Below are 115,343 nucleotides of genomic sequence, written 5' to 3' on the forward strand. Positions count from 1 at the left end.
TTCTGATGAGAACAATTTCAAATGGGTGTTCAATCCACCGAAAAAAGCGATTAAACAACCTGATGTGATAGCTCTAAATGACTTCGATAGCCTCATCACTCGCTTGGATAATGAAGGGGTCGACCCGCTTATAGCTGCTCGCAACCAAGCAATATTGTGGACTACTCTCGGCTCTGCTTTTCGTGCAATTGAATGCTCGAAGTGGCTAGTAAAAGAAGCGTTATACGCCAATGGTGAACTGATGCGGTTGACTAGAATTAGAGCCAGCGCCACGAAAGGAAGTAGTCCAATAATCGCGCCAGTAATTATCGACCAAGAGCGATACTATATAGATCAATGGCTAAGTCTTAGAGTAAAGCATCGAATAGGGTTGAACTACGGCAAAGGCCAAGATCGTTACCGAGGATTAGATCCAGAAAGTCCCGTATTTATGAGTAACCATCATGGTGATTGGAAGCCGTTCGCATTGCTGAAGAAAACAGTGAAGGGAAAAAAATACGAAGTCTGCACAAGTATGCAGAACACCATCAAAGCTCTCTATCGTGACTATGGTCATGCAGGTTGTTCGTCTCATACGGGTCGCCATACAATTAGCAGGCTTACTCAAAAGATATTGAGTAAAAAATGCAATGATCAAGAAATGAAGCAGGTAATACAGAATTTGCTACATCATCGCGACATCTGTAGCCAAGAAGACTATACCGAAATTAACTGGAATAGTTTAAGGGAAAAAGCGAGTGTAATGTTTAAGTAGCTACACGTAAAATATTTTTACGCGCACTGTTGATTGCGTAAAGTATTTTTACTAATATGAGTTTATACGTAAAGTATTTTTACGTATAAGGGTTTATTTAAAGAGGTATGTTTTGAGTTTTTCACCTCAGTATAAATTGTCTGAATTGGCAATTATGGCAGGGTTCAACGATGTTGATGAGCTAGCTAAATACGCAAACACTTCGCGCCAGAACCTGAATAATTGGAACAACGCTGAAAACAAACAGGCTTTCCTTAAGACTGTTATTCAAGGTGCACAAGTCAATAAATCTAATGAGATTAGGCGTCAAGCACAACAACGCGAGTCTCAACGTAACTAACTTAATATTGGAAACATCGAGGAAATTATGGGTTTTGATATTAACAATCTTAAACATTGGCAGTTGGTTGAGGATGGTGATCTAAAGGGTTACTACGTTCAGCCTATGCTTGGTATTCAAATGAACAGTACTGTGATGAACCTAGTAGCTAAAGAAGCTGAAGCGGAGCGTATCCAGTTAGAAAAACTTGGCCATAAGGTCGCGGTGATTCAGCCTAAAGGTGATGGCAACACCTATGCCCAAGCTATGGCGAAGCTACTGAAAGAAACAGGCCGAGGTAACGATTTAGACTTGCTCAAGCACATGTAGGATGTTTGTTAGTGTGCATTGATGACAGTTACAAAGGGGGATTTGAGCGAGTCGAGATCACTGCGGCAAGCGAACAGCTCTTCGACGTATTAGACAAACACTGGGCATAGGAAGTGAATATGCATCACCTAACTCAAGAGTTACTTAAACATTTAGGAAAAAACATCAACGTAGAGCCGCATGAACCAAGTGACAATGCTGGTTCAGATCGAATTTGGATAATTCAGTATGATGATGGTGGAATGTCCGAGGGTGAATACTTGTCTTTGGAGCCGATAGCTCCTAACTCTAGCGAATGGTACGTTGCTCATAACGCGGCAGATATTTGCGGGGGCCATCCTACGTACTGGAGTACAGTCGGTTCATGTGAGTCTCTTTTGCCTCAACTTGTAAGTCTGTTTCTAGACCGAAAAGCAAAACTAACTAGAAACATCAATGAGGAAAAATCATGGGTTGCAAACATCTAGAAAAGCTAGAACCTCTTTCGGAAGGAGACAAGCCGAGTTACCTGCTTACCCTTTCTTTTACAAAGCCAAGTTCTTTATTTAAGTATCCACTTTATCTGTATCATATGTCTTTCGCTCAAAAATTGAAGGTGTATTTTGATGAAGTCGAAGAAGTAACTTGGAAGCAAGATAGTTCTGGTTGGTCAGTATCGATACCGAAACGATCTACGATTAGCGGCCTAGAGAATATTGACGTTTTCATAGAAATGAAGAACGACTTCTATCAATTTGTGAAATAGGAAACATATGAGATATCAAATATTTGCAGGAAGTCGTCATTATCCTGATGGTGGAGCACACGATTACCATAGCGCTAGCTCGAACCTAGAAACCGCAAAGACCACAGCAGAACAACTCATCGGCATTACGTTTGAAACTGAAAATACAGTCTTCGATGAAGAAAGCGGAACATTAACTGTCGATTGGTCACATGTTTTTGACACTGAAAATCGTGTTGTAATTGCTGCTTTTGGAGCGGATTCTTTAGCGCCAAATTACAAGAACACTTGGCAGAAAAGTAAGTAATTTAGTGATGGGAAACATTGAATGACCAAAATTAGACTATCTGGTGACAAAACAGTGTTACCACTGATTAATGAAAATGCCGAAAACTGGAAGAATGAACAAAGCAAGGTTGGAAATACTGTCGTCATCGACCATAGCAATGAAAAAGGAGTAAATGAAACCTATACCGCTTATGGAAAAGATGACTGTATTGTATCGGTTGCGGGCATTCGCACAAGGAACCTAGGAGCTGAGGTTACTTACCACTTTTATGCGCTTGACTTGTCTTATGAAGTCATCTAACTACATATAGGAAAATCGGCACTTATGTTTGGAAAGAAAAATAGAAAGCTGATCATTAGCGATTCTGACATTGAAGCGGCATTGGCGCACTTAAACTCGCTACCTCAGACTATCACAAAGTCGATGCCGAACCCTTGGGCTAAACAACAATTCATTGATTGGCTTAAAAAGTCCATTCCTCAAAAAACCGAGTACGGGATTTCTTTCGGCGTGGCTACTGGCGTTTACGGGCATGTTGTTCCTGTATCGCATGGTTACAGCTCAATGCCAGATGATGAACGGTACTTACTCATACTGTCAATACGGTCAGTAAACACCGATTTAGAGAGTATGAATGAGCTTAACTAGGATAGGAAAAATCAAATGAACGAATTGAAACAATTGGCATTTATTGGTTTTGCTAGCAATGGCGACATCGCTCAAGTCAAGCAGCTTTCTATCAGCGTTAAAAGTAATGCTGACCTTAACAGCGCTAAGAACATAGTAACTACGTTTCTAGGCGACGATTCGGAGTTAGTCAAAGTGGTAGTTTGCAAGAATAAAGAGCTTGTGTTTTCTTCTGGTGATGCTGAAAGCGTCATTCCGAAACTGTCTCAAACTCTAGCGTCAAAAGTCTATATTGCTGGCATGGATGAAGCTGAATACTCGACAGAAATTCCAGTAATTAGATAGTGGGAAACTAAAGGAATCGAAATAATGAGTTCAACACAACATCTGTTTTGCTCACAAACGAATGAAGCTGTGGCTATACTGCGGTCTGGTGGAGACGGGTTATCTCCAGATGGTGACTACTCCAATGAGGCGCTATTCTCGTTTCTGGCTTATCACAGTGCTCTTAATTTAAAAGAATGTACATTTGAAACTCGGATGGTTACTGGCGGTGGAAAGTTTGAAAATGCTCATTTGGTATCGAGTCTTTATGAACTAAATGATCAACGCGACGAACTTGAAGGGTTAGAAGATGACCCATGGCTTATCTTGCTTTGGGATAAAAAGAATTGCGTTGAGCTCTTAGCACGCAATAAAGAGCTAGCTGACAATCTTTCTTTATACAATTTTGGGGCTCACACCCTAGTCACGGCCTAATGGGAAACATCAAATATGCTCGTATGGATTGGATTTACATTGATATTCGCAGGGATTGTTTCAGGGGCTATTGCTCTAAACAACCTAAATTCAGCGTTCGAACCAAGCTTTAAGAAGCGCTCAAGTCCTTTAGTGTTTCAGTTCTATAAAAAGCTTTGTTTTAGCTTGTTAATAGTGGGCTCAGTTCTACTTGCTTTTAATTATTTAGATTCTCAATCTTGGTCGCAAGAAACAAGGTCAAAAGTCACATTGTATGCTCTGACCATAACGGCGATTGCGAGTGTGTACACGATAATTCAAACATTCATCAATAGTAGAAGACAGCGTGATATCGAAAGGCGAATCAAGAACCAGAACGAACACTTCTAAGATAGGAAATATGGACTGTGTTTGCGGCCATTGAACAAAGGATAAATAGTCATGAGTGATAGTACTGATAATCGAACAGAAGTTGATATGAAAACCATACTCGAAGAGCGAGCTAAGAGTGGTTCGCCAATTAAAGTGATCGAGGTCGGTGCAACGACTCAAGATACAGTTGATGCGCTTCAAAAACTGCTTCCAGAAGACCAAAAGCAAAAGGTTAATTTGGTTAACTTGAGCGAAAAATCGGATTAGGAAACTGAACATGGATGAAATACAAAAACTATATAGTCATATCAATGCAGTCAAGGAAGGCATACTGAGTCAGCAAATCGAGAATGGACATGAGCTGGCATCTCGATTTTTCAATATATGTGCAGCCTTTCGTGGCTTTGACGATCCAAATTTCAATATTGATGAAAACACGAAGCTTTTGGAAGATTTGCTCTGCTTTGAGAAAGAGATCGGTAGCCTTGATTTTCTTTATACGTTTTATGGTTACATTGGTCGAATGTACCTACAGACTGGGAATCCTGAAAAAGCAGTAAGTTATGGGCAAGCGGGTTTAGAGTTATGCATAAAAGAGCGTGACGATGAAGGGGTCAAAGCCGCTCGTAATCTTTTGTGTGATATTGCTATAGCCAATAATGCGGCATTGATCGGAGTGGAATACTTTAAAAAAGCCAATCCTGAATTGAAAGAAGAAGCTGCTTTTTTTGCTACGCTCCCTAACCACAATTCAACCAATGTGCGGAAGTGGCTCGAACGTAAAACACGCCCAACTACATATAAGTATTTTGAGTCGCCCGACCTCAAGCAAAGAGAAGAATCTATACGCATGTTAATGCTTGCTCAAGGCTACTCAAGAGCTACAGCAAGCAAATATATAACAAGAAATGGGTCATAGGAAACAGGATGGTTACTTTAGAAGAGCTTCAGACTCATGGTGGTGCAATTATTTCTCTTGTTCGGCCTTTACCAGAGCATGAACTAATGATCGGCATTCAGGCACATAACCTTCTTGTTCGGCACAAACTGAGTGAAATTAAATTCGAACATTCTGAAATGCGTTCACAAGAGTACATCCTCAGCTTAACTAACGCTGAAAAAAAAGAAATCAAAGGATGGGTAGTTAAGCATTCCTCCTGTCAGCTAACTTAAAAAATTGGAACTGTATGGATAAGCAATTGTTGCGCTTCATTATTAGCATCATAGGCTCACTTTGTGGACTTGCAGTGATCGCTATCGATGCTAATTTACCATCGCAAATCGCTGGTGGATTAGCTGTGTTTTGCGGTGGCTGGGGTTGCTGTTATCACAGTGGTCGATGGCTGAAGTTTATTAAAACCTAACACTGGAAAATGAAATGAAAGCAATTTTGGGATATTTTGTCTGCGTTAATGGTGCGATTTGGACTGTTTTCGATGACGGCTCATCAAACCACTCACACGACCTACAGGTTACTAGTGACGGTAAGACCGTTGAGTTATTGGGAGAGTTTGAAGGTGCCCCAGGTCCCGATGTCGGTAGACTAATCGTTGATGAATACACTTTGTGGTCGAGCCTCTTAGAACTGTCTGCTCACATCGAAGCTGAATTAGCAGGCGCAACGTTAGAGGAACTGAGGGCCGATCTGGTTCATCAACTAAAGATTCCAGATGAGCTAGATTGGAGTTACCTTCTCGAAACAGCTGCAAGAGCATTGGTCCAAGCCGATCGGACTTCTAGAAATATGAAGTTTGGTGAGGAAGCAAAAATCGGCTACCACAACACAACGAATGACTTCGGTAGTCATTACTCACCACTTTTAGCTCCAACAGTGTAGAAGGAAACATAACATGAAGAAAGGAATCGAATTGGCAGCTGAGCTAATCTTGCACAAAAACATCGTACCTACTTACTGTAGCTCAAAGAACCCAGTTAGAGACGCACCACTTCCATCAGATAGATTGTGGGCTAATGGTTTTACTAAAGGGATCAAAAATCCAAAATTTAATGTCCTGATCAATAAGATAATCGAAGAAGGCAATAAGGCTGTTTGGATGACAGATGCTAAACAAGCACTTCAATTTGGAGACAATCAACCACCCCCAGATAATGATCCAAGGTTACTTGCTTATACACGAGCTCGAACCAAACTTTGCTCTACTCCTCATAATGAGTATTGGTATGCCCTTGCTATTGGCGCACTATCAAGAATGATTGCCGTCAATGGTAGTAAAGCATTTGAGTCAGATGAATGGAGTGAATCCACATTTCTACTCTTTCAAATTGAATCGCACTTTTTAAGGGGCAAAGGGAAGGAGTTTGCAGCGTCGCTTGTCGAATTGAATAACGAGCACTTTGATGGTCGGTTACCCGAACTAATCGGCCAAAATATGAGCCATGCTTTGGCAGAGTTTGCGGTCAATACCTTTGATACAAAGTTCTTTAATTAGTAGGAAAAATCGAGCTTCCGCAAAAGGCATTTAGCAGACTGATTTGAGTGCCTTTGACAGAAGTGATAATCAAGAGATTAAGTGATGGATTTTAGTAACCAAGAGCAGCAAAAAGAATATATCGACTTTCGATTTAGCCAAGGTGTAGATGTAATGCCCACTTGCGTTATTACTGCCAAAAATGGAGAAGTACGGGCATTTGCCGTTCCCTTTTCGAACGAAGATGAAAAGCGCAGTTGCATCCTTGCCCTTAGAAGACTCGTGCAGAAATTGGAAGCTGTCACTTACACATTTATGGCAACTGTCCAAATGGGCGCAGCAAATGGCGTCAGACCAACCGAACAACTTGATAGCCAAGAAGGGGTCATGTTCAGCGTAAGAACTAGAAACTCTGTTGATGTGACACTATGGATGGTAGAAAAATCCGAGGATGGTTCTAAAAGCCCAGTAAACCCGACTAAAACTGGTGATGCTGGTGGAGATTTAAGTGATCTCTTTGATTCTGCACCATACAACCGCCTCACGTACACGCAGAAACGAAAGATAGATAAGCTAGTTAATAAGCTGCTTAAACCTCAAACGTTACATTAACGGGATATGGGAAATTTTAGATGTTGAGGAATTACGACCCAAGAGCAGAGTGGAATGAACAAACGTGGACACTAAGCACCGATGACCTGTTCAACCGTTTCGGATTCTCGGACGGCGATCTATTCGAAGACCTTGCACTAGGAGAGCAAATGGCTTTGCCGAGCAAGCAAGAAATCCTAAAGCTTGTTGTTGAACATCTGCTATTACCTAAAATTGATTGTGTTATTGAGCTTTACGATGTCAATACTTCTCACAATAGAGTACGTTTTGATGATCGACACAAAGGCACATTTGAGCCTGTAGAAATATCGGTAACAGGCGAACAGATATTCACAATATTGGATTCACACTGGAACTAGAAAACAGGGTTTTTCTGTAAAACCCTCAGATGGGAAACATCCACCTTGCAAACAAACTATATAAGTACACAGTGGTTGGTGTAGCTAATAACCAAAAAGGAATATTTGAAATGAGAAAGGTTGTTTATCTAGGGGTGTCATTTATAGCTGGTGTTGCTACTGTATTGGCAGTCCAATCTTTGACCGATAATCGAATACATGACGCTATTGCAGAAAACTCTCGCATCGAAGATGGAGTCTATAAAACTCTGCGGCAAGCATTAGAAAAGGCTGAATGTCATTACTCTGATATCAGATCTCCAACTGGCTCTAACCTTGGCTCTTTGGCTGTGATGACATGTTCGTTAAACGCCACACCTTTGGTTGATACAAAGGTTATTTCAGATGAAAAAGCCGCTCAGCTTATCGATAGATACTTTACTTATTCGAACTATAAAACACCTATTAGTTACGGTATCAATGAGGGAATACTAACTGCTTCGTACCTAAAAGTGGTCAATGACGCATTTACATACTCCGTTGAACGTCACGATGATGAATGGAAAATAACATGTATTAAACCCGTAAGTTCGGGTGAAGTTTGCCCTAAGTTCTAATAGGGTAATCATGTACCCATCGCTACCATAGGCGGATATCGAATTAGGATACGAAAACATGGCAGACGAAAGAAAACTGATTCGTAAAGAGATAGCGCCAGGATTAATATTACTCATTGGTGACGAACTATCGGTTAGTTATGACATCAATAATCCAGATGAACCTGTAAGGGTAGGTAACAACGGACGAATACCTCAACCAATATACCTAAACTCGGGTGAAGTAAGTCTACTCAATGAGTTTCAAGTATACGACCATGCTCTAAAAGCCCTTCACAAGAAGGGGCACTGGCCCTCACGGAAGGAATATTTCGAATCCATCGGTCTTGGATGGATGGAAGAAGAGTTTACCGATGATTCTGATGATGAATGCGATTTAGATTCTGAGGAAGATTTATGTGACGACGATTCAGACTTTGATGATGACAAAGACTCGATATAGGAAAATATGACAATGTTAATTTTATTAGGTATTGCCGTTGGTTTTTTAGGTTTTATCGCGTGGTGCGTATTCGATATCCGCGCTTATGCCGATCTACGGTTACGTTACGAAAAAGCAAACATACTACTTATGCTAGAAAGTACCGAAATTAGTGGTGAAAAGAAAGATTCAATCATGCGGTCTTCAGGTTTAGCACCTGAAGACCTTTAAAGAGGAAACATCGTCACTGGCCAAAACTAAACGAAGAGACAAGGAATATTTAAGTGAGATATCTAATTACAACTGCACATCGCCCCCCTCTATTCTACAAAAATGACGGTACAACTGTTTGCGTTGATCTGCACTATGTTGAAAAAAAAACGATTTCTTCTATAAATGAAAAAGGTGAGCTAAGCCATTTACAGATAGCCGGTACACCACCTTGTGTGGGTAATGTATGGCTGGTTGACTCAGTAGAAGAGTCACTGCGCCGATTGTCAGAACAAGGTGTCCACCCTTATATTAATAAGGCTGCGGCAAAAGCTAATGCTAAAAAGCTTGGGTTGCAATCGTTCAAGTACATTGCAGTATCCTAGAATCTAAATAGTTGGAATAAATGGCATGACCGCTGAACTATACTTTCATGGAACTAGAGCAAAAAAATTCAACTCATTTGATCTTGGCCAACTTGGAACTGGCGAAGGGGCCTACGCAGCACAAGGTATCTATTTTGCAACTTCTCTCAAAGGAGCTTGCAACCACGCAAAATACAAAACCCGCCAACCTGGTAAGCCGTTAGTCTATGTTTGCAAGGTTAAGTCATCTGCAAAAATACTCACTCTGAACAAACCTATTCAAGATCATAGTTTAGATATTAAAGAGCTCTGGGATAAATTACCTGTATGGTTATCAACAAAACAAAGTGAAGATTGGTATTATCAAATAGCTCACACACCAGAATCTCATATAGATCACCGACTCCCTCTCCTCGATGAACCAGAACGCTGCGCGTTGCTTAGCTCAATGGGAATTGATGTGCTTAGAGACTTCGAAAGCGGAGCCTTTGTTGATAGTTACTTACACGGACGCTCGCATTTAGTATTAAACCCGACAATTATAGATATCATTGAAGTTCTTGACGTTGAAGATATTCAAAGTGAAATATACGGTACCGCAAAGCAATACCGGCTTGAAAACGTATATGCACCCTTTGGGTCTACTACCGTTATGAGCAAGCTTCGCCAGTACCCCTTCGATGATAACCTTTTAACTGTTTAGAACGGCTTAAATCTACCTTACACCTCCTCTCCTATCACACATGAGTTATTTATGCGGCGTTGCTTGGTAATTGGTATTTTGTATCTATCATTGATCACTCTAAAACGGAGTGAATCGAATGAAAATCTATTTTACAGCAATTATATCTAGCTTACTTTTGGGCTGTTCATCTTATGAGCAGCCAAATCCACCAGCGAACATAGCATTACATCTGAATACTGGTGAGAGAAACAAATTAATACTAGTACTCCAACAGCCAATAATTGGCACTCACATGAACTACCAAATTTACAAACCTGAAGGCATTAAATCTACCAGCGTAAACCCTAATTATTTTCTACAATACACCTTCGCTAAATCATCTATAGTTGGTGACCCCAAACCTCAAACCATCTTCTCAATAAAAGGAGCTGGAACCTTTCAAGATTTTCTGGTCAATGTCCGAACCCCGAAGTGCTCAAGCAATCAGTACCTTAATTTAGAAGAAGGACACAACGAGATTTGCGGGATTGACATCAACATTAAGCATTTTTAGTGAATGGTGAGGACAAACAAATGACCGAACAAGTTATGTGCAAGTGCGACAAATGTAAGCGCGACATTTTTGTAGGGGAGACTCGAACTACTCTAATTCAACAAATAGAATTTATTAATTCGACATCTTGCGTCCAGCCACTAGATGTTTCATTGATCAAGGTTTTCTGTAGCGACTGTGCAGATAAAAAAAAACCAGCCACTTGAGTGGCTGGTTATTTACTTACATACTACAAGCAAAACACTTTAACGTTTTGATATTTTCGTCGTAAGAGTCGTCTATAGTCCGTTGCTCTAGTGGCTTCGGACGGTAGTGACCAAGACCTACTATAGTTCCTATGTTTGGACTTCCTCCTTGCCTATATTCATCAAGAACTGCCATACAATCGTGAACTAATTTGGTTCGTTTCCCCACTCTCTGCGCAAATGAAACAATACTCTTTGCACAATACACTTCACATACGCGATTTATCCAAGCAACGGTGTACTTCATTTGTGCTAGACAGCGCCCCTGGGCCCAACCAAAATGATGCTCTTCGATATTGTCGAAGTGTATCTTTGGAATGATGCCTGCTGGGAAAGATATTTGAACAACGGTAATATGACTTTCTCTATCATAATGCTCAATATCACGCCAAGCTGAACTTGAGGACATAGCTCGGTGGTAATAATAACCATGGAGAGATCGGGTAATACCACCTTTAGATGTTGAGTAAGTTATTAAACGTGATTGCCAAACTGATTGCAGCGGGTCCTCTCCAAACGAAAACATTGTCATCGTTTCTGACTTATAGTGTTCAAATGCAACAAACAAAGTAGTCTCTTGCTCCACAATAACCTCGTTTGAGTTAACCTCATCGGAGGTTTCCGAACTTTCAGTAGAAGCAACCCCCTGCTCTTCTGGTATCAACATTCCACCAAACATATCTAATTGATCCTCAGACGACTTATCTACTTTTGGTTTACTTTTACGCTTACGGCCACTCTGCTTATTCACAAGAGGCTCATAATCCCAAGTAATCCTACCTTCCTCATCTACCCTTTCAATTCCATTAAAGATGTTATGAACTTCTAGGGTGGCCTTACTATCACGGACAATTGCACTCATTGGGTAAAGGTTATAGAACCCCTTATCCTTCACACAAAAATCACGCTCAACTTTAAAGCGATCAAGTAAGTATTGAGGCATTTTTTCGACAGAAGCGGCTTTGTTGAAGTTCTTCGGGTGCCAAGTAAGCAAACTAAGCCATTCTTGCGCGGTTTGATATGGACAAGACATACATCCCGACCGAGAACGGCCTCGATAGTACGAAGAGTTGAGTAGATTGAGCTCTGCACCTATTTCACATACCTGCTGCCTATCAACTGCAACATCTTCAGCAATAAATGGATGTACCGTTGTAACTCCTTTAATACCGATGATTCCAATGCGGTCTCTTTCATCATATCTCAAGCCACTATATGCAAATACAGGGGTAGCTCCTTCTGATGATTGAATGAAATTTTCCTTAATATATCGGGACCACGGGGCTATCTTGAGCGTTACAGTACACCACCTGGTAACCGGACTAGGTAGATAACCATTGCCTTCAATTCGTTCGTATAGATCGTCTTCATGCACTCGCGCAATCGACATTCCCGTAAGCTCTTCTATCCAATCCAACAAAACTGGGACACTAGCGGGTTCGTCGCCTGTATCACAGAAGATGGCTTTCCAGTTAACTTCAGGAAACAATAAGGCTAAACAAGCGGCCAAAACGCTCGAATCAACGCCTCCGCTCATACCTAAAAAGTGAATTGAATTAGGGTTGCTTGTATCTATTTGTATGTTTTTCCAGTTAGGGATTACGCGTTTAATGACATCAATTGCCCATGCACGTAGATAGTAGATTTCGCGGGTAGTTTTATTATTTACAACTTGTAAAACCGGTCTTCTCGTTGCTCGCTCTATAGTGTCAGAGGAAAAAGAAGATAGTGAATGTGCGTCAAGCGCAAAATTATCAATTGCAGCTAACATAGTAAAATCCTTGTGGGGAGAGAGCTTAAAGCTCAAGTATACAAAGGTCACCGTAAGGTGAATGATGGGTAAGTGGTGCAAACCAATTGGTCGTGTGACATTAAGCACCTAAGTCACTTTGGAGTTTTAAGTATATAATCAGCAGTTATAGACCACAAGTTACCATTAGTTGTCGGTAACTTCCTATAATGCTACTCTTGTTTTGAAAAATGATGCATTGGCACTTATAGCATCGAACGTTTAACGTGTGCCCTTTTCTACCTTCGGTTACCCAAACCTTTAACAACTTAGAGCTTTAAGCTCCCTCCCCCAAAAGGAACTAACATGAACCTCAATCAAGCTATTAATCAAATATTGCAGTACTCAGACCAACCTAATGAAGCTATCAATATGGGGCTGATTAAGCGTTGTTTAAAAAGAGCTGCTTTACTGCACCACCCAGATAGAAACGATAACCATGACGAAATGGTTACCATAAACAAGATGAAAGACATTATTCTTTCCGATCCTAGTGCTACAAAAAGGGTTCTAGAAAAAATACTGCTCGCACATCTCATAACCCAAAACCTCCACGATCATCCGTTATACAAAGCTGGAGTACCCAGTTGGTCTTCCATGGTCGACCTAGTCGATTCTAAATTCGTTGTTACTGACGACGAGATGGGCTCACTAAATTCAAGAACTGTAAAACCTAACAAATTCACCTTTTATACCGATACATACCTCCAAGTGAACCTTACGCCACTTAACGATGAGTCTGGAAGTATTCAAATCTATGACACTTCCAATTTTGGTAAAACTACCAAAGCTACTTGTGTAAATATTGAATATCAGCTAGCTGAACATAGCAATCTAAGTACCTGGGGAGTATTGACTCATTTGCTCGAGAGCGTAGAAACCAATTCGTTATCAGAAATGCTCCTAAAAATAACCAAGCTATCTACGATTGATATCGATAAAGACATCTTACGTAAATGTACGGTTTCTACTTACATGGAGTCTAGTCGCCGGTTGTTTAGTCCTGCTAGCATGTTGGTGCTTCCTCCAGTAAAACAGAGCGAAATACTTAAAGCGCTGCATGCGAAACGAGGACCCAGTATCAGCCTGCTTTATCGTATAATTGCTACTGGTCAGTTCCATAACTTCATGCTGAGCGATGGAAGCATCTATGGCCACGAAGTACAAAAGCAAATGATATGTAACCCACTATTTATATTCGAAATCCCTGAGTTAACAGAACGCCTTAAGATAACTGAGTGTGATGGGAAATATCAGCTTGAATTTTGGCGCCATAAAGCAAAGTACGAACTCAAGCTAAATTTAGACAATCGTTACATCACATCAAGTCCTATAAAACTAAACCTACCCTTCCTCTAACTCCACGCTGGTGGACTAACACATTGGCGAGAGCCTATTACCCAAAAGGAACTTTTTATGAATAAATCACAACCATGTGAAAACTGCCAAAGACCTTTATCCTTCAGGGATATTGAACAAATAACCGCTGAAGCCCAGCAATTCAACGTAAGTTATTGTGACGTTGCTCGATTATGTATTGATTGCAAAAGTACTCGGGATCGACATCACCACCAGCAATCATGCTTTGAAAATGAGTTAGATTACCCAATTTAAACGCAAGCTCCCAAAAGGAAACAAGATTATGAACGATAATGATGACCTTTCTCGAAAAGCTGAAACCGCTAAAGCGCCATTAACTGCAGAAAGCGTTCCACGCTTAGATAGCCACATAGATATGATTTATTTAATCAATGAGCATGGGCACTATTTCCAAATCACTAAAGAGGCATGGAACAAGTTTGACTCTGACTATCTGTTAAGAGCAGGTTGCGATATTTACTCGACAAAACAATCGATGTACGACGCATATATGAAATCGACAGGTTTCGCTCTCGATGAAATTGAAGGCTCCGAAATCGAGATTACTCTGAACGAACAAGACGAGTTAATTGAGCGCGATGATAGAGGCATTTATACTCTCATCGAAGAAGATGATGATTACAATGATTGGCTTGCTGCCTATAAATTGTAGTAACCAAGCTCCTGCCGTTCTTGATTGGTAGTAGCCTTGCAATAAAAAATCATTTATGGGGGCTTGCCCCCTTAATAGACAAACTAAGAAGCCAGCACTCAACATTGAGTGCTGGCTTCTTGTTGATACAACTATAAAGTGCTAATCCTAAGTAATTGATAATAAATTATTTTTGTGAATTGCAAGCATATAGTGATACTGGTTTAACTGGCCTTTTTATAGCAAAGACAATAGTTAATGGTCTTTAATAACAGTGACCTAGAACCTAAAATATCAACTTATGGTTGTATTATCGTTTTATGGTTGTATCAACACTTCTATCAAATGAGAGGGCGATATGGACCCACACGATAAAGAGTTAAGCTATAACGCATCAGTAAGGCATAGAAACGTCTTGGTTAGCATCAATTACGACCATCTAACAACCTACTTAACATCAACATTGATATTAAGTGACAAACCAAATCTTGGGCCTATCACCTTTACCTGCCAGATGGATCACCGCGAGGGTAAAGTGTCGACAGTCTATTTGAGCGACCTTGTTGGGAATGGGCGTAATACCCCTGAACTAAACAATAAAGGGTATGGACAATTTTTGGTTGCGAATACATTACATTACCTGAATGCGGGAGGGCGTTCTCCTCTTAAAATTCATGGTCGCTTATCTAACGCGGGGAATAATAACGGTCTTAAAGATCATAATCGTCGAGTCTATTTTTGGGAGAAAATTGGCTTATCAATAGAAGATCGAACATCTGAGTCTAGTAAAATGGTCGGTAACTTCTTGCCAAGCAACTTCGAAAACTCACTTCTACCAATGAGTGAGTATGTTGACGATGCCACTAATATCGAACATTTTTCTATCAGTGACTCAATCAGCCTAAACTCCTGTGACGAGTTGTTATACCCAGTAAAATTAGAAACGCTGCTGCAAGCGCAAAAAAAACAAAAGGATAAGATAGAACAAGCTGATGATTTCATCAAAAGCATGGCATTAACTATAATTGCAATATCCTACCCGCTATATGATCCATCAATCACTGCCATTTTGGGGGCGGTATTTTTTGTAATCTTCATTAGACCTTTGGTTCTACTTTACCTACCAGAATCGAGACGCATGAAGAAAATACGAACCTTAGTGGATGAGACGCAATCAGAATTTAGACTTGAACTACATGAACTTAAAGACAAAATAGTTAAACTTGAGACGACATCCTGGAGCTTCTTATTAAGAGCTCTTTATCACTACAAAATGAATGATCACATCGATTCATTTTCTAAAAACTTCGAAGGGAACAAGATCAATAGATCCACTCTTTCCGCTCCTTCCCGCATAAAGCAATACGTGAACAGCCTTAACGAAGTCAAGAATGCACATAAAACAGCATCTAGCCTTACTCTAGATAAGTTAACCTGAGAGTTATTATTAACAACATTGTCCATCAAACATTACCACCATATCCCCCTTAAGGAGACAACCATGACACTCATCGATAAGCTAATGAAATTAGGATATGAAGCCGATCATCTTGACGATGTAGTCGATAAGACTGCTTCGGCACAAGCCTCTCGAATTAACAACGATGGAATGAAGGAGCAATTGTATTTTCTGGCCCAGCAAGGATATACCGAACCTGAAATCATAGCGATGATAGAAAACCAACATTGATAGATCATAAAGGCCGCCATTTGTGCGGCCTTTACTATATGCGAAAACAGATGTAATCTTCCCTATGAAACAGATAACACCGATGCTTAAAGTTATCAAAGCTCATGCTTGCATCACTTATTAACCCTCGCGCTTCTGCGAATTTACCCTTCAGAGCTATTAGCTCTCATCCCACAAGGAAATTACATATGAAATACACCGCCCTCTTAGCAATTACACTCATCTGTTTGACTCTGTTATTTTTTAAGCTTTCTTTGATCTCTTCAAGTGCCGCTTTTGCTACTTCTCATATTGGGATTGGCTTGCTGGTCATTTTAGCGTTCATCAAAGCTATGAATATGCAGTTTAAATCGAAATAAGAACTTCTTAACTTTCTTACCTTAAAAAACCTCCCTGCGGGACACTTCCCGTATAGGCGTAGTGTTTCGCTTTTTATGAGAAATACACTATGCCTACAACCAAACCTATTATTGCGATTCAACGTGTTTTAGATTCAGTCTGGACAATTGCCTTTGCGCCAATATCTGACTGTGAAGCTGAAATTTTAGCTTTTACTAGAACTCATCATGCTCATGACGATGACCTTTCAGAACTGCCAATCTTCAACGTGGTAGAAGGAGAAGGCCGCATAGCTACGAAAATCCAATGCAGAGATCTACTAGAGTGTGTGGAGTACAAAGTTGCGAACCCACAATTCATCTTTAGTTATAGCGAAACGATTCCTACTGAAATTCACTCGCCTTACGAAACTTTAGACTTAGATACGGACCTCCAATTGCTTTGTAAAATTGAAGCGTCAGGTGCATTTTTAACTAAGCCCTTACCAAAAGAGCTTTTCAATAGCGCTACCAACGAGCGAACTGAATTTATCCAAAAGCACCTATGTCTGACATTAGGTAACAGCAGTCCAAGTGATGTACTAGAAAGGGTTAATAACGTGGCCTGTTCAATGCAGAAGTTTATTCAAACAAGCATATTGGACAAACAACCTAACTACGCTGTTATTTGGCACTACGAAGGGGGCTCCCCCATTCTATTTACTTGTAGAGCTGAGAGTGAAGACGAAGCTGAAGCGTTACTTTATGGATATCTAATCGACCATGAAAGCAACCACGTTGAATTTCACATTGATTCTATCGGGCAGCTGGAACTCTAACCAACAAAAAACATTATGTCTTTGCGGGATAACTAACAATTTCCCACTGGGCAATTGTTAGTTTCTCGCCATCTAAATTGAGGAATTATCCCATGTCAGACCCAATAAACACCCCTCTTCAACTCGTAGGGATTCAAGAGGAGTTCACTAATTGCCTAGCAGTGACCTGTGACAACACTCTACGTCTCTCCAAACCCGTTACAAACGCCGCTCGTAAGCTTGTTCAGCATTCAACTAAGGATTACAGCATCGTTGTTCCTGATACTATTGAGTGTGTTCAAGCGGGTGATGGTAGTGGTGACTGGGTACCGGCATTGGTTTTTGTACCTAATGAAGCCGTAACGGAAACCTACTGTGAAGTTCTAAAAGAGAATGGGAATAAAGGGCTCCATATCCAAGTAGAGCGGAGTTTGTTTCAACGCCTCATGGATATTGACGTATGTCGTAGCAATTTTAGCCCCGATCATTTCAATATTTCTGTGAATGAGCTGGTGGCTGAGATCATACAAGCTCACTTTGTTCATTACGACGCAAATGAAATTTTATCGTTTGACTACGTTGAAGTGATCCGAGTTTAACCAGACTTCCACTTAGAATTTGGTGAAAGGTTCTTAACAAATCAACTTAACCCAGCGGGTAAATCTACCTGCAAGGTATGATTTACCCTAGATAGAGTAAACCATGAAATATTTAGTCTTCCTTGATGAAAATCCATTTGGCGCAAGTATAAGGCCAATTAAAAACCTCAACGCTTTACAGGATGTAGCTAATGAAAAAAGAAGTAGCTTTCCAAATTGCAACGATTGGCCTATCGAAACAGAAAAGCAATGCTTAGAATTAATTGTTAACTGTTCATGGTCTGATCAAGTGCACTTGGTCACCAATCGAAATGAGTTGATGTCGATATCTAAAAACAAGCGATTTCAAACACTTGTTACTAACTTCCTTGAGATAAATTAGCTCTCAATATCTTAAAAACCCAACGGGTACACCTTACCCGTCAGGGCATAGGTGCACCCGAATTAGGAGACACCTATGAATACCTACCTAGCTAAGGTCAAAGTTAAATTTGGCCAGCAAGAAAAAACCATTCACCTTTTAGTACAAGCTTCGTTGTCGACAATTGCGCGTGATTATGCAATTTATGCTGAAGCCTCTATGGAAAAAACTCTCGATTGGTCTGGAGATTCAGTAGACGATATCGGGGGGGAGGTTTCTTATAACGCTACCGTTAATAAAATTAACTGCAATGAAGTAAGTGTTCTGAAAAAACATCTTCCATGCGTAACTGCTGATGAAACCCATTTAGTTGAGAGCGGGAACTACAAGCAACATGCTGCCACTGAACCCACAACAATCTGGGAAACCGCTTTAACTGAATCAACAAGATTGGTACTCAATAAGCCTATTGACGGTAATTACTACACAACTTACTTATACATTAATGAGTCAAACAGCGTGGAAGTACCGAGCGGTGTGTCGTTTTCATTTGACGAAAGTCTAAAGTTTGGTTTTTCGTCTAGAAGCGCCTTACTCGGTCACATCAACTACATAGCTAAAGGGATCGAATCAGGAATGATCAAAGCGTTAAATATTGCGGGTAACCACATAACTCGTGACACTGCTTTTGATATCCCTGCTGATGATCTATTTAGCCACGGTTTGAGTGCGCTACGCGAACTTAAAGTGAGCCAAGAAAAGTCTTAAAGAAAGGTGGTTATTTCCATAACCGTCATCATCAAGGTTGAAACATCCCCTTATGGGTTCGTTTCACTCTTGTTGTTTTTTTCTAAGAACGAAGCACTCCGATCGAATTGGATTTTAAATGATGAAAATAAGCAGCACTACACCACTACCCCGAGATGACTTTGCAATTGCATACTCAATAGTAAGACTTAACAACTCGCACATTGGTAAACAGAAGATACTAAGAAGAACACCTTTGATAATAACCAACCTTGATACGCAGTCCTGGATACTGCGATATGCCATGGGCAACAACGGTTCAATTAAAGGTCTAACCAAAAAGGTAATTGCACTAGACTACGATGCTATCAGTGAATTAGGGATTCAATATAACCAACGAGCCAACTTAGAGATTCGAAAGGCCTCTCTCTTCGAATCGTTGTTTTGGCTTATGTGGTCACCAGACCTAAACATACGATTGAATACGAGATTCGCTTTACTTGGTACCATCCTTGGTATTGTAAGCTTAATTATTACCTTCATTGTTCCTTAATCAAGAAACCCGCATAAAACTGCAAAATTGATTATTAAACCCCGCATTTCACTCAACCAAACGAATAAAAATGCATACCCCAAAAGGAAAACAACATGACATTCAATGACACATTTACTGCAAGCATTGAGCAAAATCATCAACTGACAGTTGGAAATCTATACCAGCCAGAAGCAAACACATCACACCCTGTAGTTTACAGCCCTCAACATAAAGCATTGGTTACCATTAACGGTAACCCCTTAGCGTTTAGTCGAGAGTCGGCAATATCTTTAGTAAGGCAAGAAAAGCCGTTTGTGAAAGGAGCTCTTGTAACCTTTATGATCGTCCGACATGTTCACTCAACTCGCTACATGATGGGACCCAAGCAAGCTGTCACACTGTATGACTACGATGAACCAAAAAATCGTGCAACTTCGGTCGTTTATGACAACAAAACAGGGATTATTTATGCCGCAGGTCTTAACCAAACCGACAGTCATGCGCTTATAGAGCGATCCCATGAACGACTCGGAATGAAAAACCTACAAGCAATTATGCACCTTACATTCGCGCAACATTGCTCTGAGACCATACAAGATATAGTTGGATGTAGAATAAGCGAATTAAACAATTGCTCATACGCATGTAACTAATCAAGAATAAAGGCCAACATGAATGTTGGCCTTTTTATTTGCCTGTAAATTCACAAATCGTTCAAATATTGATACACTTTAAGTTCAAAATGATAGCTTCGGTGCTTTGCTATCAAGACTATGTCTTGCACCACTCCCTTACTTCGAGCACTTCGCTCACTTTTATTAAATTAGCAACTGCTAACTACCCCAAAAGGAAACAACTCATGCCTACTCTTATTGATCGAACTCTATCTGAGAATCGTGGTAACCCTCGCGTATGGATGGAAGGCGAAAAGCTTGCGCGTGAAGGTATACAACCTGGAATGAAATACAACCTAATACCTGACAAAACAGGCATTACGGTTAAATTCACTTCTGATGGTGGTAAATACATCGTTAACAAACGCACTAAGCGAGGAACCAACCTAACCCAACCCCTCATTGAAATTCGCGATACTCTACTATGGGATATATTTCCAAAGGGGCAGAAGCTCCGTGTAGTGATCAACAAAGAAGAAATCAATATAACTGCACACTACATGGACAAACGCGTTCAGGAGCGTGTTGAAAGCCTTGTAGCTGCAATTAAACAAGGTAAACGGTTGCGACTTGGTTCGGCATTCCATGGTGGTGGCGGTTTAGATAAAGCAACTCATTGTGGGCTAGGTCTCGCGGGGGTCAAATCTAAGATTGCTGTTGCTATTGAGAAAGAAGCTAAATACCTCGATTCTTCTTTGCGCAATAATAAATCTCTATTCGACTCTCGCTCTGTAATCATTGAATCACCGATACAGGACCTAAACTTTGGTTATGGCTCCAAGCCATTCTCATGTCACGGTGTATTAATGGGAATCCCCTACGAAGGGAGCTCTCAAGCAGGCAGAAGTAAAAATGGCCACTGGGGCAACAGCCAAGGTGGTCATGCAGAAAGCCACGCCGAAGTCGGAAGTATGTTTTTCAATGCTCTAGAGTTTATTAGATCATGCAACCCAAGCTTTGTGGTACTCGAAAATGTAGAGGCTTATTCTCATAGTGCTTCTGCAGACATTATTCGCTCAGTACTTACCTCTTGGAAATACAAATTTACCGAAGTCACATTAACAGGTACCGATTTTGGTTCACTAGAAAAACGTCCTCGCTGGGCATTAGTGGCCATAACTGAAGGTCTCGAAGAGTATGGTTATAATCTTGCAGATCTAGATCTTACAAATATCCCCGCTCTAAGAGAAAAACCAGAAAATCTCTCCGCTATCATGGAAGATGTTCCTACTGATCCTGAAAATAAAATTTGGAAGCGAGCTAAATACCTAGAGGACAAAGAGAAATCTGATCAGGCTGCTGGTAAAGGGTTTAAGCGCCAGTTACTAACTGGATTGTCTGAATTTTGCGGAACCATCGGAAAATCATATGCAAAAATCCGAAGCACCGAGCCTATGATTATGCATCCAGATTACTTAAGTAATAAGCTCATACGCCTATTTACTGCTAAAGAGCACTGTTTGCTTAAAGGTTTTCCAGAGTCATTTGTAAGTAACAACTCCACAACTACTGCCCACGAAATTCTCGGTCAAAGTGTCATTTTTTATGCATTTGAAGCATTAGCTTTCAAGATCGGCAAATTCTTCAATAAAGACCATCAGATTGAGTTACCACTCGCTGCTTAACAGGAAAATATAAAAGTATGAATATTCAACACTCATTCTATGTACCTTGCACTTACATTGAAGCTGATATTTATCTAGAAGAAGGATTCAATGGCGATACGCACCTAACTCGCTCTCTAGAAGAAGCTAAGAGACTTGCTAAGCTCAATTGTGAAAAAAGCAACTTAGAACTGAGTTGGGGCCGCGTTATCATCGTAGAAGCAACAAGCGAAGCAGAAGCTTTGGTTATTACCCCTCGAAATATGGAAATTATTCCACTCTAAAGTAACGAAACTTTTCGTTTACCTCCTCCCATAAGGAAAAAACCATGAAATACAACAATGAAGTACAGCCAGCCCAATCAGAAAGTACACTCTCACTTAAAGATTATCATTTAGTGAGAGTTCATCACTCGGCTCCCGTAATTGACGCACCCTGTAGTGCAGGATGTGGCCATCGCGCCAACCTATATGAAAACGCAATGCAATTTATATTCGTTTGCGAACATTGCAGTTCTCTTTCTGTAGTCAAAGCCAAATACACAGAACCGGCAACAGCTTTAGAAGAGATTTTGAAAAAAATAGACAATAGTACCTGGCTAAAAGAGAAATTGTTGTTTCTTGCCTTAACATGTCGTTATTACTGGAAAAGTAAAGGTGTATATACAGATGTACCATTGGATTTTTCGCCGTTTAACTCGAAAGTTGTCTGCTTGGTAAAATCGATTTTCAGCGATCAAGAAACTACAAATAAACTTGCAGAGGCTTGTTTATCCTAAGTAACAGATCAGTAACCGGCCTTATGGCCGGTTTTTTTTGGCTGGTGGATTATCGATTAACACCGCGCCCGTCGCTCGGCAACGAGGGGCGAACACCGAAGCCGATCACCCATATTCAGGAGTTAAGTACTGGACACCGCGCCCCGTCGCTCGGCAACGAGGGGCGAACACCGAAGCCGATCACCCACCCGAAGCCGATCACCCACCACATTCGGGGCTGGGTACTGAACCACAAATAACTTTCTTCGGACGCGTATCAATAATCAATAGGCCGTTAGTTGCAACAAGCTCAGAAGCAATTAACGTACTTTCTTCGATATAAAAAAATCAAACCCAATGGTATCTACTGAAATGGCGGATAAACCTCCCATAAAAATAGGATAAGCTTCATGACTATGTTGAGTGTTCGAGTAATTGACGAGATTGAAAAAGGCCCAGCTTCTCATTGTTTCACTGATGATAATGGTGAGTTATTGATAGACACCTCCCCAGACCGTTCTGAAATTATATTGAAAGGTATCAATTGTAATCCATCGGAGTTCATCAAATGGTTCTTAACCGTAGAAGAGTCCAAAGGGTATTATGATTTAGTTTCGGATGGTTCAGATACTTTAATAGATATAGGTGGTTCACCGCATGATTTTTCTGCAGGTAAGGAATTACATATTAGTTTTGACGAATACTTTAATGCGCTAATTGAAACTAAGATTACCACTGCAAATGCTCAATTAGACAAATTGATTTTAGATAGTAAGGTAAAATTAGGAATTGGAGATTCTATAGAAAAGACCTCATTATCAACTATAGATAAAGCTATAGAGGACTGTGACTCTGAATTTGAAGAACTATTCGATTTTGAGTATCAATTCACCACTTTATAAGCTTTATAAATGATTGGTGACTTTGCCCCCAAGTTCGTTAGTTCGAGAAGTATTAAAGAAATAAAGATAGACCCTAGCGTTATATGATCGCTATAATCTCAATCCTAGGTAACACACGAATAACCTAGAAAGAGGCCGCTAGCTTTATGCAAGCGGCTTTTTTGCATTTAAACCATTCTAATCAATACATTATTTATATAATGATTAACGCCACCGTCCTCATCACCATTATTTACATTTGGATCTAACTCATAAAAATCATAGCCTGGGAGTACATGCTTCATCATGGGAGTTGCTAAATCGGTGCGTTCATTAGAATGTGTATCAGGACAATCCTTTACTTCAATAATGTGTTTATCATCACCAACAGACAACATAAAGCTTGAAGCAAAGCTAGACACATCGAATTCAGCACCAACCATGGAACGTTCGAAGCTGATTGAGTTATTTGATTTTAATAAATGGTAAATAGCTCTCTTTGCAAAGTTACGCTCATTGTTTGTATTAATTGGCATTAACCAACCTTCAGAAATGATTGGAGTGATATACGCAGTATGTCCCTGAAAAGCTCGCCCCTCTCGCGGCCTAGCTATTGAATAAACAACCAAATAAGGACCGTCACACTCTAGCTCTTCAGCGTGAACTTCATTTCTAACTGCGCTCGATATAACTTTTTGAATATAAATTGGCTTACCGCCATCTAGCACCAAATGCTTACTATCCCCTTTCTCATCATTGATCTCCAACGAGTCCACAACCTGAAAGACTAATGCATGGGGTCTGCCCCCTTCCTTCCAATTACCATTTCTTTCGATGCTATAGAGCTTTGAACAAGCCCATTTATGACCAACATCGCCATAAAATGACCAATCAGACAAAAGACGATCACGTTCAACACAGCCAAATTCAATACCACTAGAAGCCTGTATCAACTTTTCTAGGGCTGAACGTTTAGTTAAATTGTAAAATTTTTCGGGGTCTACACGATCAAAACCGGCAGTCCTAATTAAATAAGTGATCAGCTTGACCAACTTTGGTGCTGGTTTTACTACTGAACTACTAACTTTTACGCCGCTACCTAGAGAAGGCTCTTTATCAGGATCTGCACTCTTAGAAGTAAAATCGTTCAATAAGGAAACAGAGTCAAAATTCAACGGTTGCTTTTCTAGAATCCACTCTAATGATTTGGGGTCTCTAACTATCTCCCCTGATATTATGCGGAACAAAGGGCATGAATCATCGTGCCCCCCTTTGACCGGATGACATACAAGTCCTATATGATCGCTGGCCTGCAAGTACTTACGTGTAAACATTAAAGCTGGTGGTGTGGTGCAATGACACTCAAGATGTAAACCCTTCATGTTAACATCACGAAGTAAGTCCTGAGCACCTAGTGAATACCGATTGTCTGGTAATAAAAGTTCTATTTCATCACTCCGCAGTCGACGAACAAGCTGTCCTGTTTTCTTATCAATGAGCGTTAAATTAACCACACTGCCTCCTTGCTATTTAGCACGTACCATTACATTTATAAAAATCGCATAATAGTTCTTTTAATGACGTGAGCCATATCCCAATAGACTTACCTGCTGCATGCCAAGGTAACGGGGATACACTATTTCCGTACATCCTATGAATTGCCGAAATATTTCCGGTTTTCCTAACAAGCGAATGAAGCCCATTTGCTACCTTATCCATTACAGTCATTAACGAATCTGGAGCTCTACGTATACGTCCATGCTCAACATAGGTAAAGTGACGTTGATACTCACTTTCAGATGGGTGGATCAAGAATGGAGCTCCAACTTTAGGAGATGCGTAAGTAGCCATCAGAGACCCAATCCGCGTGTCATCTGGGGTATAAACTGTATTTCGAAAATTCAGACGCTTGTCATTGATCTTCTTTTTTACATGCTCCATCTTTCGCCATCTTTTATCATCTGGCGTGATAGGCTCTAAAATATCAGACAGTTTTCTATGACTTACATTTACTGGAGGATGAAGATCTGCAATGTAGGATTCAGGAAGTGATTTATCTCTCGCGATCACACAAGAGCGCTCTCTTGGTTCAAAATCACCATATAAATCACCTCTGACGGTCGTCTCTTCAAACAAGTAATCACCCGCTAGCTCCCTCTTAAATATTGAGAATGTTTCAGATTTCAAAAATGGCTTTGAATTTTCAATTAATATCACCGAAGGGTTCATTCTTTTTATTACGACGATTATCCAAGTAAACAAACCACCTACAATCGGATGCATTAAATCTCGCATATCCGCTGGGCACAGCTTGGAAGTGTTATTGCACGGCCAGCTTATCTCCAGAATATCTACTCGCGGAAGATCAGTAAGTGCCAATTCCCGAACATCAAGATTTGAAGCAATAACATCTGGAGAAGCATTATCCCAAATTGGGTTACCCTCCATAGAGCAAGAAAGAGCTAAAGGATCGCTGTCGTTAGCTAATTGAAGAACGGCCTTTAAACCAGCATCAGCCATTCCATTAAGTACATTAAGTGAAAGTAATCCTATACCGGCGAACAAACTTCCATACTTGACACCCTTCCCGAGGCAAACTGCTTGATACAAGGACTCAATACGCTGAGCTTGGCGCAATTCTCGTGGACAAGGGGTAATCTCTATAAGCTCACCTGTTACCGTTACCACCACCTTACTAATTCGATGAAACGATCTGGCAATATCCTTTGAACGTAATTCAATGAGAGCTCCCCTAGAAGTATCAATAACTGATTTGCTTCCCGAACTAGATTTTTCTATCAATACGCAGTTTTTTGAACACTCCAAAGACAATTTTGTGCCAGCAGTATATCCAAACTGATCAAGTGAAAACGAGTTGTTAATGTAAATACGAGCAATATTGTTTGATAGATGCTTGCAAGAATAGATAAAAGTAGAAGATTTCATAAGGACCTAAATATAGATAACACACAAAACTAGGACATCTAATATTAGATACAGTTCACATTAACAACAATGACATATGCAATTTCTTGATGAACTCCGCGTACAGTAATATAATACAACCATAAATAGGCCACTAAAATCGTTCCTCCATTAATGATTTTAGTGGCTTTTTTGCTTTTATTTTAATAAGTTACGATTGACAACAAAGAGAAGCTATAGTGAGAATTTTTCTAAACATATACAGTACTCTCATCGTAATTACCTCAATGGTATACATCAACTCCTCGGGCTTTTTAATCGACTTAATTAATGGATTATTCCTAGGATCATTCTGCTATATAAGTTCAATCATAATATTCAGAACCACCAGTAACATACCAAAAAAGGTGTTTGGGTTCGCATTTACTATAGATATAAAAGCAGAATGGGTATCTAAATCACTAGCTCTAACATGTTACACCGTCACTACTGCCATTGCACTTGATGTAAAACAAGCCGAAAACATTGGCACAATCACCATAGGATGTGTGATTCCCATTTTTCTCTACATCGCTGCAAAGACTCTGGAAACAAAAAAATAATGATCAATTCAAAAAAGCTAAAACTAAGTGCCGAGGCTATTTCAAAGACCTTGAATATCAATGCTAATGATGGGAGAAATCTAGTTGTAACCGCACTGAAGCTTAAAACGTGGGGGGAAACATTGGAAAAATCAACAAGCGGCCAAATATCGATACATAGCAATTTAGAGTGGTCCCAAACCATACTTTCTGCACTAAAAATTAATCCTTCGACAAATCTTATAGAACTCCTAAAAGCAACCTCACCACTAAACCCAAAACCAAAATCTATTGGGACATATAATTTAGATACCAATAATACAAATCATAAATCTAAAAGAACCCTTATTAATGAGTTAAGTCACCTTAGCGAATTAGGAGAAGTAGAGCTAAGCGATACGGTAAAAAGAATGTCAAAGCCTCAATTAATGAACATAACTACACTTTCTCAACCAATAGACCGAGAGCCTTATATGAGATTCATCTATGGCATCTTAAAGTGGGATATCAAAGCATGTTCAGAAAAAGATTGGTACGGCAATGGATACTTAGGCTCCATTGTTGAGGTAGGTGAGCAAAGACCAATATACATATACAATATTGTCCTCGCTCCTGGTAACCAGCCAACTAGGTTAGAATTGGATGTAATTTCCCACTTGAGCTCTCTTGCTAGTGACAATGCTCTCAATCCTATCCTGTTGTTTTCCAATACACTAACAAATGTGCACAATAAAAAGCTAAGCATTCTCGGCTTGCAAATGCACAAAGGCACTTGGTATTGGCTACTTTCTAATAGAGTCACACCCGTACAACAAACTTGCTCAGAGTTAGAAGTGAATTTTAAAGCCACCTTGAAAACAAAATCCATCACAATGACACATAAACCCCATAATCACCCAGATGTAGTAACTACCGGTAATACGTATACGGACATACTGCATGCTATAGTTAATGGAGATTTTGTAGAAATTGATAACAGCCAGGGATTAGAGCTAATGTCAAAGCAACACCATCACTTAAATGATGACTGGTTCATTTAAGTGTGTACCATCGTCAGCCTAAGTTACTAAAATTTAGCGCTTTTGGCTTAGTTACTTACATTGCTTTTTCTAGTTACAAATTAAAACCACAATTACGGAAATCATAATGGACGAACTTAATCATTTATACACATCGTTAAGGAAACGAAATAAACTTGTTAGATTATTCGAATATCTAGATTTTGAACAAGCTGATGAGCTCAAAAAGGAGATTGACGCAGCTTTCAACGCCAGAAAGGAAGCTCATGACACTCAAATGAAAGAAATGGAAGAAAAACAAAAACGAATCAATGAAGTTGTTAGCAGCGTGTCTCATTTAGTCTCCAAGGGAGATGTTGATTTCGATGAGATTCAAGAAGCCATCGAATCTGCAAAAGCAAGTGCGAACAAAAGGACCCCCCGCCCCCCCAAATACAAATATCTTGATAAAGGTGAAGAGAAAACATGGACAGGTCAAGGCCGAACTCCAGCAGCCATCCAAAATCAAATTGATCAGGGTAAAACTCTAGAAAGCTTCCTAATCGAAAAAGATAAGTGAGTTGATAAAAATTTGAACGCCCTCCAATCAATAATTGATAGGGCGTTTTTTTTATTGAACAACCATTACCTAGAACATAAACTCGATACTCAATTAGTAACTCTGGCGTTAAGTTACTTGAAATACGCCCCTTCTCAAATTGGTAAACTACCCCTAAAGGAATTTAATGATCAACTTAAAACAAACTCACTGCCCAAACTGCCACGGAAAAATTGGGTACTTTGACAAATTTATAGCAAGTGTATATGCCTGCCCTGATTGCGGGTGGTTAGCTTTCGATCACGAACAAACCTCCAAACCTGTATCAACCTTAATGGCCGCCGAAATGTGGTTATACATACTTTCTGCTACCCAGTGCGCCGTTAGAGCCGAACTTAAAGTTCTAATGGCTCAATCTCAACAGCCTGAAATGAAAATGCTTGGAAAGCTACCACCAGGCCAAGTAATAGACAATATCGATACGATCCTGAACTAACTCTAAACCCCACATTCAAATGTGGGGTTTTTTTATGCAAAGATGAAAATCTTACTTTTATGCGGCGTAAGATGAAATTATGTTGAAATCATGATTGCAGAATAAGATCAGAATACAGTTCTTGTGAAAATTCCATGTTTAGTCGAAATGAAACAACTGAACGACAACATTTGGTATAGGAGCAGTCCATCTTTAACCCAATCTAAGCGAATGACACACATAAAAACATTATGCCGACATGGAATTTACTTACTATTGGCTATTTGGTAAGCACCACCCTAAACGCCCACGGCTGGTGGGTGAAGTTAACAATAACCCCATAGTTGACAGGCCTGCCATAAGTATGAAACGAACTACGAGTTGGAGGGTTAACCCAATCCAAGAGCTAAATTGAAACACAGTTTACGCGTAGAAAGCATGCCGAACACTAATGAAAGAACACGCCCCCTGCGATTTCTGCACTTCAAGAGTAACCCCTCCCCAAAGTGCAGATGCAAACCTCAAAGACTGACATGTAATTTACTTAATCACTAACAATAGGAGTGAGATCGAAGGTAAAAATCTAGATCACACTTTCCAACATGTATTATACATAGCCATACGAATGAGAATATCACCTACCCAACATGTGTTTTACGTGAAATCAGACAATAGTCACTTACATTGGTTTTGCATGATACCCGTAGATGTTTGTTACATGCGCGTCATCATGAGCACTTAATCCATCACACAGCACCTAGACACTAACCATTAAACTTCAAATACTATTTTTTGGCGGCGTTACTTGAATCAAAAAATCAAATTACAAAATTCAGGTCAAAAACATGCCGAGCCCAAATGAAACCAACAAATATGGTAGTTCTAAAAACCACCTCAATCTAACCCTCCCCCATAATCCTGACATGTATTTTGCCCATAGATAGAGGAAGATTTTCGCGTAATCAGTGACTTAATAAATCAAAAACGATCAAAAATAGTCGAACAAACACACGTTACAAAGAATTAAGAGGATCTAAATTGCGACATGTGTTTTACGCAAGCAAGTTGAAGGAACCGAATTGACGGCTAACATGTGTTTTACGAGCTGGAGAACGACAGTAAATTTGAGAAATGTCTAAATTGCAGTAATTTAGTGTTAGTAAGCTGTGTATAAGATGTGTAAAAGCGGTGCGTTTGTGGAGATAATAGCAATAAACCTGACAAGTAATTTACTAACCACGACAAGTAATTTACTTAATATAACCTGTAATTGATGATCATGCTTTCGTAGGCTCCTTGATCCATCGTTCCGTGTTCTAACATGTATTTTTCACACACAAAAAACACCACTCCCAGTAAAAACAATGGGTTATAACTGTTATTTCAGTTGAGAAAATCAATGGATCATTAAGATCATTTAAAAACAGATCAAAACAGTAAAGAACTAAGAAATAATTAAAATAATTAAAGATCTTGAAAAATGAGGTTCTCAAACTGAAAATCAAAATATTTGCGTCGTGTCAAAACCATGCTAACATCAAATAAAAATATCACGGGTAAATCCATGGCCATTTACAAATCAACGATACTAGAACTTAACGATGCGTCAGCATTGTTACTTCAAACCTTGAGTGAAACATCTCAAAAAAGTGTCAAAGCGGCGATCATGGCAACTTTATATGCGCACAAAATCGATAACTTACCTTGTATTGAGCTAAACGAAATAGCTGTAAGATCAAATACAAGCATAGCGACTGCCCGTAAAATTTTCACAATGCTAAAAAAAACAGAAGGAGTTAAGGTCTCTCCTGCAAATACTAAGTACGAAACATCACAAATTAATGTTCAAATGTACCAAGTTCCAGATTTTCAAAGTTTAAAATTACCAACAGCCGAAGAAGAAAAAGAGCAAACTCCAAGGGGCTCTCATTCTACAGCTAAGGTCCAGTCACGACTTGACCAAGAAGATATCTTCATTCCGCCAACGTATCGAGGCGAAAAAGAGAAGATAAATGCAATGATCCCGCTGAAGCGTAATGATGCTTCTTTAATTGCTTGCGGTAATAGTTTAAGCAAAGAAAAAACCTTTATTGATAAGTCAGGATACGCTAATAAAGCTACTTCTGTTATGGGAATTGTTAACGATTTTGATATATCTATACTCGATATCATGTTCCAAAAATCTTCAAGGTACTATCAAGCCCTATCTGACGAACGTTATCAAAACTTAACCGCAACAACAAAAATTCCTATCTTTATGGACGATCTCCTTAGAGAAAAAGGCATGGCTGATTTAACTGAGAATAGACTGTTGATTTCAGAGTCAATTCGGAGAATATGGAGCACTCAGTACAGAACACGAAATGCTTACTTTTCTACTTCAGACTTTGAGCAAGAGGATAACTTCCAATATTTCTCATCTTTCACTGGCTTGACTGCTAATGCCGATACTGAAACAGAATCTATCAGTGGCGAACTTATAAGACCTTATGTGGCCATTAACTTCTGTTGGTCACCACAACCGTTTGAATACATTACTGAAAATCCACACCTGTTTGTGCAGAGTTCAACAATAAACTCTTTGCCAACCCTACTCTATGCACTATATCGTAAGTTAAGACTCGCTATGTTGCATGGAACTATAGCTGCACTGATCAGGGATACCAAAACATTATTCGATTTAGTTCAACATCTATGGGATGGTGAGTCTCTCTCTGCACATAAAAAACTATGTACTACGTTAATACAAGATATTAAACACCAGTACAAAAGTAGAAACGGATGCGTAAGGTTTAATGCTGTCGAAGGTAATGCTAGAGCAGTATGCGCATATCTAGACTTGGGTGGCTTTCAATTGATAATTGATATCCCCAACCCTGATAGGCCTCAAAATGCATGTAACCGACAATCTACGGTTTTTATCGATTATTCAGAGCGAGCTGTTATTGAGCATGTTGGTGCTAAGTATGATCCTATCAAAACAAATAACACTCCTACAACCGCTAACCCTCTAACTGGTAAAAAGAGACAACTAACAGCCTTGCTAAAGCTCAACAAACGCTTTAAAAATTTAGAACTACAATCTGTCTTAAGTGTTTATTATTTTGGATATTCTTATGTAGATGAAAACAAAAAATCAGAATTTCTTGTTACAGCTTACACCTCAAAAACAGAACTAAATCAAATGTTCCAAGAGACAGCTGATTTGCTTATGTGCAATGTTGAACAGATTGGTTACTTTCTAACAGAGAAGATTGGTAAGCTTAAAGCTATGCCAGATATTGAATTGTCAGATATTGAATATCTTGAACAGCAAGGTTATGAGAGAAATGAAATTCTATCCTATCTATGTGATAACATTCGTTCAACTCGTCGTCTTAAGCGAGAAAATTTTGCTGAATTGAAAGAAGTCCTTGAAGCACAAGCAAGAGAAATGTAAATTTCAAATCTACTAGTGACATTGGCGCTGTAAGTCACACCCGCGCCCCTTTTAACCTTTGCTATTTTAGCAATCTTTTTTTATATAAATCTAACTCTTACCCCAAAAGGTCAATTATGTTTGAAAACTTCATTTCTAGCCATCCAATGTACTTAGAACCTCTCATTTCATTAGGTTTTACCTGTGAAAGGTCAAAAACAAATGACTCTTTTTACACCCTATCTAAAGGGGAGCTTGTAATAAACTGTTCTGTAGGAAGTGAAAACCTTAACTTTGAACTTAGAGGTTCAATTAAAGGTGGAGAAAACGATTTTGCACAAGTTGCAGAAACGCTCGCCCATGTTGTGAACAACTATTAATACTCCTTAAGCCTTCAACTTTGTTGTGGGCTTTTCTTTAAGTGATTATTGCACCTAAAGAAAAGTCCACAGCATTATTATTTGTTGGCTTTAAATTGTACAAATTGGTAATATATTTTTGTTCGTGTTGTTTACTAGAGGTTTATATGGGTGACAAAAAAGTTAATGAATTCATTTATTTGAATTTTAAAGGTTTTTCTGAATATCTCCCGCTAATTGCTAATGTTAACTTGTTGATTAAAAAGAAAATGTTAGCTAGTGGTTATGCGTCTGAAGATGTTAGGAAGTTTCTAGATGACCATTTTTCATCTAGTCGTTATCGGTTGAATCTGGTTAATTCAGATATTGGAAGTGCTAGATATAACCTTGAGGGTGAAAAGACATCTGAGGTTATTATGTTGTGGCAAAAAATGCCATATGTCGCTAATTTATCTGAATTAGAAGTTAACCTACTTAACCCTAACGGTAGAGTAGCTATGTCTGTATACCAGAAAACAGAACAAGAAAGATCTAATACCCGAATCATCAAAGCGAAGGCTTTACTTTCTAGGGGTTATAGCCCCGACACCATAACTAATTTAGCTGGTAGTAAAGCTTTTGAGTACGCTTTAAATCAAGAGTCCCACGCACCTTCTGAACCGTGCACACAGGTCATGGAAGCTGCTTTTGATAATCGTCCTAATTTTCTAGGTCTTGACTCAGCAGCTCAAAAAAAGTTCATAGACCAACTTGTTTCTGTAACTGATGTAAGATTGCTGCAACAGGTTACTGGTAGGAATGAAAACCAGTTAGGTTCAATTTTGCTTGATAAACTAGCCCTTCAATAATTAAAAGCCGAGCATATGCTCGGCTTTTTAGTGTCTAAAGGTTACGCCGCTAAAATTTTAGATTTCAAACTTACAGAATGGAGCTACTTAGCTATAAGCTTTTCTTAACCAGTAATTGGAAGAGTAAATAATTAAGTGAGCAGTGATAATCTATTTCGTCCACCTGTAGAGCGCAACAATGCATTTGCTCTTGGAGCTACTTCGATAGCTCTATTCACAGTCCCATGGATGATACCTTCCGGTGTAGCTCAAGCTTTTGGTTTAGTAACTGGAATACTTGCTTATAGGGAATTTAAAGCAGCCAAGAGAGTGCTGGATTTTCAAAAATACATCAGAACTCCTCGCCCATTTGATATGCATCCAGAAGATATACCCAGATCCAACACAATGCTTTGGCTGGGGTTAGGGTTTAGATGGAAGCCTGTACATACTCAGCGTCTATTTGATTCTAGAAGAGACCCTTCATTTACAGAAAATTCGGATATTTATCAATGGTTTCGAGAAAACGAGATAAAAGTCGGTTATACACAGCGACTTTCTTTGTTTGAGAAGTCAATTTATCCATTTAGAAAAATCATATCGAAGTATAGCGAGAGCGAATCAATTCTAAATTTGTGGCCACCTAATTTTGATTTAGGGGGCTATTCTGCTTTACATGGCGTTGAGCCGAATGAAAGTCACAGGCATCAGGAAATAGGACAACGGAACGGGCACACCCTTGTGATCGGTACTACCCGTGTAGGTAAAACGCGTACTGCCGAAATATTGATTGCCCAAGACATTGCTAGAAAAAAAGGAAATGATTTCGAAGCTGCCGTTGCTGTTTTTGATCCAAAAGGAGATGGTGAATTATTTGCTAGAACGCAAATTGAAGCAGCTAGAAATGGACGACCGTTTTACTTCATTCATCTTGGGTTCCCTGAAATATCAGCCAGGTACAACGGAGTTGCTGAGTTTGTCAGAGTTTCTGAATGTGCTACGCGAACTGCGGGTCAACTGAATGCCAATGGTGATGGGGCGGCTTTCAAAGAGTTTGTATGGCGGTTTATCAACATGATTTCGCAAGCTCTGTTTAGTATGGGAGAGACTAATTCTTTTTCAAAAATCAACGAACACATCCAAAACATGGACGGACTATTTATTAGGCTGGCTGAGTTCATCCTAAATCGATATTCCAATTCACTAAATTACTTATCTGATTGGATGAATTCTGTAGATCTGATTTCGCAAGATGGATACAAAGGTAACGATAGAGCGTTGCAATCGTTGTCTGAACGTTGTTATGCACTATATAGGTTTATAAATTCACAACCTACTTTGCTTAATGATATCGACGAAAATTATAAATCTAACTTACAGAATTTAATGCACTGTGTAACCCACTACGACAGTACTTTCTTCTCAAAAATTACAGCAAGCCTCCTCCCTCTTTTGGAGAAATTATGTAGCGGTCGAGTTTCTGAGATTATTAGCCCTAACTATACTGATTTGGAAGATTCGAGACCGATCATTAGTTGGCCAAAAATATTACGAGAGAAAGCTGTAATTTATATCGGTTTAGATGCAATGCAAGATGCTGCCGTTAGCACGGCTGTAGGTAATACCTTGTTCGCCGATCTCCTCTCTCAATCTGGTCAAATTTATAAATTTGGTGAGAATTTCGGTGTTGTAGATGCAGATCATGATCAAAAAACATCAATCTACGTGCATGCTGATGAGTTTAATGAACTCGTTGGTGATGAGTTTTTACCCCTATGTAATAAGGCTGGCGGTAGTGGTGTGAAATTGACTTGCTATACACAGTCAAGATTTGACTTAGATGTAAAAGTAGGAACTGACAAGTCAGAGGTTATTTTGTCAAACTTCAATACCTTAATCATGATGCGAGTAAAAACAGCTAATACGGCTAAATTATTGACTGAACAGTTACCAATAGTACAAATAAAAGATGTAACAGAGGTTAGCGGAGCAACAACTGATCGGGCCGGTGATTTTACAGCTAAGAACGAAGACAGAACGAACACGAAAGATTCACCTCAAATTACTGAGTCTGACATCATTAATTTACCTATAGGCCAAGCCTTTATTCTTCATAGTGGTAGTAAGTTAGAAAAAGTTAGATTTCCCCGATTGATTGAAGACAGTACAAGTAAATTTCAAGCTATGAGGCAATCGGAATTAGTCGGGATTATGAAGAAACGATACAAATCATCGCAGTCAAATTCAGAATGGTGGAAAGACAACGACGATTTTGATTGGACTGCTGGTTTTGACAAGAATTACGAATTTGAATGGAATAAAGCGGCTTAATTATGGGTGATAAGGATCGTGACGATAAGAGGCACCAAGAAGAAAAAAGCAAGATATTCATTGTTATACAAAAATCAATTGCTGTTGTTGTTGGTGCCCTGTTCTTATCAGTTATTTTAGAAGTGATTTTCATAACGGTTGTATACCCTGAGATTGGAGCAAGACATTCGATTGAGGTTTACTTAACTGAACAGTCCTATATCGCACAAGATTACTCTAGTGAAGTTTTAGGGGTTAGCCCGTATGCTCTATTGAAGATTGTAAGCAATGTAATTAATGATTATGTTCTTGGCTTATTGACGGTAACTGGAGTGGAACAGAATTTTGGAATGGTAGGGGATAATTACTGGGAGCTTATAGATGATTACATCATAGCTATTGGAGTTGTTATCTGCATTACTGTGTTTAGAGCTGGAATACTGCTTTTGTCATTGCCTGTTTATTTACTAGCTATCTTTGCTGGCACAAGTTACGGAGTTACAAGGCGAGATATACGAAAATATGATACGGGGCGTGAGTCAAGTCGTAGACATTATCTTGCTCGTTCTTTCATTTTACCTAGTGTTTATTTTCCATGGCTTGTTTACTTATCGTGCCCTTATGCGATACATCCGGCTTATATTGTTGTTCCTACAGCTATGGGCACATTCCTTTCGGTTCGATATACAGTTGAATACTTTGAAAAAGTTTTTTAATGGAAAGCAGGATTACACAGAGTTGGGGTCTATTAGAGTTATGAATATAAAGTTAAAAGCCATTTCTATCTTACTTGGTGGTCTGGTATTGAACTCTGAAGCTTCACCAATTACGTATAGTGAGTTGACCCAGTTGGATGTTTTGGGTTTGAAATTTCAAGAGCTAAGTAAATCTGGTTACGATTTATCGCCAAGTTATTTGTATACAGCAGCCCTTGCAACTTCAACCTATGCAGAAAATGGCATGTTTCAAAATTGCCAGAAAGAAGGCTTTTATATATGTAGGTCTGTCAGTGATTCTTCTTCGGTGGAAGAGGAAAACTATTTTTTTCGCATGGGCGAATATTTAACTCAAGAACTTATCGATTCGACTAAGCGAATTTACGTTCAATATAGGCCCATAACGAGATTAAATGGTGAAATTTATCTTTTGAGCGCAACGAATCAGGGTGTATCTAGTGTTTTAGATGACGTACCTCAGCAGGTGTTTGTTTCATATGATGAATTATATAAGATCCCAACATCTTTAAAGGATTATGGTTTTGATATGAGGATTGATTTATCTGACTTAGATTCATTAGGGAGTGATATCAATAGCGGGTTTGTAAAAGTTGTATACAGACTTAATTGGGCTAGTAAAGATATCGAAGCGCTATCCATTGAGACCGTAAATTTCAACAATATTCGTACTGAAAGAACCAAATCAGTCATTGACGATACACCTTATAGTGCTGTGAAGTCAGAGCACTTATCCTTAGTACGTTCTATCCCTTTAAGATTGGACAACAATAACAGGCGTACAGATAAGACTATTTTTATTAGGGTAGAAAATTTGTTGAACAACGGAGAGCTAATGGAAGCCTTAATGGCAATCAACGATATCCCGTTAACAATACAAGTTAGAAATATTCATCAGTTTCAAAACCTTGTATACACCGTTGTCGACGAATCTAGTCGAGCACTATTAGCTAGGCAAACAGATCCGATAGTTTTGGTAGACAATGAACTATTTCGGGAAATTCGAAAAGTTTCTCTTCATCTAACTATTCGCCCTGAGTCGTATGATGAGCTTGTTCACGCTGGAAAAGTGATTGAATCTTACAATCAACTACAGTCGCTACCATTGATCAATATTATAGATATTCAAGCTGGTGACACTATTTTTAGCCCTCAAACAAGCAGACAAGAGTTTATTTTGGTGCAGCAATGGGATGGCAGGAGACGTAGGATGAACCTAGCTTTGCTGAATATGCTAGACGCAGAAAAACAGATTGAAATAGATAACGACTTTTCATTTAGTGGTAAGTATATGTTTACAAAAGGTGTTTCAGATGATTAATTTTCACAAGGCATGGAAAATTCGTATATCTTCTATCGCAACTTGGTTTGTTTTAGCTCTCGCTGTAGTAGTTTTGTTTAGTCTTTATAGCAACTCTAAAAATCACGCTGAATTTAGGATGGCTCTAGATAGTAATGGTAATAAAATAGTGGGTATCAATAAAATTTCCAATGATCGAGATTTGTTGGGTTACCATTTTTTAAAAACTGTCTGGAATAATTCTGGCGCTAAACATGAGGTAAAAGTTCGTTTAGTTGTTCATCCAGACAGTAAGTTCACTTCAACAGGTGTAATTGGGCCGTACTATTTTGAAAATATGGGGTTATGGTGGGTAGAAGACGGTGTACTAAATCTAGTGCCAACAATTGGTTCAGGAACCAGACTCCCCTTTTATGGGAAGTTGAATATTAATAAGGATAATATATCAACAAGCCAAGGTTTCAAGTATATAAATGAAGATTACATACCTAGAATCCTACCAGAAGAGTACCATTATACAATTTGGAAGGACCCTAGGTTTTATGTGGGAATTATGCTAATTGTCAGTTTTGGTGTATTACGTAGACATTTGGCGGCATACCAAAGAAAGAATCAGGCTGCACGTTAGATAGGTACAGGTATAACTCAAGGTAGTTAGACACCTTAAGGTCTATAATGTCAGCAAGGCTTGCATTATTAAATCTATCCAAAAGAAATGAGTATTCCTCCATGCTAATCGACATTGAACGAAGGTGTTTGATGGCACCTTTCGTTTTCCCTTCATAGTAAGTGTTTATATCTAATAGACGCATTGATTTAGATGCTTCAAGATCTTCAATCTTAATCTGTTGATTTACGACTGACCTATGGGCATTTGCAAGAGTTTTAAAACAAGAATTTTTGCGCCTTGCATTGCTTAATAACTTATAGTTCAAATGGCTTAATTCAAATTTGATATCACTTAGTACCATAGACCGCATACGCAGGTATAACATAAGGTCGTCATAGGCCCCTCTTTCACAGTTACTAAATACGTAAACAAAATTGGTTTTTGGGTCTTTAATGTCTATTGAGAAATATTTAGCTATTGTAATCCCAGAACGTAGTCGATGGATGGACTTGGTAGACCTAAAATAACGTTCTCGAATAGGCCTGCTTGTTGAAGCGAGGCTTGATGGATTCTCTTCTGGTGAAAAGTTGCTATATTCATTAAGTGCAATATCCAAGCAAAACTGCAAAGTGTCTTCTTTAGTTGTAGTAAGAGCTAATAATTTTTCTTTGATTTGCATGATTTCATCTAACCAATGGGTTTATGAGCATTGTGTAACCTATGTTGATGGAAAACAATAAACGCCGCACAAATACCCCTCCCCTACTCTCACCATAGATGGTTTTGAACTGTATTCTTAATTTGTGATATTTAAGGAGAAAGATATGAACCTGAAAAGTAAAAGCGTTTTAATGTGTGCATTAGTCCTTTCTGCATCCACGGCCAATGCCTCATTTAAACCTAGCACCATGTACGTTGGTTTAGATATGGGGTCGAGTCGTTTAATTGAGTGCTCAGATGTATGTGACGATACAGGTCTTGCGATGGGAGCTTTAGTTGGATATCAACTAAATAACTGGTTATCCATCGAGGGCGGTTACATGCTGGAAACTAACTATAAATACAACAACGAAGATTTAATGGCTCACAGTGGCTTGGTTGGTTTTAAACTCCAACATCATTTTAATAGTGATGTTGCTTTTTTTGTTACTCCTGGCATTAGCATCACTGAATTCCAATTCGAGGATGATGCATATAATGATAGTGCTTTTTCTGTATATGCTGAATCTGGATTCCAAAAGTCGATTTCGAATAAATGGGATTTAGAGGTCAAGTATAGACACCGATTTAATGCAGATGTGCCAAATTTGGGAGGGTCAGAAGCTTCCCAGATTATGGTAGGCTTGCGTTATAATTTTTCTAATGATGTGGATGATGAAAAAGCCAAACTCACAAAAGTTGTTCCTGTTAGTAAGACTGTAGATCATACGACTGAGACCTACCATAAGAATGAAGAAGATACAGTTGTTACCGTGTCCAAATTTGTTTTATCTGAGTCTTCCGCTTATAAGCTACTTTTTGAAAATGACTCTTATAAAGTATTAAATGCTGAGGGTATAAGCAAACTTGTTAAATCGCTCGATCTGGACTCGATTCAAAAAATAAAACTCATTGGATATACAGATAGTAATGGGTCTGAATCTTATAATATAAATTTAAGTTATAAACGAGCTGAACAAGTACGCTCGTTACTTGTTCAGCTAGGTATCCCATTCGATTTGTTTGAAATTGAAGGTCTGGGGGAGTTTGGTGCAATAGCAGATAACTCAACAAGTAAAGGTAGAGCTCTCAACCGAAGAGTAGAGTTTAACTTATATTCTTTAGATTGATGCTTTCCGAGTCTAACAGGAACCTGTAGTGTAAAATTCAATATCTACTTATTTTGGTCAATTCGGTTACTTTAACTAGTAACCGGGTTGTATCAGATTCCACCTTACCTTCTATAATTTAGTGGGTAACAGTACTTCCACCCTTTAAATTCCAGTTACACCTGTTACCCAGTGGGTAACGGTACTTCCACACTTCAAATACCAGTTACACCTGTTACCCAGTGGGTAACGGTACTTCCACACTTCAAATACCAGTTACACCTGTTACCCAGTGGGTAACGGTACTTCCACGCTTCAAATTCCAGTTACACCTGTTACCCAGTGGGTAACGGTACTTCCACGCTTCAAATTCCAGTTACACCTGTTACCCAGTGGGTAACGGTACTTCCACGCTTCAAATTCCAGTTACACCTGTTACCCAGTGGGTAACGGTACTTCCACGCTTCAAATTCCAGTTACACCTGTTACCCAGTGGGTAACGGTACTTCCACCCTTCAAATATCAGTTAAACCTGTTACCCAGTGGGTAACGATACTTCCACTCTTCAAATTACAGTTAACAGTCATTACCAAATTAAAACAAAAGACATACTCATCCTTTAATAGTCAATACATAAGCTCAACGCCGCTAAAGTTGTCTAGTGAAAAATATCACTTTTTACATTTGCATGGCTAAATGTTAGATGAGAATACATTTAGTGAGTGCGACGGAAATGATTAATAACAAACTAACAATGCTGATAGCTGTAGCTATAAGTATCGGGGGGTGTAAGTCAACACCTGACCCAATCGATCAATTTGAAGTAACTCCTGGGTCCTTAAGGTTACAGACTCAGGTATTTAGTGCTAAATATGGTGTGGATGTTGTTGCTTATCATCATTCAATAAAACCCTCCGATGACTATATAATTGACGCCCCAATCTTGCTGTCCGATCCTAACAGTGACCGTCAACGTGCATTGCAAGAGATGTTTAGTGGAAGTCCATATATCCCGCTAGTTGAGAAAAACGTTATAACAATCTATCCACTTACAACAAAATATATACCTTTAGCTGGTACGCCAAAAACTGAATACAAAGTTTCAAATATTCAGCCAAAGAAAAACACCCCACTGAAGCCACCCCCAGAAAAGATTACAGCTAAACAAAAAGTAAAAATTGCTGAACCTGCAATGAGTGATACTGATATCTGGCTCGGAACCTCTAAATCAGACTCTGTCATTAAAGATACAACCAAAGCAGCATCAGTATCAAAATCGGTCGGAAGTAAGTCGAAGACTAAGGCAACCCAAGTAAAATCAAATGCTTCAAAACAAACTGGTGAGCAACAGGTAGCAAAAGCAACACAAGACAAAAAAACTGATCAGAAGCCATTAGCAAAAGTTAATCAGATGACGCTTGTTAAGGGACAAAGTTACAGGGACGTGTTGGGTGAGTGGGTTTCTGAATACGATATAGACCGTGTTGTTTATGCGACCAGCCCGACGTTGCGAAATCGATTCATAACACCATCTGATTCAAAGGTGACAATTAGTAGTAAATCGATTAATGACTTGTTTACTAAGTTATCAACTTCGTTAGGAGTTGAAGATGAGCAATTCAAATTCAAAGTTCGTATTGTTCCACATAACGGTAAAAAAATAGCAATTGTTCATCAATACCCAACTAAGAATGTTGGCTTGTTTGAAATTAAGCGTGGCTCATTGAAGCAAAACGCATTCAGACTAGCTAAAAGATTCGACTATAAAACAGTAGAAGATGATGACAGCGGGTACACATCATGGATGCTAGATGAAGATCCTCAAATATCGGCATCTGCATTAACAGCAATACCAGAAAATGTAAGGCATGCCTATATCGTGCTACTTCAAAATTTCAAAGTGAAAGCTCAACTTCTTGATGGTGATAAGACGGTTTTCTTTGAGCCTAGAAACAACTTTACTTATAAGGGTGCAAAATAATGAATCGCAGATTAAAAACATTAACATTAACTGTAGTTGCATCGGCTGTACTGCAAGGTTGTGGTTGGAATGCCTACAAGGCTTATGATGATGATATTGCTGAAAGTAAAGCAGAGCTAGACTCTCACATGCAACTTTTGTTTTCCTCCGACGCAGCAGAGTACATAGATACACCACCTAAGTACTTAAAGTCCATTAAGATAGAGAGAAAGCCCTCTTGGCTAACAAAACGCTCAATATCTCTTTCAACACATGAACCTCAAACTATATCTACTGTTATGAAAACAGTGATGAAAGACCACCCAAGTTTATACCCACTACTTGAAGATGAAACTGGAAGTGTAAAAGTAAGGTTAGATGTTAAGGATGTCTCACTTGATTACTTATTAGAATCAATAAAGGCACAAGCTGATGTTCACTACGAAATAAGTGGTAGAACAATAAGATTCTCAAAATTTGATACGGAAACATTCCAGATAGCCTCGCTACCAGGAGCAAGAACGTTTGGTATGGGAACTGGGGAGAATTCAGGTACTGACTCTACCGAAGATGCTAGTAGTGACAGTGGTAAAGTTAAATCGGGCATAGAAGATTATTCTAAGATCTCAGCAGAGAAAACAGAATTTATAACGTCTATTGAAGAAGGTGTAAGAGAGATCGTCAGCGAGTCAGACGGTAAGGTAATAAAAAGTAAAGCAGGTACAAACCTAACTGTAATAGCTCCACCATCAAAAATGGCTCTTGTAGATAGATATGTAAACCAAAGTAATGAAGATTTAACAAGACAAATAGTTTTGTTAGTCAGAATTATAACCTTTACTTCAAACAACTCGGCTTCAGCTGGTATTGATTGGAATTTGGTTAAGGAATCATCTTTTGGAGCAATTAACCTTGGGTCCTCATTTAACAACACTTTAGGTTCAGACTCCTTTTTAAAATTAAGCCCAACTCGAGGTGGATTAGCTGGTACAGAGCTTTTGATCTCGGCAATAAAACAACAGGGAAAAGTTAGTGTAACAAATGAGTTGCCAGTAACTCTTTTAAACTACAGGCCAAGTAGATTTGAATACAAAGACAACACAAGCTTTGTTGCAAATGTAATTAATAACGAATCAAACGAAACAGGACAAACCACTACCGAGCTCGATAAAGATACAGCAACGGACGGTTATACCATGTTTGCAATGGGCAAAATTCTTGATGACCAAGTTCTACTTCAGTTGTCATCTGAACTACAAGCTCTTAAGGATTTTGATTTGACGGCAATTAATGATGTAGAAGTGAAATCTCCACAATATACGCAGTCTCTTTTTGCGCAAACCAATACCATTAAGTATGGGGAAACATTGATTGCAAATGCGTTTACACAAAAAAATTCAAACATGGAAGAAACAAGCCAATTTGACAACCAATATTTAGGTGGAAATCTAGGTGAAACTAAAACGATTCAAACTGTAGTGTTAGTAACACCTACTTTATTGTAGGAGGCTGAGTATGAAACGAATAATTGCGAAGAAGGAGAAGGGTAGGGTAAGCGTATTAAAGAGAACTTTACTAAAGATGCTCGATGACGAATACACGTTAGTACGCTTTTTCGAATCTCCTGAACAGATAGTTTTAGTTGCGTCTAAAGATGATGATCATAAGTACGCAAGATTAGAGGCATTGATTCAATATATTGATCTTAAGTCTCCAAATAGTACATATATCTACTTTGGAATGGACTCTAAGGGGAAATATAGAACCTTCAAAAATTCGAATGGTGTTTCTAATGGTGAAAACGTTACTGAAAATGAGGTAACAGCTAGACAAAATCTTGTCACACTTTTATCTGGTGATGTAGAAAATGTGATTTTCTCGTCTACTGAATTAGAAAGGTCTCATAAATCAAGCATTGAAGAAGTCAGTGGCTTACTTGGCATAAATAAGTTGATGTACTCCGTAGTTACGATTGATGAGATAGAGGTTGAAGCGCTATCTACGGAATCATTCAGGCTATATGAGCGCACTCACGTAGTGTCTGAACTTAGGTTAGAACAAGCTAGGTACGTAGCAAGGGTAGTTGCCTTTTCATTAGTACTTGCTGCGGGATTAGTAACAGTACTGAATTTTATACGACCTACACTAGAACAAGACAAGATAGAGATAAAGAACGACTATGTTGGTTACCAAAACCAGTTTATTGGTACTCCATTGGTTACTGGTTTGGCTGAAATGGAGAAGCTATATACATCATTAAAGGCTTTATCTGGAGTAAGCGTAGACAACCTAATTTTCTCTAAAGGACGAACTGAAGCAAATATCAATGAGTCAAGTAAGATTTCGCTGGGCAGCTTAAAGTCTATGGTAGATCAAGTTAGTTCAATTAAATGGAATTTGGCTCCTAAGCCTTACATTACCTTGACCGAACCGTTCGATAGAACAGAGGTAATTAATTTCGATAGAACCTTTAGCTGGGATGTTGAACGAGTTTATGTAGCATTAGTTACATCTGCTGGTGCCATACCAAACACAAAAGTTTCTTTGAAAGATATTGGCACCATTAATAACGCCAAGGTTTTACAAGTAGAAATGGTTGCAAAAAAATGGTCTATAGCTGAGCTCCAATACTTCAATGGTCTTGTAGCAAGATCGCCAATCTATCTCACCCATGCAGACATAAAATTTCACAACGAAAGCATGGATATCACTATGAAAATTAAAATTATTGGTGGAAAGAATGAAATCAATTCTAAGTAAATCAACAAAAACAAATCCTATTTATTACCTTTTCCTAGTGGTAGTCGTTGTGTATTTTTGCTGGCCGTATCTCCTAAAACTTTTAGAGCCTAACATCGTGATGAAGCCAAAGGTAATAGTACAAGCTCCTCCTACATTAGCTGCGGTACCAAAGATAATATTAGATGCCGAAGAACAGGCAATGAGGTATGACCCTCAAATGCTGAAGCTTGAGCAAATGGGCAAGATTATAAAAAAGAAATCTGAGATATTGGATAACGCAACTAAGCATGATCTTGTCGTTGAATTTGATGACCAAGTGGTAAAAGAATCATCTTCAGACGATGAACTTACTTATTCAGTAATCAATAGAGCGACTGGTAAGCCGAAAATATTACCGGAGTTCGATTTTGGTTTTGATAAGGACGTTTTAGACACCGCTTTGGAACAGGTTGACTCAGAAACGGATACAAGCCAGCTCTTAAATGAAACACTTATGCATCCAGTACTTCTCAATAAAGTGCGCGTTGCAATGACTTATCGAAGTGAAGGTGCAATTAAGGTCATTCTAAGCGTTGATGATGACCAATGGGATACGAATAATTCTCCGTTTTTTAAGTCTCTACGTGTAAAAAAAATATCGTTGAACCAAATTTGTGTTAGTGAGGGGGATCATAATGAATGTTTCAAGATCTGATTTTACTGAAAATGAACTGAGGCACTTTTGTGCGGTTCTTCAATACGATTTCACTAATGAAATCAGTTCAGCTGAATTAGCTACATCGACAGACTTAGTTGATTATATGGAACGAGACCCCACTATCGTTATAAACGACGGGGGAGTTATATACACCTCCTTACCAACAAATCAGAGTCTAAATTCATACAAGGAAGCTGTTCAGCGAGACTTAAATAAGTCGGCGCATGTAAAAATCACACTCCAGAGTGTAATTGATAGCGCAAGAAGCGATGGTTTAGAACTTGCTGGAGAGGAAGCTAAATTATCAGATTCTGAGAAAAACGAAGTCAGTGACATAACTGATCAGATTCTTGAGGCTGGAAATAGTAAGGGGGCGTCCGATATTCATTTACGATTAAATAGTAGAGGCGCAACCATTGAATTTAGAGAAAGTGCATTTTTGGTCCCACATGGTGAGCTTTCACTTCCCTTAGATATGGCTAAGCGACTGTTTACACATTTACTGAATAAGGCAAAAGACTCAACAAATGGTGAAATGGATCTAAATAAAATTGTAAATGGTGGATTTGAGAATACCATAGAACATGAGAAACATAGATTCCGCATTAGCTTTCAGCCGTTGAGCGAAGGCCAAAAGCACCATGGAGTACACGTTAGTGAAGCAGTTATTCGTATTCTTCCAAAAGTTGGTGAAAAATCAATAGATCTAAAGACTATGTCGCTTCCCCCAAGATTTGTGGATACTGTAAAACGATGTATTGCTCAAAAAGCAGGTGCCATAATTTTGGGCGGGCCTACAGGCTCCGGTAAAACAACACTAGCTCACGGAGCGTTAAGCCTAGTTCAACCTGGACGTAAAGTTAACACTATTGAAGATCCAATTGAAATTGTAAATAAAAGGTTTAGACAGACTGAAATTGTTCATACAGACAACGGAATTATTTTTGAAGACGCAATTCGTAATATATTGCGTCAAGATTCTGATGTTGTACTTGTTGGTGAAATAAGAACGCAAGAAGCAGCAAAATTATCTGCTCAAGTTGCACTTAATGGCCATCTATTGCTTGCAACATTACATATAGGAAGAGTCTCTGAAGCATTTAGTTATCTACATCATTACTTAGGGTTATTACCTATCCAAATAGGGAGTGAATCTTTTAGTACGTTATGGGTATGCCAACGCTTAGCCACTAAAGTTTGCCCTTCATGCGCTATTTCTTTTCTTGATGAACCTAACTCTGAGCGTAAAAAACAAGCCATTGATGTAATGGAGCACTTTAAATACCCTACGCATAATCTTAGGTTTAGAAATGTAAATGGATGCCCAGATTGTAATAAGAAGGGAGCACCTGGTTTAACGGATCGAATACCTGTAATTGAGTACATCGAACTTGATAATACGTGTCGAGATTTTGTTATGGGATCAGATATTGTTGGGATGATGAAATACCTTGAAGGCCAAGGTTGGGAGTCGATGCCTGAGCATGCTGCGCTACTGGTTGCAAATGGATACCTAAGTATAGATACCGCTACTTTGGAAGTGGGTTCTTTAAGCATCGCTTCATTGGGTGGGCATATTCATTACGAAAAAAACCATGAATACATTTCCGAGCCTGATGACTTCTATGCGTCACTTAATGTAAAACCAAGGGGAGCTGAGGCTAATGGAGATTAAAAAGCACATTGATCCAAAAGCAATCGAAAGCTTAGCTTCTATATTTGGTGTTGACTATAAAGTGAGTCGACTTTCATCAAAAAAGCAAAAAGCTATTATTATGGAATGGGAAATTTTGTCTCAAATCAAGCCCATTTTAGATATTTGTACGCTAAAAATTACAGACCAAAAGGACAAGCAAGTAAGGGCCTTTTGGACAGATCTTCAGAAACAGCTTTCAAGAGGGGTAGAACCCAAGGCTCTGGATGATTATCTAGATAAGAAATCCGCCAATATAATCCGTACTGGTCTTGAAACAAGTAATGTTACAAAAGCATTAGGGATTGCATTACAAAGTTACAGCGACGGAAAAAACATTGTGTTAGAACTTACGCTAAAGGCAGTAGCCCCAATTTTAGCTTGCATGTTTTTTATGGTTGTTAGTCATTTGACTATTGACGGATTTACAGACTCTATTAATCGTGTTGGCTCTGACAAAATGCCACCGGCAGTAGTTGTAGGTTACGTAATAAATCAGTACCTGGTGAATTGGGGTGTTTTGACTGTTCTTGGACTGGTTTTATTTAAACTTATGGTGATTGTTGGGCTCAACGTATGGGTTGACCCTTTGCGCTACGAACTTTCTCACAAAACATTTTTACTTAAATTGTATAGATACAACTATACGGCGTCATTGTTCAAGCAGTTACTAATGTTAAGAACTGCTGGAATGACAATACATGAATCAATTGCAAAAATAAGAGCTTCAACTGAGCCTTTTGGTAAAACATTACTGTTTGATATAGAAGTTAAGAACAAGCGAGGAACAAGTCCATACGCAGCCATCTGTGAAAGTAAGTTTTTAGATGAAGAGGATAGAAAGCTACTACTAGATACAAATGAGAGTAGTAGCAATTTCGAATTTAAAGGCTTGGATCTAATGATTAGTCAGAATACATATAAATATGACGCTTTATTTAAAAAAGTTTCAATGTTCTACAATGCATTATGGTTTTTGATACTAGGGGTTATGTTAGTAGCAACTGTTGGTGGGCAAACGCTTGCCCAAATGACAGCCGCAAGAGTCATGATGTAGCTTTAATCACAATCACATATAAAGGTAAGCATCGTAATGATGCTTACCTTTTTTATTCGTCAATCAACAATTTCTACGCCGCAAAAGTTTGCGATTTGATATGCATGAGTTTGGACAAGAGTGAAGTATAAATATATTTGTACTTAAAACAAACCATGGATATCACTATGAAAAAAAACATCAAACGAACCCCAAGGCTTTCGAGAAAGCAAGCTGGCTTTACTTTAATTGAACTGATGATTGTTATTGCGATAATTGCGGTATTAGGCGCTATTGTTCGTTCTGGTGAACCCTCTGCAAAATCCTCCTCTAAAGTAAGCGCTCAAATTGAACTGATTAAGCAAATTAAAACACAGGCTGATAAGTATCGAAATAACCGCATTAACTTTTCAACTATCAGCATGACTCAACTATGTACATTGACATCACTTTCTAAAGCTATATGTGGTCCAAGTAATGATGGAGTTGCGACTAACCTATATGGCGGTAACTATGTTGTAAGCCCAGTATCTTCAGATCCTGGTCAGTACACAATTCAGGTTACGAATATTGATGCAGGTGTTGAACCAGAGATGGCTGACGGACTAGCTGTATACACTGCAAACCAAGCAGCATGTTCAAATGGTCTTACTGGTTGTACTACTATTGCTACAGCTGCAAATGTAGTTACTGGTACGTTTGAGTAGGAGTTGATAATGCGCAAACAATTTGGTTTGGCGCTCTATCAGTTACTTATCTTTGTGGCGTTGAGCTCTTTAATGGGCTCAGCGCTCTTTGGTATGAAAGAGGCGCACTCAACGAGAGTTGATATGCCTTTTATAAACAGCGCAGTTATCGACTTACAAGTTGCTACTTTCGAATACTACTCATTAGTAAGTAGTACTCTAAATAACGACCCACTAAGAACAGTTTGTGACAACTTCACAGTCAATATTTCTGATTTGAATAGTGCTGGTTTGATTGAGCAATGGAAATTAGACAAGGCTCTAAAAGTAAATTTTTCAGTTGAATTCATCCGATCCCCAACATCCTCTCCAAGACAACGAATTATAGGTTCGAGAGTCATTGTTACTTTCGAAAACTCCAGTGATGCAACTGATTATTCAAGTATGTATCTAGTTAATGGACAAACCCTAAATGCCATAAACATAGATCAGCTGTTTACTCAGCGGGGAACAAAGAACTTTTTGGGTCGCCTGTCTAGAAATTCAAATTCAGGCTGCTATGAAGAAGGTGAGGCTTTATGATGAAATCAATGAATAAACAAAAAGGTTTAATGGGATTCTTCCCTGTAATTGGATTGGCAATACTAATTATGGGTTTAATGGGTACACAGTTGTTAATCACAGCCGATATCCGTAAGGTTAATCAGTATGAGGATACTATAAATAAAAAGATAGAAACTATAATTAAGTCTGCATGGATGTACCACTTGGATAACGTTGCTAATGTGACAGATCCAACGCTTATAGGCAGATGGCCAGCTAATATTGCAGCTCTATACAATGTAAATTATCTTCAATCTTGTAATGCCGGTGCGACCTGCATTCCTGTAGATGTTACCCCATGGGGCTCGAATATAACTTTGACAAGGTTTACTCCCCAAGATACCTCAACTCCTTCAAACCCAATTAATCTCCCAGCAAAAATTAGAATTTCCCTGAACACCTCTGGTTCAATGCCAACCGGATCAGGAGATATAGGTTTTGCAAACGAAATAGCATCATTATACCCAGCAGGCGCAGTTGTAGGAACTACAGTTACCTTCGAAGTTGCAAGGCCTGGAGTAGAAATAGCTCATGATGCACTAATGCCAAGGAATGGTTCTCGTGGCCCAACGGCTAACTGGGATTTCGAAGGTTTTGAAATATCACGAATGGGTGACATCACATTTGATGGTTATACCGATATAAGTGGTAACCCTGTCTCACTCAGAGATTCAGTTTTTGACATCATCGGTCTATATGGACATGGGCAATATGTAAGCCACCCTAGATGTCCTTCAGGCAGCGTACCACGCATTTACTTAGCAATGTCTCAACTGGTAGGTAAAAACGCTCAAGCGGTTAAGCTGGGAGCCTTTCAAACATATGCATTAAATGAATCATCAAACAGAAGGTGGCGAGTACAAATTCGATACTACACACAAAACTCTTCAGGAACAGGGTACTGGGAATATCCGAGGTCGACTGAAGCCAAAGCGCTTACTTTAACCAGATGTGAAACAACATAATTGCACATCAAGGTACTTTTTGCACAATGTGGTTGACGTGTCATATTGTAAAGTTTATGATAACTGAAACGTTATGGAGGATAGATATGAAATTTTTAAAACTTGGCTTAACCGCACTATTTACCTTGCCTACTTTTTGTTATGCAACATCATTCGGTTCACTACAGTCAAATTCCATTAGTAGTTACAGTTCATCTCAAGCAGGGTTATCTCTGCCAGCGTGCTCTTTTGATTACACAAACATTGGTATTGAGAACATTCAAAGAGTAGCGTTCTACGTCACAAATGACGTATTAGATTACGCTACCCGTGAAGAGGTTCGACAATGGATAGATACTCAAGTGACATATTCCAACCAAGGTCTTAAGAATAGTTGCGTTGAGTTTCAACAAGAAGTAGCGGTTGTGAGGTTTGTAGAAACCCCTGATGATCAACCTGATTATGGTGATAATTTTGTTTATTCAAAAGAAGACCTAACTGCAGACTTGTATCAAAGTATCATTGCTAGTTTAGATGTTGATGATAATCGAGTTGGAGTAACTACACCGATGGGTCGAACCGGTGAAATAATCAAAGCCGATTGGGTCAAGTTATCGTTTGACCGTGTAGTTAACGTTAGACCGTATTACAAAGCTACTCCAAATTTAGGGCCTATATGTGGTGTTGGTTATGGTAACTGGTCGAGACCCAATAAAGCCGAACAAACTTGGTTGGATGCTCCTGAAAATTATTGGGGTGAATCTCAGGTGCACTCTGATGCTTTTGCAACTGTTGTCTATCCAAACGATCCTATTTGCTCTTCTCCTGATTTAATAGCACACGAATTAGGTCATACAAACGGTCTTTCTCACGAGCGCCCTAGTAAACCAGCTAATGATTATGAAGATACTTTAGGTTTTGCTGCTTCTTGTAATGGCGAACATAGCATCATGTGGAGTGGTACCAAAAACCATCGGAGCGTACCGTTCTTTTCTTCGCCTGATGTAGAATCAGAAGGCATCCCTTGTGGTGAGTCTGCTACTTCATTCGGAGTCGACTCCACTGAAACTCTAAAATTTCAACTAGGAACTTCTTATAAGCATTCGTCTCCACGCAATACCCCTTATCAAGGTGCGGTAGACGCTGGCTCTAATGGTTCAGTTGGAGATACAAGCACTTGGAACACCATTACAAGTAATCGATTTGACAATATGACGATCTCAGGCACAACTGATTTAGGTTCAGTACCTGTATCAGTTAATGAACTTGATGGATCAGTATCTTTTGTAGTAAATCGAACTGACACCTCAGATACAGCAAGCGTGATAGTTCGTTCTTATGGAGATGGAAATATTGTTAGTGGTGTTGATATAGATTCGGAACAAACGGCAGAATTCTCATTGGGTGAATCTTCAAAGACAGTGACATTTAATTTGTTTGATTCAGGACTTTATCGTCAGAACGGAACCGTTACCTTTAAAATTGAGGCTGCATACCAAACCTCAGAAGGTTCAAGTGCCGAAGAATCCACTCAATTCATAGCAAGCCGACTAGGTGAATCAGGAACTGTATCATTAGGAGATGCTTCATATTCTTGTGATGCCTCATGCGAAGGGAGTGTTGAACTAAAACGAACAGGTGGTGACGATGGAGATATCAGTGTAGATGTTGTGTATAGACTTGATGGTACCGAGGTTAAACGTCAAACCGTAGCATTTGGTGACGGTCAGGTAAATCGAGTATCTACAATAACCCATGCTGATTTGGATTCTTTGACTGTTGACCTTGAAAGCTCCCATCCATCGCTAGTTCAATATAGTAGAGCAACATTTGTTGATAGTAATAATGGCGGAACTACGCCAACACCAACTCCAGACCCGAGTGAAGGCGGAAGTAGTGGCGGTTCTTTAGGTTTCTGGCCTCTTGCACTCTGCTGCTTATTATTCCGTAGAAACAAGTTGGTCTAAATACATATACCACCCGAAGGGGTGGTGTAAATTTATGAGGTGCCATTTGAGACAGTTAGACTTTAAAGAACGTCGGACACATCCAAGATGCCAAGTTTTAGGGAGAGTTTTGGTATCAGTTAAATCAAGGTTTAGAAATACCTTAATATTGACTGGAAACATACAAGATCTAAGTCAAAGTGGTCTTGCTCTTTATACTGAAATGTCTGATATAAAGTTGGTCATCGGTCAAGTCTATAATATTGAACTTATTTTTGCAGGTGAGCCTGTAAAAGCCTTACACAGGTGTGCTCGATTTAGCCAAAATGTAGATGGTGCTGATATTGTGGGTTTTGAATTGCTTAGCCCTGATTCTAAGTTTAAAGCCGCTCAAAGGTTCATAATGAATGTAAGCTCAAATTAAACAAAACACTTGGTCGCGGAATGACAACTACCGTCGCCAAGGTGACATATTGTTACAATGGCAACGTCAGGCTATAAGCTTGACGTTTTGTCGTTTAGAGGGTATATTGACTCACAAATGACGTTATTAAGGGAAGTACAATGAAGATTGAACAGATTGACAAACTTGCAAAAATCGCTGTTGAGCTGGAACAAGAGCGTGACAGTTATTACGAATTCATGCTCGAAGGTTCAGACGTGCAGGTTTTATACTCGTCTGAAGATATTTTTAGATCTTTTCGTACTTATCCAAGCGCACGAGCTGTGCGTGATGACGTTAAAAAATTGACTGGTGAAGGTTATGAGTTTAACAAGTTAAGTAATGGTCATTTAGCTTTAACTCATAAACAGGTTCAACTTCTTGCGGAACTAAAAGGTGAGCCCCAATATAAATACCGAGACTCAAAAGCTATTACTACTATGATTGGCAACCTTAAAGGAGGTGTCGGAAAATCTCAAAGCACTTGTAGTTTTGCAGATTACTTAGCTTTATCTCCTGCACATATTGCAAGTCGTAAAAGAGTATTAATTATCGATCTTGATCCGCAAGGTTCGATGACCTTTCATTACCTAAAGCATGGTGAACTTGGCGACTATTTCTCTGCTATTACACTGATGTCGATGGAAGGCGAAAGTATTGACCCTGATCTAGTTCGAAGCCAGTCAATCAAGGAAACATGGACAAATGGTATTGATATTATACCTTGCTCTACAGATGAGGGCTTTGTAGCTGATACTTTGTATGAAGTAGCCAAGAAGCAGGGGGTAGGGGTGCATGCTTTACTATATGAGAAGGTAATACAACATGTAGAGGATGATTACGACTTCATACTGCTGGATTGTGGCCCTCATTTAGATGCTGTCCTTAAGGCGGCTCTTGGAGCGACTCACTGCTTATTCGTTCCAACTACTCCGAAGGCCATAGACTTCGATTCAACAATTAAATTTGTTCAGCGCGTACCTGAAATTGTTCGTGAAATGATAGAAGAAGGTTATGACTTAGATAAGCTTAAGTTTATTAAAAGCTTTATAAACATGATGTCTGATGGGTCATCCTCAAAGAATGAGATCTACAACATGAGTTCAGAGAATGATTTAGCAACATTATTTGGTCCTGATGTTATCCAAAATTCGGTTCAAAGCTCGGATGTTTATGCTCGATGCATGGCTTATGGTAAAACAGCTGTATCAATAAACCCTACGGACTATGCAAAATATATTGGCGTAAGAACTAACTTTGTTGATCGCCGCGAAGAGCTCCTAAATTGGAGCAAAAGTGTTGCTAATGCTGTTATCCATGAGCATTCGAAATTTGGAGATTTATAATGACCAGTGCACAGGATAAACAGAAGCAAAAAATAAAAGAGGCTTCAATGTTCGGCGCAGTCCGTCGCCATTTAAAAGAGCATGGCATCGAGCTGGAAGATGGAACAATCCGAGACAACGTAAGTAGATTGCATGAAATTGTTGATGCGGCAAAAGCTTCAGGAAATAAAGGTGATTTTTCTGAATATATCGAAGAACACAAAGTAGAGATTACGGAAATTAACCGTAACATAGATCTTTACTTAACTGGTGCTGATAAACCCATAGAACTTAACGATATGGTTACTGATGCCCTGCTACCAGGCAACAAGCTAACAACTAAGCATATGGTGATAGTTCCCCCTGCTCTTATAGAAGACTATACGTATGTAATTGAGGAGAATACGCGTAACCAAAAATCTCTCAATGAAAGTACGCTTCAATACATACTCAAGACGCTATCTACAGAGGGGCAGCACAACCCAGCCGAAGCGTTCTGGGATGCAGAGCTCAATAAATGGGCAATCATGGATGGTTCAAGTCGTAGGTGGTCATGTAAATTGGCCAATAGACCATTTAGATTCTGGGTGTTGACAGAAAAACCTACAACGGAAGTAGCAAGTTACTTCTCTCGTGTAGGTAACGATACAAAACCACCCTCTGCTTGGGAGATAGGCAAGGACATGCACTCATGGGCTCAGCAAAACGAGTGTACAGATCTAAATGTAATCGCGGAACAATTTAAAATCAAAAAGCCCCGTGTATCGGTGTTATTAAATGCTTTCCGTATAGTGCCTCAAGATGTGTATGACCTATTTCCGTCGAGTACATCAATAAGTCGAGAGATCATTGAGTCATTGGTTCCCTCTTTTAGAAGGTTGATTCTTCTTGCGAAAGGTGACGAAGTTAAAGAGGTTGAGTATGTCTCGCAGCTTATTAGTGATTTTCTAGATGAGAAGACTCCAGCTACGGATAAAGAAGCCATAGAGTTAATTCAAGAACTGATAACCGATGTTGCTCCAAAACCAATTGGAGTAAAAAAATGGTCAAGTTCAGCAATTGGCCAGTTCAAATACAAGCCAAATAAGGAAGGAAATGGCTTTACCCTCGAAGTCGAAGGTTGTACCGCTGAGTTTTTAACAAAAATTAAAAATCTCATAGAAGACAAATAATTTCTTAAATTCACCCCATCAAAGCCAGCTTTCGAAAGCTGGCTTTTTTCATATTCTTTCCTGAAACCTCCAAGTCAATACCCCTTTCATACGCCGCACAAATTGTCGATTGAGAATTAGGATATCCAACGTAGGTATCTCTAAAATTGAGCCTTATCCAACAGATTTAGTGAGATGGACTTATGAATAAATTTGGGTCAAAGCTCTTGATTGCCATGACGTTACTTGCCTTACCTATAACGGTAAGCGCTGGAGAGATGGCTTATCGGGAACACCTGCTAAATGCAAGAGCTCATCTAGAACAAGCAATTAAAGCATTGGATCGAGCTGAAAATGCTAAAGCCCCAAATACAAGGCATACGTATAGCACCTCAAAAGGCAAGGAGTACACCAAATACGTAATAGACGGAATTGATTACTATTTTCAAACACCGTTACAACCTCAATTTTCTCCAGAACAATTCGGTACGGAACAATGAGTGCGGAGTTTATCGGAGATTGTAATGGCAAAGTTGAATGTTTGATACCTGCATTCGAGAGAGTCGCGGGTACTGGCTCAATTCAACTGCTACTGCAAGTTCTTTTGGGGATGATGCATGGGATGGTGCTTTTGATGGGCATTTATTTTTCGTATCAGATACTTCTATCTCTAAACTCGAAAGCTTACACACCAATGGCAATTTTAACTCATGGCGTACGAGGTGCTGCCTTAGCCACAACAATTTTTATCATTATAGGAACATAAATTATGATTAAGGCATGTAATCAAGCTGTTTTAACTCTTTCGGTAGTACTTTTTGCCACTCCAACTCTAGCCATAACCCCCCCAAGAGCTCCTGCTCTTGATGGTCTCGCTCAAGGTGAAACTAACTGGATTAAAGTTGTCCAGTTAGTCTCGGAAAATTCAATGATGGCTTTAGGCCTTATTTTTTCTGCTGCGCTTACTGTAATCATGATTGGCGGGATAGTTGTAGCCTTGTTTAAAGAGCTTGTTACGAAAGAAGGCGGAACAGGGAAAATGCTATTGTTTTCACTTGGTGCTGGAGCTGTAGGTATGACAGTCGGTGCTTATTTGATCAATGACTTAATGACCATGCTAGGGAAGTCTTAGGTGTAATTATGTATTCAAATAGACCACTAGATGAAATCGCTGTCAGCCCGTCAATATACAGAGGTGTTTCAGTTACTGAACTGCTGGGGCTGTTGCTCTTTACAATGATTGAAACAATCTGGTTGGTAGGTTTCATCTTTAAGGCATTCCCATATAGCGGGAGTGTAGTGTTTTCAATATTTGGTGGTCTTGCTTACGCGATCGTAAGAGTTTACAAACGCGCAAAGGCATTTGGAGATTTAAAAAAGGAACTGCCAGGTGCTTTAGCCTATTTATATTTAAACAGAAAGCTAGAGCTTTACATGAACTTACCAATAATCTGGGCCTCATGTATTTGTCTTTTTGTTTTTCTGGTTTTACTCCCTGCAATTCTATCGAACTTTGGTATGGCTGGGCTAAGTATAGGTCCAGCATTTCACTTCACTTTAGCAATTATCCGCCGCCTCGCAAAAAACAACGCAGCCTTTAGAACACCTATCAAAAAGTCAGTTCAAAAAGAGGTTATTACAAGAGATACGGTGTTTGATACCAAATAGGAAACTATGATTTATGAGCTATAGAGACCAACTTGCGCAAGCACATAAGATAAGCACTCTTCTCTGCTTCGCAATGATAGGAATGATGGGCGGCTTTTTGTTCCTTGGTAATGCGATCAACAATTTACCAGAAAAGTGGACGATGGATACTTCTCCTGACTTAAACATGGCTTACACCCGAAATTTAGGTGATAGAGATAAAACGCAAATTCACGGTTACGCGTGGATGATGCATATGTCACTTAACTCATGGTATGAGCTTGATAAAAAGTTTGACGCTTCAAGGTACCGAGACGATGTAGAAAGTCTAAATGAACAACAACCGATAAGCCTTTTGCGCGACTTCCGTTGTTATATGACACCTGAGTTTAGATATGAACTAGAGACTCGTACACGCAATAATATGAGTCTAGGTCAGTATTTTGGCCAAGAGCGTGTTGTAAAGCTAATCCCAGGCAAAGCGTTTGCCGATGTGAATGTTTACTCATTGGGGAATTCATGGGTGGTCGATCTTCCTGTGCGTCAGTCGGAATATTGGAAAGGAAAGAAACTCTATGAGCGCGATATAAGCGTGAAATACAGAGTTGTAGGTGGTGATTCACGGTCCGTAAACTGTAGTGGAACAAGTTGGAATTTCCAATTAGCAGGTTTTTACGAGGAACCTAAAGAAATGGTAATTAAAGGTGATAGCAATGGTTAGTTTTTTTAGAGTTACCCTTGCACTTGCTTTCTTGTCACTCTCTTGTTTAGCAAATGCCATTGAGGTCAAAGTCTTTGAAAAGGAACCCATCTCAATAGTTTTAGAAGTCGGTAAGCAAAGAATTATTGAACTTGAAGAGCATGCATCAGTAAAAGTACATAAATCCTTAAGTGGCAAAATCAAAATAGATCCAGCAAATGGGTCTCTTTACATCACCACTTTAGAAGAATTCGATAAAACACCGGCAAGAATTGTTTTAAAGAATAGTAATGTTCAAATTCGCGTTAATTTGTCTTCTGTAGCTCCATCATCTATGCCTGTTGAGCACATGAGAATAGAAGTATACAAGAGAGGGGGTGAAGCAAGTGCACCGAGTGATTCGACCATCACCTCACAACAACAAGTGCCTGACTTCATGAAATCCAGTCCTGTTACAAATGTTGGTCTATTACGTTTTGCAGCTCAATTGTACTGGCTACCAGAGCGTTTGAAGCCTCAGCTCCCTAGTGGAGTATCTCCAGTAAGGCTGCAAAAAAAGTTAGATCTATCCACTTTAATGACTCATTGCTCGTTAAATGTTTACGACTTCTCAGTCATAGAAGGTTTTAAAACACGAGATGGTAGATATTTAACCACCATAAAAGTTGTCAATACAAAGGATGATACTCGATACCTAAACCTCACTCACTGGAATATGGAAGCTGAGCTTATCTCTCCTAGACATTTATATCTGGGGCCTTCAGGTACAGCAGCCGATATTACAACTGTAGCTGTCATTACAACACTTCCGTTTGCTCAGGCAATCAACGAAAAACCACATGCTTTTGCTGAGTACGGTATGGATGAAGGGTGCATTTAATGAGTAAGAAAAAGAATAGTGCTTATGTATGGATCGGTACCATAACTCTTTGCCTTCTGATCGTAGCAGTATGGACCTTTTGGCATAACACAATATCTCCAAAACTTTTGAAATCTGAGCCGTTAGTTTCATCGTATGAGTCACTTGTGGATAAAAATCAAACTACGGAAACTGACTTTTTACCTCAGCAAGCTGTTATTGAAACTGTAACCGCAGATGCAAACAGCGCTTTGGAGATAGCTGAAAAAGCTATGGATGTGGCAAACAAAACGAAGAGCGAACAAGCAACATTAATTCAACAAGCTTACGAAAAAGGGCTTGAAGATGCGAAAAATGACACCATTCAACCTCCGGTCTCAGCGATAAGCAATAATGATGACCGTGCAATTAGTTGGCTCCGTGATAAAACAGAAAGAGCGAAGAATAACAATGAACAAGATTCGTCAAACCAACCCTCGGTTGAGTATAAAACTGAAGAAAAATTAGGTGTCGCACAATCAATAGCAAGGCTTGCGAACGGTGACCCAGCAGACTTAGTGGATCGTGTGACGAATTTACAAAAAAACAAAGAGTCCATTTATGGTGAAGATTATACGAACAAATCAGAAAGTCTTACCATCGGGGATCTTGAGGAAACTTGGTTTGGTAAGTCGAAAGATAAATTAGTTAGTACCGGTAATGACACTGGAAGACCCGAGGGGCTTTCTAAGTCTAACCTTTCAGTAGCATTAGATCCCCAATCAAGCCAAACAACTTCAACAACGGGAGATGAATGGATCACTTTTGAGCCTGTTGACGGATATAGTGAGGTCGATGAACAAGGTAATGTAACAACAAAATACCCAACAATCATTTCAAAGCGCCCTTCGTCATCACTTAAAGTTCCATCGCTAGTAAGTGAAAACTCAGAATCTCAATCAGATGCAGAGGTTGTTGTAATTCCTTTCGCAACGATCAACGCCGGAGCAAAAATTGTTGGTGCTAGAATGCTTGATGGTCTAATTGGTAGGGTTCCTATCTCCGGTAATGTGGATAACCCATATCGTTTCTCAGTCAAAGTTGGACCAAGAGTTTTAGCAACAAATGGACTTACAATTAACGGCCTAGCAGGTATGGAGTTTTACGGTGTAGCTAGAGGTAATTACGCGGATAGCTGTATAGAAGGCTTTGTAGACGGCATGACCTACATCTTTGAAGATGGCAGCATAAATACTATAAGCAAGGATACAGCTTCATCAGTTGGCTTTGATCAAGATTGGATCGGTAGACTTGCTGACGAAGAAGGGAACGAGTGTATCCAAGGCGAAATTCATGGAAATGTGAATAAAGTTGTTGGGTTAAAAAGCTCTTTGGCAGCTGCGCAGGGGGCGGCTGGCGCATTCGCTGAAGGTGAAACAGAGCAATATACAAACCTTGAATCAGGCTTGCAGTCAAAAGTCATCTCAGGAGATGCCTTCACTTATATGGCTAGTACCTTAGCAGAAGAAGGGCTAGGTGAAGCAAAAGATATTACAGATACGCTATTCCCAGCTCCAACTATTAGTGTATGGGCCCCTAACAACACCGAAGTATCAATTAAAATCACTCGCCAATTAAATATCGACTATAAACAAGACGCTAGACGTATTAACTATGAGTACACACAAAATGAATATGATCAAACTTATTATACTGAGCTTGACTAGCACCTTATTAGTAGCGTGTAGCTCAAGTGAGTCCCACATTCCAAAATCTGGAATTACGGTAGAAGATGTTTATTACGGTGATGGGGGCATAACAACTGCTAGCGGCCAGCGCAGTGCTGTTAATAGAAATGTTGTACCGTGGAGGCCGACGACTGACTATGAACGTGCAGAGGTAGATGTCTACACTTTGCACAATTCGCCTAGAGTTCCTTTCAGAACATTACCAAATCCGACAATTTACATATATGTACCACCAAAGCTATCTAAGACGGAAAGAATACCGATTCCAGGATACTTCTCTGAGTTTAAATTAATGCAAAGGGATGAGTACGCTCTACCAGGAGAGGTTAATTTATCGAACGGTGAAGACTATCGCATGCCAATGGAGAGTAAATGATGGGTTCAGGATTATCACAAGATCAAATAAAGGTAGACGAACAGTCTGCTATGGGCCACTTGAATAGTCTTGTCTACTCAATGCGTAAAACATTGGCGCATTACTTAAACCCAGACAAAGAACTTGCTGAAGAGCCAGTAACCAGAAAAGAACATGAAAAGCTCTATGAGTCCTATGAGCGTTCATTTGGCGCATATATGCCCTATGCTGGCTATGACAATGAAACTCAAATTTTCACATTCGATGATGGCGTTAACTCCGCCATGGTTTTTGACGTTAAGCCCGTGCCAACAGAAGGCCGTTCCGAGCTAAGTAAAGAAGAAACAGGGCTGGCAATTCTTAAATCGTTAGCTGCAGCTTTCCCTGAAGAACCAACTGAAGATGGTGAGTGGGTCATTCAACAGTATCGCTGGAAGGATGATGATCTAGAGGCGATGGCAGACGAAACATACGAATATGCTGATGCATATGCAAAAGAATCTCCGTTTTGCGAGTTGATGCTTAAAGGTATTCTAAAGAAACAGTTTAAAGGAATGTCCCAAGGAGAAGGGCTATTTCGTGATAGCGCGGTGACGGGGCAACCGTTTATTGGCGGAATTGAACGTACTAAAGTAGTTATATATCGAAAAGTTGGAAAAGTATCAGGTAAAAAGAAGAGATCAATAAATACAGCAAAAGAGTTACAACGAGTCGCTAGGGGCTTTGAGATATCAATGAGGGCCGCAGGTATAGATCTCGTTCGAAACACAGATTTTGATTTCTTTTACTGGCTGATCAAATTCTTCAATCAAAGACCAGAAGGGGTGAACGGGAAGAGCTTCTTAGAGGGGATTGTGCCGCGTGTTGATAATGACGGTCTTATCCCTCCTTCAGCCAAAAGCGCAATGTTCATGAATCGACCACGATACGACTCAGAAGAAAATGTTTACCATATTGGTGACACGATACATAAGCTAATTCGCGTTAATGGTTTATCAGGTGTACCAGCAACAGGTCAGCTGACGGGGGAAATTACGACTCAAACAAGTGTAAGTTGTTTAACAGATCAAATGCCTGCCGGTACTATGATGTGTATGACTTCAGTGTTTGTTAGTAAGGATGATTTAGTAGCAACAACTCGCCGAAAAGAACAAATGGCTCAGTCAGATTTATCATCTGAAAATGAGACAATGAGAGATAGTTGCCAGCATCACCGAAAAGTACTAAGTAGTAAAGGTTCTCGAGCAACCATGACAAGTCTAGTCTTTTACGTACGTGGAAGTTCCATGGATGAGTTATTTGACCGTACATCTGAAGTAAATACCGCTCTTATTAATAGCGGCCTTACTCCGATAGTAGAAAGGAAGTATGTTGACCCTCTTGCTGCCAATGCCTTCATTTACAATTTACCAATGTGCTTTGATCCAACAGTAAAAACTGCTAAACAATGCCTGATTCCAATGTATCTAAGTGACGTGGTAAACATGTCTTTCTTTTTTGGTAGAGAGGTTGGATCGGGTAACCCACTTTTATTAATGTTTAACCGTTCTGGCTCGATATTAACAAAAGACCCCTTGCTGAAGAAAGATAGGCAAGCAAATGCTCACATGCTTGTTACAGGTACGACTGGTGCCGGTAAATCGGCAACATTGGTTTATTTATCATTACTTTTAGTAGCGATAAAACGCCCTCGTTTATACATTATTGAGGCTGGTGGCTCTTTCCGTCATGTAATCGAATTTTTTAAAATGTCCGGTTTGACAACTAACAAAGTGACGATCATGCCTTCAGATGTCGCTACAGGTTATAAATGTCCAAGATTAGCTCCTATGGCTGACGCTTCATTACTTGTCGATGATGGGGTGGTCCGATTAACTGAACAAGAATCAAAAATTGCTAAGTTTAATAGGACGTGTGGAGAGGGAGATAAAATCAAGTATGTTTTAGATGACCCTGAAATACTTGATATCCCAGAAAGTGAGATGAAAGTACCTGCAAAAGATGCTTACCTTGATGAAGCCGACAAAATGATAAAAGAGCATAAATTGGCAATCAAGGCTGAAATGGCAGCAGATCCTGATGATGAATCTTTAGAAAGTGAGCAGAAAGACCGATTGGGAGAGTTAGAGTTAATTGCCTTCTCGATGGCCACTGGTGGGATGGAGAAGGAGATAGAGCGATACTATCAATCCGATAAACGTTATTTACGAAAAGCAATCATGAACGTAGGTAAGTTGAGCTACATAAACAACGAAACTTCTAATGTTACTATGTTATCGAATGAACTTTATCGTTTATCTGCCTTTCAGGATGATAACGCGCCTCCTATCTTTGAAGATCAACGCAGACGACTAAATGAAATGGCCAGCGCTATTAGTATCTACACTGAAGGGTTTGAAGGGGAGCTTATTAATGAAGAACCAGATACTGACTCGGTCTTTCCAGATGTTGATGTCACAGTAATAGATCTGGGTACCTGTGCGAAGCCAGGTAATGAAGCCTTACTTGGAATAGTATATGTGTCGCTTCTGCAACGTCTAAACGGATTGGCAGAAAAGTACCAGATGACAGGTCGCCACTTGATTAAAATTACCGACGAGTGCCACCTTGTTACCAAGAATGTACTTACAGCGCTATATATTGTAAAGGTCATAAAGCTATGGCGTAAGTTAAATAGCTTTGCATGGATGGCGACACAGAATCTGAATGACTTCCCTGGTGAGGCCGAGAAGATGTTATCTATGATGGAATGGATCATGATGCTACTTCCTAACTCTAAAGAAGTTGATTTACTTGATCGATTGCGTCCATTAAGTGACGAGCAAGTAGATATGGCTTTAGCTGCTCGTAAGCAAGATAGAGCTTACACGGAAGGATGCTTATATGGTGCTGACTTTAATGCTTTGTTCCGTTGTGTCCAGCCATCAGAAAGTCTTGCTATGGCGGGTACTGACGGTGAAGAAAAGAAAGAGATAGCTGAGCTGTCCAGGCAATACAAATGTGATCACTTTTCTGCATCGCTGATTAAGGCGGTAAAGCTCGACCAATTGAGAAATATTGAACCAATTAGATATAACGTAATTGCAAATTCGGGGGTATACGATGAACAAGAAGCAAGCTAATCTTCGTCATTCGATAACTCTTGCCAGCTTGCTGTTTGCTCCAATTTCATGGGCGAATGCAATTAAGATTGATGTATATATTCCTCAAAATATGGAAGTGTACGTACCTTCTGGACGCAAAGTATCTGAGTTTAACGTACACAAGATTGATGGATTACGACAAAAAGAAGCTGAAATATCAGCGTTACTGCCTTCAGATCCGGTTTTGGCGCAAGCAAGATTAGGTTTATTCGTTGAGAGCGGTGAATACAAAAAATACGCGCAAGATCTAATGAATGGTTGGAATTCAATTAATTCAGCAGTTAACTCGGGTATTAAGAAAATTCCTGCCATTATCATCAATGATAAGTTTGTAGCATATGGCGTAGATCCGAAAGAAGCACTTCAAGCTTATGACAACTACATTATTAAGCATGGTGCCCAATGAAAAGAATAATAATTGTCTACCTTGCTTTAATGTCATCTATTGGCTCAAGTCATGCGAACGAATCTAGTGCCGTACCTTACGCTGAGATCATGGCAGCGACTATGATGCCGCAATGTGTAGAGTGGAAAATGGTTGGCATGTGTTTTTGGATGACCTGCACCCCCTTTGGTTGTTCCTTTAGCTCTTCGGCTAAGGTTAACCATTGGAATCCAGATCTTGTCGTAGAAGTTAAATCGGATGTAAATAAGTCACCATTAGGCTATACCGCTGTAACAGGAAATATATTTTCAAAGGTAGGTATGGGGGTTATGGGTTTGATGGGGTTCCCCTCTGATGGCTTTCAAAGTTCGTCTGCTGGTAGCAACAAAACAAAGGCCAGCGGAGGTCAAGCATCGTCTAACATAAGGTTTTATGACGCAACAGTAGTTGGAAATCCAGCTATAACACAGTATTCACTGACGTATGGCACCGCCTTTGGTACCGTTGGTTGGTGCGACTCACCCGCAACACCACTTCAAATTTATTATGACTCGCTTCTTGACGCGTTCGAATGGCGGATAGGAATGTTTGAGGCTTTAAATGCTTCACTTCAACTGCCTCATCTAATCGGTCCACCTGGCGTTGATACATATGGCGATTTATATCCTAGAATTGGAGCAACAACACAACCATCTCCATACAAAGCCGCATCAACATTAGCTTATAGGGCAGCGCATATTGCTACTAATTCAGGAACACATGCTACCTTGGCTACACTACCCCCTTTTTCAACCACAAACTTATCGTACCCAGTACTTCCCATGAGCAACTACACAACACGCTGGTCTAATATTAAACCGTTCCCGTCAGTAGCTTGTCAGCCTATGGCGACTCAGCTTCAGCATAGTGTACAAGAGGCTTCAGCACACAGTGAACAACAGAACTATTTGAAGGGTTTATGGAACAATTATACATGTTGTTACAGAAGAGGCTCGACACTTATATCTGGGTGAACGCCGCATAAAAACTCGATTCAAAATACCTGTATAAGTTAACTTCTAAGTTTTAATTACCGTATTGATCTCAATACGGTAATTTTTTATGCGAAAGAAAATATTAGCTGTTTCGCTTGCGGTCTCTGTTTCCTTTGCAAATAGTGTTTTAGCGGATGAACAAGCAGAAATCGATGAACTGAATTTAAGTTCAGCGATGTCGCACGTTCCAGAAGTGGCTAACACCTTACTAAGTAAACGTGGATTTCAAGATTTGTTCAGCGTACGAAACTCTGGCAGCGCAAGTTGTGGAAACTTCGACCCAATGCATTCGATTGAAAATAGCTTTAATAAGGCAAAAGGACGCGTCCAACAAACGTTTAAATTATTACCAACTGCAATTAAGTCTTCTTTAAATCCAACCTCACTAGCTGCCGCGTTGGTGCAGCGAAATACTCCACAAATTTACGAGATGATGATGAATGGGATTTCTATTGGGTTTGATGATTTCAATTTATCGAGAAACCTATGTGAGAAATTTCAAAAAGGCCTTTTAGATTCAATTCCTGAAAGCCAATATAAAAAGGTATCTCAAGCAACTGAAATTGAAGCCATGAACAGTGTTCTTAAGCGTGGTGGTCGGATAGATATTGTTGACGTGTTTGGGAACGAATCCGCTTCATCTGAATTAAAAGGCGATGCTGGTATCGATACACCAATGGGTAGAAGAGGTGGTGCAGGTACGCCTAGGTTTAAAGTAAATTCAGCTGCTGAATATGGTTACCAAAAAATCACCACATCGACAGTCGATGAGGAACCAGTAATTCCTATCAATGCTGCTGTACCTAAAACTATGAGGGATTACTTCAAAACAGGTAAAGAGGTAGAAGACTATGTCAACTCTATAGTAGGTTCGATAACAATAGCCACATGTGACGATTGTAAAACACGAGAGGTGACCCCTGGGCTTGGCATCTCACCTCTTATACAAGAAACTGCTTTAGATTATTTCGTTGAACTAGATAAATTAGTTAAATCCGATCTGAACAAAATAACGCAAAGTCGAATCAATGAAGTCTCTGTGTTCCCCATTGCCATCGTGACTTTTACAGTCATTAAAAACCTTAAAGAATCAGACACCGCAACAAGAAATGTCGATATGGCTCTACTTGCCAATGATTTGGCCACTGCGGAGCACGTACAAAGAATTCAATACGCGCAACAAGCAATGATAGTTGGCAAGGCAATTCCTGAGTTCGTTAGTAACAATGCGCTAGATATGGATGTTAACTCTCAAGTGCAGCTACTAGATATGCAGTTAACCAATATTCTAAGGAGTCAGGAGTTTAAAAAAGCAATAGGCTCCAATGCGTCCTACAAAATTCTTCAGCGTCGTAAAATAGAACAGAAGTACTTTGACATTAATACACCAGTTCAGAACGGGGCATTCTAATGGCGATTAGACAAAGGAAAGCTCCGACAGATGAAAAACAGCAGCAGTTAGATGTTCAAAAGCAGTTTCGCCGTTTAGTACTAACAATATTCATGGCTGTATTATTGGTAATCGGATCAATTTCCTACTTTTTCGATATCGATTTCAATAATCCTTGGTTCAAATATATAACGATGGCCATATCGTTCTTGGTACCAATTGGTATGGTTTTAAGGATGTTTAAATTTAAGCTCGATCGAGCGAAGCGTCTTAGGTTATTACGTTTAGCCATCGGCCTTTGTATTGTGGCTCTGATGATGGCAATGGGAGCTAAATAGTATGTTAGTAGCAAACGAACTGTTAGATATCTTTATGCTCCCGATTGGTTTTTTCATACAAAATAGATTGTATGATTTACTATATTATACGGGAATGCTATGGGTACCTTTTATGATTGTCGCAATGATGATTGTCGTAGAAGTTAGAATGAACGGCTTGAAAGGGGAGGAAGCCGTTGAAATGATTCTTTCCCAGCTCGAAATTCGATTCTTAAGTATGGCCGTGGTTTTAATGATAGCTGTTGTACCCTATACAACAGGATCTAGCAGCACCCCCGCAGATATCGACTATTCGGTAACTAGTTGTAACGATAAGTACAGACGTATTGTGTTGGGCGATAAGGTAGGAGATTTTAGAGATAACTTCTCTTTTAACCATGAAATAGAAAGCTATCCTAACCTTGCCTACGGGGTAACCAATCTAATGTCTACGGGAATGGTAAATGCTGTAGTAGCAACATTACCTTGCTCTATTGGATATAAAGATTTTGAATATGCAAAGGCAAATACGTTTGTTAGAAATGGAAAGGTAGCTAACTTAGCGGATAACTTCGCCCGTCAATGTTATGCCCCAGCATTAAGGGCCGTATTGGCTGATAGTTCATATGAGTTTAATGATGGGAAAGACGCGTTCCTAGAAGAGTTAGGTGCTTTGTCTAAAGTGATCGTTGATCAGTATGCGAAAACTGACCCTCCACGGCTAATGACGACAAACATAGAAGACTGGGAAACCCCACCGTTCGATAATATGGCTGCTTCTAACTCAATTACAATGAGTTGTATTGATGCCCTTGAACCTATTGCTAGCTCCATTTTGGGAGACGATGGGGTTCAGGCAAGCGTGACGGTTCTAGCGCAAGCTCAAGATAGTGGTTTCTTTGATAATATGATTATGATTGGTAAACCTGATTCAAAGTATTCAGTTAAGAACGAAGACACCATGCAAGAAGCTGTCATTCAAGAGGTGTTCCATAAAATAATTGGACCAGCGGATGCGGGTTATACTTCTGGAGAAGAAGGGCTTCCTGGTAGTAATGTGACGCTGTGGAATATTACTGAGCTTAGTATATCGAAAGTAATTTCAGTTGTAGGTGCTGCAATAGCTTGGGCGATCGCATCGGGGACGGCGGCAATAGCTGTTGATATCATTCCATGGATGATATCAATTTTTCAAGGTGTAGTGGCTGGATTATCAATCATTGTAATATTTTGCAATTGCTATTCGGGTAAGGGTGTGATGATTGTATTAGGCACAGTGATTGCCTTAGAATTTTCGATGTTGGGTCTTGAGTTGGCTATTTGGATTGATAACGTGGTATTTGAGATACTTCACGCAAGGATAGTTTCCTCTAGTGAGACCTTCTCAGCAAGCCCTCACGCCCCGTTCTTAGCTGGCTTTGTGTCACTCTTAGTATATTTATCCCTTCCAATGTTTGTCTATAAGTGGTTAAGCAGCAACATCGGAGGAGGTCATGCACAAGGTGATTTGACTGGTAGCGCTGATCGTGTCGGTGCGATAGGGATGGCAGGAACAGCCAAGTTAATGGGTACGATGGGTAAAGGCATGAAAGGCCTAAGCGGCTCCCTTAAAGGGATGAAAAAAGGTGGTGATGCCTTACGTAAGAGTCTTAATTCATCTGCCGGTATTGGCGGAGGCGGCGGAGGCGGCGGAGGCGGCGGTAGTGCGTCGACTCGCTATAGGGCTGGTCGTAGCTAACCTATAAAAATCAGCCATTGGAATAATTTTCAATGGCTGATTTTCTTATTAAGCAACGATAGTTGCAGCGGCTAATCCACCAATAACACATAACCAGATCGGTGCTGCTGGTGCGACTAAAGCAACACCAAGAAATCCCGCACCAAAAAACACCAAATACAACATTACAATCCCCTCACTATATCTTTGCACTCGTCGTAATACCGACATGCTTTGCATTTTCTAGGTTCAGGCTTTCGAACCTCAATCACTTCACCATTGGCTATACGTCTAGCCATACTAATGACATCCTTCCTTTTTTTAAGGAGACGTTTGGCATTTGGTACCCGACGCGTAACTGTTTGATTGGCATTTGAAACTGTTACGTGTGACACGCGTTTACTACTATTTTCACTAAGGGCAATCGCCCCCATTTCAGCTTGGACGAAATCACTTTCAAAGATTCCATACTGGCGAGACTTTTTTTCGACGACGTGAAGTTTATTAGGGGATGTCTCATATACCATATCAGGTGTGGCACCAATCCGAAGGCTACGATTAAAGAAGGCATAGCCACGATTGTTTTGGTCGTCTATGTAATAGAGCTTCCCGCGAAAGCCAAAAGGAGTTTTAGAATAAAGAGCAAACCTAAACAACCAGACAAGACAAACAACACATATCGACACCGTGATAATGGCCATACTTGCATCTATTAAGAAAACCATAAAAGCACTCCTACAATCATGACAAGGACAATGACAATAACTTTCAGGTAAGAAGTTCTATTGTAAGACTTACACTCATCGTTAATCCTGTTGTGAAACTGATTCCCTTGCTCTCTAAGCTGATGGTGCGCTTTCGATATTTTAGCCCCTTGGCGATCTCGGGATGCAGCATATGGACATCTTTCTACTTGACCAACTAAGTTTGCTGATACAGGTTTTTTACTAGACATAGATTACTCCTTTAGGGTGTTCATAAAGGTATATTATGACACAAAGTGGTACGTGTAAAGGCATTTGACATACACACCAAATAACTTGTAGACTTGTTATGAAATTGATTACTTTGACACATATGTAATCAGACTTATTTAAGTCGTGTCACTTTTACCCTTGGTCAATATGACCCCTCATGCCTACCACTGGCAATACTCGTTGCATTACCGCAACACACCCAAAAGGAAATACCCATGGTTATAATTTCAACTAAAACTATCTTATTACTCGTTCTACTGATTATTGCATTATGGAAATTAACACCGCTGTTAGATAAGTATGTTTTTCAAACAATCAAATCTGTAGTGATGTTTGCAACATATCGCAGTTTAGGTTTATGCACTTCCAAAGGAGTTCCTACGGGCTCATTACAAGTAGCTGTAAAAGCTAAACACGCAAGAAAGAACGCACAACAATCCACTCAACAACCGAAATCAATCCAACCTCATAAAGTGAAAAACAAAAACCGTCGCGCACCAATGCTTACAACGGCTGGTAAGTTGCCGGTACCAAATTTGTTTCCTCGCACAGGAGAGAAGGCACAAGTTTTTGCTTCACGCATCGACTCTGATTATGTAGATCTCAATAAGCCATCTTACTTACGAGCTGGTGGACAGGTTAAGTTAGATTCATCTACGAATACGTTCGTGATGGAAAAAGCTTAAACATAAAGATCATACAAACAATACAAAACCTGTTACGAAAGTAATGGGTTTTTTTTGGAGACGAATATGCTCAATAGAAAACTACACGCAAACAACTTCCTTCTTGAGGGGCCTGTATCTGACATTCAATCGGATCATGTCCTAGTCAAGTGCCAAGATGTTTTTGTAAGAGTCGAAGGTGTTCAAAATATGGATATCATGGTTGGTACGCAAATATTTGTTAACGGGAGCTACTCCTACGAAAACAAAATGCCTGTCATTAAGTCTACATCTAATGGTTACTCTGACTTAGTACAGCCTTTGAATGGGTATATTGAAGGAGAGGTAATAAAGGTAGACCGAATGGGGTCGGCTGAAAAGCCTTGGGCGAAAGTTCTTTTACGTTCCACGCACAAAAATGCAGTGAACAAAGAGGAAGTACAATCGTCAATATGTCTAGTTAACTTGTCTAGCGGTTCGTTAGCTACTATCGAGTACGATATTGGCCTAGGAGATATTTTGGGGGTGAATGTTAATGTGTCAAACAATGATGTTGAACTAACACTCAAAGTTTGCAACATAAAGCTTCACTATCCCAAGCCTATCTTAGACTTGTTCGAAAAGTATCGACAAGATCCTCTTTCCTATAGAGGGGCGGAGTAATGTCAATAATACCAGTAATGTCTGGTTACTATCGTGATGACTCCTTTATGGGGGTCGTCACGGAAGTTCAGGATGAAGTAATAGTAAAGCTCGACACGGGTAAAACCGTTCTAATATCACAAGCATTGAAAAATGGCGCATCATTTTTTATAAAAGATAATGATAGCGTTACAGAGATGCTTTTTTGGTACTTAAAAAGATCCAGGAACTTTTCTAGGGTTATCGTGCTTGATAGCCATAGATATACGTTGAAATTCAATTCACTCAATTCGGTATCTGTTTTCGGAAACGGTTGTTCTTTTGATGTTGCTTTAAATTGCAGCTGGTGGAGAGCTCCTTTATCGGAAATTGTTAGCTTAGCCTATAACCTCGGAACAGCGATTCCAGCACAAAGAAAAATTCGATTTCAAGTGCTACAAAAAAAATATGAATTAACCGATTACATAGGCCTAATTAATGTGGGCCGCGTATTGGAGATTTATCAAGATCTATTCGATGGTTTTCATCAAAATTATCAAAAAGAATTATCAGTCATGCGAAGTCCTGATGTATGTGAAATTAGAAGAACTGAATCATGCCAAAGCATGCTTTTAATTATACAAAAGATATCTTCAAGAGTTGATTATCTTCATTCTTGCCTCTCAGCAGACATAAAAATATCCCAAAAAGTGGAGATTTAACATGAGCAAACAACACAATGTTGATTGCATGGGTTTGATTTGCCCTGAATCAATACTAATACTCAAACAAGCTGTACGTGCGGCTCAATCTGGTGACATCATTATTTATAAAAATGACCAACCTGAAGTGCTCCCCGTTAGAATCAACCAATACGGCACTCACATTCAAAGCTTAAAGAAAAATGATACAGGAGAAGATTTCTTTAAAGTGATTGATAAAAATACATATTCACTGGAGGTCGCATAATGAAAGTGTCACTTAAAGACTACGGATTTGGCGAAATGGAAGTAAGCGCTCCTGATTCGATTAGCTCTAATCGTTCACCAGAATTACTAGCTCAATTAAAGGCTTCAATCGCTAATGGTTTAATGAACTGTCAATCGGTTGTTGTTGGATCTTTTAAAATCCCAGAAGGTTTTGGGAATGTAGATATCCCGTTTGTGGCGGATATTCGAGGTGAATCAGTAATGTTAAAAGTGGAAAACTAATGCAGTATAATAAATTAGAGTATTGATGTGAAATGCATCAATACTCTTTTTTTTAAACAAGCTAATATAACAACTTCGTAAAATTTAAAGGCCAATATAGTGAAATCCAAGAAGCTAAATATTCTATTTGCACCCCTCCTATCTTGCTTTGCAATGAGTAACACAGCTCATGCAAACAGTGAGATCATTTCAGTTATTGATACCCTTAACATGTCCAATGTTAAGTACCACAAGACAAGTTATGATGATCTCTACTATGTACAAGGATGGTCTAAGCAAACAAACTCCCCAGCGTCTGTATTCGCCAATGAGGATGGAAGTGCTTTTTATATGGGAGACATTGTTTATAAGGTGTCAGAAGGGGTTTACCAATCACTTAGTGCATCATCAAAGCTTAGAGAGCTAAAGAAGGAGCGTCCTATTACATTTATAGCCGACAACCCTACAGCTGAGCTTAATGTATTCACAGATTATACCTGTACATACTGTGTTAAGTTTCATGAAAACATCGTCCCTATCTTGTTGAGCCTTGGGGTTACGGTAAATTATTACGCCTTTCCTAGAAATGGTTTAGTAACAATGGAAGCTCAGCAACTATCACAAGCTTGGTGTGCAGATAATCCTCAAGACGCGATGGACATATTAAAAAGTGGCTCTCAACTATCATCAGCTAAGCCATCTTTGAAAAATTGTAATAACGACATACTTCAACAGTATATGTCAGCACGAGTCTTTGGGCTTACTGGTACACCAGCTTTTATTACTCCAGATGGCGCAGCGCTAGAAGGTTACCCACTGACAGATAAGGGTGTACAGGTAAAAAATATACAAGAACTAAAGAATTGGTTGATGATGCTTGGCATCGAGGTATAGATATGGGTGTTAGACAACGTTTCAGTACAAAAGAGTTACAAATAAGAAAAGGTTCAATTCAAAAAAAATGCGAAAACCTATATTTGGCAATTGAATTATCAGACACAGATAGTGATTCAAATGTTCTTTCTGAGCAGCTGAATAAAAACAAGGTTGCCATTTCAAAGATCAACACCGGTAGATACGGAACTTGCCATTTTTGCAGTGATAGTTTGACCCTCGAACAAATAAATGGTGATGAATCATGCATGTCTTGTCTTGAGTGCTCTTATTTAGAAAAATATGGACCTGAACTTAGGTTAATCCTAAAGGAGTCGCAGGAAGCTTTGATGTCTGCCGAGGAACAGTACCAGGTAGCTCTTTCAGAGCCGCTTTTGGGTGACGAAGGAGATCGTAGTCAGCGTAACGGGAACATTGAGTTAGCCTCTTTTCTTCAGAAAAGATGTAGAGCCACCGTTGAACAGATTCATTTAGCAATAAGTAGATTTAATATCGGTGATTTTGGGTGTTGTGATTCGTGCGGATTTGAGATATCCGGTTCAAGATTAGATAGCAACCCATCTCACTTACATTGCATCGATTGCTCAGCTTTATTAGAGCAATTTAATCGCTAAATAGATATCGCTTGGTTTAAATGCAAACCTTGTATGCTAATATCAAATAGTTAACGAACCACCCAGGCGCTTTAAGTGGAATGCTGAAGCATGCGCCCCTCAATAACTTGCATCATTGATGCCATTTATACAGCCCCCATAAGGAAACACTAATACTATGGAATTTGAACACGTTCACAGTGGTCACAACCTCTCTTCCGATCAGTTTATCGATCTAATAACTCAGTCTGCGCTATCTACTGATATTGATGAACTCCACCAACTAAAAAACACTGGCATCGCCCACAATGAAACTGGAGCTGTAAGTTTGATTTCTGGTTTCATTTCAACTCAAACCACCACCCAAAAGGAAAACGCTATGACTTAAGCTAAGGAGGAAAGTGCTTCACGTATTTAAAGAAGTCGTGATTATTCTTCTGACTGCGGGTATTACTACACTTAGTCAAACCCAATTATTGTACAGAAGACTATTATTCTTTGGTGTTCTAGGCTTTATTTTAGTTGTCTACATTGAGACTAAAATTAAGCACGTCACTGTATTTAACATCTTACGAGATTATCTTGTACCAGTTGGTTTAAGCTTATTATTTCATGCTTGGATGCTTTATGTGCAAGAACAAGGCACCCCGCTGGAGATAGCGATGTACGCTGTATTCGGCTGGGTTCTTGTCGTTACTTACTATATGACTTGGCCTTTTACACGAGATAAATAGAAAACTTAAAAGGGGCTTCATGCCCCTTTATCACCCAAAAGGATACAAAATGGAAATTATCAGATATCAATTGACCTGTGAGCCTAGGGTCAAACACACATATATTCTTCAATCTGTAAACGCCTCGTTACCTTCCCATATGCCTGGTACAAGCGAGATTGACAATATTGACCGAGCTATTGAATTGGCATCAACATTCAACTCAAATGCTGAGATCAGAATTATGAGGATGGTAAAAGGCACCAGTGTAACCGCTGGGCTAGCTGCAAGGATTTTTCCGCAACCTTGTCAAAATAGTTTCTATCCCCACTATGAAGATATTCATAATTTAGAACTAGCTTACTCCGGACCATTTGAACTGCAACGCGCATTGGATATTATTCCTTATCTAGTCGAGTGTGGTTTAAGAGTTTTTGTTGTTAGATTCGGCTGGGGTTACAACGTTGGTGTCATCGATAAACACATTAATGTTCAATCAATGTTGATAGAGTTATGGGGTCAGTCCATAAACACTAAATCAACTCCGCAAACAGGTGCTGATATAATTAATGGCATCCTAAAAGGTGCTACACGAAAATCGGCCTTTTTAGGAACTTTGCTACGAAACGATATCGATGCTTTGAATGAAGATGCATTCGGTAACTTCTTCGCGCAAATGGAGGTTTGTGAACGAGTATTAGGGCAAACAGGTGTTGTTCATATTGAATCACGTTCCGTGTATACCCGTAACGCAGAAAAACTAGATTCGTTGCAAGAGTGTAGCGAGGTAGATGACTTTGGTTTCGCAAAAGTACAAACCCCAGAACTAATGGTTCAATAAAGGCCTTATACGCACAATGAAAAGGCTAAATATGTGTAGCCTACTCTTTATTAGAATGGCTACATATTTTTGCTATTGTGTGCATCACATAGGGCAATGACGGTATCGCTTAACGAGATATCTAAGTCTTTACTGGTGTTTGACAGCTTCTGCCAAGCAGAGAATGTTAACTCAACATTTTTGTTTGGTTGTTCGTTCTCAAGCCTGCTTACTCGCAACCTCTTAGTTCTAATTGAGTTTGATAGGCGACCCATCCAAATGGAAGACATATTACTCTTCACCCAAGCATCAATCATAAGAGGCTCGGTCATAGATCGAAGTTCAGAGATAGATTGTTTAATTTCTTGACTGGACAAAAACCTTGTGGGATTGATTTTTTCATCAACTCTTCTCAAGATGTAAGTTTTTTTCCAATCTGATTCGTTCTGGCTCATAGCATCACTCAGCTCTAATGTTATTGATATATATGTTTATTACGTATCGTACATTATTTAGCGAGCATAGTTAGGAACGCCGTCAAAAATTCATATACCTAAGCAAAAATTAAATACTAAAGAACCTTTTAGCAGGATCTTTGTCTTTATTTCTACTCTTGGGATTAATCTAAGACCTCCAATACTCTTACCCCAAAAGGAAACAAAATGAAAAATATTTTTAATGCACTTCCGAAATGCGCGACCATTTATGGCCATATCGCAAGTTATGAGAAGACTCGCGACGGCTTCAGTTGCATCTTCAAGCATTCTGGTGCCTTTCTGAAAGCTGATCTGTGTATTTCTGAAATAGCTTCGTTTCATGAGCATGATTACTCAAAGGAAGCTATGACAGTTGCTCAAACAAAGTATAAGAATGCTACCATTCGCCAGTTGAATTATCCTTTGGCAATTAAGGCTTTAGATACTCAAGTAAGACCTTATGACCCTGCGGGTTACCATTGTGGTTGGAAGTCTATAAGTCACAATGGTTATCACATCGGATATTTCAATTACAAAGAGAATGTGTTGGTAATCTTGCATGAAGAAGATTTGTATAAGCATACTCAGAAAGTTATTCAAGTCGATTCTGGTGGGTTTAATCTTAAAGGAGTGCATGAGGTCTATAAATTGAATCTTGTAACCCCTGCGAAGTATGGGTTCGTAAGTGACCATGTTAATAATATTGCTCAAGCGTCAGAAATTGCACAAAAAATACGTGAATTTTATCGTTCGATTCATACTTTGACTGAGGCCAGTGTTACAGATAGCGCCACAGCGTAAGTGAAAATTAGTATATAAATCAAAAAAAACCGGCTTTCGCCGGTTTTTTTATAACTATGCAGGAGCAAAATAAGGAGGGCTAAAACTATCAGTTGTCGTTGAGATGTTGCTGGTGGATAGCCGAATTTGGTTAAGTGCAAAGTGAAACTCTCGGACCAGCACAGAATCACTACAGTAGAACCCAAGATTTAAACAAAACGTATCTGATTCCTCATTAGCTACTGGTTGCAACTCGAAACATGATACAGGGAAAAGTTCACTTCTCTTAGAGCTCTCAAGGAAGTGGCCAACTGTTAGACATAGCTCACCTAAAGCCTCCATTGATTGTGCACTTGAGCGGTATATGGCAACTTGACTTTGGTTTTCTCGATACCCGCCACCAAAATTTTGAAGTCTGATATCAAAAATATCCCCGAAGGCGTGACAATTATATTCCATACCGTCATTAAAGGTTGACTGGCAAGGGGTGCGTTCAATGATCGTTGAATCAACGGAATCGAATGCGTCTATATGACCGATTTTAAAAGGACCAACGAGGTCTATGTTCATCGAAAAAGTCATTGTACAAGTACAGGCAACCTTCGCAGGGTCATCTGTAACTTGGATATACTGTAAAGAATCTGGATCATAATCAAAAAGTACAGCCCTGAAATTATCATCATTCAGTGAAAGATCATTCGCTCCAATCATAGGCGCTTGTGCTTGTAGGCTAGCTTGAACAACTTGAGACAACTCGGCTTGTTCTACCTCTTCAGGTAGCAATTTTTCGTTTGAATCAATGATTGCATAGCAAAAATCAGTGACAGTGTAGCGAGTTGCTTGGCAACGGTCGGCGGCATAGGGCTTGGCCATCATATGTGGAAAGAAATTTGCAACTTCTATTTCAGTACTGAGGTTGTTTTGAATACCGGTGCACTTACTTAGGATGGAGCTTGTTGTTTTGTCGTTAAGTTTGCTCTTCGCTATCTCGATATACATTTGAGGAATAGCAATATTAAAACAAACGCCATTTGGTAGTGCGCTATTAAAGCTCCAACTTCTTGCGATAACCTCTCGTCCAAGCGTATTTTGCAGGTTGTTCATTATGTTTCGTGTGACATCATGACTTGTTAATTTAGGTATGTGGTTAGAGGAGCTGGATACCATCACTTGAAGGCATACCCATGGGCAAGATACCGCATTTATCCCTTGGAATTTTTGACTGTTAATTGATGTGCGAGAGGGCTTATCTTCGATATTGCATAGTTCATTAACCATGCTTACTATCCTATCGCTTTTGCTAGCTATCTCTTCTGAGGCGCTCTCTTTAACTGTAAGTAATAACTGGTAACCATCCTTGGTCTTTTTAATTAAAGACCATTTTCTGCTTATTGAATCTTGGGAATGATGAACAAATGTACGTTTCCATACTTCTGATATTAGACCGCTACTAAATTTAAAATTAGGCAGCAGGTCAATGGCTACATCAACCGAGAGAAGCATCCAAGCTGATTGATCTTTCATAATGACATTACCTTAAGTGGGCTTTGGGGCAGAATAGAACAAGAATGCTATAAACCTGCCGCGTATAATCGGAAAGTTATGCGGCGTTAAAATAAATTGATTTGTCATAAGAGATTTTGTTGCTAATAAGGTTGAGAGATCGAGAAAAGATAGATATGCTTAAATAGTTAAAAGTAACTCTGACGCTTAAAAGTTACTCCGTTATAGGCGCGTCCTTTCCCATCTAGGCATCTTTGCCACTTACATACTTTTCCCTTAAGGAACTTCCATGAAATCAACTTCACGGCTTTCTCGGGCACAACGAGAAAAAAAACAATCAATTAAACACTTTCAACTGATACGTTCTGTATTAATTCAACACTTGCAGGCATCTAAATTAACGGAAGTTGACTTAGATTCTTACGTAACTTTGGCATATGAATTTTTTGTATTAACCGCAACAAAAGTCGGTAATTTTCACGACTTACCAACCTCATTAGTGGATGTTGCTGAGTCAAGAAAGTACGGACTACCACATGAGGCTGTTCAATCCATTCAAATTGCATCTATGATGCTAAATATACGCGATGGACTTAATAGTGAAGCTTCAGAAGCGCTACCAGTTCAGTGCCCTAGTTGCGGCAAGTTTTGCCTATTAACTGCTAGTCACCATGCGGGGCGGAAGCCAAAGCATGTCTATTACTGCAATGATTGCGACTACTCAGTACGTGCATTTTCAGGTGATAAGTGGCCAGCAGGGATACCAGCAAGTAGAGAAATAAGGTTTGAGCGTGGACAGTTAAAACTTGCTATCGATAAAGTAGCAATTGAATGTGGACAGTCACCTCGTTCTATCAGACTAAAGATGGCTATTGCAATGGGCTTTCCAGTAGGAACTGTTGCATCAGAAGGGAATATTTTAAATTATCAATACTTAGATTGCTATAAAGAAGCTTTGTATAAAGTTAAAGCCAATTGTAATAAACAGGCGGCTTAAATCTCGACCGTTGAAGGTGCTTGATATGGCACTACAACTACCACACAAGGAATAAACAATGACTGCAACTTTAGAAAAAATGACCATCTCAGAGTGGTTTGAGAGCCATACAAAAGAGCAATTTATCGAGGAGTTTGATAAGTGCTGTACAGGTCGATGGGAAATGATTTTCCAAGCCCTTGGCTGTAACGAGGCTCTTGAAAGCTACAGAGGTGGTTACAAGCATGTTGGATGCCCTAGGCATGATGGTAAAACAAGCACTAATTTTAGAATAATAAAACAATCATCAAAACACGGAAAATGCCCATTCCCTGAAAAACCAGTGGGTGTGTGTAATTCGTGCGGCACTTTTGTTGGTCTACAGTTACTTTGCTGGCATCTAGGCAAAGAAGGTGAATATTCAGAAGTGCGTAAAATGATAATGAACGCCATGAATTGGACCTGGGGATACGTATTAAATGAACCTCGCTTGGATGCAGCTTTAACAGAGGCTGAATACGCAGAAATGCGCAGGAAGGCTAAGAAGCAAGAGCAAGAAGCAACAGCCAAGAGGATTGAGCGAGAAAAAGCTTTATACGAAAAAGATATACGGGTTAATAAGTTTCTAAAGAGTGAGTTAACTAAACTCTTCAAAACTTGCATACCAATCCATCACCCAAACGCAAAACCCGCACGTCTTTACTATTCTTCTCGTGGTATACCTACTGCAGAAGATCTTGGTAAACAAACCCTTTCACATATCCGCTACACGGAGAAGTATCATTTAGTAATCAACAAAATTGATTACGGATATTGGTCTGCAATTGTATCGAAAATCACTAACATTGATAATGAGCTATTAAATGTACATGCTATTTTTATCGACGAAAAAGGTAACACAATTAATCCTACTGTAACTATTAATGGTACTACGCATGAAGCACCATCAAAAGTTAAGTCACCTGCTATGAATAGAATGAACAATGAAGGGCGAGCAATTAGACCCTTTAAGCCAAATTTGATTCAGGCAGTATGTGAAGGTCAAGAAGTTGGTATGATCGTTAACTTTTTCGAAGGATTACCGGTGGATATGGCTGGCGATGCTAATAGTATGGAGGCATGGCTTCCTCAAAACGGGGTAAAGTTAGTTTTCATATTGGCTGACTTCGATACGCCTAGCACTAATCACCCGAGCGAGGGGGGTAATGGATTATCTTCGGCTTTCAAGCTGCAAGATAAACTTTTAAGCATGGGGGTTGTTGCTATCGTAGTTTATCCTGACTTCGATATTCCGGAAAACTCAAAATCAGTTGATTGGAATGATGTGTATGCTTGTTTTGGAACCCAATATGCGCCAATTGCTATCCACAATTGGAGGCAGCTTGAAAAGACATTAGAAGTAAACTTCAAAGGTGTTGTCACTAGCGATTTACTCGAAGCCTTTTCGATACCTGAATCTGGTGTATTAACTCAAACAAATTAAATGGGAAAATAACCTGTTCTTTAAATCAAAAACCAGCTCAATGAGCTGGTTTTTTTATATAAAATATAAGTATAAAGTCAGTTGCTATTTAAGAATACTTTGTACTTAGCCATTACATAACCAATCGTTTTCTTCTAAACACAAGCCCCAAAAGGTGTAAATGTACTTCAACACAGCCAAGTGCTGAATGTGTGTATTTTCCCATTCTCAATAGGAACGGCACACATGATCCAGGCCAAAGCGCAAGCAAATATTCTTACCTCTCACCAAGTAACCAAGGTATTTAGCCGAATCAGGTTAATGTCCAGTCCTCACCAGAAAGCCGCGAGTATAGCTCTATCTCTCAGCGGCCTACGAGTTACTGAACTGTCAAAGGTTGCAGTTTCTGATCGTAACTAAGCGTGGCGAAATTCGAAGCGAGATTGCTTTGAGAGCTGCGATAACGAAAGGATGCAAGCCCAAGGCCTATTGGTTGTCGGAGCGCACTAGAAAGCTACTACAAGCTTATATAGACCACAGATTAGAGCGAAAACAGGGGTGTCGCTTAGAGAAGAGCGTCAAGGATTAAACGCTTCAAGCTCTTTTATCCTCAGTGTTAAAGGGTTTCCATACTCACTCAAAGCAAAACATAGAGCGGCGCATGACGGCACTGTAAAGACCTACGAAGCAGTAGATAGTGTTGAATTATTGGTGCACGAGATAACAACTTGAAAAAGCGGCAGTATCAGCGTTATGGTGGTGCGCAATGAGTACCAATAAGATGAGTAAAAATACATGACTCAAAAGGAATTCCTCAACAACACCAAAGCTAAGCTAGGTGTTACTTGGGACGAATTAGCCAAGCAATCAGGTATTAAACCAAGAGCATTAAAAACCTATCGAATGCCTGAAGATTCAAAGGATTACAGAACTATGCCCGACCTCGCAAAATCAGCAGTAGAAAGGTTAATTAATTAGTTGGAATGGTACGCATCGCGTACTATTGTTGTGTATCGATTAGCAAGATAACTAAACTAGAAGGGAAAGTCGATGGATCTACATCAATTAGCAAAAATGAGTGAAGCTGATATTGCTTCATGGGTTCGTGGTAATACAGGTAAATTTTCGCTGATATCTGACAGTGAGTTAGAAAGCACTATTGATGCCCGTGACCGTTGGGAAGAGCGAGCAACAGAATTAGCTAGTGATGTTGGTACGCTACTCAACATCGATGTTGGTGAGCACACTAGCGCTAATTGTCCTGTACAGAATGCCCTTGATGCTGTTTATCAAGCAACTCAAAAGAAAGCCAAAACCGAGGCACTGAAAGAACGCCTTAGTGGTGTTCTCAATGACGAGCTCATTAACTAGTAGGGGCAAGGTTATGGCATGGGTTATTGAAATAACACAGAGGCTTTCGGTTCGTAACAGTGAAGAGGGGCTAGACAGGTCATACGTTACCGCAATCAAACGATGCGGTACGAATTGCTCAATTACTACTTCTTTCGATAATGCAAAGGCTTACAAAAACCGTAAGCACTTTCAAAAACTACTAGATTTTTTTGAACAGTCTGGAATCGCCTATGAACTAATTTCAGTCGAAAATAAAGGGTGATCTTGTGGCTAAAGGAATATCTCTACCTAAACAAGTAGAGAGTCTTAAATCAGACGTTGGGCTTCTTACTCAGCAACTTGCTAATGCTTCAATTGCTCTCAAGTTCTTAAAAGATATTGGTGTTAGCGAACACGCTGAGAAGTATATTGACGACATTCTAGAGCTATCAGAAAAAACGTTAGCTCAAACAGATAAATCGAAATACATCTAAGTAGAGGGAAAAATGCCGAAATCAATACAACTCATCATCGCTTTTGTTTTGTCTTTTTCGTTAGTTTTATCAAGCGCAGCATTTTATATGTCGTTCGATATTTATACCAAAGCGCAAAATGCAGAACGTCAGAAAATGTGTGAAGAACAACAAATCATGGACTTCTTTGAGTGTTTAAAGGGATAGAGGGAATTGAAAGTATGGATGCAAACGACATTCTAGATAATTATGCGAAAGAATTTATTTCAAGAGACTTAGCTAGTGATTATGACGGTTCAATCGATAGCTTGATCCCTGCAATAGTTAACTATGGTGATGAAAAGCAAAGTATAGAAATTATGGTTGGCACATTGGCAATGCAGAACTTCGCAAGGCGTGTAATTAGGCAATTAAAAATGTCATACATGTATCGAATTTTTGCTCACTATGACTATGGTGATCAATCCGTTTACGTTGAGTCTTTTCTACCTATAGAGGATATGCGCGATGTTTGTCGTTACATCCTTTTGAAAGGAGAACAAATTCTCACTCTAGAACATGATGAAGAAGCCATTAGTCCTAATAACTTTACGGTGGCTGCAATTCTTATCGCTCATTATGGCTGCTCGACGGGCATCAGAGAAGAAAATACTATTGAATTGGAAATGCACTCAATACGTGATGGTTCAGGTGTCTACGAGGACGCAGATGTTAGATTTGCGCAATGGAAACCAAGCGACTTGGAAAGCATGATGAATACCTTACGATTGTTTGTAGGAAGTACGAACGGGCTAGGTAATGTCAATAATCACTACGCTAAGTACCACAACCATTCTTAGAGGGAAAATTCACATGTCAAAGCTAACCGCAGCAGAAAAGAAATGGCTCAAGAAAGTTCAAGCTGTTCTCGATGAATGTCCTAGTGACCGTGTTGCTTTTTTCACAGTCGGGGATAGACAAATTCATGCCTACGACGCTAGTAAGCTAGATGAAATTCTTAACTATCAAAACACAAAACATAATGCTGATTTTTGCAAGGCCGTTGACGCTTGTGATGCAAGTTTTGACGAGGATTTGACGTTTAATCAACCTGTAGAGTCAACAGCAGGGTAACAAGGGGAAAATCATGCACCCTTTAGATCGACCACTGGAAAATCCACTGTGTAGATCTAGTAAGTCTGGAAATTGTTGTAAGTAAGGCGGCGTTTGCTTTGCTTATCAGCAATTTGAGTAAACGAAAGTGCGCTAGTCTCTTCTGGAAAACGCTAAGCGATTTAGGGCTTTTCCAGAGTAGATTACAGTAGTAATAATACAATTAACATTTTTCTGAAAAACCTACGGAACGTTGGCCTAGCCTACTGTTCCAGTGTTATTCCAGATAAGGATATAAAGAGTAATCATGGATACGAGCACTATACAGTTAGGAGTGTTGCCAGATTGGTACACCGCCTTTGCAGTGTCGCCTTTTGGGATTGTTATTGCGTTTGCAATAGTGGTTGGGTTTGGACTTTTAACATCACATAAAGGTTAGTGAATGAGTAACTTTAAACTTCGTGATTTAGCAATGATGTGTCTAGGTGCTCTCTTGATGTTTTGCTTCTTTGAATTTGCGAAAGTCAGCCCCTTGAACGAGCTTAGGCAAGAATATTTTCAACTTCTCGATAAATCGTAATTAAGAGGGAAAGTATGGCTCTAGGCGACACAAGAAGGCGCATGCGTATTATGAGCCTCACCACTGCTGCAAGCATGATTAATGATTACTTTAGTGGTGGTGCTGATAATGAAGAAATCGGTTTGACCGAGGAAGAAGCTGAAATCATGGAACAAGAAAACAAGAAAGTGGCAGCTAAATTATATGCAATGGCTGAGAAGTTAGATAAACAGGGGGAATAGATATGCCTGATATTTTGATTAACTTGGATGAACCATTGTTTGTTCCAAGCGTGGAGGTTTCTCTTCTAAGTATGGTGAAACTTGGCAATTTTACGTGGCCAACAGGTGCAACTTGCGTTACTCAAGAGTGCGATGGTGCATTGCTTTGGTGGAGCGCTTCTGTTGATGATGTTATGGCAGCACGACAAGCGGCAAAACCGGATACTGGTTTGATACCACTTATTGGCTTAGGCGCTCAAGTATCAATTGATTACTACTTGTCGAATGGTCAAGAAGTGGTAGCGAATGACTGGCAAAAAGCTGTAGTAACGATAGATCAATTCACTAATTTGAAATCGTAAGGGAAATTGGCATGGTTACAGGTAAAGGTAAAGCACCGCTTTCAAATGCGATCAAATTAGCTGAAAAAGATGTTATTAAGCAATGCGAGTTCTTAGGTTTTGGTCGTGTCATGCAAATGGCTTCTCAAGCTTGGTATGAAAAAGATTCTCACGGTGCTCTTTTAGTGGGAACGGCAGCAGGGCTTGTAGAAAAGTGCGGTTGCAGACCAGAAGGTAATCGCGACTGGTGCTGTGGTGCGGGTTGGCTGACCAAAAAAGTCAAATCACTAAAAGACCAATCTTAGGGGGAAATTATGAGCAAGCAATGGACACACCAAGAGATTGTCGAAAAGGCCGTGAAATGGCTTAAAAAACCACATGGGCAAGGCGGTACTGGCTGTCACGTTGCAGTCTCAGAGTTCCCCACTGGCTATACTGGCGAAATTCCTGATGCTATTGGATTTAGAGCGCATACCGAACACTTAGGCGGCTCAGTAGTTTGTGAGGTTAAAGTTAGTCGAAGTGACTTTCTAGCAGATGCGAAAAAGCCTCACCGAAACGGGAAAGTTTTAGGTGTTGGTCAACATAGATTCTATGTTGCTCCACAAGGGCTTATTAAGCCTGATGAATTGCCTCAAGGATGGGGGTTAGTCGAAGTGACTAATCGCGGAGGCACAAAGTGCATAGTTGGCTATCCGTCAACGCTGCATTGCGGGAACCGCAGAGATTTATTTGAGGCATCATTATTTGAAGTCGATGTTGAACGTGAAATGAATGTTTTAATTCGCCTCTGTTCACGAATTGGGGATGCAGAAGAACTCAACAACATCAAGCGTGAAAACAATCGCCTAAAGAAAGAAAACGAAACTCTATCAAACCAGGCTCAGAAAATCGAAGTCGCTGACTATCTCAAAGAACTGGAAAAGATAGAGGCATCACCAAGGCCAATTCATCTACAGCGCAATACGGCTAAAAACAGAATCAACCGGCTTCAACGTGAAGCTAATGATGCATAGGGGGAAAACGTGACTCAAATAAAATTTTCAAGAATACAACACGAAGATCACTTGTTTATTGATCTACATGAAGAAGGTTTGTTGATTGGTATAACTGGTGGTTGGAGTGTTGGGATAAATCCTAAAGATGCAATTGGTCTAATCAAAAATGGTAAAAGTTCCAAAGGAGAATTAGTCAATGATGGCGGTTGTGTTGTATTCATTCATGGTGATGCGCGATTAATACTATCCGCGAATGAAGCGGAACAAATGACTCAATTAGTAACCAAAGCGCCATGGTATCAATAAGGTAGGAGGAAATATGAATGTCTACGATCATCCTCAAAACGTTGAAAAAAGACTAGATAACGTCTATCACGGCTGCTGTGAATGGTGGACGTTCAGAGATACCTTTCTCACCTCTTGTAGAAGAATGGGCGTTTCGCTGTTGTGTGTTAATAGACTGCAAGCAAGACGCCATTGGCGTTCTGGATGGACGGGTTTTGAATCTGCCGATTGGTTCAGAATCCTGTTAATCAAAGAAATTTACTAACTGAAGGTAAAAGAGGTATGCCAGATTTGGATTTTACGAAATATTGGTCATCCGAGCGAACCCGCAAAAAGCAAACAGCTCTAACTAAGCTATCTAATGGATTGCTAAAAGAAGTGGTGGAAGACCCATTCTCAAGAGAGTTGTTTGAACTTGCGGAAATTGAAGCGATGAAGGTTGCTGCAAAGGCTTTGAGTGATGCAAAGTTAAAATTTGTAGAAATTAAAGAAAAAAAAGCTCGTATTGAAAAGCGGAAAGCGCAAGAGCTAGCGAACATCAATCAGGTATCTAAAAAACATGCTATTAGGGTGCTAGATTCGCTTAATCCCAACCCTGATACTTTTACCCGAGAGCAGTTTTGCTTGTTTGTGACGGTCGCACACTTTACTGGTTCGGCTTTATATCCTGAACGTTGGGAGCTAGACATAAACGATAGGATCGATGATCACTATTTGGAAAGTGATAACGTTTTAAGGCAGCGCCATGTATGGAGTATGAGAGACAAGGCCCTCAAAGCTTTTGAAGACTGCTTTAAAAGAGCGTGGAAGTTTTCGTTTGAAGATGACTCTTGGGTTGTGAAAGTACCAATTAAAGAGGCTGTGTCGCAGCTTATGGCTCTAATGAACCATGATGAGTATGTCAAAGTTGAAAAGCGTTATGCTGACTTGCTAGAGCCTTTGGAGGCTTACAATCGAGAAGTTGAAGCAATAAAGCGCCGTAAAAATATTAAGTCGGTTTAACGATGGGAAAATATAGATGGTTATGAAAAAGCTAATTATAACAACCTGTTTGACGTTGGTTGCATCGAGAGCGCCACTTCGCAGTTAGCTCAGCTATTCAGAAGAAGCGATTTGACACGTTTTTAGTCAAATCTAAACGTAGGTATTAAATCAGAGAAAAATGTCATTGAAGCCATGTAGTAGTCTGAAAAAATCTTCGTTCGTTATTGCTCATTATCATCAGATGAGTGATTGCGACATAGAAAAGTTGCAAGTAGCAAAAGAGTATATTTCATTACCCCCCATAAAAGTATCAGAACGGGAAAGAGCTGAAGCTTTGAGCGTTGTAAAAACGTATTACAGAGGAGTATCCATTCGCTCCGTTCATCTGTCTTATTGAGTTAGGGGTTTAGTCGTTTTTACAAAGCGTATTCAGGGGTACGCTTGATAAAGGCGAACTTTGCTCAACAGAGAATAAAGGCTAGTTAGTAACCCTTGAACGATTCGACAAGGATGAAGTCAAATTAATGAAAAAAACAGCTACGAAGTCGGAATCAATTAAAATCTAAGGGAGGTCAGTAACATGCGCACAAAAGGTTTGTTAGAGTTATTACTTTTGCTAATCGTTGCCTGCACAATAACGTCTATTTACATGGGGCATGTGGCACACGAGTCAAAGATACTTGACTTGATGATTTCAATTATATTATGGCTTTCCATAGCCACCTCCTGGCTAATGTTTATTGCGAAACTTATGTTAGCTGTAAGCGGTAAAACGCTGGAAGACGTGATGTCTAGTGGTAATTAGCTTCGTAATCAGCAATGGTGGCAATTATTTACTTCCAAGTATAAAAAAGAGAGCTAACACCAGTTAGCTCTCTAATTGTTTTAATGAAGTGAAAAACGTTCTGTTTCTTAGTTCCAGTTATCTGAGTATGCCCTAGCACCACTTGGGCTCATTGCACTATGTTTGGCCTGGAACTCCGCACGCACCGATGCTGCAATCAATTGAGCGCGGTCATGATGTAGCTTAGCTGCCTCAGCTGGTGTGCAAGTTTCAAGGTCTCTTGTTATATATTTCTTATCAAAAAAATTAAAATTAACACAAGTCCAACCATAGGCACTTTTTAAATTTTCTTCAACTTCAGCCAGTTTACCATTTGAATTGTTCATCCTATCTACCTCATATGATGACAAAGTCGATCATCGAACTTTCTCAGAAAAATCGGAAGTTGCTTTTTAGCTAGCTCTAACGATAGTCCATACTCAATTAGACGCTCCACGCTATCACTATCATTGAGGTGATGATAAAAAAAACTGTCATCTTCGGGTATTTTGCCTTGTTCTTTCAAGTATTCACTCATTTCACGATAAGGGTCCATAGCATATGGACCACCATGAGATTCAGAACGAAAGAGCTCAAGTAAGGCAGGGTGCTCACCTTCCATGCAGTATTCTTTAATTTTGCGAAGTTGTTGCATTTGTTCTTTAACTTGCTTCATTACCTTATCAAGTTGAGCAATATCTTCCTTCACAAGATCAGTCATAGATTTAGGTGGGGGTGGTGCTATATGGGTTGCATGTTCGCAGTGGCCAATTTCAGCTTGAGGGCATAATTGGTTAGTCATCGGACTACCGCAGTAGGGGCAAAATTTATTGTCTTTCGCTTGAAGTAGCGGAATAGAGCAGGTTGCAAGAGTTGTGGTTTCTAGAAACGAGAAGTGCGTTCCCAGAATGGTAGAATTAATCATAGTATATTCCTATTGGGTATTTTGTGAATGGCCACAAATTGAGGTTCCACCATTGGTGGAATAGTAAGTGAGTGATGCCAGCAAAAAGCTGTGACAACTGGAAAGCATCAAGGTCGTCAGGTTGTGAATCTAAAATATACAGCATTAAATTTGTTTAATGAAGCATCCACAATAAATTATCAGCGATCAGTAGATATATACGACTCGTTGTAAGCTGTTACTTTCGAACATGCAGAAGGTTGCAAGGGTTTTCAAAGCCTGTAATGCCAGCAGAAACGCGATTCATTAAAGTTAACATTCAATCATGATGCTGTATATTTAAACAGTGTGGAGGGCGAAGGTTCTGAGTGGTTGTGATTTGAGCTAATTAGGGATTATTTCGTCACTTCAATTCATCGTGGAAATATCATTTTTCATGAACGCTCAAGAGCTTGGTTCATCATTACACTGTGACGGAGAAGGGGGGGTATATTTGTGCGGCGTAAGAAGTGTTCAATTGAGTATTGGTATAAAGTGCTAAAAAACGCAAAGGAAAGGCAACGGTATGCAAGGTACGCACTGCTCGATCTGTAATCAAAAAAGTCAGATATTGGATAGTCAGACAATACAAGGGAAGGTAGCTTGCAGCCGGTGTTTAACTCTGTTTGAGCACTTAAAGCAGGGTGAATTAAATGCATCAGAATTTATTGTTTTGTACCAACCTAAATTTGATACCAAAACCTCACAATTGTCTGCTGTTGAATCTTTAGTGCGCTGGGATCATCCCAAACTCGGTTTTTTAACCCCAGACAGATTCCTAGAAGGGTTGGTAAAGTTGGGGTATTCATACTCTTTGTTTAACATTGTTCATAAAATTGCGATGAGAGACCTCGTTGATTGGCATGAGAATGAACTGTTACTGGAAATCTCAATAAATGTGAATGTTGAAGATCTGTTTGATAACCGGTTTGCAAAAAGAGCTTTAACTTGCAATTCGATCGCTGAAAAAGTCGGTTCTTTAGTGACTTTCGAAATTACAGAGCTTCAAGAGGGCTCTAATGAGATGCTTGCCGAAGTAATTGAAAGCTTGAGAGGGTGTAAGTCGCTAAACATCTCTATGGATGATTACGGGAGCGGGTACTCTTCGCTGGGTCGACTTGTAGGGGCGTCCTTCGACGAGTTGAAATTAGATCGAGCCTTCTGTTCAAAAGTACACTCCTCGGAGCGCCACAGTCTCGCAATTAGACATGTTGTGAATTTTGCTAAAAAACTAGGAATACGAGTAGTCGCTGAAGGAATTGAAACGCAAGAGCAAGCAATTTTACTAACTAAGTATGGTTGTGATTATTTACAAGGTTATTACTTTGGAAGGCCCATGGATAAGAAGGCGCTGTTTGACTTTATTGGGAGAAATCAAACTCATACATTAAGACAGCAAGAAGACACAATAATAGAACTAAGATATTTATAACTGAATTTGATACTGTATTGGCCCATTGGCAACTCCAGACTTAGACACCTGGAGTTTTTTTTGATTAGCGCCAACAAAACATATAATATTAGTAAGTAAACATATTGCATCGGCGTTGAGAGCAATAGCATGACCAATGTACGCCCTTATCCCTCTAAGTGAATAGTCACTACTACCCCAAAAGGAAACCACAACTATGACTTCTAGTAAACGTTATAAAATGAACGTTAAGGTTCGTCGATATCATCATGTTAATTACATAGTAAATCTTATTCGAGAGCTCTTTTCAGGTAAAGAAATTGAAGTGAGAGTGTCAGATGATGGTAAGTACTACGGCTATGTAACAACAAAAGATATAGAGGAAGCTTGCAAATCCGCTCCAGCAAGAATCGCAAATAAAAAGTCTATGTTAATTGCAAGATTTGGTGGTAACGCTCATGGGTTTCCATTAGCACAGCATGAAATCATTGAAATTAACTAAATAGCCCCCCCCCAAAAGGAAAAAACATGATAAATAACTACAAATCTCTTATAAAACATCTTTCAAACATAGCACTCGAAATTCCGACAGATATTTCAGAACACGAATGTGAGCAACTCATAAAATCAACTGACGAAATCCATGCTATAGAGCTTAAAAAACTATTTGGCTGGGAAGAGGCGAGTGGTTCAGGGTATGGCTTGCATGTGTACGCTGAGAGTGAGGCGCACCGTGATGCTATATATTTTGAAATGGAGAAGTTAGGTTATAAGAACATTCGAACTTACGTGCCATTAGTAGATAACGGAGCTGGTGGAACGATGCCAGATCCAAACCCGAAACATACTTGGTCGGTTGATGCGCATAGCAACTACATTTTTGCATATAGTGAATCCTCCAAAAAACTATTAAACATCATAGATAAATATATGAAACCATGCGACGAAGAGTTCATCAAAACCAAAAGATGCGATGCGAATACTGGTCTATTGGAGTATACATTTAAAACCAAGGAACGAGCAGACCTGGCCCTTGCGTTTATGATGTTTCAAGCTTTGAAGATTGCTGATTTAGCATCAAGTAAGGGATACGAACCAACCTTTTCGTTTGAAGAGTTTAAGGTGAGTCGCAAATGGAGAGATGTTTATTCAGCTTCTTTCAAAGTAGCTTATGTTGACTAATGATATTCAAAGACGACACAGAAATGTGTCGTTTTTTAATCCGTAACAGGTGTCTGATAACTGCTTAGGTTTATGTCAATTAGGACTCACAATGCAGCGATAGATAATCCAAAATCTTAGCAAATGTAAGATCGCAATTTGAGATAGTTGAAATCTTAAGCTGACTAAACTAGAGTGATAGGGTATTAGTTGCATTGACACGTAAAGCAACAGCACTTTGTGCCGTGTCCCTCTCTCCTCAGCTGAAAAGCTCCTTCGTTAAAATACAACTCAGTTTAAGGTTTTTATTATGTGCTCATACTGTAAAGATAATTTTGGTATATGTAACCAATCGTGTGCCAAATTTGGAATTAAACCAAACCCTAATAATGATAGATACAAAAAGAAGTGTATTGACATAAAACCAAAAGTTTTAATCCCACAAGTTAAGTAGCCTAAACAAATAACACATCACTGAAATATGGCGTCTGTTATATCTGGTATAAAACTATGAAACTCGTACTTGTTAAAATAAAAAATCCACTCGAAGAGAGTGGATTTTTTTGTTGGTAGAATAGAAAGGTCTATATCAAATTATTATACGTACAATTGGGCTTGTACGGGTTGGCAATTTATTCAGGGAAAGGAGTATGACTACACCGTATTAAATAAAAACCAGATTTATTTCTCAATTTATCAACATGCTTAAAGTGACGTTGCCCTTCGGAAATTAATTTTTCCAAAGTATAACCGACTTGATACGTGCCTATTGATGAAATGTACCCATCCAGAAAAGGTATTCCTTTGATGCCTTTATCTTTGTTACTGCGCACGGCAACAAAGACAATCCCATCTGTTCGCACAAGTGAGGCTAATCTAGACCAAACTACCTCTCGACTTCGTGGCGGTAATGTATTTTGTACATAAAAAGCCACAACACAATTGAAACTTGCATTTAGGAGCTCAATTTGATGATAGGTATAGTCATAGTCGACACATGAAGTCTGCTCTCTGATTGCATTTGAGTCTGTATCGTATTTACCTTTACCAAAATTTAATACTGAACCGCTGAGATGCCCGTCTAACAAAAGTATCTGTAGAGGTGCGCAAGGTTTTTTTCTAGCTATTGAGGTTCGAGCTGAAATACGAAAGTCCCTATCAAGCTCATCGAAAGAAGGAGCGCTAGTATTCGAGTGAATTTGCATTTCGTGCTTTAAAGCTATCATTACTCGCCCTGCCCTGTAAGTTTAATACAGTGTAACTGGGTAGCTACTCGTTCAACGGTTACTTTGCAAGGTACTTTGCCATGCACCCAGAACAAATGGCCGGTTAAATGATCGCCATATGATTTACTTAGTGAAACCAAATAATTTAGCTCAATAAAACCATAAACTCGATGAGTAATGCCTAGGGTAAAGTTGGAGGCGAATGTCAATATCATTGAGTTAATATCTTCTACTTTTGAGGCTATAAATTGCTCAAGGTTAAGCTCATCTATAGTGTCTAAAGAAGTTATGGCATCGCTGTTCGTGAGTGCTTGTTCATATGATTTGTACAGACTTGAGTTGTAGCCAACTAATTGGTACATGATTATATCCTTTATGGGTGAGTGAGGTTGATAAAAGTTACAGGTGTACAGGCGTACAAGAAAGGGAGAGGAGGTGCGGCAATAGCTGTTACTTTCAGCACCAGTGTAACTTAATAATCAAAAATAAGTATAAACCAGTACTGAAAGAAACAACAATCGTTAATGCTGTGGAAAAGAGTAATCAAACTCTCCAAATGTTAAATTATCAACAAGTAAATCTGAATCCATAAGAACAAACTCATCTTCAGTAACTCGTATGATTATCTTTGGATACTTAACCGATTGTGATGTTAGGGGGAAATCACGGCTTGATACGAATGTTGTGGGATCAACTGGTAAGATTTCCGTTACCATAACTAATGGAAGCTCAGCGTTTCTATTAGAGTAAAACTTGTAATCCTCTTTTTGCCATCGCCCAAGAGAGCTTATACCGCCCTCACCTTTTACAAAATACCAAGAACCGTTTTTTAAGGTTGACATGGCGGATAGAAATTGTGCTGATACATCAGGCACATGGCTCATCGCCTGACTTTCAATGATAGGTTTCAACATCATATACATAGCCTATTTAAGGCCCCCAAATACGTTTAAGAATTGTTAGACATAGATATCTTGTAGTTATGAGAAATTTAGAGATCTCAATGTAAACAATAGGATAAGCTAAGACATCTTACATAACTTTCTTGCAAAAGAATTTAAGAAAGTTTTAATTTTGTGTCAAGATTTCACCGTTACATGGTAACATTCCATGCCTTGCTAACAAAAAAAGGTTTAACATTATGCTTTTTTCATCCGCGACTAGTATAGATGACAATACCTTTATTCCTCTGTTTGGCTGTCAGAATACAATTAAAGCGCCCCTTCCATGCATCGGTAAGGTATTGATCACTCTATCACGGCGAACTGGCTTATCAGATGTCCTAGTAGAGTACGAAGAGTGTTGTAATTTCTTATACACAACCATTGTCGCAAGCTCCCATTCGGGCGTAGCGAAAACTAATAGCTTTAAAAGTTATCGCTCTGAATTAAATAAGTTTCTGAACTGGTCATGGTTCATCAAGAAGAAACTTATAACTTCCATGAAGAAGGTAGACATTATAGAGTTTCTCGCATTCTGTGGTAATCCTCCTGCTTCTTTAATTGCCTCAGCGTCTCATAAATGGTTCACAGCGGAGGGTCAAGTAAACCCTAAATGGCGACCGTTTGTTACTCAGTCTGAGGTGTACGTTCGCAAGCCAGCAGCTATTGAAACTCAACTAGCAGTTCTATCTTCTCTGTACGACCATCTGATTGAGGAAGAGTATGATTGTACTAATCCAGCTAAGCAGGCTAAGAAAAAAATCAAACTTCAAAGTGGAAATCAGGACCATTCTAATGGTTTATTCAGTGTCGACGATATAGGAAGAGCTTTTACTGTTGAGCAGTGGGATGCTATTTGGGAAGTAACGGAGATGCTGGCTAAACAAGACCCTGATCGTCATGAAAGGACGCGTATGGTCATGCTAATGCTATATTGGATGTATCTAAGGATTAGCGAAGTTTCTTATCGCCCTGGCTTCGCACCGTTTATGGGGCATTTTTTCAGACACCCTAAAAATCCTGACTTATGGATATTTCACATCCCTAACAGTAAAGGTGGAAAAAAGAGAAGCATAGGCGTTCCAGTACCAGTTCTTGAAGGATTGAAGCGGTATCGAATTCATCGAGGCTTACCAGCCCTTCCTACGCGTGATGAGATGACTCCATTATTTCCTAGGCATGTCGCAGCAAACAATGGCCGATCAAAAGGTCTTGTCGATGAACCAATTGGAATAGACGCTGTTTATAATATAGTTAAGCACGTATATGCAACCACAGCCGATAAACTTTTTGATGAAGGGAAGTTTTCTGATGCTGAATTTGTTAGGAGTGCTGTTGTACATTCTCTCAGGCATACAGGTATTACACACGATTTAGATGTTCGAGGGCGTAGGATTGAATTTGTATCCAGGGATGCTGGCCATGGGTCAACACAAGTTACTAACATCTACATTAGTAGAGACACACTTGAAAGGTTTATGGATAGCGTTGGAAAAAGCAGCATTTAACTTTGCGCACAAAAAGGTAACTGGCGCACAAAGTGGTTGACTCTCGTTTGCGTATCCTTTATATTTTACTTTAAACGTTACCCCAAAAGGAAAAGAATATGTCCGATAACATCTTGTTATTATCCGAAGTAGATCCTGCATCACGAACCATTTTTGTTAAAGGTCTTGTGGGAAATATACAATACAAATCAAATATCGAATCAATTAAAGCTAAAGGCTTCTTATCGGGGCAACAAACCGCAGAGCTTCTATTTTTGGAAACGTTAATAACAAAGCAGATAATAAAGCCTAATACTATCGTTGAAACCGAAAATGCCGAAGATTTAACCGAATTTGTTGAGTCCGAAACCAACGCCTTAACTGAAGAGTTACAGCTTGAAGCTAAATTTATTACCAATGAATCATTCAGAGACTCAAAAGTTGAACTACTTCGTTTGGGTACAAATACACTAGATATATCTCGGCCTGAAAGGCAACATGTTGCGTTAACAACTTGTGGTTTATTCCAGATATCTCTTAATGCCCTAAATAACGCTAAAGACTTAATTCATTCTTTAGCTTCGTTCGATGACCTTACACGATATTTAGGTGAGCATACAGCTGAGTGGACTTCTCGAGCCGATGAGATAAAGAAAACTCGTTACTTTCAATGTGGGCACCTAGCCTTTCTCGTTGACTTCAATACGGGTCCTAAGAGGCTACCAATTATAGTTTATTCGTTCTCTGCGACTAACCTGTATACATCAGCAGAAGTAAAGTACTTAGATGAAAGAGTTTTCTTAACGTATGACGAATGGTGTTCTTTCTTTAATATCGTCGAGTTGAATGATGCTAACTTAGTTAGCGATTATTCAATGAATGTTATACGAGGTACCTTTAAGAAATTGGGCGCTAAATGGTACCCAGGCAATGGTGATACATTACTTCTGAAATTCGAAGACCTAGAGTTTGATTTGCAGTTTGATTCAGAAGGTCAGCTCATTAACAGTGAGCAACTCTTAGGAATTGGCCAGCATACTGAACCTAAATGGCGCAGAGCGTATGAATCATCCATTGGAAAGATTCGTATCACAAAGCGATCACTTAAAAAATTAAGTGAATCACTTAAACTTGAAGCTAATAGTAAAGAATTAGTAGCATTACTAGAACGGGCTTTTGAGAAAGCTCCAATCAAAGAATCTGGTAGGACTGAGTTTATACTTGGAAGTCTTGGCTTAAAAGTAATTCAAACTGAATCAGAGTACTTAGTTGTTGAGGTCGTTCCTGCTTCATCAAATTACTACACGATCACAACTCGCCTCGGAAAATTCAGATTGCCAAAGCGCGGAATTGTAGCTGATAACTTTAAGCGTTCTTTTGGGTTGCCCTCTAGCGTTGAATTGACTCAAGAAAAGGTTAATCAACTTACATCAGGAGAAGTAACTTTAAAGATAGATCCAGACACTGGCTTTGTAGATACATCAGCGTATAAGTCTAAGAGGCCAATTTATTTTACTGAATCTAAAGTTGTTGTCCACTTAGCTCGTAAGTATACGAACAATGTTATTGGTGACGTCTTAGAGGTCAATTTTACTGAATCGATACGAAGCGACTTCAATGTACGAGTTGGTGATGTTTCTATAGAAGTTCCGAGCCACTTAATGAAAAAAGCTGTTCAGATGGCAAAGGCTAAAAGCGGTGACTATTTAGTTGAGGCGATTTTAGAACTAGAGTCGGCACTAACACCTTCCATTGTAGATGATGGCTTTATGGAGCTTGCAATTCCAAACACTGACCATGTGCTTTTAGTTAACAGAAAGCGTATTGCAACCGATATACTGCTTTCAAAGCAGAAGCTATTTTTAATTAAAAATGATGACTTTTCATTTGTGATTAAACGAAATAGTGGGATTGAACCAGCTTTATGGAACACCTTTAGAAAGCAAGGTTTAGCTAAATCATACCAAGCTTCAAGAAGCTTGTTGGCTAAGTCAAAAATCAGCACTGTATCAAAGGTTAATGATTTCACATGGGAGCTGTTTTTTGAAGCTATCGGCGTGACTTTGACTGTTGTAACGATAAAGGCGAAGGGTATGGCAGACTATCCCATCCCAAGCTTAGCTTCTTTCAAATTTAATTAACAGGCAGGTAAAACTTATGGAAAAGAAATTATCATATATTTCACTTTGTATAGTTGCAGCGTTACAGTTTGTTGTAATCACGCCTGTAGCGTACTTAGGTATGAATAGCCTATTCTCAGCAGATGTAATCATAATTGATCTATTCTTCTTTGTTGGGTCACCGTTAGTAAAAGCAATTATTTTCAGCTTGTTGTCAGTCTTGGTTTATAATGCACTGACCTTTAGAAAACGATTATCAAATTTTGTTAACGATTACGAAGCTGAATTCATTTAGATAGACTAATGGCGCACCATATGATGCGCCATTTTTTACATCAATCTAACTGGTCTTGCATGGTATAGAATCAAATGCTAGACTGAAATTCAAATTAGAGTATCGGCACATAAACTCTAACTCATCTTGAGGTGCCCATTTTAAATCAGCGATTAGTCGCACTATAGCAAATGCTAAAACCCCAAAAGGATACATATTATGCAAAATCCAGCCCTTACCCAATGGCCATCAACAAATAATACCCATCAACAAGCGAATAGCACCCCACAAGAATCAAAAGCTCTCTCAACCAAAATTGCAAAATTGAGCGCTGTAAAAAAAGACAAAATCAATACTGCGATCAGCAATAACCAGGAACACCGAAAGCAGAAGCTTAAATCAACGGTAAAACAGTCAACTCACTTACCTAAAAAAGTTAGTCTTTATCGAGTGGCAAATGTCCACATGCACTATAAGGACTCATACTCAGTTGGTCAATATTTAGCAATCGATGAGAGCCATCAGCAATCAATATCTCGAAAGGTTGTTTATGGTACTTTGATGCATATTGAAGAACTTGAACATGGCCAACTTGCTTTAGCTCTGACCAAAAGTTACAGGCATGCATTAGTATTATCTTCAGATTTAATACTTGTAGGAACAGTATCAAACAATAAAGTTGTCATGAAACTCGGTGCCACAAAAGAGTTTAAGGACATTAAAAATTCAATAATTGAATATATTAACTAAAAAAATGCCGCTCATCATGATGAGCGGCATTTTTTATGATTTGAAAACGGAAATTAAACGTATGTAATCATTTACGTTAGATATACCAAACTTATTAGCATGGTCTTTCAATTGTTTATAGGAGTTGGCGGATATGGAGATTTCATTAGTTTCATTATCTTCTAACTTACTGATTGAATCTGTGATTGATAGTAAATGACCCTCCAATACGCCCATCTCAATACGATCTAAAAGCAACTTTGGAACTTGGATAGTCTTTGGGGTTGGCTTGAATGATCTGCGAAGAGAGCGCCTAGTATCGCTAGATAAAAAGAAAAACCAAATCAGAGAAACATTATATTCAAGATCACTATCTTTCCTATCAAATCGGTCAGTGATATCAGATATCGTCCAATTTTTAATTGCAGTCACAACATTTTTTGAAATTAATTTTTTGGTACCGTGATTATTAATAGACTGGATTATTAAATCACATAAAAGTGATATTTCATCACGCCCCATACTGTAAGGGTTTAATCCCGTAGATCTTCCCATTCTAAATGGAGTAATAGATTTTGAGTTTACTTCGTGATTGTAAAAATGACTTAGTTGGCGATTGTAAACACCTTCAATTTTGCCCTGCGATAATTGATGTTCATTGAAATTAATTATTTCATTAAGGGTATTTAAATATAAACTTTTGGTTGTCGCTAATTGATCCTTTCTACAATTAGCTAACTTAGGAAACGTAACAAACTTTAGCTCTTCGTTATCCAAAACGTCACGCAAGAACTTACTAACCTGCAAGAGTTCTTGAGCAGGTGCATTTACAAATTTTGTTTTAGCCATAATGACTCCGCAAACATTATTCGAACAATTAAGTGTTTATTGTGTTAAATATACCATTTTGAACAAATAATGCTAGTACGTTGTTATATGGTGTCTGATAAATATAATTATCAGACACCATATAACCATTTTGAACTGACTTTTGCGCCTTGATGTAACAAAATGGTTTTCTCATGTATCATGAAGATGAACAAATAAGAACTACCATTGAGTGTCGGTGCTTAAAGTGTAGTGACGCTGTAACAAAATGATTTTAACTGTCAAATAGGAGGATAATCTTATAGATTTAATGGAACATTTTTTTGCTGATAACCTCTCTTTGATTTACAATGATAAGAAATAATGACTCTGGTGCTTCTGTCATTACTCACAACGAGCGCACCCTTCCTTCAATCGTACGTATGTACCCTTAGTAACTAAAACTAGCGAGTTTATCTTCGCACACCCCAAAAGGAACAATTATGGATCTAGGAATTCATGGTCCCGTCTCACTAGATTTGTTTGGTGGAGACTCATCACTATCCAATCACTGCAGCATCATAGATGTAACTATCGTTGATAAATGGAATACCTGGCGTCAAGATATCAGAAAAGATACCTTTCTAAATTTTAAACTAACAGAAGAGACACTTTCTGCAGCTGAACTCCTCATCAGAGCTGTTGACTCCATAAAAGCAAAGTTACTTGATGGCCACTCGATCGTTATTGCGTTTAGTGGTGGAAAAGATAGCAACTTACTTTTACATGCTTTTAACATTGCCTGTATGGAGCTAAAACGCGAAGGTTTACTTCATGTTATTCAACCTTGCGGTTTACTTCACTCTGATACCTTAATAGAAAACCCTGAAGCTCATAATCTTGCAATGGATTACATTCAAGAAGTTGTCCAATTTGCTTCGAATGAACAGATACCACTAACACCCATCATCGCATCGCCAACCTTACAAAGTAGTTGGTTTGGTAAGGTTTTAGCGGGGCGTGGAATTCCAATTTTTGTTAATGCTAAGTCTCGAGATTGTGCTGTGGATTGGAAAATTCAAGCTGGGAAAATAGCCGTTAACAAATGGATTAAAAGCTTAGCTGTTAGTAATCCTGCAAAATTTCGCAAATCAAACTTACTAACATTGATTGGTTCTCGTATCGGAGAGTCAGTCAAAAGAGATATTTCTCTTTCTGTGTTAGGAAGTGATGATCAGAAAATCATAAGGAATAAAGATGGTGAGGGTTTTCTATATCCTATCATGAACTTTGATGTCGATAGATTGTGGGCCGTGTTAACGAAATCTGGCCAGCAAGCAATTATTCCTGCGGCTGTTAAAAACTTTGATGATTTATTTGAGTTTTACAGTGAAGGTTCTGGTGGCGATTGCCAACTTGTTGCTGCTCCAGTTGCTGAAGATTTTAATGATTCAGATGGCAAAGAGTTAATTAACACGTCTAGTGGAGCTTGTTCATCACGTTCGGGATGTATTCTTTGCACAGCAGTAAGTGAAGATAAAAGTGTTATACAGATGATTGATAATAACCAAGAAAAATTTGGATATTTGACTCATTTAAATCGCGTTCAGCAAGCTCTTGCTAACTCACAATATAATTGGAACCTAAGAGGTGGTGTTGGTCGTACACTGTATGAAAATGGCTATCTAGAACTAAAGCATGATACTTACAGCAATAGTTTTCTTGTAAGGATTCTGCATGGGTTAATTTCCGCAGATTACCTAGAAGAAATTAGGGCTAAAAATCACAAAAGAAAGTTTGATGCCGGTTTGTTACCGGAGAGTTCTCGTAACTATCGCATGTGCAAACCTCAATTTAAATTTATTACTCAAGAAGTTGTGGTCTATTTGGATTTCATTTGGTCTCTTCATGGATACGCCAGTGAAATTTTCTGCGCCACTCAAACCTGGAATGCAGTGTATCAACATGGAGAGTTAGAGCTGTTTGATGACGTTGAGGAACTAAAGCGTTCACCAACAAAGAGGATCTCAAACCGCTATCTTCAGGTGACACCGAAGGGAGAGTTTTGGGACCAGGGAAGATTTGTTGTCAATGATAATTTTCGTCCTAAAGACATTGGTTTATCAACGGATTCTCCAACTCAAGATATCAGAGAAGATGATGACGATTTCTCCGACTATGAAGATATCGATGCATACTATATGGCCATTGATTCCGGTCTCTTGGTCGAAGAAACAGTTTGCTCCAATATTACTACTCCAGTCTTTGATCCTCACTCAGGGCAAGAGCTTAATGTTCTTGGCACTGTTACTGATGGTAACCAGCTTAAACTTAATATAGAGCATTATGAACTATTTGCGACTGCGTTAATAAAGGACTACATAAGCAATCCAAATACCACCCCACTCGAGGCATGCAAGTGCCTTTTAAGAATAGGCCTTGTAGAGTTACCTAAAGGTCAACTTTTAAATAGGCACTACCAAGCACTACGAGGTCAAACATTATATTTCAACGGGCTTACTTCTGATAACTCGGTTGAGCAGATTTTAAAAAAGGCAACGAACGGTTACCTAAATGTTAAGTCAAGTTCTGAGTTAGAAATGCACTCTAGTAAAGGAACAATCAACGTAAAACCAAAACGAAGAAAAACCGTATCCGACATTGGATTCAACCCTAATGAACAAATCGATGAGAACCAACTCTCATTACTCTAACCCAAAAGGAATACACTATGAAAATTACTAGATCTTGGGCTTCTTTATCTAAAGTTGCCAAGTTAGCGTCAGCGCAAGATATTGAGCAAGACATCTCCCATATGAATCGTATGAATCATGATAGATTTATATGGGGCTTCACAAAATCAACTACATTTATTGTTCCGCTAGGCTTAGGCTATCCATTGACGTCATTTGAGGCACTATGCAATATGGATGACGGATGTGTGCTTTTTGAAGTTAATAATGCAAACTTATTAAAGGTAACGCATTGTTACGCTGTAACTCTCGTGGGCATACCACCAGCAATTACGGTAACGAGCAATTCAACTGAAAGTGAAGCGTTCCAGTCAATATCTGCTCTGCTTTGCAAATCACCGGCTTTTCATGCTTTTGGGGGCAAGGTGGATAGAACTAATATTCAGAACGTCATGATGAAGTTGAAGCGCAAGGGTAAAACACAGTTATTGAATTTTTGTGATGACACTTTACAGACAGTAGGTCTATAACCTATCAACAGAAACTCGGCCATGGCCGAGTTTTTTGTTTTAAGCAACAATCTACTATGCTCTCCACTTTTTGAATAAAAACTTGATCGTTTAGTTGCTTTGACTGGAGTAAACAAGTTGCTCAAAATACATGCAGTTATCGGACGCCTTTTATACTCCCTCGTATTGCCTGTGGCTAAATATAGCCCTATACTGGTTATATCAACATGCTGGAATAATAGACAGGTATCGGATGCTGACGAATTTGACCAAATCTAACTCTTTGAAAGAAGTTCATAGTACAGGTGAGCTACTAATTAATGACAGAATCATGGAGCTAGAAGCTGAAGAAGCGAACCCTCAAGGAATCGACACTATCACTGCTGCTGCAAAGCTATCTAAATGGTTTAAGGCGTTTAAGCTCAATGCTGCTCCAAACACATTTCGTAGCTATATGGCGGCACTGTCTAGGTATGAGTCAGCATGTAAACACCTTGGCATTACTTGGCTCCCTATATCAGCGAGTAATATGTGCAAGGTAGCTTCATATTTAGTTAATGAGAAAAAAATAGGAGTTTCGACTCTTAGGTTAACTAATACTATGATTAACACAATCCACGATGCTGCTGGTTATTACAAACCAACTTTAAATAAAGAAGTTCAGCTTTACCTTAAGGGGCTAAGGAGAAAGTCGAACCGGCAGCCAAAGCAATCACCCGCTTTGGAGTATTCAGCTGTAAAAGTTATTGTTGAGGAGTATTTGAAAGAAGGCAGTGAACGCTCTATAAGGGATGCTTGTTTAGTTAGCGTTATGTTTGATGGCCTCTTACGCCGCTCTGAGGCAGCCGATATCAGACTGGAGCATATATTAGAACGTTCTTTTCGTCTCGATAGCTCCATGCAGCCAGATAAGCAACAACTCCCTATACCAATGTCCTATCGAGTGAACGAGAGGTTGGATGGAACGCTCTATATTCCTTACTCTAAGACAGACCAGGATGGCGAAGGTCAGTATGTATATTTAAGCGCTCTTAGCATTCGACTTATTTCTTATATGATTGATAAGCTCGGTATTAATGAAAGCGATGGTAACTCTTACCTGTTTCGGGGTGTCGAAACGTCTGGAACTATAACTGAGAGCTTGTCTGACCAAGGGGTTTATCGAGCTTTAAAGAGAATGAGTAATGTTGTTGGCTCTAAGGTACCCTTTATGGGGCACTCATGCCGTGTTGGTGGTTGTATAGAGTTGGGTCGTAAGAATATTGCGACTCATGAAATAATGAAAGCCGGTAGATGGACTTCGCCTGCAATGCCAGCTTATTATACTCGTAATGAAAGCGTCTATAAGGGAGCTATGGCTAAGTACCATAAATCAAACGACGCTGTAATATTAACTAGCGATTCAAGAGTGTAAAAAAGGTCGCTTTACGCGACCTTTTATCATTCCATAAACCCGTCAAGTGATACTTCGTAATCTTCTAGAGAGTGTCCTGAGTCGATCAGTTCCTTTAAACGCTGCGGTTGTGGACCTTTTCCTTTATAAGTGCCGTTACTGCCATCCTCATTAGGGTAAATATAAACCTTACTTCGAGTGGTCATTGTTTTCAGAACGTCAATGACATCAACATTACGTTCCAATGCTTGCTGTCTAACGGTTGACGCCACTGAACTTAATGTTGTTTCGTACTCCTCTCGTTCCATCCTTTCTAATTCAATTTGCTCCCCTTTTGCAGCCAAAAGATCGATGAGCTCTTTTTGAATAAGATCGAATTGGTCTGGTTTAATCCCTTCAACCAAACCAATTCGAATTGATTGGTTGCTTAGACTCGCACCAACAAGTCTCGCATCTTGTTTTTTAACTACAGCACACGAGCGTTTCGATTTTGCTGTGGTCATACTTTTAGTTCCTAACACGTCGCTCAAGTCACCTTCTTGATTTTTATGGTCATTGTCAGTATTCATTAGAGTTCCTATTGCAGTTTGTTCATATGATTTGTAAGTTCGGACTTTAAAATTGTTGTAGATATTCTGATTAACTCATGCGATTTGTCCACTGAGTGTTGGTAACCATGAATGATGATGAAATTTCCTTTATAAAAGATCTTAATCTTATCTTGAAGCTTCTGCGCCTCTTCTATCGTCCTCTTCATACCATTAGGTAAAATTTCAATGAATGTACGAGAGCTCTTTCCTGTAGAAGTGCTTTTGGAAGAAAGAATAAATCCTGGCACTAAGTTGGGGTGAGCCCGAAATCCAAATAATGGTTTTGTTAGATAGAACGCGAACGTCGGGTAACTGCGTCTAAAGGCAGCAAGGACAAAATTCGCGGCATGCAGAAATTGTTGTTCATAAATATTCTGAATCGGACATATACTGCCAGATCCTAAAATGGGATGGACAGCTACCTTACCTATGCATGGATATTGGCTCTCAGGAGTCTCAAATGTAAACGCAGCTATAACCATTACAGGAAAGCTGACATTATGGGCCATATCGGCACCATAGATTGGGGGTTTAATTATATCCGTTAAATGGCTTACAACTGGGCCATGTTCTTCATTGGAAACTAATGAAATTGTTCTCTTGCGGGAGTCATAAGCATAGTTGTCACCAGTTATAAATAAAAGTGCAGTAGGTCTCGACCTACCCTGTCTTTTCATCATTTGTTGCATCAAAAAAGACTCTGCTTCTTGCTGCCCCCTAGTGCCCACGAAGCAAATATCCTTCATGGGGTTACTCATTGCGTCAAGCTGGCCACCTGTCATCAAATGTGGCTGGCCACCTCTAACAAACATTGCAGATGTTCTATCGCGAGCAAGCATCAATTGTTGTTTGACACTTGTTGGTGATGAGTCAATTTCAGCCCCAAAGAAATAGTTTTGATACGCAGAGTCAATACAGTTGAAGTAAATCCTTAGCAGGGTGTCTATCTTTGGGGCAGTTGAACTACTTGATGATGGTTTGTCTTCATCATCTGAATCTGACTTATCTATTACGTCAGAATCTTCTTTAGGGAATAATCGAAACAGGGCAAAAGAATCTTCTCGGCTCAACAAATTGTGTATGCTGTCATCTATAGTATCTCTTTCAGCTTCAGCCCTATCCTCCCCCTTTACGGTAGAAAAAAACTCACACACATCGGAATGGGTACCGTACTTGAAATGATTTACTATTGTATAACTTCCCGCATGATTCCTCGGATACATTAAAGCAACAGGAGAAACACAATCGCATGCGAGCCATCGCTTCGTTTGAGCTAATCCGTGAAGAATCTCTTGCCCTTGCGAATTACCTTTGTTGTGTATAGCTACAATTTCTTTCTGACACAATTCAGATTCAACTAACTTTTTACCTGAATCGTAATAGAACACAGCCATGATGACCCCTTTTAGTGTTAGAGTTCAAACCACTGATTCAAGCGTAAGTCTGAATACTGCTCATCAAACAATTCCTTTGTGGCATCAGGGGTAAGTAGCACCCCTGATAAAGGCCGCTTCATTGCTCGCTTTTTAACTCTATTCACGGATACTCTGTGAATATTACCCTGCGTATTAGGTATATGGTTAGACAGCTTGAAGAATGAATTCTGTACTTTAGTGATTGAACTATTAGAAGTTCCTAGGTTTTTTGCCCTGCAATAGTCCATAAAAATTATTGGTGAAGCCAAAAATGCACATCGCTGGCCACTAGATAGAACGATGTGCACAGGAGCGTGTGCCTTGTTCATCTCAAATGCTTTTTTAGATGATTGCTCCTGTAACCACCACCAAAAATCTTTCCCTGAACCTACTTCACCGTTAATCTCATCATCTGTAAGTGATGTACTTACTTCAACATCTGCATTCTCTTTTGGAGTGGTTAGTATGTTAACTAATGATATATTTTTTGATTGATCCGCTAGTGGTTCGGCTACAGAGTTCTGATGCTTAGGAACGAGCTTAGCGACTCTTTCTGATAGCTCCGGTGCTCGGTGTTCAAGGCTTGAATTCACAGTTTCAGGTGGTTCGTTAACGGCTGTGCCATCAATTCCCATTTGGCTATAAGCTTCGTAATCACTAAAATCAGGACCAGGCTCAATATTAGGATTCACAAAACCCTGAAAATCCTCAACACAAGATTGGTTATATGAATTATCAGTATCTAAATAATGACTATTCCCTTGCGGTAGGTCTTTTAATTCATCTGCAACTACAGACCCAATGTCATCTTTTTCTACATTAGTTTGCTCAAGAGGAGATACCTTTGAAGTCACTTCATCGTTATGTGCGCGCTCAAGTTGCTCATTATTGGTTGCCTCTTGTGCTTGCTTCTGCTTTTGTTGAATACCGTCATAAATAACAGTGTCATTTTGTTGGGTAGTGAGTATCCCTTTAAAAGTCGGCAATTGGCCATCAGGATCAATTAGAGACCGCCTTACAGCGGTTAAACCCAATGGTTTTTTCCAGTTATTGGTAGGGTCAAAAACTTTCATGTTCATTCGCGTGTGACTAGGATTATCCTGGTCAAGACATTCAATCGCATTGTGCTCTTTTAAACGACTTAGAACTTGTAGGTCGGTTTGTTTTGCTGGTATTTGGCCAAGAGCTTTTATGTGCTCAACCGCGTTATTTATAGCTTTAGGGGAAATTAAAAATATGTGGTTATCAGTAACCCATGCATAAGAACCTGGAGCGTTTAACTTAACAGAATTTGATAGAATCAAATCTCTCCAATAGGATATAAATGGTTCGTGAAAATAACGATCACCTGAAGCTGTAGGGGCTTGAGATGCATCATTAATGATATCAGGAGTATTGGTGTCAATTATGATCGATTGCTGATGCTTACCAGATTGAGCACTAACAGCCCTATGCCCCGAGCCGCCACTTTGCATTGATTTTTTAGCAGACTGAATATCACCTAGATGTATAGCATCATAAACCTCTGCGCCAAACGACTTCCCATGACCTGAAATTGTTGAGAGCCACATTCGATACAGGTTTGTATTTAATTCTGACAACCATCGAAGACCTTTAGACGGAATAATTGCCCTAGCTAACAGTGGAGAAGCATGCTCATGATCATGTCGAGCTCGCTGGCTATCGTGATTCATCGAAAATCTGTATTTTGCTCCAATAGGCATAGGGCCAAGTACAGGGTTCCATTTAATTTGCTTACCTTCAATTTCCACAAATACATCTAGGTCTGTAATAAGCTTACCCAAGTCATGAATCAGAGCTCCAGACACAACGGCGTAAATGTACACTTGGGCTAACTCACCCACTTGAACCTCTTGACCATTTGTTGTGAATGTTACTCCTCGAGTTACTCTTGCAGAGTACATCGCAATTTCAAGCGAATGCTCTAGTAAGCCGCCTATTGCGGAATGATGATGCGCGGCACTTGCTGGTAAGTTTTGAACGTACCTAGCAACGTTATCAAACATCGGTAAATATAACGTTTCCCAATCATTTCTAGGAATTGCAGTACACAATCTTACCTCTTCTATGAATTGCTGATGCTTGTAGAGTAGAACTTCAGGGGGGCACACTACAAATGGGTCTCTAGGCTTTTTGTGGCTAATATCTGAATGATTACCAGCAATCAAATTAGTAAAACCTTTGATTAGTTTATACATATTTAACTCCAAGCAAATCTGTCATTTTGTACTGACTAACACTACCTAAACTTACCTTCACTCGATTGCTAGATTTGGCGAATTCATAAAAAGGCATGTCAAATGGAGACCATGAATGGTTGTTTTGGTTTGTTACACATAGAAATGGGAGTCGACATTCAAGCATGCATGTCATAAGTGCATTGCAAAGAAGCTTTGTTTCGTTATCAGTTATCTTTACCGGATTTGCCATGACGTAAGTGTTATAGCGAACCACTAACTCTTCTTCTAATGACGATATACTTTCTTGAAAAAGAGAGTCCTCGAAGTATTCACTTAGACCATCTATCAGAAGTAAAAACGTCTCTACTAACGTAATAATTTCAGTCTTACGAGTTCGAAAAGCTAATGATTTTATGAAGTCGCTTGCTTCCAGGCGCTGCTCTGCGGGATTTAATATCGTCATATACTCGGTAACCTTAAAAACGTACCAAACATAGTAAGTTATAAAAGTCGGCCTCCTATTAGTTAAAATCGTAAAGTTATGCGGCGTAATCTAGGTAGTTTGCCGTGTCATTGGGAATCTGATTTTTGTGCGGCGTAGTTGGTAAAAGTTTTGATGGGTATGTAAATTGAGGGTACTGACAAATCGATAGGATTACCGATCGAAGGGTCAGCTGCTAACCTGATATAACATTCACAAAATTTATAATATAAACGATATACTGTAACTTATTTATGACTAACTCGTCATATTATGAACATGTACTACGTTGATAAGGTAGCATATTTGATATAGGCTTCATCGTTAAGTGCTCAAAAATAACTCAGCTGCATGAGTCAATTCAGTGGCGTTGTTTTTTTGACACTTATGGTGATGAATGTCTTGGTATTTTTTCGTCAAATGGAGCTTATATGACGGCTTTAATCTCTGATTCACCAGATAGCATACGCGTACTTTCTGAATTACAAAATACTGCTGAACGCTATTCCAATGTATCAGAGGTGACATATAAGTGGCGTGAATGTATCAGCCATCGTATTAGTACAAGAGAAACGGGAGAGACAACGGAGCTTATTTTCTTTTGGTACCGCATGGTGCAATTGCTTTGTCGCAAGTTTGATGTAACTCAATCATCGGCAATAGCCTTAATTAAGGAAGATGTAAACCTAACTTTTCCCCGCCAACGTATGCAAGATGTTAAATGTTACTACATCCTGATCAATTGCGGGTATAAAGCACAATTTTGGCAAGCAAGAAAGAATTTTGCAAAAATCCGAGCAATCAAAGCTAAAGAGGGATTAAATTCCTTTGAGGCTGCGGCCATTGCTTGGATTCAATCCAAGGACGGAGAAGTAAAACTTCCCCTTCTAAAATTGTCTAACTTTGTATCTGAACTAACACCATACAACGAGCTATTAGTCAAATCAGGTTGCACCGCAACAGGATTGGCTATGAGGTTTCCCGAACTAGGTAAAAAAGATAATCAAAACGCCATCTTAGTGATGTGTTGGTTTCAGTTGTTTTTGAATACAACTGAAATCCATATGAAGAGCAGTCTTGAAGACTGCATTGAGTTCGTCAATAGACTCAGTGCTGAAGACTCCAACTTTGAAATGCTATCACTAAAATTTCGGGATATAAGCCAACAACCTTCCACGCAATCAATGCAATTGCAGAAGGTTATTTTAGCAGTCGTAAACAGCTGTCTTGAAGAGCAGTCAGGAATAATGCCTATTTTGGAAGAGTACCACCCTTGGTACGCTAATCAATTGGTGCAGGGTCTTTCTGAAGTGATCAACGAGATATGCAGACGTAGATGGTTAGTATCAAATTATGTCAAATAACACAAATAGCAGACTTCAAAGAAAGATTGCACTCGATTATTCCACATTCCTCCAACGAGTTGGATTGGAATTGTACACAGCATCGGCCCTACAAAACAATAAGTCCAAAGAAGCAATCGCCAATGTGCATGGTCTTACTGTTAAAGGGCTTGAGATGTACGAAGAAACGCTTGCCAACACCCTTAATGACACACTGCAACAGCAGTCATTAAGGCTTGGTGATTTCTTTACAATTAACACTGATCTATTCACTTCACGTGTTAAAGCTTTAGCAGCTGGCTCGATAAATAAATACGAAGTAAATACTATTGGGGCATACACCCAAATGGCGTTTAGTATTATTTGTCACGTAAAAAAGTGGCTTGCGGAAGGTAACATGCAGTTACTTCTATCTGTAGGCTTTGATTACCAACAACTCGAACTCCTCTCAAGTACATCTCTGCCTGAAGCTTTGGTTATTGCTGAGACTATTAACATTGAAAAAGAAGCCTTAATTCGGTTTAACTCTAAATTCGTCGACTTGGTTATCAAACCATCGCACGAATCAACCAAGAAAATGGGACTCGTTCAAGACATAGTTAGTCAAGGGATCACTCAAAAACATGCTGAATCCTACTTGGGAATGAAAAAAACCGCTTTAGGCGAAGTTCGTGATTACTTAAACTGCAAGGGGCGCACAACTGGTGCCAATAAACCTCGCTCTAATATCGACCGCGCAGCAAAAGCGCAACTACTTCGAATTTACGAGCGGGATTATGGCTTATACAGTCGCCCCGAACGCGTTAAATTAATGTACGACATTGCTAAAGAGTTCAATGTAACTTTCTCTTGTGTTGCTGATAGCATCGAAGAGAAGGAAGAGTTCTACAGTTGGCTACGCGAAAACAATGCTACTTTTGATTTTGCTCAATCCTTTTATAACGTGCCAAGCCGCCTGCAAGAGTTATTTACTTCTTCACGAGATCGTTGTTTAGATAGCATTATTGATTCTGGTGTGACTATTACCGTTCACCATGTGCTGTCCCAACAAACCGCAAATGAGCGTCTTCGATTGCATTTACTTACCGAACGAACAGGTCTTGCCTTATCTGAACTGCATAAACTATCAATTAGCAAATGCAGCTCCAAGAAAGAACAAGACAATGTGAATACGGTATTTAAGAATGCTGCAACAGCTCTCATTATGAAATCTTCAAGAGAAGCCAAATAAAGATAAGGAACACCACATGACCACGACAAAAGGCGTAAAGAATAATTTTCTAGCTAGTCTGTTATCTAACCAAGGAAGTCAAAACTTCCAAAGCACGATTCAGACAGAAGAATCTCAATCACGTACCAGAAATAAGACCGAAGTAGGACTAAGTGCATCTCTTACGCATGATTTTTTTACACAACAAGCCATGCGTATATTTGATGGCCAAGAGAAAACTGAAGATGTTCGCTTTATTCCTGGGTTCCACAACTTGGATCGAGGTATAGCTCAGGCATTAATACCGGCATATAAAAATGGCTGCCCTATTGCAAGGTACCAACTACTTGAGATCGAAAGACTTTTAGATTTAGCAATAAGCAACATTAAACTTGACCATGAAGAAGCATCTCGTCAGCTTACACTCTTTTCGAATGTTAACCCTAACTACAAGGTTCATCAACGAACCAATGCTATCATCGGTGAACGAACTATTTCTTTCCGATCGCCTCATATTCGCCACTTAACCCAATCTTTGGCTGACGTTGACCGTACTCTTTTAATTTACGACATTTTGATTACTGTCGACCCTAAGAATAAGGGTAACTACGCAAGCTCTAAACGAGCTGTCAGTGGCAATATTCGAACTCCTCTTATGGAGTTCAGTCGTTATAAAAATACTGGCGCTACAATAAAAGACTTCAGCGAGATGAATAGTCGCGCCGTTGAGTCAATCAAAGCTAACGATCGCATTAAGCTGCCTGAAGACTTCGATGCTTGGTGGAAGGAGTGTGATCTAGAGAGTCAGTTTTTAGGCCTCCCACCTTCTCTTGACTCTTTTGTAAAAGACCGTGAAGAAGCGACTGAACAGGCATTGGTTGAAGCTGAAGAACATGAAGCTGGTGTCTTAGCAGAACGTCGTGGTGATGCAGTTATACAACCATAAGTTTTAATTTGTAAATTCTAAAAAGCCGACTACTTGTTCGGCTTTTTTTATGTCTATTATATTATCCATACTCCCAAATAGAATTTTGCATAACTCAAAAACCAGTTCCAAGATCTTACTTTACGGTCGCAACCCTACCGAATAGCCAGCAAGAAATCTGCTTGGTAATAGTGTCGGTGGACAACTAAGATCGAAACTCTGACATTAAAGATTGCAACTTTTTTGATAGGGAGCATCAGGACGATGCGGGTTAAACAGGGGTTATAACTCAAATGTGCCGACTTTAGTCCCATATCTTGAGCATCATTGAGTAGTGCGTCTGAGCGTTTGTACAGCTTCATGTTGCTTCGGTAATAGGCAACAATAAACGTCTGTTCACCATCTATAATATTCAAAACATATCCAGACCCACTGTAAGGCTTCGCTATCGCGCTCAGTGTTTTATCTGGATTTTGAACCAGTTCTTTAACCGAAGAAACGCTCAGTCCTCTGTATCCATCACTCATCTTATACATCCTTTCTGTCGATCAGTTTGAGCTTAATTTGGATGAATTCAGACAATGGTTGAGACAATAGCAATTGCAAACCTTGTTCATCCAGTAGCGCTACGCTAAGCATCAAAATTGCAGTGGGATAGACAAATAGACTGACATTAAGCCTATGTGACTCGATTAAGCTGCTGTCAATGCTCCTACCGAATAGGTAGTTAAGCCAAAGTCTTAACTCTATGAGTTAGGCTTTGTTGCGTCTCACAGTTACCCATTTGATACTAACGTGGGATCGTTTCGCTCTATACCTCTTATCAACAGTTGCAAATAACTGCTGGAATTACATGCGAGCAGACCCTCCTCTAACTATAAGCGTTAGAGATTTGGTATTTGACTAGGTGACTATAAGTGCAAGTAAAAGGAATTTTACTTGCATAGAATTAATGAAACAGATTTCAATGTTCTCGATATTTGCGCTAAACAATAGACAAGAAATATGACCTTAATATTCTGCAACTACTAGAAAGACTACAGTTATTGAACTTGATTCAGTTAAGTAGACACATAGCTTAACTTAATTCGAGTTTGTATAATCTCAACAATCGAATTTTTTTCTTCAAATTTTCAACCTGGAGATGGTACTAAACAGATGTGAATTTGGCAAAAAATGGGTTAATTCATTCTGTAATAATGAGAGTTATTAGTTAGAAACTTCTTGTTTAACCCTATCAATTGTCATCAAACTAGGTTTAATCTATCTCCAATGTATCTACCTACTTCGTCACACTGTTAAGAATGAAAACTCTTCGTTGCTTAGAGAAGCGCGTACATGAATGAACCGTTAGGCAAAGTAATGGTTTAAAAAAGTAGCCTTTACCAAACCCATACATCTTTAGCTTCTAAATGGGATGTGTTAGTAATTCTAACCCTAAGTTGAAAGTTGAAAGTTGCAATCATCTCCAGTCATTACCAATACCACCATAAAATAGAACTCGTTATGATAAATTTTAACCATGTTGAAGCTCCCTTTTGGGGCGCTTCTAGATATGATTTATCGGTAAATACACATCACATATAGTGAATATCAAGTTTTTAAAGGACTTCAGCTTTATCATATTTCAATTCTATACTTAAGTCAGATCGCCTTGAGATCAACAGGTTCTGGTCTTACATCTCAAACAAGTTAGCTATTATTCTTAAATTTGAACTTTCAGTTAACAAAGCTGGCTTAAGCTAGTAGCGTCTAAATTTGGTTTGATTCTGTTAGATATTTGAGGAATTGGAAGTAAATTGGAATATCAACTTAGCAATATCCAATAAACCTAAGATTGACCTTACTGCATCCTAATCAAGCAAAATTAATCAGTTCTGCTGACTCTGGGATAACATTTATGGTTACTACAAATAATGCATTGAAATCTTGAGACTGGTATTTCTGGATTTCCACATCATGGCAATGTGAGATGATAGTCATTCATAATTTTACAGAACCGCTCAAAACCTCAATATACTTTTGTAATGGTATTGCTTCCTGAACTCCCAACTCATTCACCCAATTTTATGCGTTTCACGTTCTTGAAAATGAACTTATTCGTTTCAATTTTACCGAAGCTTTACAACCCAGACTCAAAGAAAAGCATGTGAGTGAAAATTCATCCCATGCTATTTCTCAGTTAGTTTGGTACTTGTAAGGCCAATGCTCTAACATACTCTCAAGCATCTATAACTATTGTTCTGCTGTTTAATGGTTATCAATTGACACTAAATTGATTTTAATAGTACTCACTTAATATGGTTTGGTACGAAAGTTTCATTACGTGTTCTTACATCAAAGAGCAATCATTGCCCCTAAGTATCAGTCGGCAGTCCATTAGTGTTGAATACATGTTGACAGCATTCAATGCTCTACCATTTGAAGTGATTTTCTTTTTAGTTTAACCAAATAGCACTCAGTCATTACATGTGAAAGTCATATTGGTCTCACTTTCACAAATCACTTCCTCTTAAAAGTTAAGAATTTATCAATTAAATCAACATCAAAAATCCCATAGTAAGAACCTAGAATTCAAGTATTTTACGCAAGTAGGACTATTTCTTTGAAAAAGTAACAACGATATGTATTCGGTATATCTACTAGTCATTGCAGTTCATTCACCTTCAATAACCGAAGTAAACCATCTTCATTGTTTGGATTTGTTGCTTTTTTTCTGATTTTAATTCAATGGGTAATCCTAACTTGATTGCAAGTGTCCTCATGCGTGTGTTCGGCCAGCCTTTCTCATTTATTCTTTAACTCTTAACATGATTCGAGCTTTTGATATCTTGGCTTTAAAGGTGCAATACATCATAACTCCATATATCAATTACTCATAAGGGCTTGCTATTTCTTTCGATATTGTAATAAGTCTATTCAGGTGTTCATGGCTAGGTGTTCTCAATTTCATATTATATAAATAGACATGATCTGTGGGGTGCTCCTAGGGTGGTGGTCATTAGTGGTCATATTGGTGTGGTCGCTGTATTTTGGTGGGGTTCTAAGGGGGAGTGCTCGTATGTTTCGAGGTTTGAGCCCTGCCAGGGCCTCGACTTAATTAAGAAATAATTAATTACCTTTTTTAATAAAAAGGGCTTGCCCTGCCCAACCCAGAAACCAACCTAGAAAAATTTCAACCCAGAAACCGACCACCGCGATCTCCAAAACCAGAGGGCTTATTTCAAAATTCGTTACGGTCCCCAAATCAGCCTGTTTGGCTTAACTTTCGAAAATGGTTGATCTGAATAAAAAAAAGGATCTAGAATGAAATTGCTGAAAAGCAAGTGCTTACGGTGGTTACAAATCACCAGCGTTAGATGGTCTTACATCACTTAACCAGTTCAGGTCCCAATTGCAGCATGACTGTAATCTGGGGAGCTAGCCAAATCGTAGTAACGAGCTTTAAATTAATTTGGCACTTAAATAGCAATACAAAAACTGCTAACCAAACTAGGCCGCCATTCCAGCGGCCTTTTTTCGTATACAACTACGCCGCATAAAATTCATATTCCAAGTTTCTTCCAATATCCCCCTCGCGAATACAATAGGTCTATGCCCAATATACATAGGAATATTGCATGAACCTTAAATACCCCATGCCTTTCATTGCTGGGTTAGCGGTAGCCCTCCAGCTTGTAACTCCCCCAGCTCTAGCAGAAGTAAAGAAGTACAGCTTATCTGAATTCGTAGAAGTAAACGTAGATTCGGGGTTTCAACAAAGAGACATTAAGCAAGCTGTATTACGGCTTAACTTCCCAAAAGATATTGAACTAGTAGGCCAAGCTGTAAATTACTCACTTTTGCAAACTGGTTACTCTTTAGCTCGAATTGACAACCTTCAACCTGAAGT

At 39.3% G+C, this 115,343-nt stretch carries 136 protein-coding genes (1 of these 136 running past the window's edge); 117 read left to right on the forward strand and 19 right to left on the reverse strand.

Annotated elements, in window-relative coordinates; all coding sequences use genetic code 11:
* The 24 genes from SJY39_RS09580 to SJY39_RS09695 all read left to right on the forward strand — a co-directional run.
* Positions 1-754: hypothetical protein (locus SJY39_RS09580; protein ID WP_390241859.1), on the forward strand; the 754-nt coding region annotated here is incomplete at its 5' end.
* 112 nt (positions 755-866) lie between these two features.
* Positions 867-1,094 carry a hypothetical protein gene (locus SJY39_RS09585; protein ID WP_229636388.1) on the forward strand — a complete coding sequence of 76 codons (228 nt, stop codon included), beginning with the start codon at positions 867-869 and terminating at the stop codon, positions 1,092-1,094.
* Between the two features lie 27 nt (positions 1,095-1,121).
* Positions 1,122-1,403, forward strand: coding sequence for a hypothetical protein (locus tag SJY39_RS09590; protein ID WP_390241860.1), 282 nt, complete (start codon positions 1,122-1,124; stop codon positions 1,401-1,403).
* A gap of 119 nt (positions 1,404-1,522) precedes the next feature.
* A complete protein-coding gene (locus tag SJY39_RS09595; protein ID WP_390241861.1) occupies positions 1,523-1,870 on the forward strand; it encodes a hypothetical protein in 348 nt (115 codons plus the stop codon).
* On the forward strand, positions 1,852-2,148 hold the full coding sequence (locus SJY39_RS09600) for a hypothetical protein (RefSeq protein ID WP_390241862.1): 297 nt from the start codon (positions 1,852-1,854) through the stop codon (positions 2,146-2,148). The genes SJY39_RS09595 and SJY39_RS09600 overlap by 19 nt, the downstream gene beginning before the upstream one ends.
* 7 nt (positions 2,149-2,155) lie before the next feature.
* The gene (locus SJY39_RS09605; RefSeq protein WP_390241863.1) at positions 2,156-2,434 is read left to right on the forward strand and encodes a hypothetical protein; all 279 of its coding nucleotides are present in this window, start codon (positions 2,156-2,158) and stop codon (positions 2,432-2,434) included.
* 21 nt (positions 2,435-2,455) lie between these two features.
* Positions 2,456-2,716 (forward strand): hypothetical protein, encoded by a 261-nt coding sequence (locus tag SJY39_RS09610; protein ID WP_390241864.1) that lies wholly within the window; start codon positions 2,456-2,458, stop codon positions 2,714-2,716.
* Between the two features lie 24 nt (positions 2,717-2,740).
* A complete protein-coding gene (locus tag SJY39_RS09615; RefSeq protein ID WP_390241865.1) occupies positions 2,741-3,064 on the forward strand; it encodes a hypothetical protein in 324 nt (107 codons plus the stop codon).
* 15 nt (positions 3,065-3,079) lie between these two features.
* Complete coding sequence (locus tag SJY39_RS09620; protein ID WP_390241866.1) at positions 3,080-3,388, forward strand: hypothetical protein; 309 nt, start codon at positions 3,080-3,082, stop codon at positions 3,386-3,388.
* Between the two features lie 24 nt (positions 3,389-3,412).
* Positions 3,413-3,802, forward strand: coding sequence for a hypothetical protein (locus SJY39_RS09625; RefSeq protein WP_390241867.1), 390 nt, complete (start codon positions 3,413-3,415; stop codon positions 3,800-3,802).
* Between the two features lie 420 nt (positions 3,803-4,222).
* Entirely contained in the window at positions 4,223-4,420 is a 198-nt protein-coding gene (locus SJY39_RS09630) for a hypothetical protein (RefSeq protein WP_390241868.1), read from the forward strand.
* A gap of 10 nt (positions 4,421-4,430) precedes the next feature.
* Positions 4,431-5,072 carry a hypothetical protein gene (locus tag SJY39_RS09635; RefSeq protein WP_390241869.1) on the forward strand — a complete coding sequence of 214 codons (642 nt, stop codon included), beginning with the start codon at positions 4,431-4,433 and terminating at the stop codon, positions 5,070-5,072.
* An 8-nt stretch (positions 5,073-5,080) separates the two neighbouring features.
* Positions 5,081-5,326 (forward strand): hypothetical protein, encoded by a 246-nt coding sequence (locus tag SJY39_RS09640; RefSeq protein WP_390241870.1) that lies wholly within the window; start codon positions 5,081-5,083, stop codon positions 5,324-5,326.
* A gap of 14 nt (positions 5,327-5,340) precedes the next feature.
* On the forward strand, positions 5,341-5,517 hold the full coding sequence (locus tag SJY39_RS09645) for a hypothetical protein (protein WP_390241871.1): 177 nt from the start codon (positions 5,341-5,343) through the stop codon (positions 5,515-5,517).
* 14 nt (positions 5,518-5,531) lie between these two features.
* A complete protein-coding gene (locus tag SJY39_RS09650) occupies positions 5,532-5,990 on the forward strand; it encodes a hypothetical protein (protein ID WP_390241872.1) in 459 nt (152 codons plus the stop codon).
* Between the two features lie 13 nt (positions 5,991-6,003).
* Positions 6,004-6,603, forward strand: coding sequence for a hypothetical protein (locus SJY39_RS09655; RefSeq protein ID WP_390241873.1), 600 nt, complete (start codon positions 6,004-6,006; stop codon positions 6,601-6,603).
* A gap of 84 nt (positions 6,604-6,687) precedes the next feature.
* Positions 6,688-7,194 (forward strand): hypothetical protein, encoded by a 507-nt coding sequence (locus SJY39_RS09660; protein WP_390241874.1) that lies wholly within the window; start codon positions 6,688-6,690, stop codon positions 7,192-7,194.
* Positions 7,195-7,214: 20 nt separating this feature from the next.
* A complete protein-coding gene (locus SJY39_RS09665; RefSeq protein WP_390241875.1) occupies positions 7,215-7,553 on the forward strand; it encodes a hypothetical protein in 339 nt (112 codons plus the stop codon).
* A 110-nt stretch (positions 7,554-7,663) separates the two neighbouring features.
* Complete coding sequence (locus tag SJY39_RS09670) at positions 7,664-8,149, forward strand: hypothetical protein (protein ID WP_229636392.1); 486 nt, start codon at positions 7,664-7,666, stop codon at positions 8,147-8,149.
* Positions 8,150-8,207: 58 nt separating this feature from the next.
* Positions 8,208-8,591 carry a hypothetical protein gene (locus SJY39_RS09675; protein ID WP_390241876.1) on the forward strand — a complete coding sequence of 128 codons (384 nt, stop codon included), beginning with the start codon at positions 8,208-8,210 and terminating at the stop codon, positions 8,589-8,591.
* Between the two features lie 12 nt (positions 8,592-8,603).
* Positions 8,604-8,801 (forward strand): hypothetical protein, encoded by a 198-nt coding sequence (locus SJY39_RS09680; RefSeq protein WP_229636394.1) that lies wholly within the window; start codon positions 8,604-8,606, stop codon positions 8,799-8,801.
* Positions 8,802-8,854: 53 nt separating this feature from the next.
* Positions 8,855-9,166, forward strand: coding sequence for a hypothetical protein (locus SJY39_RS09685; protein WP_229636397.1), 312 nt, complete (start codon positions 8,855-8,857; stop codon positions 9,164-9,166).
* A gap of 25 nt (positions 9,167-9,191) precedes the next feature.
* Entirely contained in the window at positions 9,192-9,848 is a 657-nt protein-coding gene (locus tag SJY39_RS09690) for a hypothetical protein (RefSeq protein WP_390241877.1), read from the forward strand.
* 118 nt (positions 9,849-9,966) lie between these two features.
* Positions 9,967-10,383 carry a hypothetical protein gene (locus tag SJY39_RS09695; RefSeq protein ID WP_390241878.1) on the forward strand — a complete coding sequence of 139 codons (417 nt, stop codon included), beginning with the start codon at positions 9,967-9,969 and terminating at the stop codon, positions 10,381-10,383.
* Positions 10,384-10,605: 222 nt separating this feature from the next.
* On the opposite strand, the gene SJY39_RS09700 is transcribed toward SJY39_RS09695, so the two are convergent.
* The gene (locus tag SJY39_RS09700) at positions 10,606-12,399 is read right to left on the reverse strand and encodes a hypothetical protein (RefSeq protein WP_390241879.1); all 1,794 of its coding nucleotides are present in this window, start codon (positions 12,397-12,399) and stop codon (positions 10,606-10,608) included.
* Positions 12,400-12,723: 324 nt separating this feature from the next.
* On the opposite strand from SJY39_RS09700, the gene SJY39_RS09705 reads away from it, so the two are divergent.
* The 16 genes from SJY39_RS09705 to SJY39_RS09780 all read left to right on the forward strand — a co-directional run bounded on the left by SJY39_RS09705 (position 12,724) and on the right by SJY39_RS09780 (position 23,432).
* Entirely contained in the window at positions 12,724-13,776 is a 1,053-nt protein-coding gene (locus tag SJY39_RS09705) for a J domain-containing protein (RefSeq protein WP_390241880.1), read from the forward strand.
* A gap of 283 nt (positions 13,777-14,059) precedes the next feature.
* Positions 14,060-14,449 carry a hypothetical protein gene (locus SJY39_RS09710; RefSeq protein ID WP_390241881.1) on the forward strand — a complete coding sequence of 130 codons (390 nt, stop codon included), beginning with the start codon at positions 14,060-14,062 and terminating at the stop codon, positions 14,447-14,449.
* A 337-nt stretch (positions 14,450-14,786) separates the two neighbouring features.
* The gene (locus SJY39_RS09715; protein WP_390241882.1) at positions 14,787-15,866 is read left to right on the forward strand and encodes a hypothetical protein; all 1,080 of its coding nucleotides are present in this window, start codon (positions 14,787-14,789) and stop codon (positions 15,864-15,866) included.
* Positions 15,867-15,929: 63 nt separating this feature from the next.
* Positions 15,930-16,118, forward strand: coding sequence for a hypothetical protein (locus tag SJY39_RS09720; RefSeq protein ID WP_390241883.1), 189 nt, complete (start codon positions 15,930-15,932; stop codon positions 16,116-16,118).
* Between the two features lie 188 nt (positions 16,119-16,306).
* Complete coding sequence (locus SJY39_RS09725; RefSeq protein ID WP_390241884.1) at positions 16,307-16,477, forward strand: hypothetical protein; 171 nt, start codon at positions 16,307-16,309, stop codon at positions 16,475-16,477.
* 89 nt (positions 16,478-16,566) lie between these two features.
* On the forward strand, positions 16,567-17,274 hold the full coding sequence (locus tag SJY39_RS09730) for a hypothetical protein (protein WP_390241885.1): 708 nt from the start codon (positions 16,567-16,569) through the stop codon (positions 17,272-17,274).
* Between the two features lie 92 nt (positions 17,275-17,366).
* Positions 17,367-17,852, forward strand: coding sequence for a hypothetical protein (locus SJY39_RS09735; protein ID WP_390241886.1), 486 nt, complete (start codon positions 17,367-17,369; stop codon positions 17,850-17,852).
* Positions 17,853-17,955: 103 nt separating this feature from the next.
* A complete protein-coding gene (locus SJY39_RS09740; RefSeq protein WP_390241887.1) occupies positions 17,956-18,234 on the forward strand; it encodes a hypothetical protein in 279 nt (92 codons plus the stop codon).
* A gap of 75 nt (positions 18,235-18,309) precedes the next feature.
* Positions 18,310-18,981 carry a hypothetical protein gene (locus tag SJY39_RS09745; protein ID WP_390241888.1) on the forward strand — a complete coding sequence of 224 codons (672 nt, stop codon included), beginning with the start codon at positions 18,310-18,312 and terminating at the stop codon, positions 18,979-18,981.
* Between the two features lie 118 nt (positions 18,982-19,099).
* Positions 19,100-19,513, forward strand: a complete 414-nt coding sequence (locus tag SJY39_RS09750) for a hypothetical protein (RefSeq protein ID WP_390241889.1) — start codon at positions 19,100-19,102, stop codon at positions 19,511-19,513.
* 95 nt (positions 19,514-19,608) lie between these two features.
* Positions 19,609-20,148 carry a hypothetical protein gene (locus tag SJY39_RS09755; protein ID WP_390241890.1) on the forward strand — a complete coding sequence of 180 codons (540 nt, stop codon included), beginning with the start codon at positions 19,609-19,611 and terminating at the stop codon, positions 20,146-20,148.
* A 206-nt stretch (positions 20,149-20,354) separates the two neighbouring features.
* On the forward strand, positions 20,355-21,794 hold the full coding sequence (locus tag SJY39_RS09760; protein ID WP_390241891.1) for a DNA cytosine methyltransferase: 1,440 nt from the start codon (positions 20,355-20,357) through the stop codon (positions 21,792-21,794).
* Between the two features lie 17 nt (positions 21,795-21,811).
* Entirely contained in the window at positions 21,812-22,057 is a 246-nt protein-coding gene (locus SJY39_RS09765) for a hypothetical protein (protein ID WP_390241892.1), read from the forward strand.
* 44 nt (positions 22,058-22,101) lie between these two features.
* Positions 22,102-22,551, forward strand: a complete 450-nt coding sequence (locus SJY39_RS09770; RefSeq protein WP_390241893.1) for a hypothetical protein — start codon at positions 22,102-22,104, stop codon at positions 22,549-22,551.
* Between the two features lie 37 nt (positions 22,552-22,588).
* Positions 22,589-22,873 carry a hypothetical protein gene (locus tag SJY39_RS09775; RefSeq protein ID WP_390241894.1) on the forward strand — a complete coding sequence of 95 codons (285 nt, stop codon included), beginning with the start codon at positions 22,589-22,591 and terminating at the stop codon, positions 22,871-22,873.
* Between the two features lie 67 nt (positions 22,874-22,940).
* A complete protein-coding gene (locus SJY39_RS09780) occupies positions 22,941-23,432 on the forward strand; it encodes a hypothetical protein (RefSeq protein WP_390241895.1) in 492 nt (163 codons plus the stop codon).
* 167 nt (positions 23,433-23,599) lie between these two features.
* Here SJY39_RS09780 and SJY39_RS09785 read toward each other — a convergent pair whose 3' ends face one another.
* Both SJY39_RS09785 and SJY39_RS09790 read right to left on the reverse strand, forming a co-directional pair.
* Positions 23,600-24,925 (reverse strand): hypothetical protein, encoded by a 1,326-nt coding sequence (locus SJY39_RS09785; RefSeq protein WP_390241896.1) that lies wholly within the window; start codon positions 24,923-24,925, stop codon positions 23,600-23,602.
* Between the two features lie 16 nt (positions 24,926-24,941).
* Positions 24,942-26,357: a DNA cytosine methyltransferase gene (locus SJY39_RS09790; RefSeq protein ID WP_390241897.1), complete on the reverse strand. Its 1,416-nt coding sequence runs from the start codon at positions 26,355-26,357 to the stop codon at positions 24,942-24,944.
* Positions 26,358-26,937: 580 nt separating this feature from the next.
* Between SJY39_RS09790 and SJY39_RS09795 the strand changes: the two genes are divergently transcribed.
* From SJY39_RS09795 to SJY39_RS09840, 10 genes are all read left to right on the forward strand, one after another.
* Positions 26,938-27,957 (forward strand): hypothetical protein, encoded by a 1,020-nt coding sequence (locus SJY39_RS09795; RefSeq protein WP_390241898.1) that lies wholly within the window; start codon positions 26,938-26,940, stop codon positions 27,955-27,957.
* Between the two features lie 106 nt (positions 27,958-28,063).
* On the forward strand, positions 28,064-28,495 hold the full coding sequence (locus tag SJY39_RS09800; protein ID WP_390241899.1) for an H-NS family nucleoid-associated regulatory protein: 432 nt from the start codon (positions 28,064-28,066) through the stop codon (positions 28,493-28,495).
* A 166-nt stretch (positions 28,496-28,661) separates the two neighbouring features.
* Positions 28,662-28,970, forward strand: coding sequence for a hypothetical protein (locus tag SJY39_RS09805; protein WP_229636451.1), 309 nt, complete (start codon positions 28,662-28,664; stop codon positions 28,968-28,970).
* 1,543 nt (positions 28,971-30,513) lie between these two features.
* Positions 30,514-32,388 carry a replication initiator protein RctB domain-containing protein gene (locus SJY39_RS09810; protein ID WP_229636450.1) on the forward strand — a complete coding sequence of 625 codons (1,875 nt, stop codon included), beginning with the start codon at positions 30,514-30,516 and terminating at the stop codon, positions 32,386-32,388.
* Positions 32,389-32,504: 116 nt separating this feature from the next.
* The gene (locus SJY39_RS09815; protein ID WP_390241900.1) at positions 32,505-32,747 is read left to right on the forward strand and encodes a hypothetical protein; all 243 of its coding nucleotides are present in this window, start codon (positions 32,505-32,507) and stop codon (positions 32,745-32,747) included.
* Positions 32,748-32,893: 146 nt separating this feature from the next.
* Positions 32,894-33,574 (forward strand): hypothetical protein, encoded by a 681-nt coding sequence (locus tag SJY39_RS09820; protein WP_390241901.1) that lies wholly within the window; start codon positions 32,894-32,896, stop codon positions 33,572-33,574.
* A 135-nt stretch (positions 33,575-33,709) separates the two neighbouring features.
* The gene (traD, locus tag SJY39_RS09825) at positions 33,710-35,884 is read left to right on the forward strand and encodes a conjugative transfer system coupling protein TraD (RefSeq protein WP_229636447.1); all 2,175 of its coding nucleotides are present in this window, start codon (positions 33,710-33,712) and stop codon (positions 35,882-35,884) included.
* Positions 35,885-35,886: 2 nt separating this feature from the next.
* Complete coding sequence (locus SJY39_RS09830; RefSeq protein ID WP_229636446.1) at positions 35,887-36,579, forward strand: DUF4400 domain-containing protein; 693 nt, start codon at positions 35,887-35,889, stop codon at positions 36,577-36,579.
* Entirely contained in the window at positions 36,563-37,918 is a 1,356-nt protein-coding gene (locus tag SJY39_RS09835; RefSeq protein WP_390241902.1) for a hypothetical protein, read from the forward strand. The genes SJY39_RS09830 and SJY39_RS09835 overlap by 17 nt, the downstream gene beginning before the upstream one ends.
* On the forward strand, positions 37,911-38,525 hold the full coding sequence (locus SJY39_RS09840; protein WP_229636444.1) for a hypothetical protein: 615 nt from the start codon (positions 37,911-37,913) through the stop codon (positions 38,523-38,525). The genes SJY39_RS09835 and SJY39_RS09840 overlap by 8 nt, the downstream gene beginning before the upstream one ends.
* Here SJY39_RS09840 and SJY39_RS09845 read toward each other — a convergent pair.
* Positions 38,461-39,186: a hypothetical protein gene (locus tag SJY39_RS09845; RefSeq protein ID WP_229636443.1), complete on the reverse strand. Its 726-nt coding sequence runs from the start codon at positions 39,184-39,186 to the stop codon at positions 38,461-38,463. The two genes, SJY39_RS09840 and SJY39_RS09845, sit on opposite strands and share 65 nt — an antisense overlap.
* Positions 39,187-39,331: 145 nt before the next feature.
* Between SJY39_RS09845 and SJY39_RS09850 the strand changes: the two genes are divergently transcribed.
* The 27 genes from SJY39_RS09850 (at position 39,332) to SJY39_RS09980 (ending at position 68,835) form a co-directional block, all read left to right on the forward strand.
* Positions 39,332-40,336, forward strand: a complete 1,005-nt coding sequence (locus SJY39_RS09850; RefSeq protein WP_390241903.1) for an outer membrane beta-barrel protein — start codon at positions 39,332-39,334, stop codon at positions 40,334-40,336.
* Between the two features lie 682 nt (positions 40,337-41,018).
* Positions 41,019-42,296 (forward strand): hypothetical protein, encoded by a 1,278-nt coding sequence (locus SJY39_RS09855; RefSeq protein WP_390241904.1) that lies wholly within the window; start codon positions 41,019-41,021, stop codon positions 42,294-42,296.
* Positions 42,296-43,780: a hypothetical protein gene (locus SJY39_RS09860; protein WP_390241905.1), complete on the forward strand. Its 1,485-nt coding sequence runs from the start codon at positions 42,296-42,298 to the stop codon at positions 43,778-43,780. The genes SJY39_RS09855 and SJY39_RS09860 overlap by 1 nt, the downstream gene beginning before the upstream one ends.
* Before the next feature lie 10 nt (positions 43,781-43,790).
* The gene (locus SJY39_RS09865; protein WP_229636264.1) at positions 43,791-45,035 is read left to right on the forward strand and encodes a hypothetical protein; all 1,245 of its coding nucleotides are present in this window, start codon (positions 43,791-43,793) and stop codon (positions 45,033-45,035) included.
* Positions 45,016-45,711, forward strand: coding sequence for a hypothetical protein (locus SJY39_RS09870; protein ID WP_229636265.1), 696 nt, complete (start codon positions 45,016-45,018; stop codon positions 45,709-45,711). Before SJY39_RS09865 ends, SJY39_RS09870 begins: the two co-directional genes overlap by 20 nt.
* On the forward strand, positions 45,692-47,389 hold the full coding sequence (locus SJY39_RS09875) for a GspE/PulE family protein (RefSeq protein WP_390241906.1): 1,698 nt from the start codon (positions 45,692-45,694) through the stop codon (positions 47,387-47,389). The genes SJY39_RS09870 and SJY39_RS09875 overlap by 20 nt, the downstream gene beginning before the upstream one ends.
* Positions 47,379-48,464, forward strand: a complete 1,086-nt coding sequence (locus SJY39_RS09880; RefSeq protein ID WP_229636267.1) for a hypothetical protein — start codon at positions 47,379-47,381, stop codon at positions 48,462-48,464. The genes SJY39_RS09875 and SJY39_RS09880 overlap by 11 nt, the downstream gene beginning before the upstream one ends.
* A gap of 167 nt (positions 48,465-48,631) precedes the next feature.
* Positions 48,632-49,150, forward strand: coding sequence for a type II secretion system protein (locus SJY39_RS09885; RefSeq protein ID WP_229636268.1), 519 nt, complete (start codon positions 48,632-48,634; stop codon positions 49,148-49,150).
* 9 nt (positions 49,151-49,159) lie between these two features.
* Entirely contained in the window at positions 49,160-49,711 is a 552-nt protein-coding gene (locus tag SJY39_RS09890) for a hypothetical protein (protein ID WP_229636269.1), read from the forward strand.
* Positions 49,708-50,697: a hypothetical protein gene (locus tag SJY39_RS09895; protein ID WP_229636270.1), complete on the forward strand. Its 990-nt coding sequence runs from the start codon at positions 49,708-49,710 to the stop codon at positions 50,695-50,697. The genes SJY39_RS09890 and SJY39_RS09895 overlap by 4 nt, the downstream gene beginning before the upstream one ends.
* A gap of 86 nt (positions 50,698-50,783) precedes the next feature.
* Positions 50,784-52,643, forward strand: a complete 1,860-nt coding sequence (locus tag SJY39_RS09900; RefSeq protein ID WP_390241907.1) for a hypothetical protein — start codon at positions 50,784-50,786, stop codon at positions 52,641-52,643.
* A 46-nt stretch (positions 52,644-52,689) separates the two neighbouring features.
* Positions 52,690-53,046 carry a PilZ domain-containing protein gene (locus tag SJY39_RS09905; protein ID WP_390241908.1) on the forward strand — a complete coding sequence of 119 codons (357 nt, stop codon included), beginning with the start codon at positions 52,690-52,692 and terminating at the stop codon, positions 53,044-53,046.
* 140 nt (positions 53,047-53,186) lie between these two features.
* A complete protein-coding gene (locus tag SJY39_RS09910) occupies positions 53,187-54,410 on the forward strand; it encodes a ParA family protein (RefSeq protein ID WP_102444119.1) in 1,224 nt (407 codons plus the stop codon).
* Positions 54,410-55,561, forward strand: coding sequence for a hypothetical protein (locus SJY39_RS09915; protein WP_390241909.1), 1,152 nt, complete (start codon positions 54,410-54,412; stop codon positions 55,559-55,561). The genes SJY39_RS09910 and SJY39_RS09915 overlap by 1 nt, the downstream gene beginning before the upstream one ends.
* Positions 55,562-55,743: 182 nt before the next feature.
* Positions 55,744-56,040 (forward strand): hypothetical protein, encoded by a 297-nt coding sequence (locus SJY39_RS09920; RefSeq protein ID WP_229636274.1) that lies wholly within the window; start codon positions 55,744-55,746, stop codon positions 56,038-56,040.
* Entirely contained in the window at positions 56,037-56,306 is a 270-nt protein-coding gene (locus tag SJY39_RS09925; RefSeq protein WP_390241910.1) for a hypothetical protein, read from the forward strand. The genes SJY39_RS09920 and SJY39_RS09925 overlap by 4 nt, the downstream gene beginning before the upstream one ends.
* A 3-nt stretch (positions 56,307-56,309) precedes the next feature.
* Complete coding sequence (locus SJY39_RS09930; protein WP_229636275.1) at positions 56,310-56,672, forward strand: hypothetical protein; 363 nt, start codon at positions 56,310-56,312, stop codon at positions 56,670-56,672.
* A gap of 8 nt (positions 56,673-56,680) precedes the next feature.
* Positions 56,681-57,208: a hypothetical protein gene (locus SJY39_RS09935; RefSeq protein WP_229636276.1), complete on the forward strand. Its 528-nt coding sequence runs from the start codon at positions 56,681-56,683 to the stop codon at positions 57,206-57,208.
* Between the two features lie 13 nt (positions 57,209-57,221).
* Positions 57,222-57,908: a DUF2895 family protein gene (locus SJY39_RS09940; RefSeq protein ID WP_229636277.1), complete on the forward strand. Its 687-nt coding sequence runs from the start codon at positions 57,222-57,224 to the stop codon at positions 57,906-57,908.
* Positions 57,901-58,767 carry a DUF3438 family protein gene (locus tag SJY39_RS09945; protein WP_229636278.1) on the forward strand — a complete coding sequence of 289 codons (867 nt, stop codon included), beginning with the start codon at positions 57,901-57,903 and terminating at the stop codon, positions 58,765-58,767. The genes SJY39_RS09940 and SJY39_RS09945 overlap by 8 nt, the downstream gene beginning before the upstream one ends.
* Positions 58,767-60,452, forward strand: coding sequence for a hypothetical protein (locus tag SJY39_RS09950; protein WP_229636279.1), 1,686 nt, complete (start codon positions 58,767-58,769; stop codon positions 60,450-60,452). Before SJY39_RS09945 ends, SJY39_RS09950 begins: the two co-directional genes overlap by 1 nt.
* A 393-nt stretch (positions 60,453-60,845) precedes the next feature.
* Complete coding sequence (locus tag SJY39_RS09955) at positions 60,846-63,950, forward strand: conjugative transfer ATPase (RefSeq protein WP_390241911.1); 3,105 nt, start codon at positions 60,846-60,848, stop codon at positions 63,948-63,950.
* On the forward strand, positions 63,931-64,377 hold the full coding sequence (locus SJY39_RS09960) for a DUF1525 domain-containing protein (RefSeq protein ID WP_229636281.1): 447 nt from the start codon (positions 63,931-63,933) through the stop codon (positions 64,375-64,377). Before SJY39_RS09955 ends, SJY39_RS09960 begins: the two co-directional genes overlap by 20 nt.
* Positions 64,374-65,369 (forward strand): TraU family protein, encoded by a 996-nt coding sequence (locus tag SJY39_RS09965; protein ID WP_229636282.1) that lies wholly within the window; start codon positions 64,374-64,376, stop codon positions 65,367-65,369. The genes SJY39_RS09960 and SJY39_RS09965 overlap by 4 nt, the downstream gene beginning before the upstream one ends.
* Positions 65,370-65,457: 88 nt before the next feature.
* Positions 65,458-66,801 (forward strand): hypothetical protein, encoded by a 1,344-nt coding sequence (locus SJY39_RS09970; RefSeq protein WP_229636283.1) that lies wholly within the window; start codon positions 65,458-65,460, stop codon positions 66,799-66,801.
* Complete coding sequence (locus SJY39_RS09975) at positions 66,801-67,118, forward strand: hypothetical protein (RefSeq protein WP_229636284.1); 318 nt, start codon at positions 66,801-66,803, stop codon at positions 67,116-67,118. The genes SJY39_RS09970 and SJY39_RS09975 overlap by 1 nt, the downstream gene beginning before the upstream one ends.
* A 1-nt stretch (position 67,119) precedes the next feature.
* On the forward strand, positions 67,120-68,835 hold the full coding sequence (locus tag SJY39_RS09980) for a conjugal transfer protein TraG N-terminal domain-containing protein (RefSeq protein ID WP_102444104.1): 1,716 nt from the start codon (positions 67,120-67,122) through the stop codon (positions 68,833-68,835).
* Positions 68,836-68,999: 164 nt separating this feature from the next.
* Here the strand turns inward: SJY39_RS09980 and SJY39_RS09985 are convergent, their stop codons facing one another.
* Both SJY39_RS09985 and SJY39_RS09990 read right to left on the reverse strand, forming a co-directional pair.
* Positions 69,000-69,515 carry a hypothetical protein gene (locus SJY39_RS09985; protein ID WP_390241912.1) on the reverse strand — a complete coding sequence of 172 codons (516 nt, stop codon included), beginning with the start codon at positions 69,513-69,515 and terminating at the stop codon, positions 69,000-69,002.
* Positions 69,516-69,526: 11 nt separating this feature from the next.
* Positions 69,527-69,769, reverse strand: coding sequence for a hypothetical protein (locus SJY39_RS09990; protein ID WP_229636286.1), 243 nt, complete (start codon positions 69,767-69,769; stop codon positions 69,527-69,529).
* Between the two features lie 774 nt (positions 69,770-70,543).
* Here SJY39_RS09990 and SJY39_RS09995 point away from each other — a divergent pair.
* From SJY39_RS09995 to SJY39_RS10035, 9 genes are all read left to right on the forward strand, one after another.
* Positions 70,544-71,119, forward strand: coding sequence for a hypothetical protein (locus SJY39_RS09995; protein ID WP_390241913.1), 576 nt, complete (start codon positions 70,544-70,546; stop codon positions 71,117-71,119).
* The gene (locus tag SJY39_RS10000) at positions 71,119-71,799 is read left to right on the forward strand and encodes a hypothetical protein (RefSeq protein WP_229636288.1); all 681 of its coding nucleotides are present in this window, start codon (positions 71,119-71,121) and stop codon (positions 71,797-71,799) included. The genes SJY39_RS09995 and SJY39_RS10000 overlap by 1 nt, the downstream gene beginning before the upstream one ends.
* Position 71,800: 1 nt before the next feature.
* Entirely contained in the window at positions 71,801-72,046 is a 246-nt protein-coding gene (locus SJY39_RS10005; protein ID WP_229636289.1) for a sulfurtransferase TusA family protein, read from the forward strand.
* Positions 72,046-72,288, forward strand: a complete 243-nt coding sequence (locus SJY39_RS10010; protein ID WP_229636290.1) for a hypothetical protein — start codon at positions 72,046-72,048, stop codon at positions 72,286-72,288. The genes SJY39_RS10005 and SJY39_RS10010 overlap by 1 nt, the downstream gene beginning before the upstream one ends.
* A 153-nt stretch (positions 72,289-72,441) precedes the next feature.
* Positions 72,442-73,161, forward strand: coding sequence for a DsbC family protein (locus SJY39_RS10015; protein ID WP_390241914.1), 720 nt, complete (start codon positions 72,442-72,444; stop codon positions 73,159-73,161).
* 2 nt (positions 73,162-73,163) lie between these two features.
* Positions 73,164-73,775, forward strand: a complete 612-nt coding sequence (locus tag SJY39_RS10020) for a hypothetical protein (RefSeq protein ID WP_229636292.1) — start codon at positions 73,164-73,166, stop codon at positions 73,773-73,775.
* A gap of 157 nt (positions 73,776-73,932) precedes the next feature.
* A complete protein-coding gene (locus SJY39_RS10025) occupies positions 73,933-74,142 on the forward strand; it encodes a hypothetical protein (protein WP_229636293.1) in 210 nt (69 codons plus the stop codon).
* 13 nt (positions 74,143-74,155) lie between these two features.
* Entirely contained in the window at positions 74,156-74,488 is a 333-nt protein-coding gene (locus tag SJY39_RS10030; RefSeq protein ID WP_229636294.1) for a hypothetical protein, read from the forward strand.
* Positions 74,489-74,537: 49 nt separating this feature from the next.
* The gene (locus tag SJY39_RS10035; RefSeq protein ID WP_390241915.1) at positions 74,538-75,308 is read left to right on the forward strand and encodes a hypothetical protein; all 771 of its coding nucleotides are present in this window, start codon (positions 74,538-74,540) and stop codon (positions 75,306-75,308) included.
* Positions 75,309-75,367: 59 nt separating this feature from the next.
* Here the strand turns inward: SJY39_RS10035 and SJY39_RS10040 are convergent, their stop codons facing one another.
* Positions 75,368-75,742, reverse strand: coding sequence for a hypothetical protein (locus tag SJY39_RS10040; RefSeq protein WP_390241916.1), 375 nt, complete (start codon positions 75,740-75,742; stop codon positions 75,368-75,370).
* Between the two features lie 207 nt (positions 75,743-75,949).
* On the opposite strand from SJY39_RS10040, the gene SJY39_RS10045 reads away from it, so the two are divergent.
* Complete coding sequence (locus SJY39_RS10045; RefSeq protein ID WP_390241917.1) at positions 75,950-76,564, forward strand: hypothetical protein; 615 nt, start codon at positions 75,950-75,952, stop codon at positions 76,562-76,564.
* A 54-nt stretch (positions 76,565-76,618) separates the two neighbouring features.
* Here the strand turns inward: SJY39_RS10045 and SJY39_RS10050 are convergent, their stop codons facing one another.
* The gene (locus SJY39_RS10050; RefSeq protein WP_229636299.1) at positions 76,619-78,067 is read right to left on the reverse strand and encodes a hypothetical protein; all 1,449 of its coding nucleotides are present in this window, start codon (positions 78,065-78,067) and stop codon (positions 76,619-76,621) included.
* 268 nt (positions 78,068-78,335) lie between these two features.
* On the opposite strand from SJY39_RS10050, the gene SJY39_RS10055 reads away from it, so the two are divergent.
* From SJY39_RS10055 to SJY39_RS10130, 16 genes are all read left to right on the forward strand, one after another.
* A complete protein-coding gene (locus SJY39_RS10055; RefSeq protein ID WP_229636300.1) occupies positions 78,336-79,043 on the forward strand; it encodes a hypothetical protein in 708 nt (235 codons plus the stop codon).
* Positions 79,044-79,101: 58 nt separating this feature from the next.
* A complete protein-coding gene (locus SJY39_RS10060) occupies positions 79,102-80,505 on the forward strand; it encodes a hypothetical protein (protein WP_229636301.1) in 1,404 nt (467 codons plus the stop codon).
* A 225-nt stretch (positions 80,506-80,730) separates the two neighbouring features.
* On the forward strand, positions 80,731-80,904 hold the full coding sequence (locus SJY39_RS10065; RefSeq protein ID WP_390241918.1) for a hypothetical protein: 174 nt from the start codon (positions 80,731-80,733) through the stop codon (positions 80,902-80,904).
* Positions 80,905-81,279: 375 nt separating this feature from the next.
* On the forward strand, positions 81,280-81,462 hold the full coding sequence (locus SJY39_RS10070; RefSeq protein WP_102444086.1) for a hypothetical protein: 183 nt from the start codon (positions 81,280-81,282) through the stop codon (positions 81,460-81,462).
* Positions 81,463-81,534: 72 nt separating this feature from the next.
* Complete coding sequence (locus tag SJY39_RS10075) at positions 81,535-81,855, forward strand: hypothetical protein (protein ID WP_102579858.1); 321 nt, start codon at positions 81,535-81,537, stop codon at positions 81,853-81,855.
* 13 nt (positions 81,856-81,868) lie between these two features.
* Complete coding sequence (locus SJY39_RS10080; protein WP_390241919.1) at positions 81,869-82,099, forward strand: hypothetical protein; 231 nt, start codon at positions 81,869-81,871, stop codon at positions 82,097-82,099.
* 4 nt (positions 82,100-82,103) lie between these two features.
* On the forward strand, positions 82,104-82,310 hold the full coding sequence (locus SJY39_RS10085) for a hypothetical protein (protein ID WP_102579934.1): 207 nt from the start codon (positions 82,104-82,106) through the stop codon (positions 82,308-82,310).
* A 12-nt stretch (positions 82,311-82,322) separates the two neighbouring features.
* Positions 82,323-82,496: a hypothetical protein gene (locus SJY39_RS10090; protein WP_229636302.1), complete on the forward strand. Its 174-nt coding sequence runs from the start codon at positions 82,323-82,325 to the stop codon at positions 82,494-82,496.
* A 14-nt stretch (positions 82,497-82,510) separates the two neighbouring features.
* Entirely contained in the window at positions 82,511-83,128 is a 618-nt protein-coding gene (locus SJY39_RS10095; protein ID WP_390241920.1) for a hypothetical protein, read from the forward strand.
* 13 nt (positions 83,129-83,141) lie between these two features.
* Entirely contained in the window at positions 83,142-83,402 is a 261-nt protein-coding gene (locus SJY39_RS10100) for a hypothetical protein (protein ID WP_229636304.1), read from the forward strand.
* 573 nt (positions 83,403-83,975) lie between these two features.
* Positions 83,976-84,182: a hypothetical protein gene (locus tag SJY39_RS10105; RefSeq protein ID WP_122053616.1), complete on the forward strand. Its 207-nt coding sequence runs from the start codon at positions 83,976-83,978 to the stop codon at positions 84,180-84,182.
* Positions 84,183-84,184: 2 nt separating this feature from the next.
* Positions 84,185-84,523, forward strand: coding sequence for a hypothetical protein (locus tag SJY39_RS10110; RefSeq protein ID WP_229636305.1), 339 nt, complete (start codon positions 84,185-84,187; stop codon positions 84,521-84,523).
* Positions 84,524-84,534: 11 nt separating this feature from the next.
* A complete protein-coding gene (locus SJY39_RS10115; protein ID WP_390241921.1) occupies positions 84,535-84,807 on the forward strand; it encodes a hypothetical protein in 273 nt (90 codons plus the stop codon).
* 9 nt (positions 84,808-84,816) lie between these two features.
* Complete coding sequence (locus tag SJY39_RS10120) at positions 84,817-85,518, forward strand: hypothetical protein (protein WP_229636307.1); 702 nt, start codon at positions 84,817-84,819, stop codon at positions 85,516-85,518.
* 9 nt (positions 85,519-85,527) lie between these two features.
* The gene (locus SJY39_RS10125; RefSeq protein WP_229636308.1) at positions 85,528-85,806 is read left to right on the forward strand and encodes a hypothetical protein; all 279 of its coding nucleotides are present in this window, start codon (positions 85,528-85,530) and stop codon (positions 85,804-85,806) included.
* 261 nt (positions 85,807-86,067) lie between these two features.
* A complete protein-coding gene (locus SJY39_RS10130; RefSeq protein ID WP_229636310.1) occupies positions 86,068-86,787 on the forward strand; it encodes a hypothetical protein in 720 nt (239 codons plus the stop codon).
* An 894-nt stretch (positions 86,788-87,681) separates the two neighbouring features.
* Here the strand turns inward: SJY39_RS10130 and SJY39_RS10135 are convergent.
* Together SJY39_RS10135 and SJY39_RS10140 are read right to left on the reverse strand one after the other, a co-directional pair.
* Entirely contained in the window at positions 87,682-87,939 is a 258-nt protein-coding gene (locus tag SJY39_RS10135) for a hypothetical protein (protein WP_102444076.1), read from the reverse strand.
* A gap of 5 nt (positions 87,940-87,944) precedes the next feature.
* Positions 87,945-88,517, reverse strand: a complete 573-nt coding sequence (locus tag SJY39_RS10140; RefSeq protein ID WP_102444075.1) for a zinc ribbon domain-containing protein — start codon at positions 88,515-88,517, stop codon at positions 87,945-87,947.
* A gap of 544 nt (positions 88,518-89,061) precedes the next feature.
* Between SJY39_RS10140 and SJY39_RS10145 the strand changes: the two genes are divergently transcribed.
* The 3 genes from SJY39_RS10145 (at position 89,062) to SJY39_RS10155 (ending at position 91,128) form a co-directional block, all read left to right on the forward strand.
* Positions 89,062-89,967 carry an EAL domain-containing protein gene (locus SJY39_RS10145; protein WP_229636312.1) on the forward strand — a complete coding sequence of 302 codons (906 nt, stop codon included), beginning with the start codon at positions 89,062-89,064 and terminating at the stop codon, positions 89,965-89,967.
* A 196-nt stretch (positions 89,968-90,163) separates the two neighbouring features.
* The gene (locus SJY39_RS10150; RefSeq protein ID WP_390241922.1) at positions 90,164-90,448 is read left to right on the forward strand and encodes a 50S ribosomal L9 C-terminal domain-containing protein; all 285 of its coding nucleotides are present in this window, start codon (positions 90,164-90,166) and stop codon (positions 90,446-90,448) included.
* 26 nt (positions 90,449-90,474) lie between these two features.
* A complete protein-coding gene (locus SJY39_RS10155) occupies positions 90,475-91,128 on the forward strand; it encodes a hypothetical protein (protein WP_229636314.1) in 654 nt (217 codons plus the stop codon).
* A gap of 611 nt (positions 91,129-91,739) precedes the next feature.
* Here SJY39_RS10155 and SJY39_RS10160 read toward each other — a convergent pair.
* From SJY39_RS10160 to SJY39_RS10170, 3 genes are all read right to left on the reverse strand, one after another.
* Complete coding sequence (locus SJY39_RS10160) at positions 91,740-92,333, reverse strand: hypothetical protein (protein WP_390241923.1); 594 nt, start codon at positions 92,331-92,333, stop codon at positions 91,740-91,742.
* On the reverse strand, positions 92,333-92,695 hold the full coding sequence (locus SJY39_RS10165) for a hypothetical protein (RefSeq protein ID WP_390241924.1): 363 nt from the start codon (positions 92,693-92,695) through the stop codon (positions 92,333-92,335). The genes SJY39_RS10160 and SJY39_RS10165 overlap by 1 nt, the downstream gene beginning before the upstream one ends.
* A gap of 159 nt (positions 92,696-92,854) precedes the next feature.
* Entirely contained in the window at positions 92,855-93,250 is a 396-nt protein-coding gene (locus tag SJY39_RS10170; protein ID WP_229636315.1) for a hypothetical protein, read from the reverse strand.
* 224 nt (positions 93,251-93,474) lie between these two features.
* On the opposite strand from SJY39_RS10170, the gene SJY39_RS10175 reads away from it, so the two are divergent.
* From SJY39_RS10175 to SJY39_RS10190, 4 genes are all read left to right on the forward strand, one after another.
* Positions 93,475-94,782, forward strand: coding sequence for a site-specific integrase (locus SJY39_RS10175; protein WP_229636316.1), 1,308 nt, complete (start codon positions 93,475-93,477; stop codon positions 94,780-94,782).
* A 98-nt stretch (positions 94,783-94,880) separates the two neighbouring features.
* On the forward strand, positions 94,881-96,902 hold the full coding sequence (locus SJY39_RS10180) for a hypothetical protein (protein WP_229636317.1): 2,022 nt from the start codon (positions 94,881-94,883) through the stop codon (positions 96,900-96,902).
* A 16-nt stretch (positions 96,903-96,918) separates the two neighbouring features.
* Complete coding sequence (locus SJY39_RS10185) at positions 96,919-97,176, forward strand: hypothetical protein (protein ID WP_229636318.1); 258 nt, start codon at positions 96,919-96,921, stop codon at positions 97,174-97,176.
* 198 nt (positions 97,177-97,374) lie between these two features.
* A complete protein-coding gene (locus SJY39_RS10190) occupies positions 97,375-97,905 on the forward strand; it encodes a hypothetical protein (RefSeq protein WP_229636319.1) in 531 nt (176 codons plus the stop codon).
* A gap of 33 nt (positions 97,906-97,938) precedes the next feature.
* Here the strand turns inward: SJY39_RS10190 and SJY39_RS10195 are convergent, their stop codons facing one another.
* Positions 97,939-98,733: a hypothetical protein gene (locus SJY39_RS10195; protein WP_229636320.1), complete on the reverse strand. Its 795-nt coding sequence runs from the start codon at positions 98,731-98,733 to the stop codon at positions 97,939-97,941.
* Between the two features lie 461 nt (positions 98,734-99,194).
* On the opposite strand from SJY39_RS10195, the gene SJY39_RS10200 reads away from it, so the two are divergent.
* The 3 genes from SJY39_RS10200 (at position 99,195) to SJY39_RS10210 (ending at position 103,307) form a co-directional block, all read left to right on the forward strand.
* The gene (locus tag SJY39_RS10200) at positions 99,195-101,405 is read left to right on the forward strand and encodes a hypothetical protein (protein ID WP_229636321.1); all 2,211 of its coding nucleotides are present in this window, start codon (positions 99,195-99,197) and stop codon (positions 101,403-101,405) included.
* A gap of 17 nt (positions 101,406-101,422) precedes the next feature.
* Positions 101,423-101,914 (forward strand): hypothetical protein, encoded by a 492-nt coding sequence (locus tag SJY39_RS10205; RefSeq protein ID WP_229636322.1) that lies wholly within the window; start codon positions 101,423-101,425, stop codon positions 101,912-101,914.
* A gap of 310 nt (positions 101,915-102,224) precedes the next feature.
* Complete coding sequence (locus tag SJY39_RS10210; protein ID WP_229636323.1) at positions 102,225-103,307, forward strand: tyrosine-type recombinase/integrase; 1,083 nt, start codon at positions 102,225-102,227, stop codon at positions 103,305-103,307.
* A gap of 26 nt (positions 103,308-103,333) precedes the next feature.
* On the opposite strand, the gene SJY39_RS10215 is transcribed toward SJY39_RS10210, so the two are convergent.
* From SJY39_RS10215 to SJY39_RS10230, 4 genes are read right to left on the reverse strand one after another with little or no spacing between them, the layout of a single operon-like run.
* Positions 103,334-103,855 carry an H-NS histone family protein gene (locus SJY39_RS10215; protein ID WP_229636324.1) on the reverse strand — a complete coding sequence of 174 codons (522 nt, stop codon included), beginning with the start codon at positions 103,853-103,855 and terminating at the stop codon, positions 103,334-103,336.
* An 8-nt stretch (positions 103,856-103,863) separates the two neighbouring features.
* Complete coding sequence (locus SJY39_RS10220) at positions 103,864-105,270, reverse strand: hypothetical protein (protein WP_390241925.1); 1,407 nt, start codon at positions 105,268-105,270, stop codon at positions 103,864-103,866.
* Positions 105,271-105,287: 17 nt separating this feature from the next.
* On the reverse strand, positions 105,288-107,510 hold the full coding sequence (mobH, locus tag SJY39_RS10225) for a MobH family relaxase (protein WP_229636326.1): 2,223 nt from the start codon (positions 107,508-107,510) through the stop codon (positions 105,288-105,290).
* Entirely contained in the window at positions 107,503-107,955 is a 453-nt protein-coding gene (locus tag SJY39_RS10230) for a hypothetical protein (RefSeq protein WP_229636327.1), read from the reverse strand. The genes mobH and SJY39_RS10230 overlap by 8 nt, the downstream gene beginning before the upstream one ends.
* A gap of 449 nt (positions 107,956-108,404) precedes the next feature.
* Here SJY39_RS10230 and SJY39_RS10235 point away from each other — a divergent pair, with 449 nt between their 5' ends.
* The 3 genes from SJY39_RS10235 to SJY39_RS10245 are packed head-to-tail and all read left to right on the forward strand — an operon-like array spanning position 108,405 to position 111,472.
* Entirely contained in the window at positions 108,405-109,337 is a 933-nt protein-coding gene (locus SJY39_RS10235; RefSeq protein WP_229636328.1) for a hypothetical protein, read from the forward strand.
* Complete coding sequence (locus SJY39_RS10240) at positions 109,327-110,547, forward strand: hypothetical protein (RefSeq protein WP_390241926.1); 1,221 nt, start codon at positions 109,327-109,329, stop codon at positions 110,545-110,547. Before SJY39_RS10235 ends, SJY39_RS10240 begins: the two co-directional genes overlap by 11 nt.
* Positions 110,548-110,563: 16 nt before the next feature.
* Positions 110,564-111,472 carry a hypothetical protein gene (locus SJY39_RS10245; protein ID WP_229636330.1) on the forward strand — a complete coding sequence of 303 codons (909 nt, stop codon included), beginning with the start codon at positions 110,564-110,566 and terminating at the stop codon, positions 111,470-111,472.
* A 134-nt stretch (positions 111,473-111,606) separates the two neighbouring features.
* Here the strand turns inward: SJY39_RS10245 and SJY39_RS10250 are convergent, their stop codons facing one another.
* A complete protein-coding gene (locus SJY39_RS10250; RefSeq protein WP_229636331.1) occupies positions 111,607-111,978 on the reverse strand; it encodes a hypothetical protein in 372 nt (123 codons plus the stop codon).
* A gap of 3,093 nt (positions 111,979-115,071) precedes the next feature.
* Here SJY39_RS10250 and SJY39_RS10255 point away from each other — a divergent pair.
* Positions 115,072-115,343, forward strand: partial view of a hypothetical protein gene (locus SJY39_RS10255; protein WP_229636332.1) — the 5' portion only. The gene runs 169 nt beyond the window's last position; the window shows 272 of its 441 coding nt (coding positions 1-272); it begins with the start codon at positions 115,072-115,074; its stop codon lies off the right edge, out of view.

Source organism: Vibrio sp. R78045 (assembly GCF_042466085.1).
Classification (GTDB): Bacteria; Pseudomonadota; Gammaproteobacteria; order Enterobacterales; family Vibrionaceae; genus Vibrio; species Vibrio cyclitrophicus.

Coding starts and splice junctions, on each gene's coding strand:
- SJY39_RS09590 (WP_390241860.1), top strand. CDS start 1,122: ATGGGTTTTGATATTAACAATCTTAAACATTGGCAGTTGGTTGAGGAT.
- SJY39_RS09595 (WP_390241861.1), top strand. CDS start 1,523: ATGCATCACCTAACTCAAGAGTTACTTAAACATTTAGGAAAAAACATC.
- SJY39_RS09600 (WP_390241862.1), top strand. CDS start 1,852: ATGGGTTGCAAACATCTAGAAAAGCTAGAACCTCTTTCGGAAGGAGAC.
- SJY39_RS09605 (WP_390241863.1), top strand. CDS start 2,156: ATGAGATATCAAATATTTGCAGGAAGTCGTCATTATCCTGATGGTGGA.
- SJY39_RS09610 (WP_390241864.1), top strand. CDS start 2,456: ATGACCAAAATTAGACTATCTGGTGACAAAACAGTGTTACCACTGATT.
- SJY39_RS09615 (WP_390241865.1), top strand. CDS start 2,741: ATGTTTGGAAAGAAAAATAGAAAGCTGATCATTAGCGATTCTGACATT.
- SJY39_RS09620 (WP_390241866.1), top strand. CDS start 3,080: ATGAACGAATTGAAACAATTGGCATTTATTGGTTTTGCTAGCAATGGC.
- SJY39_RS09625 (WP_390241867.1), top strand. CDS start 3,413: ATGAGTTCAACACAACATCTGTTTTGCTCACAAACGAATGAAGCTGTG.
- SJY39_RS09630 (WP_390241868.1), top strand. CDS start 4,223: ATGAGTGATAGTACTGATAATCGAACAGAAGTTGATATGAAAACCATA.
- SJY39_RS09635 (WP_390241869.1), top strand. CDS start 4,431: ATGGATGAAATACAAAAACTATATAGTCATATCAATGCAGTCAAGGAA.
- SJY39_RS09640 (WP_390241870.1), top strand. CDS start 5,081: ATGGTTACTTTAGAAGAGCTTCAGACTCATGGTGGTGCAATTATTTCT.
- SJY39_RS09645 (WP_390241871.1), top strand. CDS start 5,341: ATGGATAAGCAATTGTTGCGCTTCATTATTAGCATCATAGGCTCACTT.
- SJY39_RS09650 (WP_390241872.1), top strand. CDS start 5,532: ATGAAAGCAATTTTGGGATATTTTGTCTGCGTTAATGGTGCGATTTGG.
- SJY39_RS09655 (WP_390241873.1), top strand. CDS start 6,004: ATGAAGAAAGGAATCGAATTGGCAGCTGAGCTAATCTTGCACAAAAAC.
- SJY39_RS09660 (WP_390241874.1), top strand. CDS start 6,688: ATGGATTTTAGTAACCAAGAGCAGCAAAAAGAATATATCGACTTTCGA.
- SJY39_RS09665 (WP_390241875.1), top strand. CDS start 7,215: ATGTTGAGGAATTACGACCCAAGAGCAGAGTGGAATGAACAAACGTGG.
- SJY39_RS09670 (WP_229636392.1), top strand. CDS start 7,664: ATGAGAAAGGTTGTTTATCTAGGGGTGTCATTTATAGCTGGTGTTGCT.
- SJY39_RS09675 (WP_390241876.1), top strand. CDS start 8,208: ATGGCAGACGAAAGAAAACTGATTCGTAAAGAGATAGCGCCAGGATTA.
- SJY39_RS09680 (WP_229636394.1), top strand. CDS start 8,604: ATGTTAATTTTATTAGGTATTGCCGTTGGTTTTTTAGGTTTTATCGCG.
- SJY39_RS09690 (WP_390241877.1), top strand. CDS start 9,192: ATGACCGCTGAACTATACTTTCATGGAACTAGAGCAAAAAAATTCAAC.
- SJY39_RS09695 (WP_390241878.1), top strand. CDS start 9,967: ATGAAAATCTATTTTACAGCAATTATATCTAGCTTACTTTTGGGCTGT.
- SJY39_RS09700 (WP_390241879.1), bottom strand. CDS start 12,399: ATGTTAGCTGCAATTGATAATTTTGCGCTTGACGCACATTCACTATCT.
- SJY39_RS09705 (WP_390241880.1), top strand. CDS start 12,724: ATGAACCTCAATCAAGCTATTAATCAAATATTGCAGTACTCAGACCAA.
- SJY39_RS09710 (WP_390241881.1), top strand. CDS start 14,060: ATGAACGATAATGATGACCTTTCTCGAAAAGCTGAAACCGCTAAAGCG.
- SJY39_RS09715 (WP_390241882.1), top strand. CDS start 14,787: ATGGACCCACACGATAAAGAGTTAAGCTATAACGCATCAGTAAGGCAT.
- SJY39_RS09720 (WP_390241883.1), top strand. CDS start 15,930: ATGACACTCATCGATAAGCTAATGAAATTAGGATATGAAGCCGATCAT.
- SJY39_RS09725 (WP_390241884.1), top strand. CDS start 16,307: ATGAAATACACCGCCCTCTTAGCAATTACACTCATCTGTTTGACTCTG.
- SJY39_RS09730 (WP_390241885.1), top strand. CDS start 16,567: ATGCCTACAACCAAACCTATTATTGCGATTCAACGTGTTTTAGATTCA.
- SJY39_RS09735 (WP_390241886.1), top strand. CDS start 17,367: ATGTCAGACCCAATAAACACCCCTCTTCAACTCGTAGGGATTCAAGAG.
- SJY39_RS09740 (WP_390241887.1), top strand. CDS start 17,956: ATGAAATATTTAGTCTTCCTTGATGAAAATCCATTTGGCGCAAGTATA.
- SJY39_RS09745 (WP_390241888.1), top strand. CDS start 18,310: ATGAATACCTACCTAGCTAAGGTCAAAGTTAAATTTGGCCAGCAAGAA.
- SJY39_RS09750 (WP_390241889.1), top strand. CDS start 19,100: ATGATGAAAATAAGCAGCACTACACCACTACCCCGAGATGACTTTGCA.
- SJY39_RS09755 (WP_390241890.1), top strand. CDS start 19,609: ATGACATTCAATGACACATTTACTGCAAGCATTGAGCAAAATCATCAA.
- SJY39_RS09760 (WP_390241891.1), top strand. CDS start 20,355: ATGCCTACTCTTATTGATCGAACTCTATCTGAGAATCGTGGTAACCCT.
- SJY39_RS09765 (WP_390241892.1), top strand. CDS start 21,812: ATGAATATTCAACACTCATTCTATGTACCTTGCACTTACATTGAAGCT.
- SJY39_RS09770 (WP_390241893.1), top strand. CDS start 22,102: ATGAAATACAACAATGAAGTACAGCCAGCCCAATCAGAAAGTACACTC.
- SJY39_RS09780 (WP_390241895.1), top strand. CDS start 22,941: ATGACTATGTTGAGTGTTCGAGTAATTGACGAGATTGAAAAAGGCCCA.
- SJY39_RS09790 (WP_390241897.1), bottom strand. CDS start 26,357: ATGAAATCTTCTACTTTTATCTATTCTTGCAAGCATCTATCAAACAAT.
- SJY39_RS09795 (WP_390241898.1), top strand. CDS start 26,938: ATGATCAATTCAAAAAAGCTAAAACTAAGTGCCGAGGCTATTTCAAAG.
- SJY39_RS09800 (WP_390241899.1), top strand. CDS start 28,064: ATGGACGAACTTAATCATTTATACACATCGTTAAGGAAACGAAATAAA.
- SJY39_RS09805 (WP_229636451.1), top strand. CDS start 28,662: ATGATCAACTTAAAACAAACTCACTGCCCAAACTGCCACGGAAAAATT.
- SJY39_RS09810 (WP_229636450.1), top strand. CDS start 30,514: ATGGCCATTTACAAATCAACGATACTAGAACTTAACGATGCGTCAGCA.
- SJY39_RS09815 (WP_390241900.1), top strand. CDS start 32,505: ATGTTTGAAAACTTCATTTCTAGCCATCCAATGTACTTAGAACCTCTC.
- SJY39_RS09820 (WP_390241901.1), top strand. CDS start 32,894: ATGGGTGACAAAAAAGTTAATGAATTCATTTATTTGAATTTTAAAGGT.
- SJY39_RS09830 (WP_229636446.1), top strand. CDS start 35,887: ATGGGTGATAAGGATCGTGACGATAAGAGGCACCAAGAAGAAAAAAGC.
- SJY39_RS09840 (WP_229636444.1), top strand. CDS start 37,911: ATGATTAATTTTCACAAGGCATGGAAAATTCGTATATCTTCTATCGCA.
- SJY39_RS09845 (WP_229636443.1), bottom strand. CDS start 39,186: ATGCAAATCAAAGAAAAATTATTAGCTCTTACTACAACTAAAGAAGAC.
- SJY39_RS09850 (WP_390241903.1), top strand. CDS start 39,332: ATGAACCTGAAAAGTAAAAGCGTTTTAATGTGTGCATTAGTCCTTTCT.
- SJY39_RS09855 (WP_390241904.1), top strand. CDS start 41,019: ATGAGAATACATTTAGTGAGTGCGACGGAAATGATTAATAACAAACTA.
- SJY39_RS09860 (WP_390241905.1), top strand. CDS start 42,296: ATGAATCGCAGATTAAAAACATTAACATTAACTGTAGTTGCATCGGCT.
- SJY39_RS09865 (WP_229636264.1), top strand. CDS start 43,791: ATGAAACGAATAATTGCGAAGAAGGAGAAGGGTAGGGTAAGCGTATTA.
- SJY39_RS09870 (WP_229636265.1), top strand. CDS start 45,016: ATGAAATCAATTCTAAGTAAATCAACAAAAACAAATCCTATTTATTAC.
- SJY39_RS09875 (WP_390241906.1), top strand. CDS start 45,692: ATGAATGTTTCAAGATCTGATTTTACTGAAAATGAACTGAGGCACTTT.
- SJY39_RS09880 (WP_229636267.1), top strand. CDS start 47,379: ATGGAGATTAAAAAGCACATTGATCCAAAAGCAATCGAAAGCTTAGCT.
- SJY39_RS09885 (WP_229636268.1), top strand. CDS start 48,632: ATGAAAAAAAACATCAAACGAACCCCAAGGCTTTCGAGAAAGCAAGCT.
- SJY39_RS09890 (WP_229636269.1), top strand. CDS start 49,160: ATGCGCAAACAATTTGGTTTGGCGCTCTATCAGTTACTTATCTTTGTG.
- SJY39_RS09895 (WP_229636270.1), top strand. CDS start 49,708: ATGATGAAATCAATGAATAAACAAAAAGGTTTAATGGGATTCTTCCCT.
- SJY39_RS09900 (WP_390241907.1), top strand. CDS start 50,784: ATGAAATTTTTAAAACTTGGCTTAACCGCACTATTTACCTTGCCTACT.
- SJY39_RS09910 (WP_102444119.1), top strand. CDS start 53,187: ATGAAGATTGAACAGATTGACAAACTTGCAAAAATCGCTGTTGAGCTG.
- SJY39_RS09915 (WP_390241909.1), top strand. CDS start 54,410: ATGACCAGTGCACAGGATAAACAGAAGCAAAAAATAAAAGAGGCTTCA.
- SJY39_RS09920 (WP_229636274.1), top strand. CDS start 55,744: ATGAATAAATTTGGGTCAAAGCTCTTGATTGCCATGACGTTACTTGCC.
- SJY39_RS09925 (WP_390241910.1), top strand. CDS start 56,037: ATGAGTGCGGAGTTTATCGGAGATTGTAATGGCAAAGTTGAATGTTTG.
- SJY39_RS09930 (WP_229636275.1), top strand. CDS start 56,310: ATGATTAAGGCATGTAATCAAGCTGTTTTAACTCTTTCGGTAGTACTT.
- SJY39_RS09935 (WP_229636276.1), top strand. CDS start 56,681: ATGTATTCAAATAGACCACTAGATGAAATCGCTGTCAGCCCGTCAATA.
- SJY39_RS09940 (WP_229636277.1), top strand. CDS start 57,222: ATGAGCTATAGAGACCAACTTGCGCAAGCACATAAGATAAGCACTCTT.
- SJY39_RS09945 (WP_229636278.1), top strand. CDS start 57,901: ATGGTTAGTTTTTTTAGAGTTACCCTTGCACTTGCTTTCTTGTCACTC.
- SJY39_RS09950 (WP_229636279.1), top strand. CDS start 58,767: ATGAGTAAGAAAAAGAATAGTGCTTATGTATGGATCGGTACCATAACT.
- SJY39_RS09955 (WP_390241911.1), top strand. CDS start 60,846: ATGATGGGTTCAGGATTATCACAAGATCAAATAAAGGTAGACGAACAG.
- SJY39_RS09960 (WP_229636281.1), top strand. CDS start 63,931: ATGAACAAGAAGCAAGCTAATCTTCGTCATTCGATAACTCTTGCCAGC.
- SJY39_RS09965 (WP_229636282.1), top strand. CDS start 64,374: ATGAAAAGAATAATAATTGTCTACCTTGCTTTAATGTCATCTATTGGC.
- SJY39_RS09970 (WP_229636283.1), top strand. CDS start 65,458: ATGCGAAAGAAAATATTAGCTGTTTCGCTTGCGGTCTCTGTTTCCTTT.
- SJY39_RS09975 (WP_229636284.1), top strand. CDS start 66,801: ATGGCGATTAGACAAAGGAAAGCTCCGACAGATGAAAAACAGCAGCAG.
- SJY39_RS09980 (WP_102444104.1), top strand. CDS start 67,120: ATGTTAGTAGCAAACGAACTGTTAGATATCTTTATGCTCCCGATTGGT.
- SJY39_RS09985 (WP_390241912.1), bottom strand. CDS start 69,515: ATGGCCATTATCACGGTGTCGATATGTGTTGTTTGTCTTGTCTGGTTG.
- SJY39_RS09990 (WP_229636286.1), bottom strand. CDS start 69,769: ATGTCTAGTAAAAAACCTGTATCAGCAAACTTAGTTGGTCAAGTAGAA.
- SJY39_RS09995 (WP_390241913.1), top strand. CDS start 70,544: ATGCTCAATAGAAAACTACACGCAAACAACTTCCTTCTTGAGGGGCCT.
- SJY39_RS10000 (WP_229636288.1), top strand. CDS start 71,119: ATGTCAATAATACCAGTAATGTCTGGTTACTATCGTGATGACTCCTTT.
- SJY39_RS10005 (WP_229636289.1), top strand. CDS start 71,801: ATGAGCAAACAACACAATGTTGATTGCATGGGTTTGATTTGCCCTGAA.
- SJY39_RS10010 (WP_229636290.1), top strand. CDS start 72,046: ATGAAAGTGTCACTTAAAGACTACGGATTTGGCGAAATGGAAGTAAGC.
- SJY39_RS10015 (WP_390241914.1), top strand. CDS start 72,442: ATGAGTAACACAGCTCATGCAAACAGTGAGATCATTTCAGTTATTGAT.
- SJY39_RS10020 (WP_229636292.1), top strand. CDS start 73,164: ATGGGTGTTAGACAACGTTTCAGTACAAAAGAGTTACAAATAAGAAAA.
- SJY39_RS10025 (WP_229636293.1), top strand. CDS start 73,933: ATGGAATTTGAACACGTTCACAGTGGTCACAACCTCTCTTCCGATCAG.
- SJY39_RS10035 (WP_390241915.1), top strand. CDS start 74,538: ATGGAAATTATCAGATATCAATTGACCTGTGAGCCTAGGGTCAAACAC.
- SJY39_RS10040 (WP_390241916.1), bottom strand. CDS start 75,742: ATGAGCCAGAACGAATCAGATTGGAAAAAAACTTACATCTTGAGAAGA.
- SJY39_RS10045 (WP_390241917.1), top strand. CDS start 75,950: ATGAAAAATATTTTTAATGCACTTCCGAAATGCGCGACCATTTATGGC.
- SJY39_RS10050 (WP_229636299.1), bottom strand. CDS start 78,067: ATGAAAGATCAATCAGCTTGGATGCTTCTCTCGGTTGATGTAGCCATT.
- SJY39_RS10055 (WP_229636300.1), top strand. CDS start 78,336: ATGAAATCAACTTCACGGCTTTCTCGGGCACAACGAGAAAAAAAACAA.
- SJY39_RS10060 (WP_229636301.1), top strand. CDS start 79,102: ATGACTGCAACTTTAGAAAAAATGACCATCTCAGAGTGGTTTGAGAGC.
- SJY39_RS10065 (WP_390241918.1), top strand. CDS start 80,731: ATGATCCAGGCCAAAGCGCAAGCAAATATTCTTACCTCTCACCAAGTA.
- SJY39_RS10070 (WP_102444086.1), top strand. CDS start 81,280: ATGACTCAAAAGGAATTCCTCAACAACACCAAAGCTAAGCTAGGTGTT.
- SJY39_RS10075 (WP_102579858.1), top strand. CDS start 81,535: ATGGATCTACATCAATTAGCAAAAATGAGTGAAGCTGATATTGCTTCA.
- SJY39_RS10080 (WP_390241919.1), top strand. CDS start 81,869: ATGGCATGGGTTATTGAAATAACACAGAGGCTTTCGGTTCGTAACAGT.
- SJY39_RS10090 (WP_229636302.1), top strand. CDS start 82,323: ATGCCGAAATCAATACAACTCATCATCGCTTTTGTTTTGTCTTTTTCG.
- SJY39_RS10095 (WP_390241920.1), top strand. CDS start 82,511: ATGGATGCAAACGACATTCTAGATAATTATGCGAAAGAATTTATTTCA.
- SJY39_RS10100 (WP_229636304.1), top strand. CDS start 83,142: ATGTCAAAGCTAACCGCAGCAGAAAAGAAATGGCTCAAGAAAGTTCAA.
- SJY39_RS10105 (WP_122053616.1), top strand. CDS start 83,976: ATGGCTCTAGGCGACACAAGAAGGCGCATGCGTATTATGAGCCTCACC.
- SJY39_RS10110 (WP_229636305.1), top strand. CDS start 84,185: ATGCCTGATATTTTGATTAACTTGGATGAACCATTGTTTGTTCCAAGC.
- SJY39_RS10115 (WP_390241921.1), top strand. CDS start 84,535: ATGGTTACAGGTAAAGGTAAAGCACCGCTTTCAAATGCGATCAAATTA.
- SJY39_RS10120 (WP_229636307.1), top strand. CDS start 84,817: ATGAGCAAGCAATGGACACACCAAGAGATTGTCGAAAAGGCCGTGAAA.
- SJY39_RS10130 (WP_229636310.1), top strand. CDS start 86,068: ATGCCAGATTTGGATTTTACGAAATATTGGTCATCCGAGCGAACCCGC.
- SJY39_RS10135 (WP_102444076.1), bottom strand. CDS start 87,939: ATGAACAATTCAAATGGTAAACTGGCTGAAGTTGAAGAAAATTTAAAA.
- SJY39_RS10140 (WP_102444075.1), bottom strand. CDS start 88,517: ATGATTAATTCTACCATTCTGGGAACGCACTTCTCGTTTCTAGAAACC.
- SJY39_RS10145 (WP_229636312.1), top strand. CDS start 89,062: ATGCAAGGTACGCACTGCTCGATCTGTAATCAAAAAAGTCAGATATTG.
- SJY39_RS10150 (WP_390241922.1), top strand. CDS start 90,164: ATGACTTCTAGTAAACGTTATAAAATGAACGTTAAGGTTCGTCGATAT.
- SJY39_RS10155 (WP_229636314.1), top strand. CDS start 90,475: ATGATAAATAACTACAAATCTCTTATAAAACATCTTTCAAACATAGCA.
- SJY39_RS10160 (WP_390241923.1), bottom strand. CDS start 92,333: ATGATAGCTTTAAAGCACGAAATGCAAATTCACTCGAATACTAGCGCT.
- SJY39_RS10165 (WP_390241924.1), bottom strand. CDS start 92,695: ATGTACCAATTAGTTGGCTACAACTCAAGTCTGTACAAATCATATGAA.
- SJY39_RS10170 (WP_229636315.1), bottom strand. CDS start 93,250: ATGATGTTGAAACCTATCATTGAAAGTCAGGCGATGAGCCATGTGCCT.
- SJY39_RS10175 (WP_229636316.1), top strand. CDS start 93,475: ATGCTTTTTTCATCCGCGACTAGTATAGATGACAATACCTTTATTCCT.
- SJY39_RS10180 (WP_229636317.1), top strand. CDS start 94,881: ATGTCCGATAACATCTTGTTATTATCCGAAGTAGATCCTGCATCACGA.
- SJY39_RS10185 (WP_229636318.1), top strand. CDS start 96,919: ATGGAAAAGAAATTATCATATATTTCACTTTGTATAGTTGCAGCGTTA.
- SJY39_RS10190 (WP_229636319.1), top strand. CDS start 97,375: ATGCAAAATCCAGCCCTTACCCAATGGCCATCAACAAATAATACCCAT.
- SJY39_RS10195 (WP_229636320.1), bottom strand. CDS start 98,733: ATGGCTAAAACAAAATTTGTAAATGCACCTGCTCAAGAACTCTTGCAG.
- SJY39_RS10200 (WP_229636321.1), top strand. CDS start 99,195: ATGGATCTAGGAATTCATGGTCCCGTCTCACTAGATTTGTTTGGTGGA.
- SJY39_RS10205 (WP_229636322.1), top strand. CDS start 101,423: ATGAAAATTACTAGATCTTGGGCTTCTTTATCTAAAGTTGCCAAGTTA.
- SJY39_RS10210 (WP_229636323.1), top strand. CDS start 102,225: ATGGAGCTAGAAGCTGAAGAAGCGAACCCTCAAGGAATCGACACTATC.
- SJY39_RS10215 (WP_229636324.1), bottom strand. CDS start 103,855: ATGAATACTGACAATGACCATAAAAATCAAGAAGGTGACTTGAGCGAC.
- SJY39_RS10220 (WP_390241925.1), bottom strand. CDS start 105,270: ATGGCTGTGTTCTATTACGATTCAGGTAAAAAGTTAGTTGAATCTGAA.
- mobH (WP_229636326.1), bottom strand. CDS start 107,510: ATGTATAAACTAATCAAAGGTTTTACTAATTTGATTGCTGGTAATCAT.
- SJY39_RS10230 (WP_229636327.1), bottom strand. CDS start 107,955: ATGACGATATTAAATCCCGCAGAGCAGCGCCTGGAAGCAAGCGACTTC.
- SJY39_RS10235 (WP_229636328.1), top strand. CDS start 108,405: ATGACGGCTTTAATCTCTGATTCACCAGATAGCATACGCGTACTTTCT.
- SJY39_RS10240 (WP_390241926.1), top strand. CDS start 109,327: ATGTCAAATAACACAAATAGCAGACTTCAAAGAAAGATTGCACTCGAT.
- SJY39_RS10245 (WP_229636330.1), top strand. CDS start 110,564: ATGACCACGACAAAAGGCGTAAAGAATAATTTTCTAGCTAGTCTGTTA.
- SJY39_RS10250 (WP_229636331.1), bottom strand. CDS start 111,978: ATGAGTGATGGATACAGAGGACTGAGCGTTTCTTCGGTTAAAGAACTG.